A 115,343-nucleotide genomic window follows, 5' to 3' on the forward strand; every position below is an offset into this window, starting at 1 on the left:
AAATTGAACCCGAACGTTTTCTGCATTGATAAAATAAAATACTTGCAAAAAACATACTTAATACCCAAATCAACGTCGGTCCCGCTAAGAATTCCCATTGCTGATTTATGAAAACTAGTCCGAAATGTGAAATATGAACAAGAGCAAATGCCGAACTATCAATTAATGATGCTTTTCCATTGCCAACAGAATTGGCAAAACTTGAATGAACTATACCTCTAAAAAAAAGCTCTTCCCCAATTGGGCTGAAAGTCATTCCGGTTATTGCCATAATACCAAACATAACAGCCTTACTTTGCTGGTCGATTCCTTCTGGAATATTATAGGATTTTCCAATATAAGTGTACCAATTTTTATAAGAGCTGCCATAAAAAGCTTCTCCTATGAAATAAAGCGAAATGCTAAATACGATTCCGATTATAAAAGCAATAATTAACCAACGATAGTTTGTAGGTTTTTTAATTCCGATTGTCTTTCTACCCATTTTGTTTAGAAATACGAATGGTGCAATTGCTGAAATGAGCATAATAAGTCCAATATAAACATAGTTTGCAGTTTCATTGGCGTGCAGAACCAAAATAAATCGAGGAATACAAATTATCAGAATTAAAAAAAGTCCGAATTTCCAGTTAAAACTGAAAATCTTGCTCCAAAAAGGTTTTAATTCATTTTCCATGATTGGCTGTGAATTTTGGTTTATTCGGTGGTATTTGTCAAATTGCCCTTAACAATTAGATAAAATTTAGTTGATATTATCCTTATTCATATCTCGCAACATGTTGAAAGCAAAATATACAATCATTAGCGCCGCAATTCCAATACAGCTCCACATAAACCAAGGTTGTTGCCAAAACGACTTGGTCTTTTCGATAGCCTTTTCTGGCTGTTCATAAACTATGGTGCCGATTTCAGCAATTGGTAAGGCTGTTTTTGTGGTGTTGGTGACCTCGAAAATATCATAATCAGGGAATTCCAATTTATTGTTACCTGCGGTGATTTTGTAGCTTTCGTTTGCTTTTAAGGACGCGACCAAATACACAGGTTCTTGCATGAACTTGAGACTGCCTATTTCCAATTTAGGATTGTCTTTATTGTCAATTTCCAAATACAGTTCTTGTTCAATGCTCGTCGGAATATTAAAAACCAAATCCTTGTCTGATCGGATCGAAAACGCCGCTAAATGTTGTCGGTAAGATTCTACACTGCGCTTTACCTCCCGCTCTTTCAATGTGTATACCAGTACATTTCGGCTATATAGTTCGGGTGCTTTTATTTCCATGCGAATCTGATCCATCACTTCCGGTCGTTCAAAACGGATATGGATTTGGGTCTTCTTGTCCTGTTCTGTAAATTCGATGCTTTTCACCGGAATTTCTTCCATCGTTATTGGCACGAGGTTGACCGTTTCGGTGTTAGCCATGCCAATCCCTAAAAGATTGATGGGTAACGAATACCGATCGTCAAAAACAAGTTTCAGGTAGGAATAGGTCCCTAGTGGAAACTGGATTTCCTTATACACTTCGGTTTTTGTAGGATGGCTCAATTGGTTCAATTGTCCGTTGTTAATGATGCCAAACCATTCCTTTTGATCGTCGCTACCTTCTAAGCGATAGGTTTTGCTACCTTGATAGTTGGCAATTAAAAGCACTGCTTTTTCAATGGTTTTATACGGGTTTTTAAAGATGTAAGTAGAACTTGAATCGGCGATTCTTGTATTGGATACCACCTCGAATTCTGCGAAATCTGAAACTTTGGTGAACTTATAGTCGGAAGTAGGTTGCACAAAATATGGGACTTGGTTGCCCTTAGCGTCCCAAACTCTGATGTCGCGAAGGTCTTGTGTGGCATACGAACGTATATCATGCGGAATGCGAATGCGGTACAACCCAGCTTCTTTTACAGGATCAATAGTACCACTAACCTGACCGTTTTGTGCAAAAGCCATACTGCCCAAAAGCAATATGAAAAACTTAATCGATTTTATCATTCTCTGGAGTTTTAGTTTCGTCAACAACCAAAAATTTAAGTTTCTGATAAACGAATGAGATAATTAAGATGAGGACGCCCAACAAGATGAACGCAATAATTTTTCCGGTTTCGGACACGTTACTGATGTCGTAAACAAATAATTTTATAATCGTGATTCCCAATAGGGTGAGCGCGATAATCCGTAAATGCTTGATCTGTTTTTTAATTCCTACAATTAAAAACACAAAAGCCATGATGCCCCATAACACAGGGAATCCTGTTTTTATTATTTTGTATCTGGCAGCCGAAATCATTTCAGTTTTAGCATCGTAATCCAACTGTGTGTTATCTATTGAAACATCCATAATATGAAGTCCTTGAATAATCATTTCAGTACTTGCCATCACCACCAGAACAAAAACCGCAGCCCATAAGGTCCATGATGCCTTAAATATCGAAAACACTCTTTGACCTTGGTTGCTTTTAAATAATACGTACCAGAAATATACGATAATGACCAGCGATAAGAGATGCAGATAATAAGCGGTGTAATTTTGAGTGCTGCTCTGTATATTATTCTCAAGTTCCAAGAATGGAATTCTCATCAACACAAATGCGAACAGGATGATATTGACTACCACCAAAATAGTGATGAGTTTATTACTCCAAGCTTTTTTATTTCTATATACTATAAAACAGAATACTGCTATAAAAAGCAAATGATAAAGCACAATGATGGCCAAAAAGTCAGTAAAATTATAACGTGTATAAGATTGGTGGCCAACTTCAAAAAGACCTACAAAATATCCGGTGATTATGGCCAGGATATTCACAAGTTTTCTATAAAGTTGAGGTTTGAAAGTCAATCCAAATTTTGATAATTTTTCGGTTTCGTGACGCAATAAATAACCGACACTCACGAAGGACGCCACCACCAACAAACCGGCAATAAAAATAGGATTGATTACAAGGGCGAGAGGTTCCACCCAATCGACATATCCAAACCAATCCATAAACAAGCTTATGAGCATTAAGAATTGCACGATGACAGCGGCAAACCGGTAACTTTTAATTTGCGATTTCTGCGACAGCCATAACAGTAAAACTGCTTCTGCTGCCCAGAACATTGTGATATTATTTCCTGAGAACTGTACGGGAACTGCCAAGGTGATAAAGGTTAAAGTCAAACCTATCAAGAGGTAAATCGCCGTTTTGTCCAGTCCAAACTTCTTGTACAAAAGCAAGGCATAACCCAAATTTAGCACTGCCAAAAGCGCCGTAAACAAGCCTTTGAATTCGGGTTTAAACTCGGACAATACCAAAATGCCAATCCCATAAAAAACAAAGTTATTGACCGTGAGCATGACCAATTGGATTTTGGTGAAACTGCCTTTAGTACGCAAATTGTTGATGATGGTAATGACAATAAAGATGAGGTAAAAAACAAATGCAAAAATTAAGGCACCAAGGTAAGGTGGCTCAGGAATGTTCATTTCATTCACAACCCAACTTCCAAATAACACCATGGTGAAAATAAAAGCAAGAACTTGTACCACATGCCATCTTTTAAAATAAGCCAAAGCTAGGATCCCGATATCCAAAATGGCGATATAGGTAAACAATACCATATAATTTCCACTGCCCGTGCTGATCATAAATGGGACTAAAAAACCGCCAATTAAAGATAAAATGGCAAGCTCCATCCGATTGTAAGACAGAGAAATCAAACAACTGAACGCCGTGATAAGCACCATAATTGCAAAAGCCACCTGTTGCCCAAATAATTGGTATTCATGAAAGGCAATGGCAATGGTGAAATAATAAATGGCAATGGCACCAGCCACCAAAACTGAACTGAACGGCGCGTATTTTTGACGGAGTCTATGCGCAATAAACAGCACCAAACTTCCGGCTAAAATGCCTATCCCTACACGTGCAGGTTCATTGATCCAATCCTTATCAATAGCATATTTCACGAAATAACTGATGCCCAAAACCAAAATGAGGATTCCAATTTTATTGATCAGGTTTTCACCGATAAATTTTTCAAGGTCTGGGTTTCTTTCTTTAAAGCGCTGCCAAATACCAGGTCTTGGAGGTTGTACCTCTTTTTCTTCTTCTATAGCGGGTGCCGTTGTATATGCAGATCTGACAGACTCTGCAGCTTCGATAGATTCAGCTGTCTCTTCTTCAGCAACTAACGGAATTACTGATCTTTCTACAGGAATGGCTTCTTCAACAATGACTTCTGTCGGTATTACAATGTCTAGATCAGCGGCATCTTGAACACTTTCTTTTTCCACAGGTCTTGTCCCATCTTTATAATGCGACAAAAGGGTATTCAACTTGTCGTTTAGGGTATGGAGTTTATTATTTAAATTTAGACTTTCCTTACGGTACTTCGAATTCTGGAAAATCAATAAAATAATTATGACAACTAAGAGAACATATTCCATAGTTTATTTTTGGTTGCAATTAGGTAAAGCAAAGAGCAATTTAGCGTTTATTTTGAAAGTAAGAGTAAAAATAAATTTCCAAAAGTAAAAGCTCCAAATACCAATTGGATTGTTCGTGCCATGAGTAATTTTTGTGATAAAAAAATCAGTTAATATCAGCGCTCAATAATTCTCCGTGCATCTCTGTGAAACCTCAGCGTATCTCTGTGTAATTATTCACGCAATAGATAAAATTTCAAAAGTAAAAGCACCAAATACCAATTGGATTGTTCTTGCTATGAGTAGGTTTTGTGACAACAAAATCAGTTAAGATTTGGACTCCATAATTCTCCGTGTATCTCTGTGAAACCTCAGTGTATCTCTGTGTAATTATTTCGCGCAAAAAATAAAATTCCAAAATAAAAACACCAAATACCAATTAGATCATTCGCACTATGAATAGGTTTTGTGATAAAAAAAATCAGTTAAGATTAGCGCTCCATAATTCTCCGTGTATCTCTGTGAAACCTCAGCGTATCTCTGTGTAATTATTTCACGCAACAAATAAAATTCCAAAATAAAAACACCAAATACCAATTAGATCATTCGCACTATGAATAGGTTTTGTGATAAAAAAAATCTGTTAAGATCAGCGCTCCATAATTCTCCGTGTATCTCTGTGAAATCTCAGCGTATCTCTGTGTAATTATTTCATGCAAAAAATAAAATTCCAATTGGATTGTTCATGCTATGAGTAGGTTATGTGATAAAAAAATCAGTGAATATCTGCCCAAATCAGCGTCACCCGCCTGGAACGGACGGGCAGGTCCGCGTTCCATTTCTTACGCAATGAGCTACCTTCTCTACCAAACAGGTTACAATTTGATTTGATTATAAAGCAAAAGAGCAATATCTTTGTGAGATCAATTATTAGGGTTATACGATTTGCAACAAATAAAAGCTTACTTAGATCAAATAGCTACCATCTCTCAATCAGACTGGGATTTTTTCACTTCAAAATTACTGCGTCGGGTCATTCCTAAAAAGTCGGTTTTCCTTAAGCTGAACGAGATTGAAAATCACATTTCTTTTATTGAATCTGGGGTCGTTCGCTTATATATTCCCAAAGAAAATTCAGAAAAGGAAATTACCTTTGGCTTTAGCTTTAAAGATCAGTTTATCAGTGCTTATGATTCGTTCTTGACCCGACAACCTTCGGCGTATGAGTTGGAAGCCTTAACGGAAACGACGTTGTTGAGCATTACTTATGATGATTTACAAGCCGTTTATAAAACAACTGAAATAGGAAACCTCATTGGAAGATTGGCCGCCGAACGCTTATTTCTGATCAAATCCAAACGTGAGCAACATTTATTAAATCTGACCGCCGAGGAACGTTATTTAAAACTCTTTAAAGAACGCCCAGAACTCATAAAAATCATCCCTCTTAAATATATCAGCTCTTATATTGGGGTAACTGCACAAGCTTTGAGCAGAATTAGAAGGCGTTTGTAGGGGAATTACTTGACCTAGGTTCATTGTTTGGCAGTATATATCCCACTATCTTTGTAAAAAAAACTATGATCATTGTCCTTTTTGTTATTGTACTCTGGTATGGAGGCTTATTCTTTCAATCTTTCTTTTTGCATCGCTATGCAGCACATCAAGTATTCACCATGTCTAAAACCATGGAGCGGATTACGTTTGTGCTCACTTGGATTTTCCAAGGCTCGAGTTATTTAAGTGCTTATGGCTATGGGGTGATGCACCGCATGCACCACGCTTATACGGATACTGAGCAAGATCCACATTCACCTTCTTATGATGATAATATGTTTGCGATGATGTGGAAAACAAAAAACATCTATCAAGATATCAATAAGCAACGCATTGAAGTAGATCAGCGATTTACTAAAAATGTTCCACAATGGAAGGCATTCGATAAGTTTGCGAGTTCCCGCTTTTCACGAATCTTGTGGATGGCACTTTATGTCTTGTTCTTTATTTACTTTGTTACTGCTTGGTGGCAATGGTTATTATTACCCATCACTTTTATGATGGCACCTATCCACGGCGTTATTATTAACTGGTTTGGCCATATTTATGGCTACGTCAATTATCAAATGAAAAACACGAGTAAAAACCTCTTTCGTTTTGATTTCTTAATGATGGGCGAAGGCTATCATAATAACCATCATAAATTTGCGAGTAGAGCGAATTTTGGAGTGAAATGGTATGAGGTTGATATGACGTATCAAATCATCCGCGTGTTGAATGCTGTGGGTGTTATTCAGTTGAAAGTTGTACCGGTTAAGAAATAAAGAGGTCACTGCGACGTGATTTTTTTGACACGAATTTCAAAGATTTTCACGAATAGTTGCGTCATTGTTACCCGTTCATTTCACGAATTAAGTAGACTGGTAAGCCGAAACTCAGAATATGGTTTCTCAGAATATGTCATCTCTCTGAAAGTAGTTCCGGTTAATAAATAAAGAGAAATTAAGCTTCGCACGCAATTTTTCTTAGACACAAATTTCACGGATTTTCACGGATAGTTGCGTCGTTATTACCCATTCATTTCACGAATTGCTGGACAAGAAAACCGTAGAATTTGCGAAACAGAATATGTCTAGCGCTAAAATGTAATTAAAGCCAACACCATCCGTGTAATTAGTGCAACCCGCCTGAACGGACGGGCAGGTCTGTGTCTAAAACCCTCTTAATTCCTTGCTATATCTAAAGCAACCTTATCCGTACTTTCTTCTTCTTTAACCGCGTATTGTCCAAGATTTTGACAATGCGTTTGGCTTCCTTAATTGGGACGGCAACAAAAGCGCAATCTTGTTTAAGTTCAATAGTGCCCAATTGCTCTTGAGTAAGACCTCCTTGTTTCATGAAAAGACCAACAATATCTCCTTTCGAAATTTTATCCTTACGTCCTCCTGAGATGAACAGTGTTTCCCATACAGCAGCAGACTTTGGCGCTTTGGTGGAGGTTTTATGTGGTTTGGATTCTTTGATGAACTCAGGTAATTGCTCATCGCTACCTTTTAAAACATAGGCCGTGCCTTTGGCGTTGACTCTGGCAGTCCTACCGTTTCTATGGATAAACTCTTCGTGATGCTTGGGCAACTCGTAATGAATGATGAAATTGAGTTCCGGGATATCGATGCCTCTTGAGGCTAAATCGGTGGCTAAGAGAATTTGACTCGAACCATTTCTAAAAGTAATGAGCGAACGCTCTCTATCCTGTTGTTCCATCCCACCGGAAAATGTAGAATGGCTGATATTGTTTCGTTTTAAAAAGTAGCTCACCTTATCAATACTATCTTTAAAATTAAAGAATATAATACCTTGGTGATTGCCAATATGTTGCAACAATTCCAATAATGATGGCAGTTTATTTGGTTTTTGGGACACCACCGTTTTGATAATTAAGGTCGACTTTCGTTTTTCGGTGAGATAATCAACGGTTGTAGGTTTATCCAATCGCACGAACCCTGGAATCTTTTCAAGTTTTGTTGCTGATGTCAGAATCCGTTTGTTGATGCTAGGCAATTGCCCAATAATCCCTTTCATTTCTTCTTCAAATCCATCTTCCAGCGATTTGTCAAATTCGTCTAAAATAAGTGTCTTGATGCTCGCTTTTGAAAAACGGTTCGCATCAAAATGATCCAGAATCCGACCCGGAGTTCCAATTAAAATAGCTGGCGCATGTTTGATTTCAATTTTGTCCTTAGACATTGGTCGCCCGCCATAAACAGCGTTCACCTTAAATCCAGAGCCCATATCTCGCGCTACTTGTTCTATTTGAATGGCCAATTCGCGGGACGGCACAATGATAAGTGCCTGCACCTCGCTATTAGTGGGATCTAAAAGGTCCAGTAATGGTAATAGGAATGCCAAGGTTTTACCAGTTCCCGTTGGGGATAATAGAATAGTATTAGTTGTTTTTGCAATAACCGCAATAGCTTCCTTTTGCATGCGATGTAAACTTTGAATATTTAATTTGTCTAAAATATCCTGTTGGTCTTTGATGCTATTTGCCATAGTTATTGGTTCTTTTTATGTTTTTTGGAAACTTCCGGTTTTTGGATTTCCGTATGATTTTGTGCCAAGTAATTGGCGAGAATCTTATCTACTAATTCGTCTTTTGTCAAGTGATGAAAAATCGTCTTTATCTTGGCTTTAAAGTCTTCCGAAACCTCGCGATTTGGTTTTGTCTTAAATATTTTTCTAGCCCATAAAAGACCGTTGTTTTCTTCAATGCTCTGTGCATCGGCTTTTTTGAATTCCTTAAAGACAATGCCCAATTCATTTTCGAAATCGGCAATATCTTCAACTTCTTCTTTTTGCAGAATAGTCAAAGATAAGCCCTTCGCTCCTGCCCTTGCCGTACGACCACTTCTATGGACATAGGCCTCATAAGTGTCTGGCAAGTGATAATTGACCACATAAGATATTTCTTTGACGTCAATCCCACGCGCTGCCAAATCTGTAGCGACTAGAATATCAATATACCCTTCTCTGAATTGGTCCATAATCCGATCGCGAATGCCTTGGGTCAAACTGCCATGAAGTGCACCAGACGAGAATTTATTGATGGCCAAGTTTTTCGCCAACTTGTTGACCGCAGCTTTGGTTTTACAAAATATAATGCCCCGCTCGCCTTCCTTAGAATTTAAAAAATGAAGTAGCACCTCTAATTTCTCAATAGGCTCTACTACGACATATTGATGATCAATGCCTTGATGTCCTACCGTGCCCATATCAGCTTCAATATGTACGACATGCTTGGACATGTAATTTTGTACTAATTGTTTTATGGTTCCCGGCATCGTTGCTGTAAATAGTAGGGTGCGTCGTGTTTTTGGAATGGCTTTGATAATGACATCCACTTCGTCTTTTAAAGCGCTTACCATTTCATCAGCTTCGTCCAGCACCAAATACTGAACACTTTTAACATCTATAGCGCCACGGGTCATTAAATCGACCAAACGTCCTGGTGTGGCCACCACGATATGCGTTGGCGTTTTTAAGCGTTCTATTTGAGGTTTTATGGGGATACCGCCACAAACTGAGGCGATGGAAACTTCTGGACTATCCGCAGCAAATGTCACCAAGTTATTATAGATCTGTTGCCCTAATTCTCTTGTAGGCGCTAAAATCAACGTTTGTACATTGGACTTTGAAACATCAACTAATTGCAGCAACGGCAGGCCAAACGCCGCAGTTTTTCCTGTTCCGGTCTTTGCCAACACCACCACATCTTCTTTTTGATTGAGAACAACAGGAATGGTCTTTACTTGAATATCTGTAGGGACAGACATCTTTAAATCGTCTAAACTTTTTTGTAAGTGATCATTAATCCCTAAATCTGAAAACTGATGTGACATAAACTATATTTTGCGCAAAGATAACCACAGTTTTGCAGTGAATAACACCATTTAGATGATTAATACGATACGCATAGTTATGGGTAAATTAAAAAGAGCTGTAAAAAGGACTATTAAGAGTGAAGATATTCTCACCATTGAGAAGCACTAAAATGTGTGAATTATATTTCCACCGATAGGTTTTAATGTGCCGAAGCTTATCCCGATTGAGAAGGTAATTTTATATATAGGGCTTTTCCCAAAGTTATTAAATAAAGTAAAACCCTTATTCCAACCAAATGCGTTCAATCTCCAATGCAAAATCTTCTTTCCTTTTATTCCCTATTAGAAACCTCACTTCTTCCATGAGTTTGCCGTTATAGTTGGGAATGCCGAGCTTGTTACCTCTAAAACTTCCATGAAAATCAGCGAATGGGAGGGTTATAATTTCCCAATCCCCTGATGTTTGAAATTCATTAACATAGGAATATTCTTTAGTTTGGTCTGATTTCATCCGGAATTGGTAGGTTTTCCCATCCCCTTTGACTCTTAATTTTACCGATTTGAAACGCGATACGTCTTTTATTGAAAAACCATATTTAACCGAAGAAAAGCCACCGTTATTCTCGGTTGTTACAGATCCCGAAAAAAGGCCATTCCCGGCGTCATTCATTGACATGCTGCCTTTGGAAAGTCCGCCCATCACGCCATCATTGACCACCAACCAATTAGTAGTGTTTTGTTGTGTTTTAAAATCGAAAATAAGAGATTCGTCTTGTGTGTCCATCGTCAGTAATAGTATGAGATATCAGCTATGCTAAAAAAGGTTATGCCTTGGATTCCATATTCAATTCGTCCATAATTTCCGCAAACAATTCATAAGATCGGATCCGATGGTCGATATCATAAATATTGGTCACTGCAATCAGTTCATCGGCTTTGGTTTTCTCTAAAAAGCCTTTCACTTGGGCTTTCACCGTAGCTTTACTGCCCACAAAAGAATATTTCAACATTTGATGAACTTGTGGATGCTCCATGATTTCCCTAAATTCTTGGGTCATGGCCGTAGGCGGTTGCATATATTCTCTTTTACCGGTGAAAATGCCAAGAAACATTCGGATTAATGAGGTGGCGTAACTTTCGGCCTCTTCATCGGTATCTGCGATGATGATATTGACACCTGCCATCACATAAGGGGCTTTTAAAGTGTCTGAAGGTTGGAACTTTTCACGGTAAATAGTTGTGGCTTCCTCCAAGTGAATGGTGGCAAAGTGGCTGGCGAAAGCATATGGCAAACCTTTTTTCGCCGATAAATGGGCACTGTCCGTACTGGATCCTAAAATATAAATGGGCACCTCCACGCCTTCAGCTACGGTGGCTCTAATTTTAGAACGGGCATTATCTAAAGAAAAATATTGTTGGATATCTTCTATATCCTTTGGAAACGAATGCGCGGCCTGCATAAAATCGGAGCGAATGGCCTGTGCTGTTTCTCTGTCCGTGCCCGGCGCTCTACCCAAGCCTAAATCGATACGATTGGGATATAAAGACCCTAGGGTGCCGAATTGTTCCGCAACAATTAATGGCGAATGGTTAGGAAGCATAATGCCACCAGAACCTACACGAATGGTTTTGGTTCCTTCAGCGACATATCCAATAAGTACGGAAGTGGCGCTACTGGCGATATTGACAGCATTATGATGTTCTGCCAACCAAAAGCGAGTGTAGCCAAATTCTTCGGCCTTTTGAGCCAACTTGAGCGAGTTATTAAAGGTTTGTTTGAGACTATGGCCTTCAGAAACTAAGGCAAGTTCTAAAATGGAATATACAGTGTGGGTGGATTTCATATGTTGTAAAGTCATAATTTTGTAAGAATGAACCTCAAAAGAGGTCAGAAAGACGAAATTACAGCATTAATTTCAGTTCTGCTGTTAGGACAATGTTAATCCTTGGAATGGAATTCTAAAATTACAGCCTCAATTCAAATTCCTTTATTCAAAAACTTAATGTAGTTTAGCACATTGTCGGAAATTTTTGAGTTTTAGTTTGTTTTGTGGTTCCAATAAAACGTCATAAGCATTTCATTAACATTGAAAACAAGAGCTTAATGCTCCAATAATGAATAAAATAAATAATAACCAATAATAAATAACAACCCCTATGAGTAAAACAACCTTAAAAGTAAACAACAACGGTTCGTTAAGAATAGAAGGCGATTTTCAAATCGTCGATAAAGATGGTAATGCTTATGACCTTGGTGGTCGTGATGTCATCTCGCTTTGTAGATGTGGATTATCAGCAAATAAACCTTTTTGCGATGGCTCACACCGAAACCATTTTGAACATGACGCCGTAGCGTTCGCTCTACCTCCAAAACCAGGATCGTAGATAGATTTTTATAAAACCAATACAGCTTAAGTCGCTAAATAACCATTGCTAAAATTCCTTTGAATTTCAACTTCAAGATGTTTAAACGTGTGATTTAAGTGACTTAAGCTTATAAATCCTCTGAGTTAAAACATCTTTTTGATAGGTGTCTCAGTAACTAAAAATAGTTCGATTTAGAGGCTTGACAAAATTATTCAGTCTAGGATTTATTGATTTTGTAAGTCTTTGACATCCTCATTCGCCAACACAAGTTCGTTGATGAGGGTAGTCAATTGCACGCCTGCGGCAGTAAGTGCAGTGGCATTAGCTTCAATTAAGAGATTTATTTCGGATAATTGAGCTTCTTTTTCAACGTCAGTACGGCCCAGTTTGAAGCTTTGGATCTCTGCAAGTTGCGAATTGAGACTTTGCTTTTGCTTTCTCAGATGGTCCAACTTGACACGTTGGTTCCTGATGCTGTTTTCTATAGTGCATACTTTGTGAACAATAGTCAAACTGTCCAATTGTCTTTTATAATCAATTTGTGCGACTGAACTTATTGAAAAGAACAACAAGACCAATACAATATATGCTTTCATTTTAGGTGATATTTATCAACCTGCAAAATTATACAATTTACATTTCTTATAAAGTGATTTGCAATCTATTTTCAAGTGATACTCAAAGTTTTAAGACAAATATCCCAACAAGGATTAAAAAGCCTCAGTATTACTGATAATAATCATGTTTTTTGATACCTTTATGCTATAGTTTTACCAAAAATCAAAACATAATAACCATGTATCAACCTTTACTTTTAGATGCTAATTGGAACAACGGTGTCTTCATGATCGTCATTTTCGCTATAGTTTGCGTCACTTTGGTGGGCATTCTCATTAACTTTATGATGAGTGGTAAGAAAAAAGAGGATTCGGATACTCCTGAGTAATCTCATTTTTTTTGTATTTAAAACGCCATCGATAGTGGCATCAATTGACCTCCATGTTAACTTGGAACGAGAAAGGTGCCGCTAAATTTTTGTTTCATAAACTCTGAAACAGAATATCAATCTTTTCAAAGATGGATTTTCTCTTGAACTGATTTAAATGATATAAAAAAGAGACTGAAACCAAGTTCCAATCCCTTTCACTACTAATTACTGATCAACTTCACTTTAATAAAAATCAATCTTCTTTATCATGTAATATCTTACCAGAAGCATCCAAAATAAGCTTTCGTTCTTTAGTCCAGCCTTTTTCAATTTCTACTTCATAAGTTTTCTTACCACCTTCTTCGCTCACTTCTACGGTGTCAATTTTATAATCGGCATATCTCGCTTTAACTGCAGAAGAAATGGCGGATGGCAGTTCACTTGCAGAAATCTCTATTTCTGATTTGATGACATTGCCTTCAGCATCATACCAAACGTCATGATCCATTTTGTTTATTTCAAATTCAACCTTATAATGGTCTCCTTTCTTTTCCCATTCCACATCCGTAACATTTGTATAGGCTGTATTGAATTTGGATTGTAAATTTGCTGGCACTTCATCTGTTTTTAAATCTTGTGCACTTACTGCTGCTGTTGCAAACAATAAAAATGCGGCTATTTTTAAGTTTTTCATCTTTTATGGTTTTTAATTTAAAACAAAGAAAGCTCTCAAAACTGTAATGAATTAGGAATTTGGGATGATCATTCGTTAAGTTTTTCCCAAAACTAATGCTCATTAACGCTCTTGCCAGCGTTCTTTTTCTTTATTTTAGAGGGATTCCTAAATGATTTTAGATTTCAATATTACAATTGCTTAAACTACCATAAGATGAAATTGTTGATTATAGAAGATGAACCTGAAATGCTTGAAAACATGGCGCAAACTTTAGAGCGAGAACATTATATTGTAGAAACAGCTTCTGATTACAAATCCGCGCTCCATAAAATTGCCGTTTACGATTATGATTGTATTTTGTTGGACATCACTCTTCCGGACGGCAATGGGCTTGAACTTTTAAAAGAATTGAAATTAAGCGGAAAGGATGAAGGTGTCATCATTGTATCAGCCAAAGATTCCTTGGACGATCGACTGGAAGGCCTCAATTTAGGTGCTGATGATTACTTGCCAAAGCCCTTTCATATGGCGGAATTGCATGCTCGTGTAAAAGCCGTTTTAAGACGACGTCATTTTGATGGGAATCCACAAATCCATATCGGAAACGTGTGCATCCATCCTGAAAGCAGACAGGTGACCATCGACACTAATAACATTGCGCTTAACAGAAAGGAATATGATATCTTAATGTATCTCATCACTAATAAAACAAGATTAGTAACCAAATCAGCTTTGGCAGAGCATGTTTGGGGCGATCATATTGACCAATCCGATAGTTTTGATTTTATTTATTCGCAAATCAAGAACCTGCGCAAAAAACTGGAACATGCCACTATCAGCATTGAGGCCGTTTATGGCGTAGGCTACAAACTAGAGATCCTCTAATGAAACTGCTCAATCATACCTCAAAATACCTCGCCATTCTTTTAGTGCCACTCCTCACTATTTGGGCATTTATTTTCTATTATGCCATGCTCGATGAAATTTATGATAGTCTGGATGATGGTCTCGAAAACCAAAAAGTATTGCTGTTGCAAAGGCTCCCTACGAATCCTGCAATCCTTCAACATAATGATCTTGATCTGTGGAATCACGATATCACACCTATATCTAAAAATCATTACGAGAGGTTTGAAGATCGTTATTCGGATACTTTAATGTACATGCTCAATGAAAAGGATTTTGAACCTGTTCGTGTCTATGAAACCCGATTGGCCTATAATGATCAATATTATAAGGTAAAGTTCATTACCTCAATGGTTGAAGAGGATGATTTGATTCAGGATTTGGTGCTGTATTTGATTGTTCTTTACGCCTCACTTATGATCACCATTGTCGTTCTAAATAATTGGATGCTCAAAAAAATATGGAGACCTTTTCATAGCTTGATGGGGCAACTGCGCGATTTCAGAATTGAAAAGAACCATCAAATTAAAACCATGGACACGACTATTGAAGAGTTCAAACTTCTCAATAGCTCGGTTACAACGCTTATTGACCAAAGCAGAGCACGTTATTTGGAACAGCAACATTTTATCGAAAATGCATCGCACGAGTTGCAAACGCCTTTGGCCATTAGCATTAATAAATTGGAACTGTTTCTTGAAAATACCAATTTACCAGAAGCTGATGTTAAAACCATGGTTTCTATTTTGGACAATCTTGGCCGATTGACGAGATTGAACAAATCCCTTCTCCTATTATCAAAAATTGAGAACAGGCAATTTATCGATGAGGAAGTGATTGATTTTAATCGTCTGACTGCCGAAATCATTGGAGATTTTGAAGATTTGGCAGCCCATAAAAATATCGACTTGCAGTTGGAATCGGTGGGAAATTTGAATTTTCAAATGAATAAGGATCTTGCGATAATACTTTTAACGAATCTTATCAAAAACGCCATTGTCCATGGCCAAAAGAATACTACCGTAACAATACAAATTCATCAAAAAACAATTTCAATCCGCAATTTTGGTGTTTTAGAAGCTTTGGACAGGAGCGTTATATTTTTAAGATTTAAGAAACTGAGCAATGACAACAAATCTACGGGACTTGGCTTAGCCATTGCAAAAGCCATTTCAGAGAAGTATGGGATTCAATTGGATTATTCTTTTACCGAACAGCACGTGTTTAGCTTACATTTTCATAAATAGTCGTTAAAACTATATTAAATAAAAGCTATCCCACTTCCATTCCCAATTGTTTTCAGATTTAAAACAGACCTTTGACATAGAAAATAATAGTATGAGAAAATCCAGTCTTTTTATAGGTCTTTTTGTTACGATTTTAATCGGAATAGGTATTATAGGTTTTTCTAAAGTGAGTCAAGCAAATGCAGAAATCACTGAAGGAAGTGATAATTATACGATTTCTGAAACTTGGGAATTACCCACAGAATTGGATGAGATCAGTGGCATTGTTTGGATTGATGCACACACTCTGGCCTGTGTTCAGGATGAAAATGGAATCATTTATATGTATGATCTTGATGAAAGATCCATTACTGAGGAAATTCCTTTTGCTGGAAATGGCGATTATGAAGGTATTGCCCTCCACAACACCGATTTATACGTGATGCAAAGTGATGGGTTATTGTATGAAATAAAAGATTGGAGGGAAACCAACAGAACCATTAGTTCTTACAAAACCGGTTTTGAAGCTGCCAATAATATGGAATCCTTGACCTATTCCGCAAAAGATAAATCTTTATTGACCGCTCCAAAAGACAAAGATGCCCACGACGAGTTTAAGGGTATTTATAAGATCTCAATGACTTCCAAAACTGCCGATGTTAATTCGCCCACTTATAAAATTGAAATGAATGCAGAGGCTTTAAACAAATACCAAGGTAAAAAGTTACACAAGACGTTCAATCCTTCAGAAATTGCCGTACATCCTAAAACCAATGATATTTATGTTCTGGAAGGTAAAAATCCCAAGTTATTGATTTTAGATCAACATGGTACTTTAAAAACCGTGTACAAGTTGGATGAAATAAATTTTCCACAGCCAGAAGGCATGACCTTTAGTGATGATGCAGATCTGTATATCTCCAATGAAGCGGTCAACGGCACGGCATCCATTCATTTGGTTGAGTTTAAATTCAATTAAAAGCGGATTCCAAATTAGAAATACCCTTCTATCTCCACTATTATGATTTATCACGCTCCAATTTCTAATGGCTGGATTGCAGGTATCCAACATCATAGTAAGTATTTCAGAAATATTAATATTATCATAATGACGTATTAAAGTTATCACAATAGGCGGGTAAAAATCCTGATTGGTTTTGAAATTTCTTATCTTTAATAAAAATCAAACAACATGAAAAAACAACAAGGAAAAGGTCTTTTGGCCTTATTAGGAATTGGAGCAGGTGTATACGCCTGGTGGAAATATAAAAATTTATCTCCAGAGAAAAAAGAAGAACTCCACGGCAAGGTTAATGAAGTCGGTCAAAGAGTAAAAGATACTTATAATGACGTTGAAACAACCGTCAAGAATAAATTTGACGACTTGAAAACTGGCGCCAAAAAAGAAGTTGCTGACATCCAAAAGGAAGTCAACGAAATGAAGAATTAGAACATTTGAAATGTAGATCAAAAAATCCCGCAATTTGCGGGATTTTTTTGTTAGGGACTATATAGTATTTTAGATACTATTTCTATGCAAAGTGAATGGATAATTGTAGATTAAACACTAGTTGTTTGATAATTAGTTACGATCAAGTCTTTATTCTGTAAGCGAAGAGGAGATTGCTGAGCTTATCGAAACATCTTGATTCCTTATCTGACAACAACGCTATTATAGTCTATTTTTTCGCGTATTCAATTCGTTGTTCGTTTAAGACAATGTTCTTGGTAGCTACAGAAATTGTTTCTTTCTTTTCTGGTTTCAGGATATTATCCATACCATTTTTAGCGATTTTTCTACGACAGGATTTTGTTAAAAGTGGATCGTTGTCAAATATCAAATCAAATCCGTTAATTTCAATACTATTTGGATCTTTGATCACCAAATGAATTTTCTTGAAATCATTGCTTCGTCTTTCTTTTCCTGGAATAAAGGTATAGAACGAGTACTGACCATCGGCATCTGTTTTAACCCAACCTCTATGATAGACATAACGCTTATCATGCTCTTTTTTCAATTCATAATTGCCCTGTTCATCGGCTTGATTGATATATAGAATAACATCTTTTGCTGGCGTAATGCCGTCACTTAAAAAAACAGTACCTGTAATTTTTAAAGGATTAGATTTTGATGCATAGTCAGGAATGGAATCCGTATTGGTCAATTCATTATCGGAGTAATCATAAATAGCATGACGGGTCAGGTAATTTTCAGGAAGTTCTTCAGGAGACTCTTGTGCATTTACAGTGTGAAAATTGCCTAAAAGAAGTGAAAGCGACAGTAGGTAAACTAATTTTTTCATGGGAAAACAATTATTAATTCACTCAAAATTAATCGATTGTCGCCCTGTTGGGAAAAAAAATACACGAACGTTCAATATAAACGACAAAAGGTAAGTCGCTTATACGAACGTCAAATTTAGACGATAAGTGGTAGGCTGATTCAGGAGAATTTCAAAGTATCCAAGTCCACATTGCCTCCAGAAAGTATGATGCCCACCTTTTTATCTTTGAAATAAGCCTTGTTTTTCAATACCGCAGCAAATGCTACCGCACTTGAAGGTTCAACCACAATCTTTAAGCGCTCCCAAATTAGTCTCATGGCACTAACAATATCGTCCTCTTCCACGCGAATAATATGATCCAGATGCTGCTGTAATATTGGGAAATTGATATCGCCTAATTGTGTGCGCAATCCGTCGGCAATAGTATGCGTTGTGAGATTTGTTTCAATTTGGCCGGACTGCAAAGATCTGAAAGCGTCGTCCACTGCCATTGGTTCTCCACCGATGACCAAACATTGCGGAGCGAAATAATGAGCGGCTAAAGCTGTCCCAGCAATCAGTCCACCACCTCCGACAGGACTAATGAGGAAGTTCAAATCAGGATGCACTTCTAATAGCTCCATGGCAACCGTGGCATTTCCTAATATCACGTTCAGATCGTTAGAAGGATGTATAAAAGTCGCGCCTTTTTCGGCAACTAGATTTGCAGCTGCTTGTTCTCTTGCTTTAATAGTTGGTTCACAGAGTGTTATTAGACCACCATAACCCAAAACGGCATCTTTCTTAACTTTTGGGGCATTATTGGGCATGACGATATAGGCAGTGACTCCCAAATTTCTTGCGGCAAGAGATAGTGCCTGGGCAAAATTCCCTGAGGAATGGGTCACAACACCTCGCTCCTGCTGATCTTTAGAAAGTTGCATGATGGCATTGGTGGCGCCACGCATTTTAAACGCGCCCATTTTTTGAAAGTTTTCACATTTAAAAGATAGCTTTGCCCCTGCTAGATCATCTAATAGATGTGAAGTGAATACAGGAGTATTATGGACGAATGGAGAAATGCGACGTCTGGTGTCTATGAGTGCTTGTTTATTCATATCAAATTAAAACCTAAAGATATTTAATTTCTATTTACGAAACCGAGCAAAAATGACCAACTTCTTTTTAGTGTTGATAAAATAGACGCCTGTTAATAAAACTATTGCCGCCACAATGGATTGCGTCGTGATAACTTCGTTCAAAAAATACCAGCCTAACAATAAGGCGATAATTGGATTGACATAGGTAGAAGTTGCCACTTTATCCGGTGAGACTTTTTTCAGAAGAAAATTAAAAGACGTGAAGGCTACAATACTTCCAAAAACAATAAGTAAAATCATTGACCACTGAACTTCTTCGCTCCAAACATTAGGAAAACTCCAAACTTCCCCAAAAATCAAACTTCCGATCACCAACATAAAACCTCCAGCAAGCATTTGATAGCCTGTATTTACAAAGTAATTGCTGGGCAAATCGGCGTTTCCAACAAATAGACTTCCTGAAGCCCAACTCACCATACAAAAGAAAATCATCACCATCCCGATGATAGAGCCTTCTTTACTGACCACTTCATTTTGACTAACCAATAAATAAATACCAACAATCCCTAAGATGACCCCCAAAACGGACATTGCCTTAATCTTTTTTCCTTGAAAAACACGCATCAATACTAATACGACTAGAGGTTGTGCCGATATTTCCAAGGCTGCAAATCCGCTATCAACATATTTCAATGCCCAAACCACGACGCCATTTCCGAGGGTTAGAAACAAGAATCCGGCAATAAACACATTAACCAGTTGTCTTTTTGTGATGGCTAAAGATTTCCCCATCAGTTTAGCGATGATGAAGATAAGAAGGCCTGCGGTGATGAATCGGATCGAAGCCAACATAAACGGAGGAAGTTCTGATACCGCAATTTTATTCAATAGATATGTGGAACCCCAAATCACATAGATGGAGAAAAATGCAAGGATGATAAAGAGTGTGCTATTGGAACTACTCATGGTTATTTTGTGTTGGACTCCTAATGAAAAAGAATGTGCAAAAATAAGAAAAGAGGCGTTCAAACGCCTCTTTTAATCTTGATATTTGCAGTATTCTGATTAGCTCTTTAAAGATGCCATATCAATCACAAATCGGTATTTCACATCAGAATCAATCACACGTTCATACGCCTTGTTAATATCTTTTATATCAATAAGTTCAATATCTGACACAATATTATGTTCGCCACAAAAATCCAACATTTCTTGGGTTTCCTTGATCCCACCAATTAATGAACCAGCAATGCGCTTTCGTCCAAGAATAAGTCCACCGCCATGAAAGGGCTTTAAAGGCTCCACGGCGCCAACAAGAACCATGGTCGCATCGCGGTTTAAGAGGGCGATGTACGGATCCATTTCATGCCCTACTGGAATGGTATTCAAAATAAAATCAAAACTGTTCCTGTGTTTTTTCATCTCGTCTTGATCTTTAGAAATAAGGACTTCATGCGCGCCAAGAGCTTTGGCATCTTTAGCTTTATCAGGTGAGGTAGTGATCATTACAACGTGTGCACCTAGAGCATTAGCAAATTTAACGCCCATATGTCCAAGACCACCCAAACCAATAACGCCTACTTTATCGCCTTTTTTTACCTTCCAAGCGCGAAGTGGTGACCAAGTGGTAATTCCAGCACATAACAAAGGTGCAGCACCTTTGGCATCGATATTTTCAGGAATAGTCAAAACGAATTCCTTATTGACCGTTATCGAGGTAGAGTAGCCACCAAAGGTATGACCGCCTAAATGTTTATCCTTGCCATTGTAGGTTCCTATCATGCCTTTTTCGCAAAACTGTTCCAAGTCCTCTTTACAAGCTGAGCACTCCTGACACGAATCGACCATACAGCCAACACCTACCAAATCACCTTCTTTAAACTTGGTCACGTTTTTACCGATTTCCACAACTCTCCCCACAATTTCATGCCCCGGAACCACAGGGTACCCTGAGTTTTTCCAGTCGTTCCTTACCGTATGAATATCACTATGGCAAACGCCGCAATAGCTGATGTCTATTTTAACATCATCATCGCCACAGGCCCTGCGTTTAATGTCCATTTGTTTTAAATCTGCTTTGGCATCATTGGCGCCATAAGCTTTTATGGTTGTATTCATCTACTTTTACTTTAGTATTGATTTATAGCATTCAGGAAACGAAATGGTTAGAAAATCACTTCTCGAACGTTGTTTTTAGGCTAATGTCTGCATTCAATAATTTTGATACCGGACAGTTTTCTTTGGATTTGTTAGCAAGCTCTTTAAATTTACTTTCGTCCATTCCCGGCACTTTTCCTTTAAGTTCCAGTTCAATTTTCGGAATGCTGCCATCTTCAAAGAAAACTCTCGCTCGAGTATCTAGGCTTTCCGCAGTAAAACCTTCTTCTACCAAATAGAAGCTCAATTGCATAGTAAAACATCCGGCATGTGCTGCTCCAATCAATTCTTCAGGATTGGTGCCCACCGCGTCTTCAAAACGTGTTTTAAATGCATAAGGCGATTCTTTTAAAACGCCACTTTCCGTAGTTAAAGATCCTTTTCCGTCTTTTCCGCCACCTTCCCAGTGGGCTTTTGCTGTTCTGTTAAATTTCATAATTTTTGTTTTTAAAGTTAAATCTTAAAATCGAAATGCTCATGTATCTGTTTGAGATAGCTCCACATTAGCACTTTACATATGTTTTATTTATTTTTCTTTGGAATAAAAATTGATTTCGCATTTACAAATTCACGAATTCCAAAACCTCCATGCTCTCTTCCGTATCCTGAATTTTTGATCCCACCAAAAGGCATATTTGGTCGAGCCAATCCAAAGGAATTAATATTGACCATTCCCGTGTCAAAATGGTTTTGTGCCAATTCGATTGCTTTTTTCTGGTCCTTGGAGAAAATACCACCACCCAGTCCAAATCTACTGTCATTTGCAATCCGCATAGCATCTTCATCGTCTTTTGCTTTAATTAGCGATGCTACAGGACCAAATAATTCATCATCATAAGCCGGTTGCCCAGGTTTGACGTTGTCCAAGATTGTGGCTGGATAGAAATATCCTTTCTCATTAGGTATTTTTCCTCCTAAAATAATTGTTGCTCCCTTCTGGACACTTTTCTCTACTTGATCATGAAGCTTTTCACGTAAATCTTTTCGTGCCAAGGGGCCCATTTTTGACGATTTCTCTTTAGGATCTCCCGTCACAATGGTTTTCATGCCTTCAACAAAGACTGCTTTGAATGCGTCGTAAACTTTTTCTGTTACTATAAAGCGTTTGGCTGAAACACAAGTTTCACCATTATTATAAACACGTCCTTGAACGCAGGTTTTGGCCGCCATGGCTATATCAGCGTCTTCTAAAACCATGTACGCATCATTACTTCCTAATTCCAAGACGGTTTTCTTCAAAACACTACCCGCTTTCTTGGCAATGATTTTACCAGCTTCAGAGCTTCCAGTTAAAGTGACGCCGCGAACCAATTCGTTTTCGATGATTCTATCAGATTGGTCATGATCAATAATCAATACTGTAAATAAATCTTTTGGAAGGCCAGCGGTTTCATAAATTTCTTTTAATAATAATGCTGAACCTGTAACGTTTTTCGCATGCTTAAGTAAGACCCCGTTTCCTGCCATTAGATTGGCTATGGAATAGCGAATCACCTGATAGGCCGGAAAATTCCAAGGTTGAATACCGTAAATAACACCTATTGGTGAATAGGTAATGATCCCTTTGCCTCCATCGGCCAATTCACGTTCTTCGTCTTTCAAAATAGTCAAGCCTTCGGTGGCTGTAAAATCACAAATTCCTGCACATAATTCAATTTCTTGATGGCTTTGTCTTAGGAGCTTGCCCATTTCATCAGTCATCAATGTAGCGAATTTATCTTTTTGAGATATTAGTTCCTGACCAATGGCTTTAATGATTTTTGCGCGGTCTTTAATTGGTGTATGTCTCCATTTTAAATAAGCCTTATGACATTTTTTGACGGCGTTTTCGGCCTCCTCATCTGTCATATAGGTATACGTCTTTAGTTCTTTCTCAGAAGTTGGATTTATTGTTGTAAAGTTTTTTTGTTTATCTGTAGTGCTCATTATTTTATGAATTTGGAATTAACTCTCGAGTTTTCGTTTCGTATGTGGTATAGCCTTCTTTTCCTCGAGTATAAAAAGTGGCCGCATCCCATGGTGTGGTTGCCAAATTTTCTTTAAATCGTCCCACCAGATCTGGATTGGAAACATAGAGTTTGCCAAAAGACACTAAATCGGCATCACCATCTGCAATGACTTTATTGCCAGATTCTTGATCAAATCCTGTACTGATCATTAAAGTGCCCTTATATTTTGGACGGTAACGCTTTGCAATATGAGGTTCTGCAAACGCGATATTAGAGACGTCATTAAATGGCTCAGACAAATGGAGATACGCCAAATCATAATCTTTGTCGAGTTTCTCAATAAGGTAATCAAACGTGGGAATCGTGTCTTTATCCATAGTGATACCAAATATATTATGCAGTGACGGATTGAAACGTACGCCTATTCTATTCTGTGGAATGACCTCTTTAATGGCTTCTAAGGTTTCAAAGAAAAACCGCGTTCTATTCTCTATACTTCCGCCATATTGATCTTGACGATGGTTACTGGTGCCATTAAAATATTGATGGAATAGATAGCCATTGGAAGAGTGGATCTCTACGCCGTCAAATCCAGCTTCTACTGCGTTTCTGGCTGCATTCTGGAAATCGGCAATGGTGATTTTGATATCATCCAATGTCATTTCCTTTGGGGTGACGGTCGGTTTGAAACCTCCTGAAGTGAACGATTTTGAATTTGGATTGATAGCTGACGGCGCCAACGGTAAATTGCCATTATGAAAATCAGGATGCGACATACGGCCAACATGCCATAATTGAATAAAAATACGCCCACCAGCTTCATGTACAGATTTGGTAACTTTTCTCCAACCTTCCACCTGTTTTTGTGAATAGATTCCTGGAGTATGAATATAGCCAACAGCATCCTTTGAGACTTGTGAGCCTTCGGTAATAATTAATCCTGCCGTGGCTCTTTCGGTGTAATAAGGAACATGCAAATCTTCTGTAGGCGCATTGGCACTGTTCTCGGCACGACTGCGCGTCATTGGTGCCATTACTATTCTGTTAGGCAACTTTAAGTCGCCCATGGTATATGAAGTTAATAAGGGTTGTTTTGACATTAAGTAATATAATTTGAATAAAGTTTAAAAAACATAGATTATTATTTAGAAAATGATCAGCTCAACTGTCAGACATATCATTTCATTTTGAAGGGATTTGCTTACAATTTTTGATTCATCTGCTATTTTCAAAATTACACCAATAAATAGGCAATACTTGCTCCTACCCGAATTAATATGAACCCATCTGCATAAAAATAGGCATCATAGGCGTAACCTTGTTATTGTTTGCATCAACATTAGTTTCAAATCCGTTAACTCTAGGTTTCAATTAGATGTACATTTAAACTTCAAGTGGAATTAAACATATTCGAACGATGGAAACACCTAAAAACAAAGAAAATAATCCTAAAAAGTATGATTCAGATATCACTAAAGATGATAAGGATTTGTTAGGAAAAAAACATAAAAACTTACGAACGGATGGTGGCGATGATTCACAATTAGATAAAAATCATCGATCGCATCCAGTTGATTTTGAGGGCAAGGATTTGGATATCCCCGGACGTACTTTACCGGAAGACCGCTCAAAGAAGGACTTGAAAGATGAGGAGAACCAGCTCTACAGTCAAGGTGGCCCAGATAATGATGCTTTGGAGGAGAATGGTAATGAACACTAAATTTAACAAAACAAAACGACACAATTAACACCTATAAAGCAACCCTCTCCTATATATGCAGGACAAGACCATAACCATTGCTGAATCCTTTACCAATTTTTACAACAGCTTTATAGATCAATTACCAGGAATTGGCATTGGTGTTCTCATTGTTTCATTAGGTTTTTTACTAGCCAAATGGATTGGGCAGTTTGCAAGAAAACGGATCAATGCAAAAACCCATGACCCGCTTATGAGCAAATTCTTGGGTCAAGCCATAAAATACGTGTTGGTTATTTTTGCTATTATGATTGCGTTAAGAGCCGCCGGAATGGGAGGTATTGCAACGGCAATTTTAACAGCTGCCGGTGCAAGCGCTATAGTGTTCGGGTTTGCATTTAAAGACATCGGAGAGAATTTTATAGCAGGTGTCATTTTAGCTTTTAATAGACCCTTTGATGTTGATGATACTGTTGAAATTGGAACTGATTTTGGCAAAGTTAAAAACTTGGAATTCAGATACACCAAACTAAAGACTTTTGACGGCAAGGACGTCTATATACCCAATAGTGATGTTCTCAGGAAACCGGTCACCAATTATACTGAAGATGGCTTTTTTAGATGGAATTTTATTATTGGCATTGCTTACGAAGACGATATACAAGGTGCTAAAAAAACCATCCTGGAAACACTGCGCAAAGAACCGAAAGTCATTGAAGATGCCGAACATGAGAATTTTGTCATAGAAGAAGAATTGGCCACAAGCACCGTAAACTTGAAGGTTTTCTTTTGGGTAGACACCAAGGATTTTAGAAGAATGGCACTGATTACAAAAGGTAATGTTATAAGAAACGTCAAGGAAGCCTTAGAAAAAGAAGGTTACTACTTACCGGCAGATATTCAGGAAATAAAACTGTATGGTGGAGAAAAGGGATTCCCCATACGTCTGGAAAAAGAAGATCCTTCTGAGAACACTAAAAAAAAATAAAGAATCTTATTGTATGAAAATAGTCACTGTTTCCTTTAAGATTTTTTGGATTTCTCTCAATAAGATTGATGAAACCATAGTACTATTATTCAATAAAAACCATATTCAGTTTTATGTAGGAGATTACATAACTCCCACCTAATGTGCGCATCGCAATCTTTAAATGTTAAAATAAACCAAAATTTCCGGCGGGCTCACGTCTATAACCCGTGGACGCTCGTACATATACTAAACCATTAAATTAATATTATGAAAAAAATTTCAATTGTACTCATCCTTGCCATCGCGCTTACATCATGTGTTTCTAAGAAGAAATATGTCGCTTTAGAACTTGAAAACGGTCAAATTAAGAGCGAACTTCAAAAAACTAAAGTTGAAAAAGAGGATCTTGAGAATAAATTTGCCGCTATCCAAGCAAGAGTTGACAACTACAACAAAAAAATCAATTCGCTTACTGAACAAAATGATGCGATGCTTGTTAATGTTGACAATGTTGCTGTAATTTCTAACGATACGAAAAAAGCAATGCGTAAAACATTGCAAAACGTAGATGCTTCAAAACTTGCGGGCGCTAAGACTTTAAAAGACTCTATGAATCTTGCTTTGTCTTATAACTTAAACAAGTCTATGGATTCGAGCAATCTTAATGAAGATGAAGATATTTCAATCGACATTAATGAAACGGTTGTCATGATTTCAATTTCAGACAAGATGTTGTTTAACACTGCAAGCTATAGAGTAAGCAATAAGGCGAATGATATTTTGCAAAAATTAGCAAATGTCATCAATTCTGAGCCAAGTGTTGAAGTTATGGTAGAAGGTCATACTGATGCCAGAAGCATTAAAACGAGTAAAATTGCTGATAACTGGGATTTAAGTGTTTTACGTGCCACTTCAGTAGTTAGAAAATTAGTAGATGATTATGGTGTTGCTCCTGAGAAATTGATTGCTTCAGGTAGAAGTTCTTTCAAACCACTTGCTGAGAACGACACTAATGATAATAGAGCAAAAAACAGAAGAACACGTATTGTGATCCTTCCAAACTTAGATAAATTCTTTGCATTAATTGGCTCAAATGAATAACATTTCAAGTTAATTAATTAATCCGAAAAAAGACTGTTAGAAATAACGGTCTTTTTTTATTTCAAATCGATTTTGAAACAAAAAAACAATTAATTTCGTAGAATTAAATTCCTCAATTAAACATCTTGAAAAAGCCGAATAGCTTACCAAAAAACTTCTTATTTATTTCCCGTTGGGGAGAGATTCTAGATATTGCCTACGCCACCCAAAATGAAGGCAACGCCGTTAAATTGTATATTGAAGACAAACCATCTAGAGAGATCGGAACTGGATTTGTCAAAAAAGTAAAGGATTGGAAAAAACATATTGATTGGGCTGATATTTTAATTTTTGACTATACCGGGTTTGGGAAGGAATGTACCGAATTAAGAGCTTCAGGAAAAATTGTTTTTGGTGGAAGTGAATACACCGACCAACTCGAATTGGATCGGAATTTTGGTCAAAAAGAACTACAGAAGCACAAAATAAAAACCTTGCCTTTTGAAGAATTTCTCAGTTTTCAGGATGCTATAGCTTATGTTGAAAAACATCCGGATGCTTATGTCATTAAACCTTCTGGTGAAACACAAGAGTTAAAACAATTGTTGTTTGTTGGAAGCGATGATGAAGGGCTGGATGTGATTCGGGTCTTAAAGGCTTATGATAAATCGTGGGGTGACGACTTCGGAAATTTTCAACTTCAGAAAAAAGTAAAAGGTGTAGAGATTTCTGTATCTGCATATTTTAACGGAAAAGAATTTTTACAACCATTCAATATCACTTTTGAGCATAAAAAACTGTTCCCAAAAGAATTGGGTGTGTCAACTGGCGAAATGGGTTCCAGCATGTTTTGGGTCAACCAATCCCCTATTTTTGATGCCACCTTGAAAAAATTTGAACCCTCATTGGCAAAACATAAATTCATAGGCCATATTGATATCAATTGCATCGTTAATGGTAATGGGATTTATCCTTTAGAATTTACCTCCCGTTTTGGCTACCCACAAATATTCATCCAACGTGCGGGCATTACTGAACCTATTGGCGAAATGCTTTATAAAGTTGCCTCTGGGCAGAATTTTAAAATAGCCACTAAAAAAGGGTTTCAGGTGGGTGCATTTATCGTCGTGCCTCCGTTTCCTTATGATGACAAAAAAACCTTCGAATTGTTTTCAAAAGACGCTGTTGTTGTGTTTAGAAAAGATATGAAAGAAGGCATCCATCCTATGCACCTCAAAAAAGTAAATGAGGAATGGTTGATTACCGGCAATACCGGAATTGCACTTTTGGTAACGGGTACTGGAATAACCATGCGCGATGCTCAAAAAATGATGAACAACAGGATTCACTCCGTGATTGTCAACAATGGGTATTACAGAACAGATATTGGCGATAGATGGTTTGAAGACTCAGACCGATTGTGGTCTTGGGGATTATTATAAGTGCAAAATGGAAACTTTTACGTTTAGAGAATTAAAAACCGATCCGCAGCAATTCTTTCAGATTCTTCCTAAGGATTGGCAGGATGAAATTGTCCCATTTTGGGACACTTATAAAACCGATTCTAAAATTTATATCATTGAAGACGGTCCCAATATTGTTGGAGGTGGCATTGTTTTTTATAAATCCCCTCCTCATTTTGAATATTTTGAAACCGATGCTGAAATTTGGTTTAAGAATGGCTACCTCTATCTAGGATTTATTTGGATTTCAGAACAACATCGAAACAAAAGCTTGGGTAGTTTTTGGTTAAGCCAATTGAAATTAAAAGATCCTCAACAACTTTACTTCCTCCTTACCGAAGAAGAACATTTGCACCATTTTTATTTAAAAAACGGATTTGTGTGCCAGCGATCCCTCCAAAATGAAGACCATATGGAATGGTTATATCATACTCAACATGCGTGAGAGTAAGATGTACAATGTTTTAAATCCTTTCGTTTTCATAAAAAAATTGATCAAAAGGTAGCAAATACAGGATATCATGGGTACTTTTGCATAAAATTTAAGAAACCATGTTTACACAAATAAAAAGCTTCAAGGCTGTTGCCATTTTAGAAGGTATTTCATATTTGGTATTGTTTGCCAACATGTTATTCATCAAACCTTTCTATTCCGACATTTATCAAACCCTCCTCTATCCAATTGGAATGACCCATGGTCTGTTATTTATAGCCTATATTCTCTTGGCATTAGTGGTTGGTTCAAAATTAAAGTGGTCTTTTAAGACTCTAGGCATTGTCATGTTGGCATCATTACTTCCTTTTGCTACGTTTTATATTGAAAAGAGATACTTAAAAACGGCGGTTTAATGTTTTTAATCAGCCACTTTTTTTACGATTATTTCTGTGAATTTGGTTTTACCGATGATTGGGCTAAGTTTTTAAACATGCTCACATTATTGGCTATTCTAATTTTCGTCATCTATATTACAGATGTTGTAGCAAGAATAGTCTTGGTGAATAGCTTTACAAAATTTGCGTCAAAGACAAAAACCGAGTTTGACGATTTATTGGTCAGCCACAAGGCACCGAAAAACGTGGCCCATTTGGTACCATTATTCATTACAATCAAGGTGTTTCCTTTGGTGTTTACAGATTACCCCAAAATAGAGGCGTTCTTGGTTGTTTTACTGAAAGTCTACGGTATTTTGCTGACCATTTGGATTTTGAGAAGTGTATTGCGAACCTTGGAATCCTACTTCAAAACTTTACCACGTTTACGGGACAAACCTATTGATAGTTACATTCAAGTAGTGATGCTATTTGTATGGGTTATTGGTGTGGCCTCTAGCCTTGCGGTTCTAATCAATTTATCATTTCTGAGTTTCTTTACAACTATCGGGGCTGCATCTGCAGTTCTTTTGTTGATTTTCAAGGACACCATCTTGGGTTTTGTAGCAAGTATTCAAGTAGCCATTAATGATACATTGAGAATTGGCGATTGGATTACTATGGATAAATATGGTGCCGATGGCGATGTCATTGAAATCAACCTTTCGACAGTGCAGGTCCAGAATTTTGACAAAACCATTACTACTATTCCAACCTATGCCATAATTTCTGAGTCCTTTAAAAATTGGAGAGGAATGCAGACATCAGGAGGACGACGTATTAAAAGATCTATTTTGATCAAATCAAAAAGTATACATTTTCTTTCGGAGGAAGAGATTGAAAACTTAAAAAAAATCCAACTTATCACCAAATATCTGGAGGATAAACAAGAAGAACTCGCAGAGTACAATCGCATTAATAATATAGATCAATCGACGTTGGTAAACGGTCGTAACCTGACTAACCTTGGTGTTTTTAGGATATATCTCCGAACCTATATAGAGCGTCACCCAGGCATCCATAAAGACATGAGTTTAATGGTGAGGCAGCTACAACCAACTTCTCAAGGGATCCCATTAGAAATATATGCGTTTAGCAATGACATACGCTGGGTGAATTATGAATCTATAATGTCTGATATCTTTGATCATATATTTTCTTCCATAAACTATTTTGATTTGGAATTATTCGAATTGACCCCAACAATTTTTGAGGCTCCCAAAAATTAGTGAATCGAAAAACTCCTAATAAAAAAGCAGCCTTATTAAATTAAATAAGACTGCTTAAATTACCTTGGAATAAGGTTTTTTTTAATTTCCTGTTTTTTCCTTTGCTTCTTTTTTCATTTGATCGTTAGCGATAATGGCCAATTCCACACGTCTGTTTTTAGCTCGCCCTTCTACGGTTGAGTTATCATACTTAGGCTGATTGGGACCATACCAGTTGGTAGTAAATCGACCAGATGAAATACCTTGACTAGATAAATAACTGGATACAGATTGCGCTCTTTGTTTAGAAAGCGTCATATTAAATTTGTCCGGACCGGTGCTATCTGTATGGCCTTCTACCAAAATATTTGTATCAGGATACTCTTTAAATATATCTGCCAACTTGTTAAGTGTGGCTGAAGATGCGGCATTAATATTGTGTTTATTGGTATCAAAATAAACACCACTGCTTTCATCGAAAACAACATTTATCCCTTCCCCAACACGCTCCACTTGAGCTCCTGGGATTTCTTCTTCAATACGTTCCGCTTGTCTATCCATACGGTCGCCAATGTAATTACCTGCAACACCACCTACAACAGCACCTATAATGGCGCCTAAAGCTGAATTGTTTTTGCTACCTACGTTATTACCTATAACACCACCTATTACGGCGCCACCACCGGCACCAATAGCAGTTCCTTTTTGTTTATTATTTGCATTTCTTGTTGCATCGCAACTTATTAATGCCGTGACCATAAATAAAAGTGCAATTGTTTTGAATATATTTCTCATAATTAAAGTTTTATAAAGTTGTTCTTGTAAAGTTTAAATTAATATTAAATGGTTTTCCTTCAAATTGAATGGTTTGGGTGATTTGCATCGAGTTATCGTCCAAATATTTCATTTTCATTCTAAAGCCTGTTTTGCCCTGAAGATCTTTTTTCTTTTCGTCGGTGAATTTCATGGTGAACTCAAAGTCTCCCGTATCCTTACCAATTTCATTGGCTGCCCATCTGTAGTATCTGACACCAGTTGAACAATCAGGATTTATAATATTGTAGGTTCCCGTACTGTTATTGGATCTAAAGAACCATTGGCTGTCCTCAAAACAGGATGTTGTGACATCATCAAATAAAGTAGTGTTGAAAACTCCTTGTGCATCGTAAGTGACAGAATTGAGCATCCAATTGCCATCAACGGTTTTCCTCGCAGATTTTTCAACCTTTGATAGTGAACAGGACACAAAGAGCGTCGCTATAAAAAGTGTAATCCCTAATTTTTTCATTGTGATAAGTGTTATATTGGTTTCTAATAAATATACGATTAATACTACATATATTTCTAATAAATATACGATTAATACTACATATAGGTTGTTAACACTTTCCCATTATTTGTTAAATAGGATATAAAATTTACCTTCTAAATTAATCGATCATTTATAAATTCAACCTTAGTTTTTCCGTGCGCAGCTGGCTTGCCCGTGTCATCTAAATTGATCATCACAATATTATCTACGGTCAAAATGATAGCTCTTGTCATGATATTTCGTGCTTCACATTTTAAAGTCAACGAAGAATTCCCCAACGTCACGATTTGCATCCCTATTTCAATAATGTCGCCTTGTTTGGCAGAACTCATAAAGTTAATTTCAGAAATAAATTTTGTGACAACCTTTGTGTTGTCCAATTGTATGGCAGTATATAAGGCCGCTTCTTCATCTATCCATGCTAAAAGTAGGCCTCCAAATAGGGTGCCGTTAGGATTCAAATCTTGTGGCTTTACCCATTTACGTGTTTGAAATTTCATATCTATATTTTTTAGATGGTTCTAAAATAACTTCTGATTTTGGTCTTTTTTTGGGATTTTTAAATTCGTCCCCAACTCAGTATTTAATCGTTCAATTAAATATGCAGAAAGCAAAGGCGATTCTTTTTCAATATTCTGATGTACAAAAAAGTTAATGTCATTTATGCCGTTTTGTTTCCACTTCTTTAGACGTTCTACCCATTCATCCAATCTTGAATAATCACTCTCATGGTTTGCACCCACGAATCTAATAAAAGCGGTCCCATTGGTCAATCGCATGTGCATTAAATCGCGTCTGCCAGGAGTATCAACGATGATATTTGAAATGTTATAGGTTTCCAATACATCATATAAACGGTCGGCTACTGAACGATCATTATACCAATCCGTATGTCTAAACTCGACGGCAAGCGGAATTTCGGTGGGCCATGATTTAGCAAAATCTTCCACTCTATCAAAATCCTTAGGCGCAAAATTAGTGTGCATCTGTAAAAACAGCGTTCCTAACTTCTCCTTAAGATTTACAGCGCTGTACAAATAATCGTCCACTACATTATCTACATCTTTCAACCGTTTCCAATGGCTTATATCTTGATAAAGTTTCGGAAAAAACTTAAATCCATCAGGTGTTTTATGATACCAAGTAGTAAAGGTTTCCGGCGGAAAAATGCGATAGAATGTCGCGTTCAGTTCGACCGAATTAAACTGTGTAGCGTAATAGGTAAGTGGATCTTTGGTACCTACAGGATAAAACCCTTTTAATTTCGTTTTGCTCCATTGAGAACATCCTACAAAAATATTGGGTTGGCCTTTATTTGCGGATTTAAAAAGCACAGAAGACGTGTCTATATGATCGGCTGGTAATGAAAAATCTATATCTTGGGGATGGTCAACGCTACCAAATTGCATAGGCTTGAGTTTTGAGCTTTTGTACCTTCAAAGATACTTCAATCATGATTGATTTCGTTTGTAAAAAGTGCCAATATCCTTAAAAAACAGTTGGAAATGGCGTTTTGTTAATAAACCCGTTAACAACATCTCACAGGTTCATTAGTTATGCAAATCTTAATGGTTAAGTTTAAGAAAACTTAAAGACATGACAAATAGAACCGATGCTTTAATCCAGATGAGACCCATCATTCCCACTGCCTTAATCTATGATTCAATGAGCAGTGAAGAGCGCTTTCAAAACGTAACTTTGAGACCTTTGCTCATGCTTCAAAATGAGCTTTTAATTGAAGTTTTTAAAAACTATATAGCCAAGCATAAAAATGTATTTTATGAGCTATCTTTGCCGAAACAATTAGACTATATTGAAAACGCCATCCACAAGGATATGAAGTTCAGAAATTCAATTAAAGGAATGATCATTGGTCAATTCACAGTTGAAGAGTATGCTATTTATATCCAAAATTCATCAGCATTAAACAAGCGCATGATGAATCTTGTGAAAGAGCGTTTTATTGGTCATATCCAACTATTTGAGCCTCAAATGGCAAAAGTTATATGAAAATAAAAAGTGATGTTTTGCAAGCTTGTCTTGAATATGCCAACAAGCGTATTGCCAATTATAAGAATGAGATAGAAACCATTAAGGATGCTATAGAAAGCAATGATAAAAGTGGTGATGAAGATGATTCCGGAAACGGCAAACTCTTTAATGATCTTGAGAAAAACTCACAGCATCTTATAGATGCCCAAAAAATGATGGAGAGTTTAAAGTCCATCAGCCCAAAAATGGTTTCCGATACCGTAATGTTGGGCAGTTTGGTCAAAACAACCAGCAATAATTTTTTTATTTCTATAAGTGCTGGAAAAATTGAGACAGAAACCATGAGTGTCTTTGCCATTTCTTTAGGTTCGCCAATAGGCATGCTTCTAAAAAATAAGGTCAAAGGAGATCAAGTGGAGTTTAATGGAAACACCTTTACAATTACTGAAGTTATATAAGTGGTTCTCCGTTAATATTGGTGGTCAGTACGCTGCTCATATAATCCAGATAAGGTCTCACGGCTTTAAATGAGGCATTGACATCCTCTATAAAACTTGGGGAAACAACTTGTGCATCCGTGTAGTTTTTCGTGAAAAGAAACTGTTTTTTACGAATCAGGTCTATGGCTTTGTGTTCTTTGTCAAATCCCCTGGGCGCAGTTTTTAGTTCTTCACCTAAAAGATTACCCCAAATTTTCTTGAATTTTCCGTCATTTATGATGGCTCGAATATCTTCATCATCCACTTCAAATTCCTTTCTTATTCGCATTAAATCTTCTTTGGTAGGATCCCAAAAACCAACCGCAATAAACGATTCGTTATTAGGTTGAATATGGAGGTAATAGCTCCCTCTCAACGCGGGTTTCCTTCTGTAAAAGGAGCCGCTAAAATGGGTTTTATAAGGTGCTTTATTTTTTGAGAATCGGACATCTCTATAAATCCGAAAGTTTTTGAGCCTATCTACATCATCATGTGTTTTTAAAATATCCAGCAACCTATTGAAGTTGCGTTTGGCATCAACTTCTAATTTTTTGAATTCTTTTTTATGTTCATTGAACCAATCTCTATCGTTATTTTCTTTTAATAATTTAAGGAAGTCCAATAAATCATTGGAGAATGCAGTAGGTACAGCCATTTTTAATGTTGTTTTTGATTTCTCAAAAGTACGAAAAAGTCGTGTTAACTTCAGGTTCTAGACCCAATCTAAAAGTCAAGGATTTACACTTCTTTATCAGTAGCGTTTTTATCCAAGCCCAGTTTATTGCCAAACTGTAAAGTTCTGATTGGAAATGGAATATTGATGCCTTCTGCGTCAAATGCTTTTTTAATGGCGATGATTGCCCTATTTGTGGCGTTTAGGTTGTGAATACTTTTTGTGCCCTCAATCCAGAAACGGCATCTAAAATTGATGGAACTGTCACCAAACTCCGTGAAAAAAAATTCAACAGGTTTACTGTCATCAATTTTTTCAAATGTTTTTTCTAAAGTTTCCTTGGTCAGTTTTTCAACAAATTCTAAATCTGACTCATAGCCCACACCGCAAGACAAATCCACTCTTAAATAAGAGGTCAGTGAATAATTTTTCATGGGATTGTCCAAAATGAGTTTATTGGGAATCATAACCACATTATTGTCTGATTCCTTCAAGGTCAGGTTTTTCAGATTGATATCTATAATTTCGCCAGTAAACCCGTTAGTTTCTACCCAATTTCCTATTTGAATTTTTTCTCTAAATGAAATGACGATCCCTGAAATGATATTTGACAATGTGCCCTGTAACGCCAAACCTATGACCAACCCAAGAACTCCAGCGCCCGTAATCAATGAGGTGAGCGTTTGCGAGAGATTCAAAATCCCCAAGGCTAAAAACAAACCCATCATAACGATGATAACAGTGGTCAATCTCGCTATGATATTGCTTACTGACTTCTGCTTAACGCGATTACCTAGAAGTTTTAAAGTGAGCCTGCTGATGTGTTTCGCCAAGAAATAAGCCAACATTAGCACCATAAGTGCCAAAATCAAATTGGGCAGGTTTTCCACTATGGAGTTCATCCAACCCAATAATTTGTTAATAAGGAGGTCAAAAGATTTGTTTAGTTCGTCTTTCATATAATTATCGCCATCTATGATTTGTTAATTAAAGGGTGCTAAAGCCATTTCTTTTTTCTAAAATAAACTAACATCATCAGAAAGATTAAAATCATGATCCCAATAAGTATAAAATAGCTGTATTTATAATGCAGCTCGGGCATATTATCAAAATTCATCCCGTAAACTCCTGCTATAAACGTCAATGGAATAAATATGGTAGCCATGATGGTCAGTACTTTCATGACTTCATTCATCTTATTGCTGATGATGGTCATATACATATCCAATAAACTCCATACCATTTCCCGATAGACCTCAATACTTTCATTGACCTGCACAATATGATCATAGAGATCTCTTAAATAGTTATGGGTTTTTTCTTCAATTATTGAAGTCTCAAGTTTATCAAGATGGTTGATGACCTCTCGTAATGGCAGTACTGATCTTCTGATTTTTAGGATTTCACGTTTTAAACCCTGAATGGTGGAAGCTGTTTCATTACTATCAGAATCGGCTTCAAAAACACGGTCTTCAATGTCCTCAATCTTGTCTCCAAAAACCTCAATAACAGTTAAATAATGATCCACTACGGCATCGATAATGGCGTACATTAAATAATCCGATCCCAAACTGCGCACGCGCCCTTTTCCAGAAGAAATGCGCTCTCTTAAATCATCAAAAACATCGCCATCAGCTTCTTGAAATGTCAAAACATAGTCTTCTCCTATCACCATACTGACCTGTTCATAGACCAATTCGGTTTCATTCTTAAAGTAGAGCATTTTTAAAATGACAAATAAATAATTGTCAAATTCATCTAGTTTTGGTCTGTGTGTGGTATTTACAATATCCTCTAAAGTCAATGGATGTAAACCATAATGGATACCCAGTTTTTCAATTTCTGAAGTATTGTTCAGCCCATTTACATTTATCCACGTAACTTGATTGTTTCCTTTAAAGTGAAACGCCTCCTCTACGTTTTGAGTTTCTATTTTATGGTACGTCTCTTTGCTAAAATTAACAATATCAACAGCAGTTACTGTAGATTTTTTTTTACCTTTATAATAGACCGTACCTGGAGAGCGATTGACTGTTTTATAGGATTTTCTTTTCTTTTTGGGTTTCATTCTGGAGTTCTAGTGATCATCAATGCTTTAAATGTAAAAAACTTTTTGGTATAGTAGGGCTCAATTAAAGAATTTAAAATTACTATCAAATTCATGGGGATTTGAGATAAATGTAATCTATTTTTGAAAAGTTCAATTAAGGGTTTGCTTTTTGACATTATTTTGTTTAATATGCGAGTTAAATCCTTCAAAATATTTTAAATAAATGGGAAGACCACCTACAAGACCGATCAAATTTAGAGACGGCTTCTATATAGAAATTAGAAACAAAGGTAAAACAACAGGGATTAAAATCCATAGAGATACCAAAGAACATATGCTTCGAACAATCAAAGAATATGAACAGTCGAAAGAAGTGTACATCTTGGGGGAATCAAAAAATGGAAAATGGGTAAACAAAACACCTGTACTTCATGTGGTAGAGGAAAGTTAAATCTTTCTGTCAAACTCTCTTTACTTTACTGTTTATAACTAAATTATTCATAAATTGTTGGGTCTTTAAACATCAAAAACCAACAATTTATGAATATTATTTCTACAAATAAACCTCCAGTTTACTTTTGGATTGTGGGCATCATTGCCTTGCTATGGAATGCCTTTGGCGTGTATAATTATGTTATGCAGGCATTTATGACCACAGATCAGATCTCAGAATTTTCAAAAACAGAACATAATCTTTACGACGATCTTCCAATCTGGTATATTTCCATATTTTCCATTGCCGTTTTTACCGGATTGTTCGGAGCTATCTCATGGCTTCTCCGTAAAAAAGTGGCCTATACCCTATTTATCATTTCTTTTCTTGCCGTAGGTATCCAACAATTTTATGTGTTGACGGAAATCAATCCGAGGGATATTTTTATACCATTAACAAGTATTGTTATCGTGGTGTTTCTCATTTGGTTTTCAAAACGCGCGATTGCGAAAGAATGGTTGAAATAAAGTAATACCCAATCAATTTTAATTTTCTAAAGGCTTTGGGAGTTTATATCGTGAGTTTTTGACATCAAAAACTTTGGTGCTACAGCACACATTTCAGACCGTGTGATGAACTACGTTAATCAAATTTCACGGCATTCAGAATCAATCCGGAAGCAGGGGCAATATATTCCATTACTTCTAGGCTTTCTGGCAGTAGACTTTTGGAAATGTCCTCTAGCGTAAAGTCGTTTTTCCCAAGTTTTACGAGGGTGCCCATCATTCCTCTAATTTGATTATAACCAAAGCCTTCGCCCTTAACTTTAAATAGATAGGACTCTTTCGGAAAAAAACTGGCTGTAAACATGGTGTTTTCAACTATCTCACAGGACATCACTGTTCTGGTATACAGTCCGTTTTCTGAAACTCTTGAACAGAACGCTTTGAAATTATGGGTGCCCTCATAAAGCTTGGCGCCTTGTTTCATCAGTTCAATATTCAGGACATCTCTAAACGTGGTCATAATGGAAGCACAGAACGGATGGGATTTCTGTCCGTGCGCAAACAAGTAGATATACTCTTTAAGCTTAGCATTATGGATCACGTTAAAATCCCGATCAACCTCTCTCATCGCTAAAGCCCTGACATCTTGTGGTAGATAATAATTAAATCGTTCTAGAAATGCATCAAAATCTAAAATAGGTTCTTCCATAAACAATTCAAACGCTGTTTCATTGGCAGATACCATGGCATCGGTTCGTCCTACAGCCAAGCTTTTAAATTTCTTATGGCCTTCGAAGACATAATTCAAAGTTTTATCAATTACGAGATGCACAGTTTTTAAATTGGGTTGCTTTTGCCAACCGTGATAACGAAACCCCAAGTATTGAATGGTTATAAGGTAAAAATAGTTTTGATCCATGTCTCAAAGTTATTGACAATTGCTTCAATTTAAGAATTAGTTGGAATAACCTCTGAGTTATTTTGCAATTAAACCTTCAGATATTAATCAACTCTCACGAAAAGATAGGATTTCATTAAAATTCGAGAGTTATTTTTTCTCCCGATTCTTAAGAACCGTTTCAATATCCTTCAATTTAAAACCTTTAGCCTGAAGCAACATCAGGTAATGGAACAATAAATCGGCGCTCTCGTTTAAAAACAGCTCATCATTATCATCTTTAGCTTCAATAACAACCTCCACCGCCTCCTCGCCTACTTTTTGAGCCAATTTGTTGATTCCTTTTGCGAAAAGTGAGGCTACATAGGAATCCTCGGGTTTGGAATGGGTGCGACGCTCCAAAATAGTCTGTTCCAATTTGGAAATGAATCCGAAATTGGACGAATTTTCCTCATCCCAACACGTATCCGATCCTTTATGGCATGTTGGACCTACTGGGTGCGCCTGAATCAATAGCGTATCATTATCGCAATCTACTTTAATATCTACCAAATTCAGAAAATTGCCACTTTCTTCGCCCTTAGTCCATAAGCGCTGTTTGCTTCTGCTATAAAACGTTATTTTTTTGGTTTTCTGGGTTTTGTTAAAGGCCTCTTCATCCATATAGCCTAACATCAAGACGTTTTTAGTAATGGCATCTTGAATGATGGCAGGAATTAAGCCTTCAGAATTATATTTTAACTTCATGGTTGTATCGTTTTTTCCAAAATCATATACTTTTGGGTAAATAAGTGAGAATCACATCGCCCACATTTCCGTCGGCAGGGCGATTTGTGGCTAATTTTAAATTCTTACTTCTATATTATTTTTCTTCAATGCTTCTTTCAAATCTTTAATTTCAATTTCACCAAAATGAAATACGCTGGCTGCAAGAGCGGCATCCGATTTTCCAATTTTAAAGGTATCCACAAAATGTTGAATGGTTCCAGCACCACCAGAAGCAATAATCGGAATATTCAGTGCTGTTGATAATTTTGACAAAGCTTCATTGGCGAAGCCATCCTTTGTGCCATCATGATCCATTGAGGTGAATAATATCTCACCGGCACCACGGGTTTCAACTTCTTTTGCCCATTCAAAAAGATCAAATTCTGTAGGGATGCTGCCTCCAGCCAAATGGACTTTCCATTGACCATCAATCTGCTTGGCGTCAATGGCGACAACCACGCACTGACTGCCGAATTTTTCAGAAAGTTCATTAATCAGTTCTGGGCGTTTTATGGCGGATGAATTGATGGAAACTTTATCAGCCCCCGATTTCAAAAGTAAATCGACGTCTTCAACAGATGAAATACCACCGCCTACAGTAAACGGAATATTGACTTGTTCCGCTACTTTTAGAACCATTTCCAAAGTGGTTTTCCGTCCTTCCAAGGTTGCATAAATATCGAGAAACACTAATTCGTCTGCACCTTTTTCTGCATATTGTTTTGCTAATACTACGGGATCTCCAGCATCAATGAGGTTGATAAAATTCACACCCTTTACGGTGCGTCCGTTTTTGATGTCCAAGCATGGAATTATTCGTTTTGTGAGCATATTGTTTTCTGCGAAAGCAGGGGTTTAATTTATGTATTGAATCATAGTTGTCTGATAAAGAATCAAAATTCTTCGACAAGCTCAGCAATCTTCGCTACGCTTATAGAATCAAGAACAAGACTTGATACTAGCTAAATGACTGGATTTGTTAACCATCTGTTTTTAAAAAAATTGCTTTACAATTCCCTCATTTGTTGTTGTTTAGGATCCCGCTAAAAAGCGGGATTAGTTCAACCATCTGTTATGAACAAATTGCTTTGCAATACCTTCATTTGTTGATGTTTAAGATCCCGCTAAAAAGCGGGATTAGTTCAACCATCTGTTTTGAAGAAATTGCTTTGCAATTTCTTCAAAACAGGGTTTCACTAATAAAATTGTTCCAATTCCTGCAAACTGATTCTGTTTTCATAAATGGCTTTTCCGATAATCACGCCTTCACATCCTAAATCCCTCAATTTTGGAAGCTCATCAATATGTGAAATTCCACCAGAAGCAATCAGTTTTATAGATTGATCGGTACTACTATTTGAACACTCTTCAATGATCTCACGATATAAGTCAAATGACGGTCCTTCCAACATGCCATCTTTGGCAATATCAGTACAGATAACATATTGCACGTTTTGTCTTTGGTAATTTTTGATGAAGGGAATCACTTCCAAACTGCTTTGCTCCTGCCAGCCACTTATGGCAATCTTACCATCATTGCAATCGGCTCCCAAAATAATTTTAGTAGAACCATACTTCTGTAGCCAAGAATCAAACGTTTCGCGATCGTTGACCGCAATACTTCCCCCAGTAATTTGTTTCGCTCCAGAATTGAAGGCAATATGGAGATCTTCCTCAGATTTGAGTCCGCCGCCAAAATCGATCTTTAAACTTGTTTTTGAAGCTATTTGCTCCAATACTCTATAATTGACGATGTGTTTTGCCTTGGCACCGTCCAAATCGACCAAATGCAAGTATTCAATCCCTGAAGCCTCAAATTGTTTGGCAACTTCCAATGGATTTTCGTTGTAAATTTTTTTTGTATTATAATCTCCTTTGGTCAAACGGACACATTTGCCGTCTATAATATCTATTGCTGGAATAATCCTCATGGTATTTTTTTGATTTACTATTTACGATTGACGTTTTCCAATTTCACAAATTCAGGAAATTTCTCAAAACACCTTCACCTTCCAAGCTACTTTTTTCAGGATGAAATTGAACGCCGTAAAAATTGTCTTTTTTTAATGCAGAACTGTAGGTCACACCATATGTAGTTTGTGCTATGGTATCGTCACACAATTCTGCATAATAACTGTGCACAAGATACATATAGGCATTGTTTTTTATACCTATAAATAAATTTGTTTTTAGATTAGAAATCGTATTCCAACCCATTTGTGGGACTTTTACACCATCGGAAAAACGTTTCACCTGAACATCAAATACACCTAAGCCATTTGTCGCTCCTTCCTCAGTGACATTACACAATAATTGCATTCCCAAACAAATACCCAACACCGGTTGTTTAAGCGTTGGAATTAATAGATCCAGGCCTGATTCTTGAAGCATTTTCATAGCATTACTTGCATGACCAACACCAGGAAAAATGACTTTATCCGCAGCTTGAATAATTTCTATGTTATTACTCAAAACAGGGTGATACCCCAAACGATTGCATGCAAACTGAACGCTTTTAGTATTGCCCGCCCCATAATCTATAATTATAATGCTCATTATGAATAATTTAAAGGTTCAAACACCAAATTACAAAGTCAAACTTGGAATTTGAATTTTGATTTTGGTATTTCTATAAAAGTCCTTTCGTTGACGGCAAAATCATTTTATCCATATCCCGTTTGATGGCCATTTTTATGGATTTGGCAAAAGCTTTAAAAATGGCTTCAATTTTATGGTGTTCATTGTCCCCTTCTGCTTTAATGTTCAAATTGCATTTGGCACCATCCGTGAACGATTTAAAAAAGTGAAAGAACATTTCCGTTGGCATTTTTCCAATCATTTCTCGTTTAAATTCTGCATCCCATACCAACCAATTTCGCCCTCCAAAATCTATGGCTACTTGTGCCAAGCAATCGTCCATAGGCAAACAGAATCCGTAGCGCTCAACGCCCAATTTATTGCCCAAAGCCTTTGCAAATACTTCACCTAAAGCAATTCCAGTATCTTCTATGGTGTGGTGTTCATCCACCTCCAAATCGCCGATGACCTTGATATTCAAATCCAATTGACCATGACGGGCAATTTGATCTAACATATGATCAAAGAAGGCAATTCCTGTGTCAATAGCGCTTATTCCAGTACCATCAAGGTTTAAGTGAATGGCAATTTTAGTTTCATTGGTGTTACGCTCAAGAATGGCGGTTCGATCTTCAGTCTTTAAAAAATTGTAAATGTCTTCCCAATCTTTAGTTTCCAAAGCAATGTAATCTTTTAGCACTTGCTGTTCGGCATCAATAAAGTCAGTGGTGGGATTGTTTATAAATATGGCTTTTGAACCTAAATTTTTAGCCAATTCAACATCCGTCAAACGATCGCCAATAACAAACGAATGCTCTAAATCGTAAGCATCAGAAAAATATTTGGTTAAAAGCCCGGTTCGTGGTTTACGTGTGTCTGCATTATCTTCATCAAACGTACGGTCAATGAACTGCTCCTTAAACTCAATACCTTCAGATTTAAAAGTTTCCACCATAAAATCATGAACCGGCCAAAACGTGTCTTCTGGGAAAGAATCTGTTCCCAGTCCATCTTGATTGGTCACCATCACGATTTCATAATCCAATTCCCTCGCAATTTTACCTAAAAATTGAAACACTTTAGGATAGAACAAAAGTTTATCAAAACTGTCTATTTGATAATCTTTAGGTTCAAGGATAATGGTGCCATCACGATCAATAAATAATACTTTTTTCATAACATTTAATCTTTATAGTCTTTTAAAATTTTCTACGAGTCTTTGGTTTTCTTCCTTAGTACCAACCGTTAAGCGCAAACAGTTTTCGCATAAGGGCTGTGTAGTTCTGTTTCGAATTACAATGCCATTTTCAATCAATTGCTGATAGCGTTTATTGGCATCATCTACTTTGACCATAACAAAATTAGCATCAGAAGGATACACTTTTTTTATAAAATACACTTCCTCCAAGGCTTTAATTAAATCCTCTCTTTCATCTAGAAGACAGGCTATTTGCAAATTTATAAGCGCCATTTCGCTGAGGCCTTCAATTGCCTTTGCCTGTGTTAATTCGTTAATATTATAAGGTGGTTTAATTTTGTTTAAAGTCGCAATTATTTCTTCGGATGCAAAACACATTCCCAGACGAATCCCTGCCATTCCAAAAGCTTTTGATAAGGTTTGTGTGACTACCAGATTCGGAAATTCGCTCAATCTAGAAAGCCAACTTTCTTCCTTAGAAAAGTCGATATAGGCTTCATCTATAATGACGATACCCTTAAAATTCTTCAGTAAAAACTCTATGCTTGACGCTTCAAAACTATTCCCAGAAGGATTATTTGGAGAACATAGAAAAAGCAATTTGCTGTTGGCATTTGCAGCAGCTAAAACAGCTGCCGTTTTTGGTTGAAAAGTTTCCTCGGAAAGGTTGATTTTAATAGTCTCAACTGCATTGACATTCGCCAATACTTCATACATCCCATAAGTTGGTGGAAGAATTAGAATGTTGTCCTTATTAGGCTCACAGAACATTCTAATGAGCAAGTCCAACACTTCGTCACTGCCATTTCCCAAAAGAATATGTTCTGTGGGCACATCTTTGATCTGAGAAATCAAGGCTTTCAATTTGCCTTGTTTAGGATCTGGATAGCGATTGACACCATTTTCAAAAGGGTTTTCATTGGCATCGAGAAAAATCAGGTTTTCTGTTCCGCCTTTAAATTCATCCCTTGCTGAAGAGTATGGTTTTAAAGCTTTTATTGAGGGTCTTATAAGATTTTGAATAGTCATTGGTTGATATCTTTTAATCGGATGGATACTGCGTTTTTATGGGCTTGTAAACCTTCGGCGGCGGCCATCAGTTCGATGGTTTTACCAATATTTTGTAAGCCTTGTTTTGAGATTTTTTGAAAGGTCATACTTTTCAAGAAGCTATCTAAATTTACCCCTGAATAGGCTTTACTAAACCCATTCGTTGGCAAGGTATGATTGGTGCCGGAGGCATAATCGCCTGCGCTTTCGGGGGTATAATCGCCAATGAAAACAGATCCTGCATTGGTAATCCCATTTATAAATAGCGATTCATTATTGGCACAAACAATAAAGTGCTCTGGCCCATATGCATTTATAAAGTCTAAAGCTTCTTGAGCATCTGCTATAAAAATCAACTTCGAGTTTTCAATGGCTTTCTCAGCGATGGCTTTTCTTGGCAAAACCGCAATCTGACGTGCAATTTCAATTTCCACTGTTGCGATAAAGGATTCCGAATTTGAAACCAATATCACTTGGCTATCGGTACCATGCTCTGCTTGACTCAACAAATCAGAGGCTACATACGCGGCATTTGCACTGATATCAGCATAAACCAACAGCTCGCTTGGGCCGGCAGGCATATCAATGGCTACGCCGTATTTGGTGGCCAATTGTTTGGCGACGGTGACAAATTGATTCCCCGGTCCAAAAATTTTATAAACTTGAGGGATGGTTTTAGTTCCGAAGGTCATTGCAGCAATGGCTTGGATTCCGCCTACTTTGTATATCTTGGTCACCCCACATATTTGTGCGGCGTAAAGGATTTCATTGGCAATTTTTCCTTCTTTGTTTGGTGGTGAACAGAGAATCAGTTCTTTGCATCCCGCAATTTTAGCCGGCGCAGCAAGCATCAGTACTGTTGAAAACAAAGGCGCCGTTCCTCCTGGAATATACAATCCTATTTTCTCAATAGGGCGTTTTTCTTGCCAACACTGAACTCCTGGCATAGTTTCCACCTCGATTCTTTCAGTTTTTTGAGCTTTATGAAAGGTCTCGATATTCTGCTTTGCCATCTGAATGGCGCTTTTCAATTCCTCTGAAACATTTTTGGAAGCCCTTTCTATCTCAGCATCAGAAACTTCTAAAACGTCAGAATCTATACCGTCAAAAAGTGCTGTATATTTCTGAAGGGCCAGATTGCCGTTTCTTTTGACATCTTCAAAAATTTGGACAACGGTGGCTTCAATACTATCAACGGATTTGGTTGGTCTTTTAATGAGCTCTGACCAAGACGCTTTATTTGGATTTTTTATGATTTGCATTGTTGTTATTATTTTGAGGGTTCCACATTCGCAGAAATTAAATGAATTAAATGACCATATTTTCAATCGGACAAACTAAAATTCCTTCAGCGCCATTGGCTTTTAACTCATCAATGACTTCCCAAAATTCATTTTTATTGATTACGGAGTGTATGGAACTCCAACCCTCTTGAGCCAATGGCAGAACGGTAGGGCTTCGCATTCCTGGAAGGACGCTTATAATTTTTTCGAGCTTATCATTTGGTGCATTTAAAAGCACATATTTAGACTGTCGGCCTTTTAGAACGGATTTAATTCGAAATTGCAATCGTTTTAAAATCGCTTCATTTTCCTCCGAGATCAATGGCGATGCGACCAGTACCGCTTCAGACCTTAACAATACTTCTACTTCCTTTAAATTATTTTTAAACAAGGTACTCCCACTTGACACAATATCCACAATGGCATCGGCAAGCCCAATATTCGGTGCGATTTCAACGGAACCGCTGATGATGTGCAATTGCGCGTTAATATTGTTTTTCTCAAGAAACTGCTGGACGGTGTTGGGATAAGAAGTAGCAATGCGCTTGCCTTCCAAATCTTTGATTCCCTTGTATTTAAAGGATTTTGGTACGGCGATAGAAACTTTACAGGTTGAAAATCCTAATTTCTCAATCACGGAGATATCTGTACCTTTTTCCACAAGAATATTTTCCCCGATAATAGCCGCATCCACAACGCCATCTCGAAGATATTGTGGAATATCGCCATTCCGAAGATAAAACACCTCTAAAGGAAAGTTCTTGGCAGACGCTTTGAGCTGATCTTTGCCGTTGTCTATTGAAATACCAACGTCGTTAAGGATTTTCATGGAATCGTCATGTAAACGTCCCGATTTCTGAACTGCTATTCTTAATTTACTCATAGTTTTAAACACCTAATGGCTGTTTTTAATTAAACTTTTTTATTTGAGTAAATCATTTTTGGAGAGAGATTCCTGCTTTCACAGAAATGAAAAAACCGCTTGATTTACTCAAACGGTTTTAAATATGCTGATTTTATTCAATACATCTTCAGTTCGCTTGAGTGCAAATATGATGATGGTGATGATGTGATTGAATAAATGTCATGTTCTTCTTTATGTTTTACAAATATTTGAAAAAATAGCTTACAATCCTAATACTTTTATAAAAAATACTTAAAAAGAATTCTCAGCCGATTAGGATAATTACTGATTTCCTAAAATAATTGGTAATCCAGAATTTCCTGAACCTATGACCACAACTTTACTGTTAGTGGATTCAGAAAGTTTTACAGTGGCTTCAATACCTTTATCCTGAAGAATTTTATCAGTTAGGGATGCACTAAGAATTCGGTTGGCATCTGCTTTACCTTGAGCTTCAATAATAACCTTTTCAGCCTCTTTAGATGCTGTAACCAATCTAAATTCGTACTCCAAAGATTCTTGCTCTTGTCTCAATTTTCGCTCAATAGCATCTTTAATAGTTGATGGCAATGTAACATCACGCACTAAAACCTCATTCAATTGAATGTATTGATCTTTTACGAATTTCTGGGTCTCTTCAAAAATTTCCTGCTGAATGGCATCACGCTTACTTGAGTATAATTGTTCAGGAGTATAACGTCCTACAACACTTCTTGCTGCCGAACGAATGGCCGGTAACAAGATACGTTCTTTATACATTTCACCTTTTTCTTGGTGCAATTTTCCAAGACTTTCGTATGCTGGTTGGAACCAGATCGATGCTTCTAATTTAATGTCCAATCCATTTGAGGATAGTACACTCATTTTATCTAGAATTTCTTGCTGTCTTACTTCGTAGATGAAAACGTTATTCCAAGGTGCTATAATGTGAAAACCTTCACCAAGAGCCGGTTCGTCAGTAACGACACCTCCTCCGAAGGTTTTATATAAAACGCCTGCTTGTCCGGACGACACAGTCACTGCTGATTTGGCGAGTATAATAATTAAAACAATTGCTGCAATAATTGCAGGTATTGCAACTTTAGGTAATCTTTCCATAAATAATAAATAGTTTTCGTTTAAATTAAGCCGTTGTATTTCCTAATAAACCATTCTGCACTAAGACTTAACGCGATGAAGGCCAGTAGAAATTTCCAATCGATCAAAGGTACAACTTTTTTAGTGCTTTTTTGGATGGTTGCGAACCTTTCGTCCTTTATTAATTGCTCTATAAGTGTGTTGGTGTCGTTAATAAAATACGATGTGCCTTGACTTTGGCTAGCCAAATTTTGAAGCTTGGAAACATTTGCATTGAGGAATTGCTGTTCTACATTATAATCCAAAATCTTGAATTCGCCCGATTGGGATATATTTTCGTTCCGCGCTTTTACGGTAAATGTATAATCACCAGCCTCTAATCCGCTTAAATCCACCTGATAATTTGATTGTCTGAGAATGAATGGCACTGTTTGGGATTGGTCATTTTCTTTGTTCTTTATCGTAATCTCAAGGTTTGCAGTGTTGTCGAACTCATAAGTCTTGTTAAAAAATTGCGCCGTCAGGATCACATTATCATTACCACTGTAGAAGGACTCATAAGAGACATTTAATCGGGCACGCTTTTTATTAGAATCGAGATATTGAATGATCTTTCCGATAAAATTGTCAAAGCCATGAAACGATTTTTCATCCAGAAAACTTTGTGCTCTCCAACGCCAAATTCCTTCACCATTTAATATCACGGCTCTTTTTTCATTCACTTCATAAGTCAATAACAAAGGTTCTTTTAATTGAATGCCATTAACGGTTTTGTATAAAATAACTTCCGTCGGAATTGAAAAAGTGGTGGCACCAAATTCCGTTTGCAAAGGTGGAAAATCAGAAAAATTAAGATCGTCAACAATAAACACATTGTAATTGGAATTTAACGCAGGTTGAAAATCCTCATACTGATTGGTCACGGTTTGCTGCATATAAGGTTGCAGTTTATTGAACTCTAACCAGTTTGTTTTGGTGCCAAGAATGGTAAAAGCATTGATGTTTAAAGCGAGAATTTCATCATAAATCAATTTAAAGCTTTGATTTGGCTGATAAAGTATAGCTTGCTGAAAATCATATGATAAGCTCATGAATTCTGTTGGCGTTACGATGGAGGCTTCACGTTGCTCATTACTTTCGATTGCATTTTTCAAAGCGCCTAAATCAGGGTGGATGAGATCAGAGATAATAGCAACATGGGTTTTTCTATCAATGACCTCTACCGCAAAATTCTTGATATTATTGACGGTGTTTTTTTCGTTTGCAAGTGGTTTTAACTCCGCTTTATAACTGTGGACTCCGGAAATACTCGCAGGTAAAGTTAAGGTGACGAGTCTGCTGGAGTGCTCTTTATTAAATGTCAAATTCTCAGAAAACACAATAGTGCTTCCAGAACTTATGGTTAATTGGGAGCTTACGTCATCCAAACCATTATAAATGGCAATAATTTCAATAGGGAATTTATTTTTTAAATAAGCATATTTATTGACGTTGAGTTGTTCAATTTTTAAATCGGTATAGCGTGTGGTATCTCCTAAAATGACTGGGAAGATGGGGTGCTTATAGTTTTGGGCGGCAAATTCATAATCATTGCCATAAGTCTGATTGCCATCGGTAATCATGACTAGAGGAGCAATAGAATTTCCATACACCTGAGAAAAACGCTCAAACAACAAGGTGGGATTGGTTTGCTTTTCATTAAACGATAAGGTATCTAAGGTATTGATGTCCTTTCCGAAACTAAAAAATTCGAGGTTAAATCGTTCGTTCAAGGATTTATTTTCCTTTAAAAACGCTACTAAATCCCTCGTTTTTTGATCTTGATCCAAATATTTTACCGATTCTGAATTATCGACTGCAATCAGTAAATTTGGTTTTTCATTAAAATAGGTAATCTTATCGAATTTAGGATTTATCAAGAGTAGAAATACAGAAAACAGAGTTAAAAATCTCAAAAGCGTCAGAACGATATGAACTTTTGTTCGTTTTTTCGACTTATATACATACTGAAAAAGCGCTAATGAAAGCGCTATAATTCCAGCTAATATGATGTATAGAAGGGTTTCTATCTGCATTAAATGCGAGGTTAAAATCATGAGATTCCCACTTTCGTGGGAATTGGTTTAAGTCAGCATTCCACCATCAACATGAATGGTTTGTCCTGTGACATAAGCACTTAAATCACTGGCCAGAAACACACACACATTGGCAATGTCTTCAGGAGTTCCACCACGTTTTAAAGGAATGGCGTCTCTCCAAGCTTTTACTGTGTTTTCATCTAATTTGGCGGTCATTTCGGTTTCAATAAATCCGGGAGCAACAACGTTACTTCTTATATTACGAGACCCCAACTCCAAAGCTACCGATTTAGAAAACCCGATGATTCCAGCTTTTGAAGCCGCATAATTGGTTTGACCTGCATTTCCTTTAACACCAACCACCGAGCTCATATTAATGATAGAGCCTTTGCGCTGCTTTAGCATAGTTCGCTGTACGGCCTTGATCATATTGAAAACGGATTTCAGGTTGACTTCAATGACTTTATCAAAATCATCCTCAGTCATGCGCATCAATAAATTATCTTTAGTGATGCCGGCATTATTTACTAAAATATCAATAGCTCCAAAATCAGTCAAGACATCGTCCACTAATTTTTGTGATTCATTAAAATCGGCAGCATTACTTTGGTAGGCTTTGGCTTTAATTCCTAAGGTGTTCAACTCGTCTTCTAAAATCTTTGCTGATTCTGCAGATGAACTATATGTAAATGCCACATTTGCACCATGTGCCGCAAAAGCTTCTGCGATACCTTTACCGATACCTCTGCTCGCTCCTGTTATGATTGCTGTTTTTCCTTCCAATAACTTCATAAGTATAAATTTTTAGCAGTGAATGCCTTGATTGTTGAACTTTGGCACCCGACTGCGGTTGATGATTCTCTTTTCAAATATAAGGATAAGATGCTGTTTCAAATAAAAAAACCCCACAAATTTGCGAGGTTTTTGAAATATAGAATTTGGTAATTAAGCCATAACTTCGGCTACTTTTTTACCAATTTCAGCAGGAGAATCCACCACGTGAATTCCACACTCTCTCATGATTTTCTTTTTTGCTTGGGCAGTATCATCACTACCTCCAACAATTGCTCCAGCGTGGCCCATAGTACGTCCTGCAGGTGCAGTTTCTCCAGCGATAAAACCGATAATAGGTTTTTTACTACCGCTTTCTTTATACCAATACGCAGCATCAGCTTCCAATTGGCCTCCAATTTCACCAATCATCACCACACACTCTGTCTCTGGATCATTGATCAACATTTCTACGGCTTCTTTAGTAGTGGTTCCAATAATCGGATCACCACCAATTCCAATAGCTGTGGTAATTCCAAGACCTTGCTTTACAACTTGGTCAGCAGCTTCATAAGTTAAAGTTCCCGATTTAGAAACGATACCAACAGTACCTTTCTTGAAGACAAATCCTGGCATAATCCCAACTTTAGCTTCACCTGGCGTAATAACACCTGGACAGTTTGGACCAATTAGGCGACAATCTTTAGATTTAATATAATTTGATGCCTTGATCATGTCTGCTACCGGAATGCCTTCTGTAATGCATATAATGACTTTAATTCCAGCATCAGCAGCTTCCATAATGGCATCTGCAGCGAAAGCTGGTGGCACAAAAATAATAGAAGTATCAGCTTTAGCTTCTTTTACTGCGTCTTGAACAGTATTGAAAACTGGTCTATCTAAATGGACCTGTCCACCTTTACCAGGAGTAACACCACCAACAACGTTAGTTCCGTATTCTATCATTTGTTCAGCATGAAAGGTTCCTTCACTGCCCGTAAAGCCTTGCACTATTATCTTTGAATCTTTATTTACTAAAACGCTCATTTATATTATTTTTTAATTTTTAAGACTTCGCAAAAGTAATTCTTTTAACAGCATTTATGAAGCCTTTGTTAAACTTTAATTTCTGAAAATGATTTGTAACTTTCAATGTTATCGTCCGCCACTTGACTTATTTCGTAGCCCCTGTAAAGTTTTCCATCTTTAATTTCCCAAATGCTGATGAAATTTGCCAACGGGAGCTCATTTTCAGGATCTTCAATGGTACTAACAAACATGGTGTATCTTATGGTAACGTGATTTTTATCTTGCAGTAAATGACTGATTTGGGGCCTTAGAGAATGATAAGCCACCCTGATATTTGAAAAAAACCGATCCATTCCGTCATAATCCAAAACTTTGTATCCAGTGCTGCTGTTCCAATGCACTTGACAATCTTCATGCATATATGTGGAAATTAATTGGCTATCACTAGCCAAATCAGATTCATAAAAGTTTTTGACAATTTGTTTTGGAGACATTATTTCCGTTTTAACTGTTCTATAATTTCTGGTATTTTCTTTATATATACCTTGTCTTTCAACTCTGCTTTAGCTTCTTGGGCAGGTCTGCCCCAATAGGTCTTACCACCTTCTAAAGATTTACTGATTCCCGCCTGAGCATGAACGACGGCTTTAGCGCCAATCGTAATAGCGCTGGTACTTCCTACTTGTCCCCAAATAGTGACTTCATCTTCAATAATCACACAGCCGGCAATCCCTACTTGAGAGGCAATCAAACATTTTTTTCCAATAACGGTGTCATGACCAATCTGGATTTGATTGTCCAGCTTTGAGCCTTCACCGATAATAGTATCTCCGGTGACGCCTCTATCAATCGTACAAAGGGCACCAATATGAACATGATCTTTGACTACCACTCGCCCACCAGAAATCAATTGATCAAATCCTTCTGGGCGCTTTTTATAATAAAAAGCACTGGCTCCCAAAACTGTACCGGCATGAATGGTCACCTTGTTACCAATAATGGTGTCATCATAAATAATGACATTAGGATGGATCAAGCAATCATCACCAATCTCCACATTGTGGCCAATAAAACAATTGGGTTGTATGATGGTGTTTTTTCCAATCTTAGCGGAATCTGAAATGCTTTGATTCGCACTTTTAAAAGGCTTGAAATGTTGGGTTAATTTGTTAAAATCCCTAAATGGATCATCACTTATAAGCAACGCTTTACCATCAGGACAGGCCACTTCCTTATTGATCAATACAATAGTTGCGGCAGAGTTTAAGGCTTTATCGTAATATTTTGGGTGGTCCACAAATACAATATCACCAGGCTCAACAACATGAATCTCATTCATTCCCAACACAGGAAAATCATCAGTTCCAACATATGGGGTATTGATGATTTCTGCAATTTGCTTTAAAGTGTATGGTTTGGGAAATTTCATTAATGTTAAGTTATTTATTATTAAATCTCAGACCGACTGTCCACTGCTGACTGCTCACTGAAGGCTAAAAACTACTCTTTAATACGCTCCTTGTAGGTTCCTTTTTCAGTTTCAATCCGGATTTTATCACCTTCATTAATGAATAAAGGAACATTCACCTCTGCTCCTGTTTCAACAGTTGCTGGTTTCGTAGCGTTTGTAGCCGTGTTCCCTTTAACTCCAGGTTCCGTAGAAGTAACCTCCAAAATAACGTTCGCAGGCATCTCTACAGATAATGGCATATTATCTTCTGTATTGATTAGGATGGTTACAATTTCGCCTTCCTTCATTAAATCCGGTCTATCCAAAGCAGCTTCCAAGAGTCTGATTTGCGTGTAGTCCTCTTGATTCATAAAATGATAATACTCGCCATCATGATATAAAAACTGGAATTTATGCGTTTCTACGCGTACATCATCAATTTTATGACCTGCAGAAAACGTATTTTCCAATACTTTTCCGTTGGTTACACTTTTCATTTTCGTTCTTACAAAAGCTGGTCCTTTTCCAGGCTTTACATGTAAAAACTCTGTAATTTTATAAATATCATTATTGTACCTAATGCACAATCCATTTCTTATATCTGATGTTGTTGCCATAATAGTGCCCACCAAAGTGGGAGTCTTTTAATAATTAATAACTAATTTGATTTAAAATAACCCTTCATGATACCTCTATGTGAGTTTTTGATGAACTGTAGGATTTCATCACGCTCTGGAGTGGCTTCCATTTCAGCTTCAATAATTTCTGAAGCCTGGGTATTGTTGTAATTCTTCTGATAAAGAATGCGATAAATATTTTGTATTTCCCTAATCTTATCTGCAGAAAAACCTCTTCGTCTCAATCCAACCGAATTGATACCTACGTAAGATAAAGGTTCTCTAGCTGCTTTAACAAAAGGAGGCACATCTTTACGAACCAAAGATCCACCCGTTACGAAAGCGTGATTGCCAATGGAACAGAATTGATGTACTGCGGTCATTCCTGCCAACACTACATAATCTCCTACAGTGATGTGTCCTGCAAGTGTGCTATTATTTGAAAAGATACAATTATTACCTATAATGCAATCGTGGGCGATGTGACAATAGGCCATGATCAAACAATTATCGCCAATGACGGTTTTCATCCGATCTGAAGTGCCTCTGTTGATCGTGACACATTCTCTGATAGTTACATTATTACCGATTTGAGTGATGGTATCTTCGTCCTTAAATTTCAAATCTTGAGGAACAGCAGAAATTACGGCTCCGGGAAAGATATTACAGTTTTTTCCAATGCGAGCCCCTTCCATAATGGTTACGTTACTCCCAATCCAAGTACCTTCACCAATAATCACATTGTTGTGAATGGTAGTAAAAGGATCAATCACAACATTCTTTGCTATTTTGGCTCCAGGATGTACGTATGCTAATGGTTGGTTCATTTCCTTGTTTTTAATTTTTTTATGTGCTAGTAATTGGCTTAGCAATTATTTCGATTTTATTTGATAACTAAAACGGTTATTCTTTCTTATTTAATTTTTGAAATTTGCGCCATCAATTCCGCTTCCGCACAAAGTTTTCCGTTAGCATAGGCATAGCCTTGCATATGACAGATACCCCTTCTAATAGGTGTGATTAAATCGCATTTAAAAATTAGAGTATCTCCTGGAACTACCTTCTGTTTAAATTTCACCTTATCAATCTTCATGAAAAAGGTCAAATAATTTTCTGGATCGGGAACGGTACTTAAAACAAGAATCCCTCCTGTTTGCGCCATGGCCTCTACTATCAAAACCCCTGGCATCACTGGAGCTCCAGGGAAATGTCCTGCAAAGAAAGGTTCATTCATCGTCACGTTTTTCACTCCGATAACACCAGTATCTGTCAATTCAAAGATCTTATCGATCAACAAAAATGGTTGTCTATGTGGTAACATGTCCATGATCTGGTTGATGTCCATTAATGGCTCCTGATTCAGGTCGACCACAGGAACATTGCTCCTTCGTTCGTTCCTGATCATATTGAACATTTTTCTAGCAAACTGCGTGTTTATAAAATGTCCAGGTTTATTTGCAATGACTTTTCCTTTTAAAGGGATGCCAATAAGTGCCAAATCCCCAATGACGTCCAACAATTTATGACGCGCTGCCTCATTGGGATGGTGCAGGGTTAAATTATCAAGAATACCATTTGGCTTTACGGCAATAGAGTCTTTTTTGAACGCTACGCGTAATTTCTCCATGGTTTTTGGCGATAATTCCTTATCTACATAAACAATGGCGTTATTTAAGTCGCCTCCTTTAATGAGTCCATGTTCTAAAAGCATTTCAATTTCGTGCAAGAAACTGAAGGTTCTTGAATTTGAGATATCTTCCTTAAAATCGTGAATGGTATTTAAGGTCGCGTTTTGTGTTCCTAGAATTTTAGTGCCAAAATCGACCATTGTAGTCACCTGATATTCTTGAGCAGGAATAATAACGATTTCACTTCCAGACTCTTCATCTATATAAGAGACCACATCAGTAACAACGTATTCCTCTCTAAAGTCTTCTTGTTCTTCAATACCTGCCTCTTCAAGTGCCTCTACAAAGAATTTAGAGGAACCATCCATTATAGGTGGTTCAGAAGCATTTATTTCTATCACAACGTTATCAATATCCATCCCCACAAGAGCTGCCAAAACATGCTCTGAAGTTTGTATAACCACCCCGTTTTTCTCTAAACGAGTGCCACGTTGTGTATTGGTAACAAAACTTGCGATTGCTTCAATCGTAGGTGTACCTTCGAGGTCCATACGTTTAAATGCAAATCCAGAATTTACCGGTGCAGGTGAAAATGTCAGTGTTACATCGTTTCCTGTATGCAATCCAACACCTTTTAAAGAAACTCTCTTTTGGATTGTTTTCTGCTTGATGTCTGTCTTAACTATTCCCATTTACTTTTTATCAATTTTGTTAATTTCTTTCATGATTTTAGGCAGGTTTTTAAAATACACGTAAGATTTGTTGTAATCTGCATAACCAAATGCCGGTGAACCTTGGAGCATTTCATCGTCTTTAACATTTCTCCCAATTCCTGACTGTGCTTGTATTTTTACATTATTACCAATAATAATGTGACCAGCAATTCCAACTTGACCTCCAATAATACAGTTTTCACCTATTTTAGTTGATCCTGCAATTCCTGTCTGTGCGGCAATTACCGTATTTTTTCCTATTTCAACATTATGTGCCACTTGGATTTGATTATCCAATTTAACACCTTTGCGAATAATGGTCGATCCTAATGTTGCTCTATCAATGGTTGTAGCAGCACCAATATCAACAAAATCTTCTAAGATAACGTTGCCAGTTTGGGGAACTTTCGAGTATTCTCCATTTTCGTTTGGTGCAAATCCAAATCCGTCAGCACCAATAATAACCCCAGAATTAATGACGCAATTATTGCCAATTACGCAATCAAAATAAACTTTAACCCCAGAGAACAATATTGTATTGTCACCAATTTTGACATTATCACCAATATAGCAATTTGGAAATATTTTCACATTGTCTCCAATTGTCACATTATCACCAATATAAGTAAATGCCCCAATATATACCCCTTCACCATATGTAGTGGATTTAGAAATATGTGAAGGCTGTTCAATTCCAAACTTATTAAGTTTTGCCTGATTGTAATACTCCAAAAGTTTTGAAAATGACTTGTAGGCATCCTCTACTTTTATAAGTGTCGTAGTAATTGCATGTTCTGCTTCAAAAGTTTTGTTAACAATAGTTATCGATGCTTTTGTAGAATAAATATACGACTTATACTTAGGGTTGGCTAAAAAGGTCAATGAGCCTTCAGTACCCTCTTCAATCTTTGAAAGTTTCGAGACTTCAACATCAGGATTCCCGATGATATCGCCTCCTAGAATTTCCGCTATTTGTAATGCTGTAAATTTCATCAATCGCAAAAATAGAAAAAATGTATCATATATTGTTGTTTACTGTAAAGTTACTTCGAAAGCTCAGTATAACATGTTGGTCTTAGAGCCGTTCGCCTTTGGTTTTATATAGTTTCCACTTCATTTACAATCGACCTAAACCACTCATAAGCCTAAACTCAGAATCATTTCATGCAGATTATGCAGATTCAAAAATCAAAACTCTTCAATCCCGCCTCCGCAAGAGCTTCGGACGGGGAGGCGTTAATCGTTAATCAAACTTTGTCACTCTCTGATCCCTAACCCCAATGCCTATCTCTTCGGATAACAGATATAATATTTTGTAACCGGTTTTGAAAGCGCTTTTAAATTCAATTGGTCAGATGCTTTTACGATATCTTGGATCTTCCCCGATTTATGCAAAATGTTGATACTTTGCGTTTTTAGCTGATAAGCCTGATTTGAAATTTCACCCGTAAACACAAAGTAATCAGCTTCTTCGGCACTAATATTATAACGTTTCATTAGATTTTCCTTATGCACTTTCACACTGTCCAACTTACGTTTCTTATTCTTCAATTTTACTTTGAGCAGATCTCTATTGATGATCATGTCACACAAATTCTTTAAAACGAAATCATCATGGTATTGCCATTCTTTCATTCCTGAGACAATATCATAATCATCCAACTGAGCAAAAACAGCTAAGGTATCTGTAGTGAAATTTGAATTATTTATTTCATTGTTCAGAAAATAGGACAACGCCCTACTCGCTTTTAAATCCATACCTCTTTCCGTCAGCTCCTTGGCACGTTTTAAAACGCGCATCAATAGTTGCTCGGCTACCACACTTGTTTTATGCAAATAAACTTGCCAATACATCAATCGTCTGGCAACGAGAAATTTTTCAACACTGTATATGCCCTTTTCTTCTACCACCAATTCATCATCCACCACATTGAGCATCGTTATCAAACGCTCAGCATTGATGTTTCCTTCGGCAACTCCGGTGTAAAAACTATCGCGCTTTAAATAATCGGCCCGATCCATATCCAGCTGGCTCGAAATAAGCTGACACATAAAGTTCCGAGGGTATTCTCCTTTGAACATTTGAATGGCTAGCGTTAAACTTCCGTTAAATTCCACATTCAAATATTCCATAAATAAAAGCGAAATTGTCTCATGAGATATCCCTGTTACAATACTATGTTCCATGGCGTGACTAAATGGTCCATGTCCTATATCATGGAGGAGAATTGCAATCAACAGACCGTTTTCTTCGTCTTCAGAAATGTCAACGCCCTTAAAACGAAGCACATTGACAGCTTTTTGCATTAAATGCATGCACCCCATAGCATGATGGAATCTTGTATGGTGCGCTCCGGGATATACTAAATAAGACATGCCCATTTGAGAAATCCGTCGTAGCCTTTGGAAATATTTATGGGCAATCAAATCGAAAATTAACGAATTGGGTATGGTAATAAAACCGTAAATTGGGTCGTTAAATATCTTGAGTTTGTTTACTTTATCCAAACTTGAGTTTTTAATCATTAATTATAAACAAATATACATGAACCATATAAATATTCTTTGGGTTGACGATGAAATTGATTTACTAAAACCCCACATCCTGTTTTTAGAAAAAAAGAACTACAATGTCACCACCTGTAAAAGTGGCACAGAAGCTTTGGAAATTATAGATGACACCAACTTTGACATTGTTTTTCTAGATGAAAACATGCCGGGATTAACAGGTTTGGAAACTCTGAATGAGATTAAGTCACGTCGCGCCAATCTTCCTGTGGTAATGATAACCAAAAGCGAAGAAGAATACATTATGGAAGAAGCTATAGGTAATAAAATTGCGGATTACCTTATAAAACCGGTTAATCCCAATCAAATTTTATTGAGCTTAAAAAAGAATTTGGACCATTCCCGATTGGTGTCTGAAAAAACGACCTCCAACTATCAGCAGGAATTCAGGAAAATCGCCATGGATATGTCTATGGTTAATAGTTTTGAAGAGTGGTCAGATTTGTATCAGAAATTAATTTACTGGGAACTTCAGCTTGAAGATATTGAAGATGTTGGCATGACCGAAATTTTAGAATCCCAAAAAAACGAAGCCAACACACAATTTGGAAAATTTATTGAAAAAAATTACACCAAGTGGTTCGACGATAATGAGGATGCACCCATCATGTCGCATACCTTGTTCAAAAATAAAATAGTACCTGAGCTAAGTGACAAACAGCCCACCTTATTAATAGTCATTGATAATTTGCGCTATGACCAATGGAAAGCTTTTGAACCCATTGTGAATAATTACTACAAAAAAAGCTCAGAAAGCTCTTTTTACAGCATTCTCCCAACAGCTACACAATATGCTCGTAATGCCATTTTTTCAGGACTGATGCCACTTGAAATGGAGAAGAGACATCCAAATTATTGGAGGAACGATACAGATGATGGAGGAAAAAATCTTTTTGAAGCTGAATTTTTAGAAGCACAACTAAAGCGTTTGGGACTACAGAATTTGAAAACTGAATATCATAAAATAACAAATCTTCAATCAGGAAAAAAATTGGTTGAAAACTTCAAATCGCTAAAAAATAATGATTTATCGGTTATCGTCTATAACTTTGTGGACATGCTTTCCCACTCCAAAACAGAAATGGACGTCGTCAAGGAATTGGCATCAAATGACAAAGCATACCGCTCCCTTACCTTGAGCTGGTTCAAGAACTCACCCTTATTGGAAATGATCCAGAAAGCACAACAAATGGGCTTTAAATTGATTTTGACAACAGATCACGGTACCATTAACGTCAACAATCCCTCAAAGGTGATTGGTGATAGGGACACCAGTTTGAACTTACGTTACAAAACAGGACGTAGTTTGACTTACGAAGCCAAGGATCTATTTGTAGTCAAAGATCCAAAAACCATCCATCTCCCTTCCATAACCATGAGTAGTTCTTATGTTTTTGCTAAAGGAGATCTGTTTTTAGCTTATCCAAATAATTACAACCACTATGTAAGCTACTTTAGAAACACCTATCAGCATGGCGGTGTTTCATTGGAAGAGATGATTATTCCTTTTGTGGTGCTCAATCCGAAATAATTCTACGTAATACCAATAAGTCCGATGAAATACAGTTTTTATTAGTATTTTTCGTTTATTATGTTTAATATTGCGTCCTAAACTAATTTCATCCGTACGAATCATGAAATTCCAATATTCTATTGAAGATATTGAATCAGTTGCGACTGCCATATTAGAACAGGCCACCTCCATGACGCTTTTATTTTATGGCGAAATGGGCGTAGGTAAAACGACTTTAATAAAGGCACTTTCAAAACAATTGGGAAGTACATCAAATGTCAGCAGCCCTACATTTTCAATTGTTAACGAATATGAAATTAAAGATGGGCTTATTTATCATTTTGATTTGTACAGAATTAATGATGAGGAAGAGGCTATGAATTTTGGAATCGAGGAATATTTATTTAATGACCAGTGGATTTTTATTGAATGGCCGGAGAAATTAGGTAGTTTTCTTCCCGAAAAATTTAATAAAATTGAAATAAAATTGAATTTAGATGGCTCAAGGACCCTAAAATTGAGCACGAAAACTAACTTAACCAAACAAAAAGCGAAAAAGCAGTAAAAAACTTGAAAATTTTTAGCAACTACACCCCACGTCAATTTTGAAGAGTACGGTAAAACCGTAAGGTTCATGCGGTTTAGGTGATTGATTTTAACATTTGTTTAACACGTTATGTACGATGTTGATGCTACATTTGAATGAATTAATTAATTAAATCCCTTGAATTATGAAAACAAAAAAGTACATGATTGCCTTGGCAATTTTCGGTGGTGCGTTGTTCACTGCACAAGCTTCAAATCTTATTGATTTAGATGGACAAACAAAAACTAATATTGAAAAAAGTAGAATCATCGTTCCGACACACGGATAAGAAGAGTTTTATTTTGGGGAGTATTGTGGCTACATTAATTGCGGCAACTCCTTATTTGTTTTATCTATATGAAAGTGTTCCAGACAAGCAAGTTTGGAACACTTTCTTATTTACATATGAAAGTAAACATTATGGAAGTGTTTTTGTCTTGGCTTGGACATTGGCCAATAAAATAATACCTCTATTGTTACTCTTAATTTGGTTTTTCACCTGTAGGCATTGGTGGTATCATGTATTACTTGTGCCAATTGCGATGTTTACCTTTCAGATCTTTACAATTTTCAATGATGATCAATCGTATATTGATAGCAATCAAATATTATTTTTAATTCCAATTATGACCGTAATTGTTCCATCGATATATCTGATCAGAGCCAAAATGTTTAATAAGATGAATGATGCTGATAAAACCATGCAGGAATTAGAAGATGAGTTTAAAATTAGACCTAAAGGGTTTATGAACAAATTGAAGGAATACTTTTAGAAATCATGCCCATGAATTAGGTCATTTTTTTATAAAGCTTTGAAAGTAGGGTTTAACCTCTCTTTGATAGCTTTGAAAAATTTACTTGAAACATGGAAAACAAGTCCGTTCTTTCAATGAAAAAATCTTCATGTTTGTTAATTAACGAACTAACTCCAAGATAACTACACAAATAACCTTCGATCAAAGAAATTTTTAAATTCGTTTAATAAGGACAAAAACAATGACACAACTAATTGTACACTTTTTGATCGGTTTTTAAAAGATGTCAACGGGAGATCACATCAAAGCAAAAACAGTAAGAGTCATTTGGTAAATTATCACTTTTGATTCTCTACAATGACGTTTATGCCTCGGGCTATCACTACAAATAAATAAAACACCCCTCAAAACTCTACTTCATTAAGTTTTACTATTTTCAGAAAACTATTCAATTCACATATTGTAGTAACGGCTATAATATTCTTTCTTTTCTTTTCAATAGCAATTATCACTATAAGTATAGAAGTTGAAACGTGAAAAATTTGCAGAAAGACAAGAATGATTTTAAATTAAAAGTCTTATTATATGGAGTTTTTGATTTCACGTACGGACTCCAAATTACAAAAAAAATTGAATGAAATTATTGAAAAACATAAAGCCAGCCAGAAACCCTTTTGGCCAAAGCCGTTTGATTTTAGATTGACAACTTAGCAGTACGAATCTTTAAAACTAAAATTTTGATTTTGAAATTTAAATCAATTTCCTTTATGTTGGCAGACTTTAATAATCATAGTACCGTTGTGCTGATTACCTGCATTGCCCTCCCGATAGAACCAGACGATACCAGGAAATTATTACAAGAGGTTTGACAAGAATATTATAAGGGGCAATAATTACCCTTAATTTAAAAACGAGGGCGATATTTAACTATATTTACACCCGTATCAACATCGAAGGTGTTTTGCGCCCTCGTAAAAATAGCTGAAGAATGCAAAATAAGATCTCATATAATCAAAGTGTACCATATAATGACCTGCCACTTCTCCCCCCACAAAATGAAATCGAAAGCTTAACTATTCTTAAAAAAACCATTACGGCAAGTAGGGCATTATCCGAATTGAAGGGAGCAATAACCAATCTGCCAAATCCTATATTGTTCATTGACACTATCAATTTGCAGGAAGCTAGGGCAAGTTCTGCCATTGAGAACATCATAACCACCCAAGACGAATTGTTCAAAGCCTCAATTGCAGAGAAAAAAAACGATAACCCAGCGACCAAAGAGGTCATGCATTATAAGGATGCGTTATGGTATGGAATGGAAGAAATAAGGAAAAGGCCTATGCTCACCACCAATCTTTTTATAGCCATCATGCGGATAATTAAGAAAAATAATTCTGGTATAAGAAACGCTCCCGGGACACAGTTGAAAAATCCTGTGACGAATAAAGTAATCTATACACCACCTGAAGGCGAAAATATTATCAGGGAAAAATTAAAAAACCTAGAGGATTTTATCCATTCTAAAGATGATATTGACCCTCTAATTAAAATGGCAATCATCCATTATCAGTTTGAGGCCATCCATCCTTTTTTTGATGGGAACGGCCGTACAGGACGAATTATTCTACTACTATATCTAAAATTGACAGGGCTCATGGATTTACCAGCGTTATATTTGAGTAGTTATATAATTGAACATAAGAATGACTATTACACTAATCTTCGTAAGGTCACAGAGGAAGGCAATTGGGAAGCTTGGATATTTTACATGCTAGATATGGTGGAACAAACGGCCTCAAAAGGAAGACAGCAGATTGCTGAAATTGAAAAGCTCATGAATACAATGGGATCTGAAATCCAGAAAATATTGCCTAGGATATATTCAAAGGATTTGATGGAGCAATTGTTTAGGTTGCCATATACCAAAAGAAACCATTTGGAAAAGGCAGGGTTAGGCAATTTAAAGACTGTTGGAAATTATCTTAAGGATTTGGAAAACGAGGGGTTTTTAAAGAGCGAGCAGGTGGGTAAGGAAAAACTGTACTTGAACTTTAGACTTTTGGAGGTTTTAAAAGCTTAAATGTATTTATGCCATTGTTGGTGTTTTCCCACCAACAATTGTCACTTAAGACTAAATATCAGAACTTTTGACTTGAAATTGATTTTAAGATGCAGGATTAACTGCGTTGATCCTGAGTTTGGGCCGTTGCTCATTAAAAGCCAAAACTACGATAAGCGATTTTCGCGGGTTTTTTCATTATGCCATTGTTGGTGTTTTCCACCCAACAATTGTCACTAATTACTAGATATCAAAACTCTTGACTTAACATTGAGTTTAAGATGCAGGATTAACTGCGTTGATCCTGAGTTTGGGCCGTTGCTCATTAAAAGCCTAAAACCGCGAAGGGCGGTTTTCACGGCTTTTTTCATTTGTTCGCTTTTGCTCAACTGCGTTGGCAACGCCACAAATAAAAAAAGCCTACAAAATCATAGATTTTGTAGGCTTTTAATGGTCGGGGTGGTCACGCTTTCAGGCGTGACGACCTCCATTATGTCGGGGTGGCAGGACTAATTAATTAATCATAACACACTGTATATTAGATATTTAAAACACTATCAACTGTGGATGTCCACCTGATTGTACACTAAAGTTGAAAAGAACGATTTAAAAACAAATTTTGTTTGTCTTTGGTTTTGTAAAGATACAAATTGTATTAAATGATATGAAAATAAACGATTAATTTATTAAGGCCTGCCTTTTGGTATCAAAAAAATGCTCATGCAAAATAGATGCTTTATTCAGAAGGTACATTATTTTGGTCACAGTACTTTGTTCTAAGTAGTACTTATTGGTAATAAATTCAATTTGGTCATCGTATTGTGAGAGAGTACTATCATGAGGCTGGTTTGCCACTTACTGACGCTTTCGCTGTAGAGTATGTAAATCTGTTGATTTAAGGCCTTGATAAGCTGAAAGTTCGCAAAAGTTTCACTTAACAGCAATTCACTTCAACAGATCCTATATGTCACTTAACTCAATAACTATATAAAAACGGGCAGATAAGTTCGGCCCGTTTTATAGCATACTTAAAAAACACTTCTATTTTACAATAATACGGTGGCTTTCCGCTCTGCCGTTTATGTTGATCTTTAAAATATAGGCTCCTTTGCTCAAATGCTTTACAGAGAAAGAGCCTCTGCCGTTTACAATATTTACACGAGTAACCATATTGCCAGCATAATCATATAGCTCGCCCAAAACCAGATCCGTTGCCTTAAACTGCGACGCAATTGTCTTATCGACGGTTTCCTGTAGGTTAATATGTACAATATCCGAAGAAGGGTTGGGATAAACACGATCAGGCTCATACGCGCCAGTTGCTACGTAATGATATGTAACAGAACTTCCGCAGTTGTTGGTTGACGTCAGCTTAATGGCATAATCAGCATTTCCATAAGGAAAAATTACATCCATATTGGGACCATTAGCCGTAAAAGGAACCGATGGTGTAATGGTCCATTGGTAACTTACGTTTTCTAAATTATTTGAATACGCTGAATAAGTAGCATAGCCCCCATTGGGTAAATGTTGTGGACCTGAAATGCTGGATACTGGCTTCCCTACCCAAAAATCTTTTCTCAAGGTAATTCCATTGAACGTAGCGGTTATGTATCCATTTCCACTTGCATTGAGTTTTGCTCTTACTATAAATTGAGTATTGTTATTGCTAATGGTCTCCAGATTAATTGATTTATCCCACACAACACTTGTTGCATTTACGTTATTCAATGTGAAGATAGTATTGGATGTTCTACATACAGTGTTGTTCCCAATCAGACTGGGTAACGGGACGATTCCAGAAATCCAACTTCTATAATCAAATAAATCTGTATAAATGGTTGGTTTATCATCTTTAGGAAATTCCCCCCAACTGCTGCAGCCTATTAAGTATCTGGTTCCATTTTTCATCACAGATAATGGGCCGCCGCTATCGCCTGGCGCGACACCTCCCCCAGATTCATATAATGGAATCATGTTATTCGTCACAGAAATGTTTCCAGTATTCAAGTTATTTGCCTGAGTTTTTGAAATGATGGGCAAATCTAAAGTTTGAAGCAAAAATGATGGATTATATACTGGCCCATCCACAGTATTACCCCATCCAGTAACCCTCCCTATTGTTCCAACAGATGCATGGGACGAACTATCTGTTAGCAATATGGGAAGGACATCCGTATTTAAGTTCAAGTTAGCATCTAATCTTAACAAAGCAACATCATTTTGTAGGGTTGAATGATTGTAATTAGGGTATCTAATGATTTCCACTACATTTCTATACTGCCCATTAATATTGTCAGTTCTTTGTGTAATTCCGGCAGCAATTGATATTTCATTTGCATTTATAACTGTTCCAGTGAATGGATTGGTTACACAATGAGCGGCCGTCAAAATCCAATTAGGAGCTATTATCGAGCCTCCACAGATATGGATGTTTCTATGCCTTATATCGTGATGATTGTTGGTTCCGCGAATGGAAATTTGCCAAGGATTTTCAGCAATTGTAGTGTTGTTTCCTCCTATTATTCCTTGTTGAGAAAAGACTGATAATACAAAAAGAAATGTTGCTGCGAAGAGTAATTTTTGTTTCATCTTAATTGATTTTAGATAGTTTTATTGTTCTAACAAATAGAATGCAATATAATTATTGGTCAAAAGCCCGTGGTTGCCTGTAACACATGTAGTTATTGTTCCTTTTACAGTTATTTCAGTGCCTATGTCGTGGTTTGTCTTATTAATGGGAAAAAGTCTTATATATTTGTTTTGACTTTGCTCAAAAATCTTGGGTAAATATGTTTCCGCATCAACTTCATAGTATATCTTACTCCCGTCATAAAAAGGTTCACCATCTTCCACGAACTTAACAATTACTGGTGTGTTTTCAGTCAGTTCTTGAATAAGTGTACTTTCACTGCACTTGTTCAATGAAACTTCATCTTGATTATCTGAACAACTTATCATTAATAATCCTAATATAAAAATAGCTATAGTTTTCATTTCTAATTTTAAATTTAATTGTTAGTAGCTAAAATGTATTTAAATAATGAGCATTGCGTTTATACTTAAATATGCCTACACTTACTCAAAATTATTCTTTTTTTGTTAAATATTTCATATAAATTAATCATTGTGTAATACAATCTATTAATTTTTTTTTATTTAAACAACTCATTTTCAAAATAATAATACATTAATAATAACAATGTATTTCCGCTATGATATTGCCTGATTAAATGAAATACTTTAAAATGAGTATTTTTTTGTCTTTAGCTTATATATTTAACTAAAGGGGAATAGCAAGAGGGTAACGGGCAAAGCCACGTTACATATTCCCATTTCAATTCAACATGCTGATTGTCAATTGTTTAAAAACATACAACTTTTATCAATTACATCGATTTGCGTCAGATGGTCTTAAACCACCTGTAAACAGGTAAGAATTTGCGTCATTTGATGAAATATCGAGTCTTTATGGGGAAGTTTAAGAATGTCCAAAAGTGTTTAAGAATTTTTAGAAAACTATTCAATTGACATATTGTAGGAACGGCCATAATGCTTTTTTTTTCAATAGCAATTATCACTGTAAGGATAGAAGTGGAAAAGTAAAAAATTTGCAGAGACACAAGAATGATTTTAAAGTAAAATTCTTATTATAAGGAGTTTTTGATTTCAGTTATGAACTCCAAATTACTATAAAATAAAAAAAAATAAATTAAAACATAAAGCCAGCCAAAAAGCCTTTTGTATTTTGATCAAAGTCGTTTGATTTGAAATTGACACCTGAGCAGTATGAGTCTTTTAAACGGAGAGAGTAATTTTGCAATTTAGTTTTAGCTGAAATTTCCTTTCAATACACTCCCGTAGCCTTGTGAGGAGCGCATTGAAAGGAAATTCATTACCCTTAAAAAATTGTTTGTTTAGTTTGGGCCTTTGGTTTCAACTTTTTCGTTTCAAACCTAATCAGCAGATTGTCTATGTCCTCACTTATCTTTGATTCTACGACCCGGGCGTAAATCTGTGTTGTTGATAGCTTGTTATGTCCTAACAGTTTGGATACGGTTTCAATGGGAACGCCATTGGAGAGCATGACCGTGGTGGCAAAGGTGTGTCTGGCCACATGGAAGGTAACATTCTTATGGATACCACAGTCGAGCGCTATTTCCTTTAGGTATTTGTTGGTTTTCTGGTTTGAGCTGACAGGAAGGATGATTTTATTGTTTGTTTTTTCGGCTTCATCCCTATATTTTTCTATAACTGCCAAGGCCTTGGGCAAAATAGGAATCTTGACCGTTTCATTTGTTTTTTCACGTTTGGTAAAGATCCAATAGTTGTTGTCGATGCCCCGAGTAATATGGTTCAAGGTCAGTTCCCTGACATCTACATAGGAAAGTCCCGTGTAACAGGAAAACATAAAACAGTCCTTGACACGTTCCAAACGCGCATTATTGTAATGCGTGTTTTCTATCAGTTCGAGTTCCCGCTCAGTAAGGAACTGCCTGTCGAATTTATCGAACTTTAGCTGAAACTGATTGAAGGGGTTTTTTGGAATCCATTCCAACTTAACGGCAAGGTTGACCATTTTTTTAAAGCGTTCCATATGTTTCATAACGCCGTTGTTGGACAGTACCAATTCTTTTTTTGGATTTCTGTAGGCTCTCAGGAATTGCTCAAAATCACAGATGAACCGATAGTTCAATTGTTTCAGGTAAATGTCATCTACTTTCGAAACTTTGCCCAGATACTTCAAAAGATACCTTTCGGTAGTGTAGTAATTCTTCATGGTGCCATATTTCAGGATGCTGACCATGTTGGTATTATGGTACGTCATGAGCTCGGTCAAAGTCTTATGGTTCTCGTCCAGGCCCAAATAACGTGCTTTAACGGCGTTTGCCGTAATGATCTTTCCTTCTTCCAGTAATTGCTTATGGCAGTCCAATAAATGGCTGTATACTTGGTCTAGATAGGTGTTGAGAACTTTCGTTTTGTAGGAGCTACCACGTGCCCTATTCTTGTTGCTGTCCCACTCCCTTAAAAGTGTACACCTTTTTAAACTGATTTCTGAACGTTTCTGATTGACTGTGATGCGGGCGAAGATGTTTAATTCGTTCGCAGTGCTTCGGGATTTCCTTGTGTAGAAAATCACGGAAAAGGTAGTGTTTGTCTGCATTGTTGATGTCTTTGGTTAAACAAAAATGGTTTAAAGACAAAAGTCAAATCGTTTTTAAAGTCCTTTAAATCTACGACAATTTTGGTAAGAAAGTGCACACCTGATTGTACACCTTTTAGTTGTTATTAAATGATATCAAGTGATGTCATTAAAAACAAAAAACACTGAGAATCATACGATTAACAGTGTTTTAGTTTGTCCTATTGCTAGGTTTGTCGGGGTGGCAGGATTCGAACCTGCGACCTCCGCGTCCCAAACGCGGCGCGATAACCGGGCTACGCTACACCCCGAAATCAACTATAAAGTTGAATTCTATTAAACTTGCTATTCCGGTAATATTATTAGCAAATCTTGCGGAGAGACAGGGACTCGAACCCTGGCGACAGTTACCCGTCGACAGATTAGCAATCTGCTCCATTACCACTCTGGCACCTCTCCTATTTTATTAAAGAACATGTTCTAAATGCGGATGCAAATGTAGTCCTTCATTCCAAAGAAAGCAACTATTTCTAAGACTTTTTAAAATGATTTTTTTATTCTGGATATTCTATCCTGAGATGGAAGATGTTAGCTAATTTATTTTTCAATATTTTCTTAATGGACTCAATCTCTTTAAAGGTAATATCGGCATTTAAAAACTGGCCATCCTCCATTTGCTTGTTAATAATGTTTTCTACAAAGTGGTTGATTTTTGTGGAAGACGGGTCTTTTAAACTTTTCGAAGCTGCTTCTACACTATCGCACATCATCAAAATTGCAGTTTCCTTACTAAAAGGCTTTGGCCCTGGATATCTGAAATCGGCAATATCTGTCGCAATATCCAATTCTTTCTCCTTCATGTAAAAATAATAGACCACACTGGTGCCATGATGTGTCCTAATAAAATCGATAACACGATCCGGTAAATTGTTTTTCTTAGCTATTTCAATTCCATCCAACACATGTGCGAAAATGATACTTGTGCTTTCCTGTGGGGACAATTCATCATGCGGATTAATACCTGTGGATTGATTCTCGGTAAAATATGTCGGGTTTTTCATTTTACCGATATCATGATAAAGTGCTCCTACCCTAACCAACATGGCATTCGCACCAATTTCATTAGCTGAGGCCTCGGCCAAATTAGCCACATTTAAACTATGGTGAAACGTTCCCGGCGCCTTGTTTGATAATTCTTTCAAGAGCTTGGTATTGGTGTCTGAAAGCTCCAATAGGGACACATCCGAAACCAATCCAAACAACTTCTCATAGATATATATAAGTGGCTGTACAAAAAGCGTGGCCAATCCGCATAAAATGAACATCCCAAAAGCTTCAAAATTCAAGGTGGCAATACTGCCTTCATGAATAACGAAAAATGCAAAATAAGTAATGATATAAATAAGCGTGATCTGTCCTACCGAAATAAATAAATTAGCGCGTTTGTACAATTCAGAAACGGTAAGTATGGTGACGATACCTGCAATAATCTGTAAAAACATATATTCGTAGCTGTTCGGCACGATAAAGCCCAACAAAAGCACCGTCAGGACATGGGCAAACAATCCTAACCTTGCGTCAAAAAACGCTTTTAGAACCAATGGAAGGACACAAAGCGGCACCACATATACATACTTGGAATTGTAATTGACAATGAGCGTTGTCAACAATACCATTAATAGGATATTGAAAAATATGAACGTCACTTTTGTATTGTCCAAAAAAACTTCTATCCTGTATTTTCTTAAAAACAGAAGCAGCATCAATAAAGTCAACGCCACTAATATGGAATAGGAAATTACAACCCAGGTGTAATTGGAAGAACTCCAAACCTGTGATTCATATTCTGATTCCAAAGATTTTAAGATGTCGTATTTATGGCCTTCAACTAATTCTCCCTTAGAGATGATTAAGGTTTCCCTCTCAACATTTCCTCGCGTTGTAGATATTTTATCCAATTCTTCATTCAGTGCATTTTGTGTAATGGACTTATTGACCTTGAGATTGGGTTCAATCAAATCAAAAAACATAGATACAAAAACCGCAGTAAATTTAGAGTTGCCTCGATCTTCCAATTGTTTTTCCAACAACCTCCTAAAGGCATCTATCTTGGCAAGTTCAGAATAGGTTGTGGAAGCAATTTGGTTTTGACCATCCAATAGGATGACGTTCTTGTCATTTGGATAATTATAATCTTCTTCTAATACACCATTTTTATAGATCTCGCTCAGCACTGTTTTACCTACCCGGAAAAGTTCTGTCTTTTTCCTGCCCAATGAGTCATGAAAGGTGGCGTTGAACTTCTTATTGTAATCTTCAAATACAAAATCCTTAACCTCTTCTATGAGGTCAAAATACACGGCGCTTTCTTTTACTATAACAGATTTTTCTTTTTGTAATTCTTCGGGTGATTTTTGAATGGCAAAATCAAATGGCGCATAAAGGTTTTCCGACTGCCATGGTTTATTTTTATCAAAATTATATTTGAATTTGCCACTTTTCGGGAAGAGATAAACAATTAAAAAAGTAGTCCCAATAAATAGGAGGATTTTGTAAATAAGTGAATGATTCTTATACCACTTGTTTATAATGTTTTTCATCAAAGCTGCATCAATTGTCTTTCAAAAGTAATAAAATATAAAGGGATTTGTAGGTTTAACGTCAGGTTTCATTCCAAAATCAATTTAAAAATGTTTAATTTTGCATCATTCAAATTAAAACCCATTAAAAATGAGCAAAGAAGTCGTCATTGTATCCGCAGCAAGAACTCCGATAGGTAGTTTTTTAGGTGCTTTATCTACAGTTCCTGCACCAAGATTAGGAGCTATCGCCATAAAAGGCGCTTTGGATAAAATCAACCTCAATCCTGAATTAGTACAGGAAGTAATTATGGGCAACGTCGTACAAGCTGGAACAGGACAAGCACCTGCACGCCAAGCGTCTATATATGCTGGAATTCCTGATACCGTACCATGTACAACAGTAAATAAAGTATGCGCTTCTGGAATGAAAGCAGTAATGCAAGCCGCTCAATCAATTGCACTCGGCGATGCTGATATAATTGTTGCTGGTGGGATGGAAAACATGAGCTTGATTCCTCATTATTTACATGCAAGAAATGGTACTAAATTTGGCCCTGCTACATTAATTGATGGGATGCAAAAGGATGGTTTGGTAGATGCCTATGATGAAAATGCCATGGGTGTTTGCGCTGATGCTTGTGCCACGGAATATGAGTTTAGTAGAGAAGATCAGGATGCGTTTGCGATTCAATCTTATAAACGATCTGCTGCTGCTTGGGATGCAGGTAAATTTGATAATGAAGTTGTACCTGTGGAAGTTCCTCAGCGTCGTGGTGAGCCTGTTATTGTTTCAAAGGACGAAGAATATACAAATGTTATGATGGACAAGATTCCATCTTTAAGACCTGCTTTCTCAAAAGATGGCACGGTAACGGCTGCGAATGCATCCACTATTAATGATGGCGCTGGAGCAGTTGTTTTGATGAGCAGGGAAAAGGCCGATGAACTCGGACTGAAACCTTTAGCCACCATTAAAGGTTATGCCGATGCTGCACAAGAACCAAATTGGTTTACTACCGCTCCCGCCAAGGCATTGCCAAAAGCGCTTGACAAGGCAGGGATTTCAATAAATGATGTCGATTATTTTGAGTTCAATGAGGCTTTTTCGATAGTGGGATTGGCCAATATGAAGCTCTTAGGCCTCAATGATAGCAATGTCAATGTGAATGGAGGTGCCGTATCTTTAGGCCATCCACTAGGTTGCTCAGGAGTTAGGATCATCATCACACTGTTGAACGTATTAGAACAAAACAATGCAAAAATTGGAGCAGCAGCTATTTGTAATGGTGGCGGAGGTGCTTCAGCAATTGTTATCGAACGCTTCTAATACTCATCTTTTTGTAGATTCAATTCACAGTAATTATTGATGGATTTCTTTTCAATGACAACATTTTCTCATTTCACATTATTAGGTAATTATGGCCTAATGATCAATCAAAACAGTCAATAGACCATGTCGCCTCTATGACCTACGGAATTGCCAATTTAAGCATCGTCCCTTTAAGAATAGAACCTTCAGATACTACTGAACTTGTGTCTCAAGTATTATATGGTGAAATCTTCAAGGTGACTGAACGTCGAAAAAAATGGAGTAAAATCCGTTTGGATTATGATCAATTTGAAGGATGGATCGATAACAACCAATATCTTGAACTTCCCGAATCTGAATATAATATATTGACAGAGTGTCCGCGAAGACTTTCTGGTGATCTGATAGAATTCGTCCAAGACAACAACAATCAATTACTCACAATTCCGGTAGGATCTTCATTGACAGCCTTGGATTTTCTCGAGCATTCCTTTGACGGAAATTGTATTGAAGGCACCCAACCAAAATCAAAGTTGATAGAGACCGCTTTCTTGTATCGCAACTCACCATATTTATACGGCGGAAAAACACCTTTTGGCATTGATGCTTCAGGTTTGACACAAATGGTTTATAAACTGAATGGTTATAACTTATACCGAGCAGTAGAGCAACAAGCAAAACAAGGTGAAGCCTTAAGTTTTATAGAAGAAAGCGAAGCAGGAGATTTAGCTTTTTTTGATAATAATGAAGGGCAGATTGTACATGTTGGCATCATTATGCCCGATAATTATATCATTCATGCCCATGGAAAAGTACGTATTGATAGGTTGGACCATTCTGGAATTTACAATACGGATGTAAAAATGCATACCCATAAACTTCGGGTCATTAAAAAAATTATATAAAAAAAATGCTATCTCAATGAGATAGCATTTTTTTTATGTTCAAAAGTCAATACTTGTTTTTCTAGTTTTGACCAGTTTCCAAGGCTGCAACTTTAGCTTGCATCTCTTTTTGCTTAGCAGTATCACCTAAAGCACTGTAAATATTTACTAAGGTTTTTGCTGTTTGCAAATCTGTTGGACGTAACTTAAGTGTTGTTTCCAAATAAGGAATTGCATCTTTATAAAGTTGAGCTCTTTCTTCTTTCAGCTCATCGTACTTTTTATTATCCGCAGCAGAACTCCCAAGGGCATTCATTTTTTCAATAATAGCTTGTTCTTGACTTAAAATCAATACCGCCATATTATTATGTACGTCTGTGTAATCTGGTTTGATTTTTAAAGCTTTTTCGTAATAACCTTTGGCCGCTTCAATTTCTCCACCTTCTGCAGCAACGATTCCTAAGTTAAATAGCAATTCTGGATTGTCAGGATCATTTACCAAAGCCTCTTGAATAAGTCTCTTGAACTCATCTCTATTGCCCATTTTCAATTGCATATTGGCTTCAGAAATAATTAAACTGGCATCATCAGGATTTGCTGCTCTAGCATCTTTCATAGCTTCCAGAGCTTTCTCGTTATTACCCTGGTTCATGTAGATCAATGCCACATTTCTAACAATCTCTCCTTGTTTTGATTCTGAATTTTTAACGGTTGGCTTGATATGCGAACCAGATTTTACCGAAATATCCATCAAAGCTTTCGATGGAAAAGTTTCCTCTTCATTTGTTGCTTTGTTGATGGCGACATATTCTGTTTCAATACCAACGTAACCTAAATTCTTAAGTTCCTCATAGTGTTTCAAGGCTGTGTCATAATCTTCACCATTTACAGCTGTTGCCGCTGCATAATAAAGATACAAGGTATCTGATTTTGACATTTTATAGGCTTTTTCAAACCCAGCAGAAGATGCTGAAAAGTTCTTTTTCTCTAAAGCTTCGTTTGCTTTGGTCAAAAAGGAATTAATCATTTCCTGTTTTATTTCCTGAACGCTTTTTGAATACTTTCCGTTTTTTCCTTCCACTTCTTCTACCTTGTTCAAACTTTCAATGGCAGCATCCATGTCAGCATCAGTTCCGGTGCCGTTGGCATAAAATGCCTGACCTTTTGTGAAGTAAAACTGGGCTTTAGTTTTATCGTCTGCACTCCCAATTGAGGATTCTGCAGCGTTAATTGCAGATTTAGCTTCTGCAAAATTACTTTTCTTTATAGCCTTTTCAGCATCTTTAATTTCGCTTTTTTGCGCAAAAGAAAAAGAACCTACTAAAAGTGCCAAAGCGATGATGATTTGTTTTCTCATTTTTAGTTATTTTAATGTTAAGTGTTAATTATTGTTTTCGTCGTCTAAATTATCAAGAGTTGTGCCATTTTCTTCATCGGCCTCATTTTCAATGGTGTCATTTTCAATGGTGTCATCTAATAGGTCATCTATTAGCGGATCTTCTTCTTCCTTCATCACTTTGGCGACCGCTGCAATAGAATCACTTCCTTTTAGATTGATCAATTTGACCCCTTGTGTCGCTCTTCCCATAACACGAAGATCGTTAACTGCCATACGGATAGCAATTCCAGATTTGTTGATAATCATTAAATCATCTTCATCGCTAACCGATTTGATAGCCACTAAATTACCGGTTTTTTCAGTAATCGAAATGGTTTTTACACCTTTTCCACCTCTGTTGGTTATTCTGTAAACAGCTTCTCCATCTTCTGGATCGTCAATATAAGTACGTTTACCATAGCCATGTTCAGAAACTACCAATACAGATTCTTCCATCGGATTCTCTATGGTTATCATACCAATCACTTCATCTTTTGCGTGTGCTAAACTAATGCCTCGAACTCCAGAAGCGTTTCTTCCCATTGGTCGAGTTTTAGCCTCTTCAAAACGAATGGCCTTACCTGATTTTAATGCCAACATGATCTGACTATTGCCAGTGGTTAGTTTTGCTTCCAATAAAATATCATCGTCCTTAATAGTAATGGCATTGATACCATTCGTTCTTGGACGGGAATATTGCTCTAAAGAAGTTTTCTTAACCTGACCTTGCTTGGTTGCCATAATGACATAGTGGCTGTTAATATACTCTTCATTCTTAAGGTCTTCGGTACAGATGAAAGCTTTGACCTTATCATCTTGTTCAATATTGATCAAGTTTTGGATGGCTCTACCCTTAGAGGTTTTACTGCCTTCCGGGATTTCATAAACACGCATCCAGAAGCATTTTCCTTTCTGAGTGAAGAATAACATATACTGGTGGTTGGTACCTACAAATAAATGTTCTAAGAAATCCTCATTACGTGTTGTGGATGCTTTTTGACCAACACCTCCTCTATTCTGAGTCTTGTATTCTGTCAATGACGTACGTTTGATATATCCAGCATGAGAAATGGTAATGACCACTTGCTCATCAGGAATCATGTCTTCAATACTCAAATCGCCACCGGCATATTCAATTACAGAACGACGCTCATCACCATACTTATCTTTAACAACCACCAATTCATCTTTGATGATTTGCATACGACGTTCTTTCTTATCAAGAATATCCTTCAAATCTTCAATTGTTTTTATCAATTCATCATATTCTGAACGTAATTTATCTTGCTCTAGACCAGTCAATTGACGCAAACGCATCTCAACAATGGCTCTCGCTTGAATTTCTGAAAGTTGAAAACGTTCAATCAATTTCTCGCGTGCTTCGTCAGCGTTAGATGACGAACGGATTAATGCAATAACTTCGTCAATATTATCTGAAGCGATGATTAAACCCTCTAATATGTGGGCGCGTTCTTCTGCTTTGCGAAGTTCATAAGTAGTTCTTCTTACAACAACCTCATGTCTATGTTCAACAAAGTGAAGGATCATGTCCTTTAAGTTCAACAATTCCGGACGCCCTTTTACAAGTGCAATATTGTTCACACTAAAAGACGACTGAAGCGCAGTGTACTTATATAAGGTGTTTAAAACAATATTTGGAATGGCATCGCGCTTTAAAACATAAACGATACGCATCCCGTTTCTGTCGGATTCATCACGAATCATGGAGATCCCGTCAATTTTCTTTTCATTGACCAAATCTGCCGTTTTCTTGATCATATCGGCTTTATTGACCTGGTAAGGAATTTCAGTGACGACAATTGATTCTCTCCCTTGAACTTCTTCAATATTCGCTTTCGCTCTTATCACAATTCTTCCACGGCCTGTTTTAAACGCTTCTATAACGCCATCATAACCGTAAATAGTTCCTCCAGTAGGAAAGTCTGGAGCTTTGATATGTGTGATCAACTCATCAATATCAATATCACGATTATCAATATAAGCAATGATACCATCCACCACTTCACTAATGTTATGAGGTGGCATATTTGTAGCCATCCCTACTGCAATACCAGAAGCACCGTTGACTAAAAGTCCCGGAATACGTGTTGGTAAAACAGTTGGCTCTTGTAATGTATCGTCAAAATTCAGTTTGTGATCTACAGTTTCCTTATCAATGTCTGCCAACATGTCCTCAGATATCTTACGCATCCTTGCTTCTGTATAACGCATTGCTGCAGGACTATCACCATCAATGGAACCAAAATTCCCTTGGCCATCGACTAACATGTAGCGTAAACTCCACTCTTGGGCCATACGCACCATGGCGTCATAAACTGATGTATCTCCGTGTGGGTGGTACTTACCCAAAACCTCACCAACAATTCTTGCCGATTTTTTATGAGCCGTGTTAGATCTAATACCAAGCTCATGCATACCAAAAAGTACACGTCTATGCACAGGTTTAAGACCGTCTCTAACATCTGGTAACGCACGTGACACAATGACCGACATTGAATAATCAATGTAAGCCGATTTCATTTCATCTTCAATGTTGATAGGAATCACTTTTTCTCCTTCTGTCATATATAAGTTAATTAGATTTTTTGTATATTTTCAAATCGTGCTAAGATAACCATTTTACGAGTTTTAACGCCACTTTGTTGATGGTTTTTTGGTATATTTTATTAACAATATATAGGGATTTCATTTGATAAGTATCTCGTTAAATGTTTTGAAATTGTGAAGTTTTTTTCGTCCCTTAGCCCATATGAAAATAATTAAGGTATAGTTTTTGCCCTAATAGAGTTGTTTTCATTAATTTTATGCAGAAAGGATTTTACTATGGATGATAATTTTTCCCCAAGAGTCAAAGATGTTATAGCCTACAGCAAAGAAGAAGCTTTAAGGTTAGGACATGATTTTATAGGAACAGAACATTTAATGCTAGGGTTGCTAAGAGATGGCAACGGCAAAGCTATTGATATTTTAAGCGCATTGGAGATTGACTTAAACCACTTACGACGTAAAGTGGAAATCTTAAGTCCGGCAAACCCAAGTCATGCAACAGTGTCAAATGAAAAGAAAAACCTACATTTAACAAGACAAGCTGAGCGTGCACTCAAAACGACTTTCTTAGAAGCAAAGTTGTTTCAAAGCACCTCTATCAATACGGCACATTTATTATTGTGCATCTTAAGAAATGAGAATGATCCCACTACAAAGCTTTTAAATAAGCTAAAAGTGGACTATGATAACGTAAAAGAACAATTCAAATCTATGATAACTAACAATGATGACTACACAGAATCTCCAAAGGCGGAGTCATTTTCTGATGATGATATGGGTGATGATGAGACAAAACACAACCCATTCAGTCAATCTGCTGCAAAGGGCGCCAAAAAATCAAAAACACCTGTTTTAGATAATTTTGGTCGCGATTTAACAGTTTTGGCAGAAGAAGGTAAACTTGACCCTGTAGTTGGTAGAGAGAAAGAAATACAACGCGTCTCGCAAATTTTAAGCAGACGTAAAAAGAACAACCCACTTCTAATTGGTGAACCTGGTGTTGGTAAATCGGCAATTGCTGAAGGTTTGGCACTCCGGATTATCAAGCGTAAAGTATCTAGAACACTATTCAATAAACGCGTGGTGACCTTAGATTTAGCAAGCTTAGTTGCTGGAACAAAATACAGAGGCCAGTTTGAAGAACGTATGAAAGCCGTTATGAACGAATTGGAAAAGAATGATGACATTATTCTTTTTATTGATGAAATCCATACCATTGTAGGTGCCGGTGGTGCTACAGGAAGTTTGGACGCATCAAACATGTTCAAACCAGCTTTGGCAAGAGGTGAAATTCAATGTATTGGTGCCACTACCCTGGATGAATACAGACAATATATTGAGAAAGATGGTGCCTTAGAACGTCGTTTCCAAAAAGTGATTGTAGAACCAACAACCGTTGAGGAAACCATTCAGATTTTGGAAAACATTAAGGACAAATATGAAGAACATCATAATGTGAGATATACACAAGAAGCTATTGAAGCTTGTGTAAAATTGACCAATAGATATATGACAGAGCGTTTTTTACCCGACAAAGCTATTGACGCGTTGGATGAAGCGGGCTCAAGAGTTCATATTACCAACATTAACGTGCCAAAACAAGTGTTAGAGCTTGAAAAGCAGTTAGAAGCGGTCAAGGAAACCAAAAACACGGTAGTCAAGAAGCAAAAATATGAAGAGGCCGCCAAATTGCGGGATGACGAAAAGCGCATTGAGAAAGAGTTGGCCATTGCTCAAGAAAAATGGGAAGAGGAAACCAAACTGCACAAAGAAATCGTAACAGAAGACAATGTTGCTGATGTGGTTTCAATGATGACCGGAATTCCTGTAAATAGAATTGCTCAAACCGAAAGTAATAAACTTGCTAAATTACCAGAACTGATCAAAGGAAAAGTTATTGGACAGGACGAAGCCGTTGCCAAGGTGGTTAAGGCCATCCAGCGTAATCGTGCTGGCCTTAAAGATCCAGACAAGCCAATTGGGTCGTTTATATTTTTGGGTCAGACTGGAGTTGGTAAAACGCAGTTAGCCAAAGTATTGGCGAGAGAGCTTTTTGACAGTGAAGATGCTCTTGTAAGAATTGACATGAGTGAGTATATGGAAAAATTCGCTATTTCAAGACTTGTTGGTGCACCTCCAGGATATGTAGGCTATGAAGAAGGCGGACAATTGACCGAAAAAATCAGACGTAAGCCTTATGCTGTTGTATTATTGGACGAAATTGAAAAAGCACATCCAGATGTATTTAATATGCTTTTACAGGTTTTGGATGATGGGTATCTTACGGATAGTCTCGGACGAAAAATTGATTTTAGAAACACCATCATTATCATGACCTCTAATATTGGAGCTCGTAAGTTAAAGGATTTTGGACAAGGTGTCGGCTTTGGAACGGCTGCAAAAGCTGCCCAGGCAAGTGATAATACAAGAAGCATTATTGAAAATGCTCTTAAAAAGGCATTTGCACCAGAGTTCTTGAACCGGATTGACGATGTTATGGTTTTCAATACTTTGGAAAAAGAACATATCAATAAAATTATTGATATTGAACTGGAGAAATTGATTATTCGTATCAAAGATTTAGGTTATGAACTTATCTTAACTTCTGAAGCTAAAGATTATATTGCTGAGAAAGGATTTGATCAACAATATGGTGCTCGACCATTAAAACGTGCGATTCAAAAATATGTTGAAGACACCTTGGCAGAAGAAATTATTTCTGCTAAAATTAGTGAAGGAGATACTATAACTATGGATTTGGATGCAAAAACAAATGAATTGGTCATTAAGATTGAAAAACCTGAAACACAAACAGAATCTTAATTATTCCTCATAACAAAAATAAAGCATCTGTAATTTGGCAGATGCTTTTTTGCTTTTATATGTTTATTGATTAACTTTATATATGACAGATTTATTAAAATTTGATTTTTGTGAGATGCGAATCTATGACTCGTATGTGATCGTTACAATTAACGAAGGCATAACTATTTCTCCAAAGCACAACATAGAACTCAACAACGTAGTGGAAACATATTTTATAAACAAGAACTTTGTTTATATATCGAATCGCATAAACTCGTATGCTGTGGATCCCTCAACCTATATTGAAACCTCAAAGATTAAAAATCTTAAAGGCTTTGCTGTGGTTTCAAAAGACTATAAGGCAAAATCCAACGCCGAGGTGGAAAAATTATTTCTTACTAAGCCCTTTGAAATCTTCAATGACATGACCAAAGCGATTGATTGGACAAATTCAATTTTAAATCAAGAGGATTAATCACACCTTAGGTCAATCGAAAAGGAGATCATTCTCAATAGAAAAATCGTCAATGAATTGAACCGATTTTTTTATAAGGTCATGGAATATTTCATCTTGAGTAACAAATTTAATTTCACTGTGATAACTCTTTAAAAATGATTCGATTAATGGTGATGATGTTGCAGGTTTTCTAAAAGCAATGGCCTGAGCAGCATTCAATAATTCAATAGCCAAAATACGCTCAACATTATATATTAAAGTGTGTGCTTGTGTAGCAGAATTCGCACCCATGCTCACATGGTCTTCTTGACCATTTGAAGAAACAATGGAATCCACACTTGCTGGGGTTGCCAGTTGTTTATTTGCACTTACAATGCTCGCGGCCGTATATTGTGGAATCATAAATCCTGAATTAAGTCCGGGATTATCTACCAGAAATGTTGGAAGACCTCTTTGACCAGAAATGAGCTGATAAATGCGCCGTTCAGATATATTTCCCAATTCGGCCATGGCAATCTTTAAATAATCTAAAGCCAAGGCTAATGGTTGTCCATGAAAATTGCCTCCAGATATAATTTCATTCTCTTCAATGAATATATTCGGATTGTCGGTAACAGAATTGATTTCGGTTTTTATGGTTTTATGCACAAACTCCAAAGTGTCTTTTGAAGCGCCATGAACCTGAGGTATACATCTAAAAGAATAAGGATCCTGAACATGCTGTTTTTGTTGTGAAATAAGTTCACTGTCTTCCAGGAACTCTCGAATGCGTTTTGCTGTTTTTAATTGGCCATTATGCGGTCTTACCAAATGTACCAACTCATTAAACGGTTCAATCCTTCCATCGAATGCATCCAAGGAAATACTTCCAATAAAATCTGCCAAATACGACAGTTTATAAGATTTCAATAATAAATGTACGCCATAGGCACTCATAAATTGGGTGCCATTTAAAAGCGCCAATCCTTCTTTTGATAAGAGCGTAATTGGCTGCCATTTAAAAACGTCCATGACCTCTTGCGCCGACCTTACCTGTCCGTTGTAAAACACTTCTCCCTTACCAATTAAAGGCAAAGCAAGATGTGCTAAAGGCGCTAAATCTCCAGAGGCACCTAAAGAACCCTGTGTATAGATGATAGGTAAAACATCATGATTATAAAAATCAATCAAACGCAAAACCGTATCCAACTGTATGCCGCTATGGCCATAACTTAAAGACTGAATTTTTAACAACAACATCAATTTTACAATACTATTTGGTACTTGATCACCAATACCGCAAGCATGTGACATCACCAAATTCTCCTGTAGTTGTGTGAGCTTATCCTTAGAGATTTTCACATTGTACAAAGAGCCAAAACCGGTATTGATACCATAAATAGGCTCATCTTGCCCAAGCATCCTCTCATCTAAGTAGTTTCTGCACTTTTTTATTTTGGAAATAGCCTCTTCTGAAAGTTCTAGCTTTTTATCATAAAAGAGAATATCGCTTATAGTCGCTAATTCTAATGTTTTGGTGGATATGAAATGTGTTAATGTCATGGCTATTTTTTCTGCGTTCAAAAATCAGCATAACCTTTGCATTATGCAACAAAATGTTAATAATTAATGAAATTTTATACTATTGTGTCTACAAACTCTTACTTTTGAAAAATTTTAAAATATAAAATTATAAAAATGAAAAATTTATTTATTTTCTTCTGTGTATTAACTATAGTGTCATGTAAGGAAGAACCTAAGGACTATGTTACTTTTTCTGGAAAAATAGAGAACAATACTAGCGATTCAATCTTATTGAGAAGTAGAATGTTGACCAAAACCATACTGGTGGCTCCTGACGGTACTTTCTCAGACACACTTAAAATCAATGATCCTGAAGTTTTCGGTTTTTTTAATGGAAATATCGCTGCGCCAGTTTTCTTAAAAAATGGGTTTGACATTAAAATGAACGCAGACATGGACGATTTAGAGAAAACAGTAAAGTTTTCAGGACGTGGATCTGAACACAATAATTACTTGACCGAACAAATGCAGTTAGAAAAGAAATTATTGGATCAGGATAAATTGAGCAGTTTAAGCTCAGAAGGTCTTAATAAAGAAATAGAAGACATTAGAAAAGAATTACTCGCATTTTATAGCCGTGACAAAAGCATAGACTCAACGCTCACGAGTATGGCCAAAGCAAACTTAGAGCCGATGCTGAATATGTATCACAATTATTTTGCTGAAACAATTGCCATCAGAGAACAATTTCCAGTAGGATCTCCTTCTCCAACTTTTGAAAATTATGAGAATCATAAAGGTGGAACGACCTCTTTATCAGATCTTAAAGGAAAATATGTTTATGTTGATGTTTGGGCTACCTGGTGTGGACCTTGTATAGCAGAAATTCCTTCATTAAAAGAGCTTGACGCAAAGTATGCCGATAAAAACATTCAATTTGTGAGCATTTCTATTGATGATGCAATGAGAAGTGGCGGTGGCGACCTTGCTGTTGCAAAAAATAAATGGCGAACGATGGTTGAAGAAGAAAATTTAATCGGGATGCAATTGTTTTCTGATGAAAACTGGCAGTCAAAATTCGTTAAAGACTACAAAATTAATGGCATTCCACGTTTTATCTTAATTGATCCAAACGGCAATGTTGTTGATGCAAATGCACCAAGACCATCTAGCAAAAAACTTGTGGAATTATTTGACAGTTTAAGTATCTAAACTGAAAAACACAGCTGATTTAAAACCGCACTTAAATTTAATTTTTAAAGTGCGGTTTTTTTATTTTATAAATTTTCCTCCTCATTTTCTGCCGGAGGCTGAGCAGGTGGCATTGCAAACAGATCTAGAAACGCTTGAGCGACATAGTCAACCACATGGCTTGCGGTTAAACTCTGATAGCCATAGTCTTCCACGGCGATATCTGCCGATTTCCCATGCAAATAAACACCAAACAAACTTGCAGTTAAAGGTTCATATCCCTGACATATAAGTCCGGTAATAATACCTGTTAAAACGTCTCCCGTCCCTCCTGTGGCCAAACCTGGATTACCCGTAGAATTGACGTACAATTTATCTTCAAACACTGTAATGGTATGTGCGCCCTTTATGACGATAATACATTTGTATTTCTTTGAGAACGCTTTAGCTTTTTTCAACTTATCAAAATCGTTTTTCCATTTGCCCAATAGACGTTCCAGCTCTTTGGGATGTGGCGTTAATACGGTTTGAGGTTTCAACAATTTTAAATCGTCTTTATGTTTGGACAACAGGTTGATACCGTCTGCGTCAATAACTAAAGGAACACTATTGGATTTTAGAAACTTTTGAAATGTGGTTTGGGTTTTTTCATCTTGCCCCATTCCCATGCCAATACCAATAGCAGTTGGTGCGATCTCAAATTTGATTGCGGTAAGTTTCTCATCATCGACATCAGTGATGACCATAGCTTCAGGAACAACTGATTGCATGGGAATATAACCGCATTTAGGAATAAAAGTGGTGACCAAACCCGCACCAGAAGCTAAAGTGGCCCGTCCAGAAAGTATCATCGCCCCTATCTTACCATAACTGCCGCCAATGAGCAATCCGTGGCCATAAGTGCCTTTATTCGAGAATTTTTCTCTAGGTTTATAGATGGGCAACATTTCATTTTTGCCTATCAGCTCCACTTCGGTATCTGTTTGTTGTAAAAACTCTAGGTCAATCCCTATATCAAGTGCTTCCCATTGTCGGGTATATTTTGAAGTGTCCGGAAGAAAAAACACCAGTTTAGGCGATTGAAAACTCAAAGTGTAATTTGCCCAAACCACGCCATCTTCATCTTCGGGAACTTTATCGGCATACAATCCGGAGGGTAAATCAATAGCTAGTGTAAATGCATTTGACGCTCTGAAATGCTGGAATAAACTTTTCACCCATTCATTTGGTGGTCTATTTAATCCTATTCCAAAAACGGCATCTACAATGATATCATCAGGCCCAATTGGAGGAAAATCTGCTTTACAATTGAGCATTATTGGCCATTTCTTTGTGGTTTGCTTGATCCGTTCATAATTGACCAAAAAATCCTGCGTACGCTTATCGCTGCAATTCACCACATAGGTATGCACGTTATATCCATAATTGATCAATTGTCTTGCCAACACCAATCCATCGCCACCGTTATTACCAATCCCACAAAACACGTGAATGGGTACTTGGGCACCTTGCATCCGTTGATGGATCCAGTTAAAGATTTGCGTTCCCGCACGTTCCATTAATTCTGTGGAGGTTATATTTTGTTTCTTGGCTGTTAGTTTATCGCCTTTATAGATTTGTTCTTTTGAGAATATCTTCATTTTAATAGTCTTTTTTTATGATATGCCTAATAATTTATTTTTTATTCCTAAAAGTGAGCCGTAAATTTTTTTATAACAGTAAAAATAATACTTTTGGAAGGTTTAGAACAAGATATGCATACTTTACAACACATAAAAAATGTTTTCATGACCTTTACCTCTTCCGAAGGCAACATTACTTTTAACATGATTACCCTTTGGGGTTAATTGTTATATTTTATCTCGTCCTATATTTTTCCATTTACTATAATTTTACATTTATTTCTAATCCATCATATCACTAACTATGAACGTATTGAAATTTGGAGGAACCTCAGTCGGTTCCGCAGAAAACATTAAAAAAGTCATCGCAATTCTCGATAGTTATTCGCAAAAAGAATCTGTTATTTGTGTGGTTTCTGCGGTCGGTGGCATCACTGATAAATTATTGAGGGCAGGTGAATTTGCTCAACAAAAAAACGAAAGTTATCTTTCTGAATTTAAGGCAATTAAGGAGATTCACCTAAATCTCTTGTCAGAACTTATTCCCATACAAAATGACGCTGTAAAAGAATATGTAGAAAGCAAATTGACCATCTTAAAAAGCTTGTTGGATGGCATTTACCTGATCAACGAACTCTCCCCTAAAACATCGGATAAATTGGTGAGTTTTGGAGAGCTCCTTTCGTCTTATATTGTTGCAGAAACCATGAAAAGTCAAGGTTTAAATGCCGTTAGAAAAAACAGTCAAGATCTTATAGTCACCAATTCCAAATTCACTAAAGCTGAAGTCAATTTTGGGGTTACAAACATGAATATTCGTGAATATTTTAAGAACGCCAATCAAAAAATCACGATCCTTCCTGGGTTTATCTCAAAATCTGATTCAGGAGAAATCACTACTTTAGGACGTGGTGGTTCAGACTTTACTGCCGCAATTATTGCAGCTGCACTGAAAGTTAACCGATTGGAAATTTGGACAGACGTCAGTGGCATGTACACCGCAAACCCCAAACTGGTAAAACAAGCCTACCCTATCGAGAGGTTATCCTATCAAGAGGCGATGGAATTGTCACATTTTGGAGCTAAAGTCCTTTATCCACCATCGCTTCAGCCGGTTCTCGTTTTAGATATTCCTATCCTTATTAAAAACACAAACGATCCCGACGCTCACGGAACGGTCATTACCAGCGACAAAAGCAATGGTTTCTCTAAGGCAGCAAAAGGCATTAGTAATATTAGTAATATCGCTTTATTGACCTTGCAGGGCAATGGAATGATTGGCATTCCTGGATTCTCAAAGCGACTTTTTGAAACCTTGGCGCAGGAAAAAATAAATGTCATCTTCATAACGCAAGCTTCTTCTGAACATTCCATCTGTTTTGGGATTGATGAAAATGATGCCTCTCTTGCAGCTGAAAGCATTAATTTGACCTTCGAAAACGAAATTTCATTACTAAAAATTGATCCTATTATTGTAGAGAAAGACTTATCGATTGTTGCTTTGGTTGGAGATAATATGAAAAACCACCAGGGTATCAGCGGCAGGATGTTTAGTGCCTTAGGAAAAAACAATATCAATATTAGAGCTATTGCACAAGGTGCATCAGAAAAGAATATTTCAGCAGTCATTGCCGAAAAAGATGTGAAAAAGGCATTAAACACCATTCACGAAAGTTTTTTTGAAGACCAGACCAAGCAGTTAAATGTCTATATCACCGGTGTTGGAAATGTGGGTGAACGTCTAGTAGAACAAATTCAACAACAGAAAAAATACTTGAAAGAGCAATTGAAAATCAATTTGAGAGTTATTGGGCTATCCAATTCCAGAACGATGATTTTTGATGAATCCGGACTTTCCTTAAAATCTTGGAAAGAACAATTGGCGTCTGGAGAAAAAGCGACACTTGAAGGGTTTTTAGAGCGTAACAAGAGTTTTAACTTGCGCAACAGCATTTTTGTAGATGTTACAGCAAATGAGGAGGTTTCTAAAGTTTATGCCGATTATCTCAGAGAAAGCATTGCCGTTGTGGCCTGTAACAAAATCGCGTGTTCAAGTACCTTTGAAAACTACAGCAATCTTAAAAGATTATCCGTAAAATATAACGCGCCATTTTTATTTGAAACCAATGTTGGCGCTGGTTTGCCAATTATCGATACCTTGAATCACCTCATTGCTTCAGGTGATAAAATAACCTCCATTCAAGCCGTACTTTCGGGTAGTTTGAACTTTGTGTTCAATAATTTTGATGATACCGCTAAGTTTCATGATGTCGTTAAACAAGCTCAAAAAGAAGGTTATACAGAACCTGATCCACGAATCGATTTGAGCGGTGTGGATGTTGCTCGTAAAATCTTGATTTTAGCCCGTGAAAGTGGTACAAAAATGAATTTGGAAGATATTGAAAATGATTCGTTTTTAACCGAAAACAATTTAAAGAGCGATTCTGTTGACGATTTCTACAAAACCTTAATTGCTGATGAAGCACATTTCCAAAAGTTATATGCCTCTGCAAAAAAGAACGATTGTCAATTGAAATATGTCGCCGAATTTAATGGTGAAAATGCAAAAGTTGGTTTAAAGGAAATTCCGAGCGATCATCCATTTTATAATCTGAAAGGAAAAGATAATATTGTCATGTTTTATACACAACGGTATCCAGAACAGCCTCTAATCATTAAAGGTGCAGGCGCTGGTGCGGACGTGACTGCTTCAGGGTTGTTTGCGGATATTATTAGGATTGGGAATTAGTTTTCAGTCTCAGTTAATTAATAAAAAATCCGTGCATTCGTGACGAAAAATAAAAACTTGTGAATAAAAACGAAATAAAAATATTCTCACCGGCAACGGTTGCCAATGTATCCTGCGGGTATGACGTCCTTGGATTTTGTTTGGATACGATCGGTGACGAGATGGTCGTCAGAAAGACAGATAGAAAAGGGATTTATATCACCAAAATCGAAGGCTATGATCTGCCACTTGATGCCACAAAAAATGTAGCAGGTGTTTCAGCATTGGCGATGATTGCGGATGCGAAACCCAACTTCGGATTTGAAATTGAAATCTACAAAAACATTAAACCGGGTAGCGGCATTGGAAGCAGTAGTGCCAGCGCTTCCGGGAGCGTATTTGCCATCAATGAACTTTTAGGACGACCTTATAATAAAACTCAAGTGACAGATTTTGCCATGAAAGGTGAAGCCTTAGCCAGTGGCAGCGAACATGCGGATAATTTGGCTCCCGGTATTTTTGGGGGATTTACCTTAGTTAGAAGTACGTCACCTTTAGAGGTCTTACAATTACCGACCCCAAAGGATGTTTATGCGACCATTATCCATCCACAAATAGAAATAAAAACTTCGGATGCCAGAGCTATTTTACCTAAGACATTTCCATTGAAGGATGCCATAACGCAATGGGCAAATCTGGGCAGTTTTGTTCATGCCCTGCACACCAGCGATTATGAGTTACTGAAAAGAAGTCTGCAAGATGTCATTGTAGAGCCTCATAGAAGTCAATTGATTCCTCATTTTGCAGAGGTCAAGTTGGCGGCATTGGCCCATGGTGCTTTAGGAGCAAGTATTTCTGGAGCTGGACCTTCGATTTTTGCCTTGTCCAAAGGGATTGAAAATGCAAAAAATGTGGAAAAAGCGATGAGAAATGTGTATTCTAAAACATCTATTGCATTTGAAACGTATGTTTCGAAGATTAATACAGAAGGAATTAGAGAAATTTAAATTATAAAGTTATTTCACAGAGTTACACAGAGAAGCACAGAGTTCCACAAAGAAATTCTGAAAGATATTAGTGAATTCGTGGCAAAAAAAAACAACATGAATTATTACAGCCTAAACAAAAAAGCCCCAAACACCTCATTCAAAGATGCCGTTATAAAAGGCATCGCACCTGATAAAGGGCTTTATTTTCCTGAGAACATAACGCCTTTACCAGCTTCGTTTTTTGAAAACATCGATTCTTTATCTTATGAAGAAATTGCCTTTGAAGCGATAAAGCAATTTGTCAGTCCGGATATTCCGGAAGACATTTTGAAAACCATCATTGCTGAAACCTTATCATTCGATTTTCCGGTTGTTGAGATTAACGACAAGGTCTCTACTTTAGAGCTTTTTCATGGTCCAACAATGGCATTCAAGGATGTTGGTGCTCGATTTATGGCGCGCTGTCTTGGTTATTTCAATCAACATAACACAGAGGAAGTTACTGTTTTAGTAGCCACTTCAGGTGATACCGGAGGCGCTGTTGCCAATGGTTTTTTAGGTGTGAAGGGTGTTAATGTGGTCATTTTATATCCGAGTGGGAAAGTAAGTGATATTCAGGAAAAACAATTGACTACACTTAAGCAAAACATTACCGCTTTAGAAGTAGATGGTGTTTTTGACGATTGCCAAGACATGGTGAAACGTGCCTTTTTAGATGAAGAATTGACCAGTAAAATGCAATTGACATCGGCAAATTCGATTAATGTCGCGCGTTGGTTACCACAAATGTTCTATTTCTTTTTCGCCTATAAACAACTTCATAAAACGCATAAAAACATAGTGTTTTCAGTACCAAGTGGTAACTTCGGGAATATTTGTGCAGGTATGATGGCACAACAATTGGGCTTGCCAATTCATCATTTTGTCGCAGCAAATAATGAAAACAATGTGGTGACGGAATATCTCACTACCAAACTTTACCAACCAAAACCTTCCGTTCAGACCATCAGTAATGCTATGGACGTAGGCAATCCGAGTAATTTTATCAGAATTCAGGAAATTTATAAAAATAATTTTGAGGAACTGAAATCCAATTTATCTTCTTATAGCTTTTCTGATGATGAAACCCGAGAAGCTCTAAAGGAATTATATAACGATTTTAAATATATTGCCGATCCACACGGTGCCGTTGGTTATTTGGGATGTAAATCGTATTTGAAAGATAAGAACGGTGTACACTGCGTGTTTTTGGAAACTGCGCACCCTACTAAGTTTTTGAATGTTGTAGAAGAGGTCATTCCTGAGAATATTGCTCTACCACCGCAGATTGAAGCGGTTATGGATCAAGAAAAAATCTCGATTCCGATAGCGCATTATGACGAATTGAAAGACGTTCTTTTAAACAGTATAACTTAAACACAACGAAAGAGGCAAATTGCCTCTTTCACTATTTTTATATATATTTTAAACTCTATTTTATGGAGAATTTTTCCACAGCTTCACCGATTAGAGTATCACCATTCAAAATTTCAAAAGACACTTTATTCGCAGTATCATCATTAAGGACACGCACCAAAGTTTGAGCCACGTCTGCCCTACTGATTTCTCCAGATTGAGATAGTTTTTCCTTTAATTGAATATGGTTGGTAGCATTATCATTAGTCAATGTTCCCGGTCTTACGATGGCATAATTTAAACCACTGTTTTTTAGATGCTCATCGGCATTCTGTTTCGCTTTCAAATATTCCTGTAATTGCTCAGCTTTCTCGGGAGCATCGGCGCCCATGGAGCTTAACATTACAAATTTCTTGATATTGGAATGCTTCGAAGCGTCGATCAAACGTTTGGCACCTTCCTGATCTACGCCAATCACGTTTTTTCCTCCTGAGCCAGCAGCAAATATCACTTTATCAATGTTTTTAAAGGCGTGAGAAACATCCTGTTCCAAATCGCCCAAAACTGTTGAGATACCTTCAGTTTCAAACTGCGCCATCTGTTCTTTTTTTCTGACCATCGCCACAGGATTAAAATCCTGAGTTTCAGACAAAAGTTTTACAATCTGTTTTCCGGTGGTGCCGTTAGCACCTGCTACTAATACATTTTCCATACCTTCAATCTAACAATAATTTGCGCTTTACCTATTTCCAAAGCGCATTTAACTTAAGTTTATCAACCTTTACCCTCTGTTTGTGTGACTTGGATAGTTTAATAAAATTTTGCTACAAATGATTGGCATAAGATCATAAAGTGTGCTTTTTACCATATTTTTAATCGCTGCCATTCATTTTTAAAACAGATAATTTTTGATACTTTTGTGACGCACTTATGGAGGATATATTAATAGGAATTGTAAAGTTTTTCGGACATACAATGGAAAGTATATTTTCCGGCATGAGCTTTAAAAAAGGATTGCTTTATTCATTTTTGATACTATCCATTATATTTGTCATCGTTTATATTTTAACAAAGGAATTTTAAATAAAATATCCGTTACTTCCTAACGAAAGAAAGTTTTCGGAAATAAAAAAAATAATTTTATGAAAAACACAGCCTTAACAGCAACTCACGAAGCACTTGGAGCAAAACTTGTTCCCTACGCAGGATTTAATATGCCTGTTCAATACGAAGGCGTTAGCGCAGAACATGAAACTGTCAGAAACGGCGTTGGCGTATTTGATGTATCGCATATGGGTGAATTCTTAATAGAAGGACCACATGCTCTTGAGTTAATTCAGAAAGTATGCAGTAACGATGCTTCAAAATTAGCCATTGGAAAAGCGCAGTACAGTTATTTGCCAAATGAAGATGGCGGGATTGTAGATGATTTGATTATCTATAAGATGGAAGAAGACTCTTATTTATTGGTAGTTAATGCCAGTAATATTGAAAAGGATTGGAATTGGATCAACTCTAAAAATGATGTTGGTGCAACAGTTAGAGATCTTTCCCCAGAATATTCATTGTTGGCTATTCAAGGACCTAAGGCGGTTGAAGCCATGCAAAGCTTAACAAGCCATGACCTTTCAGAAATCAAATTTTACAACTTTGTAGTAGGCGATTTTGCAGGTGTGGAGCATGTGATCATTTCTGCAACCGGTTATACAGGAAGTGGCGGATTTGAAATCTACTGTAAAAACTCAGAAGTAAAACAAATTTGGGATAAGGTTTTTGAAACTGGCGCCCCTTACGGCATCAAACCGATTGGATTGGCTGCTCGTGATACCTTACGATTAGAAATGGGTTATTGTCTCTACGGAAATGATATTGACGAGACGACCTCTCCTATTGAAGCTGGATTGGGCTGGGTAACAAAATTCACTAAAGATTTCACCAATAGTGAAGCACTTAAAGCTGAAAAAGAGCAAGGACCAAAAAATAAATTGGTCGGTTTTGAACTGGACGAAAAAGGCATCCCACGCCATGGATACGATATTGTGGATGATCAAGGTAAGATCATTGGGAAAGTCACTTCAGGAACCATGTCGCCATCACTTCATAAAGGCATTGGTTTAGGTTATGTGCCGACGAACTTATCTGAAGTTGGCAGCAAAATATATATTCAAATCAGAAAAAATGCCGTACCTGCAACCATTGTAAAAACGCCATTTTATAAAGTTTAATACATGATCGACTTCCAAAATGTCATTGATACCATACATAATAACTTAAAGGATGAAGTTTTTAGAGGACTGGTGGCTGACTATATTCCAGAGTTAGCGGATATTGATGTACAGAATTTCGGAATTCATTTGAGGCTTTTGGATGGTCAAACTTTTGCTACTGGCGATTGGAACAAGAAATTCTCCATTCAGAGTATTTCAAAAGTGTTGACACTCGCCATGGCATTGCCCATGTATCCTGAAAACTTGTGGCAACGGGTAGATGTCGAGCCTTCGGGGAATCCTTTCAACCATTTATCACTGTTGGAACTGGAAAACGGCATTCCTAGAAATCCGCTTATAAATGCTGGAGCAATCGTTATTGCAGATATTTTAGTCAGCCTTCTTAAAAATCCGAAAGAAGATTTTTTGAATTACGTTAGAGCAGTTGTTGACGATCATACAATCACTTTTAATTTGGAGGTTGCCGAATCTGAACGTTTGACGGGCTATAACAATTATGCCGCTGCCAATTTATTAAAAGCCTACGGAAATTTAGAAAATGATGTGGATGTCGTGTTGGACTTCTATTTTCATCAATGTGCCATAGAAATGAACTGCGAGCAATTATCCAAAGCCTTTATAATGTTCGCAAATCATGGGACCTGTTGTTTGAAAACCAACCAACTTTCAGCGAGCCAAGCCAAACGTATCAATGCCATTATGCTGACCTGCGGATTTTACGATGAAGCAGGTGAATTCGCTTTTGAAGTAGGCCTACCAGGAAAAAGTGGTGTTGGAGGTGGCATTGTTGCACTTTTGCCCAATCATTTCACAATTTCAGTATGGTCTCCCGGCTTAAACGATAAAGGCAATTCATTGTTGGGAATGCAAGCTTTGGAACAGTTTACAACCATGACCAAATTATCTATTTTTTAGTAAATTCCGCCCCTTAATATGATGACACCAGACAACAAACATCGCATTCTTATCCTTGGAGCCAGTGGCTTTATAGGAAATGCTCTGTATAAGGAACTGGGCCCATATTTTAAAACCTTTGGCACCTATCATCTTTCAAACAAATTTTACGAGAATAACCAGCATTTCTTCCAATATCGTGTGGAAGAAGATGATATTTTTGAAATTCTCCAAGCAGTCAAACCTTCTATCATCATTTCCTGTTTGCGTGGCGATTTTCATGCACAGGTAATTGCCCATCAACACATGGCTGAATATGTGGCATCTCAAGGTTGTAAAATTATTTTCTTCTCTTCGGCGAATGTCTTTGACGCTTACAGCAAATATCCCAGTTATGAGGAAGATAAAACCTTGAGCGATAGTATTTACGGCCATTTCAAAATTAAGATTGAGAACATGCTCCTGCGTTTACCAAAAAAGAAAGTGGTCATTATCAGGCTCCCCATGGTTTTTGGCACCCAATCCCCTCGCCTCAAAGAAATCAAGGAACACATAGCAGAAAAAACACCAATTGAAGTCTTTCCAAATCTGATCATGAATGTGACGACAGATTTTAAGATGACCCAACAAATCCATTATATCATCAATCGGAATAAATATGGGGTCTTCCATTTGGGAAGTTCAGATTTGGTACATCATGACGATTTCATTAAGGAAATCGTTGACTTGATGACATCAGAGCAAGTACGTTTCAAACAAGTGTATACAACAAATGAAGATCGCTATTTGGCGGTGATGCCCAAAAGCAATAAACTACCAAAACACCTCCACATTAGCAGCACAGAACTTCTTGAAGAATTGGATAATTATATGAATTATAACCCTTAGTTCTATAATTTGTCAATTATAATTTATAATTTTAAGAAACTTAAAAACCGTAATTATGGCTCCATTATCTGATGACATCATCGAAAAAAAATTATTGCATTTTCCTGACTGGGAATATTATGACAACGCCCTGCATGCCGAGTTTGAATTTGACAATTTCAAGGATTGCTTCAGTGCCATGAGCAGAATTGCCTTTGAATGTGAGGCGCAAAACCATCACCCAGATTGGAAAAATGTCTACAATATATTGACTATAACGTTATCCACGCATAGCGCCAAAGGAGTTACAGAAAAAGATTTCAAATTGGCAGAAGCTATTGAGGCTATAGTAGAAGTTCAGGAATAGTAAGAAATTCCATTTTAAATTATGTTGAAAAAGCTGACTATAATCGCTTTTAGTTTCTTCATTTCTTTGTCTTATGCGCAAGAAGATGCAGTGTTCTGTGAACAAATAAATGCCTTAAATCAACGCGTGCAAGAGTTCCATTTCCGTCCAAAGCCACTTAATGACAGTCTTTCCAAAGCTGTATTTAAATTATTTTTAGAGCGATTGGATGAAAATAAGCAGTTTTTTCAACACTCTGATTTGGTGTTATTCCAATCTGATGAATTTCAACTTGACAATGCCATTGCTTCCAATGATTGCCGTTTTATTGAGAAATATAGCGCAACACTCCAACAACGTATTGAAGCTTCCAAAGCCTATATTGCTACTTTAAAAAATGAAACGTTTGATTATTCAGGAACCGATACGCTTTATTTCAAGTCTGAACCCAATTCCCAATATTTCAAGGATGATTTTTCATTCAAAAAATACTGGAACAAACGCATCCGCTATTTTATTCTTGATCATTTGGTGGAACAGGACAGTACTCTTTCATATTTGGAAGATAATTTTAAAACCTTGGAAGCTGATGTCAAACCAAAAATAATTCAAAATCAACTCTGCCTTTTAGATGAACTCCTCCATAAAAATGGTGGGATGGCTGTTTTTGTAAAGGAATCTTTTTTGAATGCTTTCGCCAACTATCAAGACCCGAATTCGTTTTTTTATAACGATTCAGATAAATCGCAATTTGAAGATTCTGTGTCCAACCACCAATTAACCTTTGGTATTGACACCGCAAAAAATAAAAATGGTGATATTGTCATTGCTTACATTGCTCCCGGAGGCGCAGCCTTTTTAAATGGGAATTTTGAAGAGAATGATGTGATTAAATCACTGACTTCTCCCACACAAACATTGGAAACTTTTTGTGTGTCCATCGAGGATATTTCGGCATTTACGGCCAATGAAAAAAATGAAACCATCATCTTTAAGATCAAGAAGCAAAATGGTGCTATCCAGGATATTCCACTCACAAAAACCGAACTCAAAGTCGAACAAAATTCCTGCACCGCATTCATAGTAAAACAAAAATCGAATTTTGCGTATTTAAACATCCCAAGCTTTTACACAGATTTCGATTCACCTGATGGCAACGGATTAGCACATGACGTGGCAAATCAACTTGAAATTCTAAACAAAGAAAATGTTAAGGGGTTGATTATAGACTTAAGATTTAATGGTGGAGGTTCAATGAAAGAAGCTGCAGAACTTTCTGGATTATTTATTAACAAAGGACCTTTAGCCATCCTGAAATATGGAAATGGGGATATGTTTACGATAACGGACGATTTTAGAGGCACGCTCTTCAACAAGCCTATTGTCATCCTTATTGATAATTTCAGTGCTTCAGCATCTGAGTTTTTCGCAGGAGTAATGCAAGATTATAACCGTGCCATTATCGTTGGCTCACCAAGTCATGGCAAGGCTTCGGCACAAGTTATTTTACCTTTAAATGACACCGATGATTTAGGTTTTTGCAAACTGACCATTGAAAAATTTTATCGTGTTACGGGAAAAAGCCACCAATCGATTGGGATTGTCCCTGATGTTATTTTACCCTCGTTATATGACGGCTTTAAAACCAATGAATTCCACAGTCCATTTGCACTCTCCAATGATGCGATAATCCCTGCTTTTCGACATAGTTCCTACAGAAAATTGCCGATGGCTGATATTCAATCAAAAAGCAAGATCCGCGTTGAAAAGAATGAAAGTTTCAAAGCTATAAAAACCATTAACACGTTGATGTTAAACACCTACATCGACCGAGATTTAAGCTATGCCCTAACATTGAATAACATTTATGAAGATGTCCAAAATTATAATACCCTATGGACGAATTTATATCAGACTCTTGATTTAGCGACTAAAAGCATCACCGTCAAAAACACGTCGGTCACCAAAAACAAAATAAGTGCTGATGTTTTGGAGCTAAATGAAAGTCTACTTGAAGATATTTCTACCGATATATACATTCATGAAGCACTAGCAATTCTGTCGGATGCAAGGAAGGTAAAACTTCGTTGAGCAAGGCAATAATTTATGTGTGCACATATGGTTTGATCAAATGATTTTTTAAATTTGCTCAGAAGTTGGGATGACCGATGACCGATGACAGAATGATAATAATAATAAAATGAGATTCCCTCCTGCGAGGGAATGAAAAATAACATAAAAAATGGGAAGAGCTTTTGAATTTCGTAAAGCACGTAAAATGAAAAGATGGTCAGCAATGAGTAAAGCCTTTACACGTATTGGCAAAGACATTGTAATGGCTGTCAAAGATGGTGGCCCTGATCCTGATACCAACGCCCGCTTAAGAGCGGTCATACAGAATGCCAAGGCTGTAAATATGCCCAAAGACAATGTGGAACGCGCTATCAAAAGAGCATCTGATAAGAGTCTTGGAGATTTTAAAGAAGTGATTTTTGAAGGTTATGCACCACACGGAATTGCCATATTGGTTGAAACTGCCACAGACAATAACACCAGAACGGTTGCAAATGTGCGCAGTTATTTTAATAAATGTGATGGCAGTTTAAGTACTTCTGGTTCTGTAGTTTTTATGTTTGATCATACGTGTAATTTCAGGATTCCCGCCGAAGGTTTGGATCCAGAGGAATTGGAATTGGAATTCATAGATTTTGGTGCAGAAGAGGTTTTTATGGATGACGATGGGATTCTAATCTATGCCCCTTTTGAAAGTTTTGGAGCTATTCAATCTGAATTGGAAAACAGGGAGATTGAAATTCTTTCCTCCGGATTTGAACGTATTCCACAAGTTACCAAAAAACTGACCGCCGAAGAAGCTGAAGATGTTGAAAAACTTTTAGAAAAGCTGGAAGAAGATGATGACGTACAGAACGTCTACCACACTATGGAGGAGTAAATATATAACGCTGCGCTTTATAAGCAATGGCCTTATTTTCAGAAGGATGTGATTGTTTAAATTTTTTCAAATTTCGGACTAATAGCGAACTTCTAGATTTCAAAAATCAGATTTCGAATAACCTGTAAAAAATGGTACCCATTGAGTGCATTAATTTATAAAAATTCAAATATTGCCAAATCATACTGAGCGAATTTGAAGTATCAGGGCGATGTTTTGAAGTCGTTATTTTTATAATTATACAACAAAAATATCCTTCAGATCTAAGAAAAGGAACAACAGAGATTTTGTTAAAATCCTTCTACAAACTTCATCATTACTCTATGTCGAATTTGTAATAAAAAAATCTTTAAATGTATGCATTTAACGAATTTTGAGAATAATAAAGAAATCTCGAATATTTCATATTAATTTCAGCTCATCTCCCCTTTTGCCTTTCTATATGGCGGATTATTAATTTATAATGTGAATTGGATCTGAATATTAGAACGAAGCATCTGTAACAAATTGGAATCTAAAGTAGTCTTATAACAGAATCTGTCTAATGATAACATCCTATGAAGACTTCAACTAACAAATCAAACCATTTAATTGATTTTAAAATAAATATTAAAATCAAGTTGGCAGGATTATGGACGGCTACAACCCTTTGTTATTTATACGGAGACTACTTCCAATTATATATTCCTGGGCAAGTTGAAAGTTTAATAAGTGGGGAAAATGCATTAGACAGTCCAGTGATGCTTTTTATAGCTTCGGTTATTTTAGCAATTCCCCCAATAATGATTTTCCTTTCTCTTGTTTTAAAACCTACTTTAAATAGAATATTAAATATTGCTTTCGGATTGTTATTTACAATTATGATGGTCTTAATTGCCATTAATTCCTTTACCCCTTGGTATGCATTCTATCTCTTCTTAGGAATTGTAGAAGCAATTTTGACCTTCATAATTGTTTGGGTAGCATTTAAATGGCCTAGAGAAAATGAACAACACCCATTGCAAACTACGAAATAAGAGTTGTTTTCGAAATCCGTTGATTGAAACTAAATAAAAACTATGAACACAAAAACTTTAATGGTAGCAACGGCTATTTATTTTGGACAGTTGGCCTTAGTCTGACATTTCTTCCAAAAGAAATAGCAGGGTTTGATGCTGAAAATAGTCAAACTTTAATATTAGCCTTGCAGATCTTGGGAGAGTAATGTGGTCAAAAACAAAGTACATTAATTTTCCCTAAGATTTTTTGATAAGTTTCATATTCATTGTCACATATTCCCCCGATAATACTCTAAAATTCTAACGCGCAGGGCATATTCATAATTCACATTTGCCAGATTCGTTTGGGCATTATCCATGTTGTTTTTGCTAATGATATAGTCCACGCTATTGGATACACCATTGTTAAAGCGTATCTCATTGATTCGAAAAGATTCGTTATAAGCGTCCACTTGATTCTGCAACAATTTATAACGTTCATAAGCTGTTAACATAGCATTGTAGGACTGCTTAATGGATTGCTTCAAATCGAGTTTAATCTGTGCCAAAGCTGTCTGCGCTTCCTCCCTTTTAATTTTTTCGAGGGCAACATTGTTTTTGGCTCTGAAGCCATTAAAAATAGGCACACTCACTGAAACACCAATTGAAGAATTCAAGTTATTGTCAAATTGATCCCGATAGGCAATGTGATCACTTGTAAAATTGGTTTGTTGGGTAAAAATCGAATACTCCTGATTATTTATGGTTACAAAGTCATTTGTACCCACAATACTTGTCCCCGATTCGTTAAAAAGTCGTGCAGCACTGGAATAGTTGGTGTTCAAATTAGCAAAGAGACTTATTTCAGGTACATAATGTGACCGTGCCACGGCTATTGCTTTTTCAGAGGCTTCCAAACTTAAATCGCGCGCTTTAATTGTAGGGAAAACTTGAAGTGCCTGTTCAAAAACATCTTGTGCGGTATAACCATACATTTCAACATCCAATTCGATATTCAAAGGAGCGACCGTGATGGATTCCTCTATATTGGTTAGAGTATTAAGGTTTATTAATTCTGTTTCAAGAACGTTTTTACTTTCTATAATATTGGCCGCATCCAAAGCCATTTGTCCTTGAAGGTCATGATATTCAGCTGGATTTCCGGTTTCTTCTTCATAAAGACTGCGCAACCGGTCGAGTTGACCTTGCGTGGTTTTTAATCGTGATTCTGCCAGTTTAACTAAATCCTGAGCGTTTAATACACGTAAGTAGGTCAAAGTCACATTCAAAATCAACGATTGCTTGTCTGCTTCCACTTCCATTTCGGCAGATTTCAAGTTCAACCTCACCTGTTTCCAGCGATTGATAAGTCTAAATCCGTTAAAGGCCACAACGTCAAGTCCCAGAGCAGCATTAGAAAAAGTGAATTCTTGGTTGACAATCCCATTGGTAAAAGGGTCAATACTCCGGCCATTTGCAACACCTAGATTATACGATCCGTTGACATTAGGTAGCAATGCATTTTTGTTTTGCTTGAAATTGACATCCCAAGTTTCTTTAGTCAACTTGGTAGCTTTAAGATCTAAATTGTTTTCAATAGCCAAACTAATACACTCCTCAAGAGTCATTGCTGTTCTTTGATCTGACTGGGCAAAAAGAATTAAAGTTGCTGCAAAATAGAATGCTATGGAAAGTTTAAAAGTCATAATTTTATGATTGATGAATTGTTTTCTAATTGAAATCCCGTCTGCCATCCAAAAGATGTAAAACGCGTGATCCATAGGCGGCATTGGTTTCAGAATGTGTGGCCTGAATAATGGTAACCCCTTCTTGGTTAAGTTCTTTAAAGAGTTGCATAATTTCCTCACTCTGTTTCGAATTCAGATTTCCTGTCGGTTCATCGGCCAAAATGAGCTTTGGCTTTGTAATCAAGGCACGTGCTACACCAACTAATTGCTGTTGGCCACCGCTCAACTGACTTGGGAAAAGATCTTTTTTACCCACAATATTAAAGCGATCCAACATATCAGCCACCAAAGCTTTTCGCTCAGAAGAGTTTATGTCTTTATAAAGTAATGGCGTTTCGATATTTTCATACACCGTCAACTCATCAATAAGATGGTAGGCCTGAAATACAAACCCAATGTATTCCTTATAAAGTTTTGAACGGTTCTTTTCTTTCATAGTATGAACGGATTCACCCATAAAATTATATTCTCCCTCTTGAAATCCGTCGAGCATCCCGATGACATTGAGCAACGTGGATTTCCCAGAGCCCGATGGCCCCATAATAGAGATGAATTCGCCTTCGTCAATTTTAAGGTTGATGTCGCTCAGAAGAAAAATTCGTTTTCCGCCTTGATTTACCCATTTGAAGATGTTATTTAATTCTAGTAGCATTCTTTTGTTAATTATTGTTTATTTCTATTCTGTTCTTAAACTTTTTACAGGATTTGCCATCGCTGCTTTTATTGCTTGAAAACTTACTGTTATCAACGCGATGCAAAGCGCAGCAATGCCTGCAAAAGCAAAAACCCACCAACTGATTTCTGTGCGATAAGCAAAATCCAATAACCAATTGCGCATGATCAAATAAGCCACGGGAGCGGCTATAACGAAGGCCACTAGCACCAATTTCAAAAAGTCTTTGGAGAGCAATCGTGTAATTCCAGTAACTGTAGCACCCAAAACCTTTCTTACGCCTATCTCCTTGGTGCGTTGCTCTGCGGTAAAAGCCGCAAGACCAAATAAGCCCAGACAAGCAATAAAAATGGCTAACACGGAAAACAAGGTGGCAGTACTCGCCGTTTTTTCTTCGGAAGCATATAACTGCGCCACATGCCTATCCAGAAATTGGTAATCAAAAGCGGTGTTTGGTAGCGCTTCGTTAAACGTTTGCTGCAATTGGCTCATGAATTTTGACAAGTCCTGAGTATTATAGCGCACCAAAAGCGTACGGATCCCTTCAGGAGCTTTTCGAGATTTGTAATACATATACCCACCAACACTTTCCTTGAGGGAATTGAAATTAAAGTTTTCTACTACTCCAGTTATGATCGCCATTGAACCAAGTTCTGTATGGATAATTTTGCCAATTGCATCTTCGGGAGTTTTATAATCTAAATAGTTAAGAATTTTCTCATTGATTAAACTGTAGATAATCGAATCGCCCTCTGGAATAGTTTCTGGAAGTTCGTTACCAGCAATTACTTTTAGTTTTAGGGTGTTAACGATATTACCATCGGTGCGGCAACTGGCAATAGGCAGTCCTGTTCCGTCCGTAGCCATTTTGTAAACCGAGCGCCCACTTTCGTTCGCGCCCGGCATTGATTGTACAGCCGAAACACTTTCAACGTTAACCAGTCTTTCCAAGCCTTTTATTAAGCTTTCAACTTGTTGCTCTGTTTCGGCCGATTTAACCGAAACGGCGACAATGCCGTTAGGATCATATCCCAGATTTCTATTTTTTATAAATGCCATCTGCTGAAGGATAATCGTTACTGCAATGATCAAAACGATGGAAGCCGCAAATTGGAAAACGACCAATCCTTTCCGAATCAATTCAGAAGCTGAACCTTTTTTCTTTGATTTATTGACTAGAATTAATGGCGAAATATTCGACATTGAAATCGCTGGATAACTGCCCGCAACCAAGGTTACCAAAATCCAAATAATCAATAATCCGATCAAAATTGGCGTGTCTAGTAAATCTTGATAGCTGAGTTCGTTGCCTGTAATACTCTTAAATAATGGCAAGGTCAAAAATGAAACGGCGTACCCTATGGCAATCGATAAAAACACCATAATTCCTGTTTCAACATAAAACAGCGACAACATTTGACGTCGGTTGGCGCCCAAAACTTTATTAATGCCGATACCTTTGGCACGTTTCTGTGCATTGGCGGTGGCAAGATTCATATAATTGATACAAGCGATTAACAATACCAACAACGACAAAAACAACAAACTTTTTATGGCCGTAATGCTTCCCATTTTAGAAGAATAAGCTTCACGAACATGAGCTGAGTGGAGATGAATTTCAGTTAAAGGCTGAAAAATGAACTTTGTAAAATATTGATTGTCCTTATCGACATATTTATCGATCAAACCCGTCGCCTGATTTTGTAGGTTACTCACATTCGAATTTGGTTCAAGTTGCAAATAGGTTTCATAACTGGCATTGCTCCAGTATACATTGGTTCCCATCCATGTATCCATGATATTATAAACCATATCAATATCCATCACACTGTTTTTTGGCAAATCGGCATAAATGCCCGAAACCTGTAGCGTATTTATATTATTTACAATGATCAATTGTCCCATTGCGTCTTGATTCCCAAACAACCGTATTTTAGCAGATTGTGATAGCACAATGGATTTTGGTTTTGAAAAAGCATCGTTAGAATTCCCTTCTAAAAACTTAAAATCAAACATTTTAAAGATTGCGGAATCTGCTAAATAAAGTCTGTTTTCCGTGAAATTCTTATCGCCAATCTTTAAGGATGCTGTCGCGCCAAAATCATCTTTAATAAGTCGCGTCATTAGTTTTACCTGCGGAATATCCTGCGCAATCGCCGGACCTACGGCATTGGGCATGGTCGCCCAAGTTTCAAAATTATATTCTTCAGAAGTTTCCATATTAACCCGATAGATATCTTCTGAGTTGGAATACATCTTATCAAAACCGAGCTCGGTGTTCACAAACGAAAACAAAATCATACAAACGCATAGTCCAATGGCCAGACCTGCGATATTTAACGCTGTAAAGAGTTTGTTGGATCGAATATTTCGCCATGCGATTTTAAAATAATTTCTGATCATTTTGAAAAAGGTTAATTGTTGTTGTATTTGTTTTACTGTGATCTGCTACTGAATTAGGTTGCTGAGCTTGTCGAAGCACTGAACACTTTTTTCATTCCGTTCTCAAACTTTTTACTGGATTCTCATTGGCAGCCGATATCGTTTTGACACTCATAATAATCAGCGACAACAAAATAATTCCCAATCCGCTAAGCGCGAAAATCCACCAGCTGAGATTTGTTTTATAAGCATAATCCTGAAGCCAATTGTGCAAACCATACCACGCCAACGGTGCCGCTATTACAAACGCAATACCTATCAACACCAAAAAGTCCTTACACAACAATACATTAAGCTGTGTCAATGACGCCCCTAAAATTTTGCGCACACCAATTTCCTTGACCCGACGCTCAGTTGTATAAATGACTAACCCGAAAAGCCCAAGACAGCTAATAAGTACTGAAAGTCCTGTAGCCCAATTGAGAAGCTTGGTCATACTGGTTTCCTTATCATAAAATTTGGCAATGGTTTTATCAATGAATTCGATTTTGAAATCTGATTCGGGATAGATGCTGTTCCACACCACTTCTATATTTGCGATATCTTTCGGCCAATTATCAGAACTGTTTTTATTCAATTGCATGTGAATCGTATTAAACTGCGAATAACGTTTTCTACTCCAATCGCCAATTAATGCCATGGGTTCTATCTTAGATTTTACTGAATACTGATTAAAATCTTCCATGACGCCAACAATTGGAATTGCATTCTCCCCTTGCCCAACAATTTTATTTATGGCGTCTTGAGGTGTTTTAAAACCAAGAAGTTTTCGGTAAGTATCGTTTATGACGTATTCCTGAATGGTATCGTTAAGCAAATTTCGACCAGCTAATAATTTGATGTCATACAAATTGAGATAGTTGTCATCACCATAGAGCAATTGCAAATCGGTTTGTATTTCCTTTTTACCGTCCAAGTATATAACTCCGCTAGCATGTATGGTGTTAGATGCTGGTGGCATACCACCAAGACTTAGACTTTCAATTTGTGGAATGGCAGCCAGTTTCTGCATAAACAATTGACGTTTTTGTAAGGATCCATCCATCCAAGGTGTTTTTACATAAGTGATCGCTTCGGTTTTAAATCCCATATCCTTGCTCATCATAAAATGTATCTGCCGACCCACAACGATCGTGGAAATCACAAAAACCTGGGCGATGATAAATTGAAATACAATTAGTCCTTTTCTTATCGAAACATTGCTATGCGTCGAAATTATACGATTTTTAAGTACGGAAACGGGTTTAAATGAAGACAGGATCATGGCCGGATAAAACCCAGAAAGCAAACTGATGATAAGTATCAGCACGACTCCAAAACCGATAATCAAAGGATCAGCAAACAGACCAAAATGCAAACCTTCTGGAATAAAATCGGCAAATATTTTTAACAAAACAGCCGCCAATCCTAGCGACAAAACTGCTGCAACAAGGGTCAACATGAATGTTTCCCATAAAAATTGGAATACCAACTGTTGTTTAGAACTGCCCAGAGTTTTACGGATTCCGATTTCTTTAGCGCGCTGCGTGGCTTGGGCAGTATTCAAATTAATGAAATTTATACATCCCAAAAGCAATAAAAATGCGGCTATAAACAGTAAATTAGTTAAAATTGATTTGTCAGCATTATATTCCGTAAAATCAAAAATCCCGATGTCTTTTCCAAAATGAAGATCCTTTAAGGGTTGCAGATAAAAACTCCGATATTCGTTATACTTTACAGCTTTCTCGCTCTCATTTTTCTTCGCCAAGACATCCAACTGGTTCTGAACATTTGATAGGGCTTTTTTATCATTCAGTTTTATAAAAAGCTGGGTCATGGAACTTGTACTGTTCCAATTTTCATCAGTAATCTGGTCTTGCATATAGGATTGCTTACCAGTATCCAACGAAATGATTTCTTCAAAAGTGAAGTCGGTGCGTTCTTTAAAATTGGCAACGATGCCGGTAACGGTGGTAGAAACGGAATCATCATAAATAAGGATTTCACCAAGGATATCGCTATAGTCCCTATTTGGAAAATATTTTTTGGCCCTACGCTCCGTCAGAACTACTTTATTGGGGCCATCAATTGCAGATTCTGAATTTCCAGCAAGCCATTCATAGCTTAAAAATTTGAAAAAATCGGAATCTGCATAAATTACTTTTTCTGGAGTATTATATGCTTTTGAAAAGGAAGCATTCATTATCCGACTCGGTTCTGCCGTAAAAAAAGCAGTCGATTGCTGAATTCCCGTTAGGTTCTGTTTTACTTCTGCAATCAACGGTACAGACACACCGTAATTGTAATCGACTTCCTCTGGCGACGTATAAACGGTTGTAATCCGGTAAATGAGATCGCCATCTTTATGAAACTTATCAAAAGTAAAGTCGTAGTAGACCATCAAGCCAATGACAAAGGATGCACTTAAGCCAATGGCTAGACTTATGATATTGATAAATGAAAAAAGCTTGTTCTTCCAAATATTCCGCCACGCGATTTTAAAATAGTTCCTAATCATTTTGATTCTTATTAATTATTAAAATTTCCATCCGAGTGAACATTCCCTCTTCATGCAATTAGGCTTCTTTTCTACTCTGTCTTCAAGCTTTTTGTTGGGTTTGCCATTGCTGATTTTACTGCTTGTATTCCGACCGTAAATGCTGTTATAAGCAAAGCGATCAATCCACTAAGTCCAAACATCCACCATTCAAGATTTATGCTATAAGCAAAACTCGTCAGCCAAGCGTTCATTACATACCATGCTATCGGAAAGGCAATTATAGCTGCCATCATCACTAGCAGTATATAATCTTTTGATAGTAATAGGATTAATCTTGGAACACCTGCACCCAAAACTTTTCGGATGCCAATTTCTTTGATGCGTCTTTTTGCCATGAAGGCAATCAAACCGAACATCCCCAAACACGAAATAAAAATGGTCAATAGGGCTACAACATTTACCGTTTTTAACATCCCTTCGATCAACTGGTATTGGGCACTAACTTTATCCGCCAAATAGTCCTGTTGGTAAGTTCTTTTAGATGCTATGTTTTCAAACCCATTGGCAAGAAGTTTCTGAACACTCTGTTCATGGCCATCTGCAACCCTAACCGATATAAAGCGATGGGATGCTAAGGCATTCTTTTCACGATAAAAATGAACCAAAGGCTTCACTGTGTTTTGCATATTCTCATAATGGAAATCTTCCATAACCCCAACAACAGGAAATCCCACTGAAACATTTCCTTTTTCCTTCAATTGTTTACCTTCAATAGTGTACCATCCCAAAGCTTTCATTGCGGTTCTATTGATTATTACCGAACGAGCTTCCTCTTTATCCAGATTCTCATCGAAATCCCTTCCCATCACTAATGGAATTTGAAGTGTGGTTAAATAATCATCATCCGTACGACCATAACGCGTACGTATTTCCGTCTCCGTTTCTGGGTCATAAAACTGGTTGTAATTGGGATAATAATCTGAAGGAACAGCATTGCTGAGCGTTACACCTTTTACATAAGGATTTGCATCGAGCTGGTTCAATATCGCTTTGAATTTTGATGTAGCCAATGCTTTATTTTTATATTCCAAATCGATATTCCCAACAATAACATGCTCTTGCTTAAAACCTAAGGAGACGTTTTTCATAAAGCCGATTTGGTTATTCAGAATAACTGCCACACAAATAAATAAGATGGCAATGGTAAATTGTAGCACGATAAATGAATTGCGCACCAAAAAACTTCTTTTGATTGCATCTATTTTTCCTTTTATTCCTGTTGAAATTGGCACCGAGATAAATCGTAGCGTCGGCAGAATGCCAACTACTAGCGTAACAAAAATGCCTAAGCCATAGCAAATAAAATCACTGGATAATCATTTGCTACAGTAAATGTAATCTCCCCAAAATCAGCCCCGTATATCATGTTCAATTTTGGCAACAATAATCCTAAAAATAGAAGTGCTGAAATTAGGATGGACGTAAATACCAAAATGCCATTCTCAATACAGAATTGGGTAATGATTTCTTTTTTACTACTCCCTAATATTTTACGCACAGCAATATCCTTAGTGCGACGATACATTGTGGAAGCATTTAAATTGAGTAAATTAATAAGTACAATGAGCAACACAAATACTGCAGCGGCTATTGAACCACTAATGATAGTTTTCACCACTGGAATTGAGTCCGTTCTCATGTCAGCAAAGGGCATTAACTTAATGGAAGCAATGATATTAGGATCTGCATAGTTTTTCTTAGCCAATTCTTTTATATGACTTTCAAACTGAGCAATATTTGTTGTTGGATTCAGTCTCAGATAATTAACTGTAAAACTATCCGCCCAATTGGCACGCGCTATAAAACTAGGATAGTCTTCTAAAAGTTGCGTCGATGCTAAAGCACCCAAACGAAATGTAGAATAAGGACTAATAGGTTCTAAAACCCCAGTAACGGTCAAGCTCAACGTGTCATCAACTTTTATAATTTCACCCATTGGATTTTTTTCTCCAAAAATCTTTCTACTTACCTTATCAGTAAGTACAACAGAATTCTTCTTTTCCAGAACTGTTTCGCGATTACCATATTTTAAGGGCAATGAGAATACATTAAAAAAATCAGGCTCTACATAATCAACTCTTTCGTGAAAATCGGAACCGCCATATTCCAACCATGGCATTCCCCAACCCTGTAAATGGGTGGCAGCAACAACTTCTGGCGATGATTCACTGATTTCTTTCAATAGCGGGTATGGTGTGTCCACATAGGAGTCACCGCTAATATTGGTCGTTTTTAAATAATAGATGTTTGCTTGATCTACAACATTGGAGTCGGCATTATAATATGCATATACTGAAAACATCAAAGTCAATACGCTACCAATCCCTATACTCAATCCTAAAAGATTGAGCGTGGATAGCAATTTGTTTTTCCACAAATTGCGAAGAGATATTTTAATATGATTTCTGATCATGATTGTTCGTTTTTTGATTGCTGTTGATTTTTCTATAGACCTGACAGGTTTTTGAAACCTGTCAGGTCTGGATTGGAAGCTATTTCATTTCCGCCCAAGCAAGAGTCCCCTTTGGAGGTTAGGAGATCTCCATTAAAATATTCTCCGTCACCTTCTGCCCATCTAGCATTCTAATAATACGATGGCTATATTTAGCATCGTGTTCACTGTGTGTTACCATGATGATCGTGGTACCCGCTTCGTTTAATTCGGTCAGTAAATCCATGACCTCATTCCCATTGGTACTATCCAAATTCCCTGTAGGCTCATCGGCAAGGATCAGTTTGGGGTTGTTGATGACGGCACGGGCAACCGCCACACGCTGTTGTTGACCTCCTGATAATTGCTGTGGAAAGTGTTTACGACGGTGCATTATCTGCATTTTTTCGAGAACCGCTTCTACACGTTCTTTCCGTTCTGCAGGTTTTACACCGGTATAAATCAAAGGCAGTTCTACGTTTTCAAATACCGTGAGCTCATCAATAAGGTTAAAACTCTGGAATACAAAGCCGATATTGTGTTTGCGCAGTTCGGCGCGCTTGCGCTCATTAAAACCTGCCACTTCAATTCCGTTGAACACAAAACTGCCACCGTCGGGATCGTCCAATAACCCAAGAATATTCAATAAGGTGGATTTCCCACAACCTGAAGGCCCCATTACGGCAACAAACTCCCCTTTCTTTACATTAAAAGATAATTTGTTCAGGGCAATGGTACGCACTTCCTCTGTGGCGTAATATTTTTCGAGATCCGTTATTTTTATCATTTTTTATATGTTGTTTTCGTTGTTATATTTTTCGATCTAAAAGGTCGTTTACACCTCGCCCATTCCTTGCTAATTTCTTAGCAATTCCTCACAGGCTACAAGTCCCACTTCGGGTATTCAGGGGATTACTTCAACACCAACTCCTGCACATCGCTATAATTATCATAGGTGCTGGTAATTACTTTATCACCCGGTTGAAGTCCGCTCAGCACTTCATAATATTCTGTATTTTGGCTTCCTAAAGTAATATCTGCTTTAAAAGCGGTGTCGCCATTTTCACTTACTTTAAAAATCCAATTGCCACCAGTCTTTTGAAAGAAACCGCCTTTTGGTATGAGTAATGCTTGTTTTTCATCACTGAGAGCCAAACGTATTTGTAAGGTCTGGCCACGACGGATGCCTTCTGGAAGATCGTCTCCAAACTCCATATCCACTTGAAATCTTCCATTCGTCACTTGGGTGTAAACTTTTTTAATAGTCAACTTATAAGGTTTTCCATTGATATTAAAACTTCCGGTTTGTCCGTTATAGATTCTTGAAATATAATGCTCATCAATATCCGCACGTACCTTAAAACCACTCAAGACGTCTAATTGTCCCAAACGTTCACCCTTGTTCTTTGATTGACCAATTTCAGCATCCAAAGAGGTCAATTGACCATCAACTGGTGCTTTTACCACAAGATCCGCTACTTTTCGACGCATGAGCTCTAGAGCGTTTTGAGTCCGGGCATAACTACTTTGCACCTGACTGTTTTCTTGTTTTATGGCGATAGAATCCTGACCTAATATCTGTTTAGAAAGTTGCATCCGTTCTTTTTGATAGTTGTAATCGTTTTGCGATTTAATCAAGTCCTGTCTGCCAATCGCGCCTTTTTCGTATAATCTGGTATTAAGATCATAAACTCTTTTGGCCTCAATTAATCCGCTTTCAACGTCAGTATATTGATTCAGTTTATTGATGGTATTTTGACGGGCTGCATTTTGTGAAATCTGCATTTGGGTCAACAGATTATAAACCTGCGTTTCCTGATTAATTAAGCTTAATTCGAGATCTGTATTGGACAGTCTTAAAATAGGATCACCTTTTTTGAGTACAGCACCATCTTCAACATATTTCTCTTCCACACGCCCGCCTTCCATAGCATCCAAATAGATGGTGGTTATGGGAAGTACAATTCCATTGACAGGAATGTTTTCCTGAAAAACACCATTTTCAACGGTATTTATACTGATGCGTTCTTTATCCACATTCAGTTTTGAACCTCCTAATGAAGAGACAATCACAAAACCGATTAAAACTAATAAAAGAAAAGCCCCTCCTATGAGTAGTAATTTCTGGGTTGAGAATCGTTTCTTTTCCAATTGAATGTCCATATAGTGTCGTGTATTTAATAGATATATACTCAATATGATGCCGTAAATACAATTTGCTGATTATTAATTTATTACACCTGTAGGCGCCATCATAAAGTGTTCGGTTTTGATACACCTCCTGTTCGAAGTCGATACAGTTTTTTTAATTCGGAATAATGGTTTCGGAATCCGCATTTAAAAGACCTGAATTTATTAATATTGTAGTCATGCTTTTCCACAACGCCAAAATATTAATTATCGACGACGATGAGGATGTTCTCATCGCACTTCGGCTTTTGTTAAAATCGAAAGTGAAAGAGGTGGTTACCAACAAAAACCCCAATACCATTTTAAGTTTGATGCAGCAACATGCCTTTGATGTGGTCATCTTAGACATGAATTTTAACGGCTTGGTAAATACCGGCAACGAAGGGATTTTTTGGCTGAATAAAATTAAAAAACAAAAACCGGAGATTGACGTCATTCTCATCACAGCTTATGGCGATATTGATTTGGCCATTCGCTCCTTAAAAGAAGGTGCCTCTGACTTTCTTGTCAAACCATGGCAGAACGAAAAAATATTGGAAACAATTCGGGAGCATGTTGAAAAACAAGAAATAAAGCAGCCGAGAAAGCCTCATTTAAATACTGAAACCACAATCATTGGCGAAAGTGAGCCGATGCAGGATGTTTTTGTTAAATTAAAAAAAGTAGCACCAACCGATGCTAATATTCTTATTCTAGGAGAAAATGGAACTGGAAAAGATCTTATTGCTAAAGCAATCCATGACAATTCCCATCGCAAGGATAAACCTTTTGTCAAAGTAGATGTAGGATCTTTAACCGATACGCTTTTTGAAAGCGAACTTTTCGGATATAAAAAAGGTGCTTTTACGGATGCTCGTGAAGACCGAAAAGGACGTTTTGAAACCGCTCATGGTGGCACTCTTTTTTTAGATGAAATTGGCAATATAACGCTTAGGCAACAGGCACGTTTACTCACAGTTTTACAGAATAGGCAGGTCACGCCTTTGGGAGCCAATCAACCCATCGCCATTGATATTCGATTAATCTGCGCCACCAATGTATCCATTAGCGACTTGGCCGAAGAAGAACGTTTCAGAAAGGATTTAATTTATCGAATCAATACTGTCGATATTATGATTCCGCCATTAAGAGAGCGCGGAACCGATATCACACTTCTTGCCCATTATTTTATCGATTATTATGCTGAAAAGTATGGTAAAAGTGCTTTTAACATGTCATCTTGCTTTATTCAAAAGCTAAAAAAACATCATTTTAGTGGCAACGTGCGAGAGCTCCAATATGCCTTGGAACGCGCCATTATTATGGCAGAACATCAAACCTTGGAAGCTGATGATTTAACCTTTTCAGCCATCGAGCAACCGCAGATAATAACCAGTCAAAACGAAACGAATCTGGATGCACTAGAAAAAAACACCATCCTTGCGGTCATTGAAAAAAATAATGGAAACATCTCTAAATCGGCCAAGGAACTAGGCATTACCCGTACCGCACTTTATCGTAGACTTCATAAATATGATCTATAAAAGCTACTTGTTTTCACTCACACTTAGGGTTTTAGGATTGCTTTTTGCCTTAATCCTCTTGGCTTTTGGAATTGTTAACTTACATACTTATGCTATTATTGGGGGAGCGATCCTCACAATAATTTCCATGTACAATCTCTACCAGTTTGCGATAAAACGCTTTTTGGAAGTGGACGATTTTTTGGAATCGGTAAAATACCGTGACTTTTCAAGATGGTTTGTTGAAACCAAAGGGCCACAGGATATCCGCCAACTTCACAAAGGTTTTAATTTGGTCAATAAAACGATCAAAGCGATCGATAATGAACGCCAGGCGCAATTTGTTTACCTTCAAAAAATTTTGGAAATGGTCAATATTGGGATCATTGCCTATAATGTGGAAAGTGGCGATGTGCTTTGGGCTAACGATTCTTTTTTAAAGACCTTAGATTTTCCTTCCTTCAAAAACATCAGTTTTATTGAAAAAAGAAGACCAAAAATCTATGACGAATTATTCGAAACCTACCATTCCAACACCGCTTCGGTTACTTTAGAAATGCAGCAGGAAACCATGAAAGTGCTTATTTCTGATACCGTTTTCGAAATGGAGGAACATTCGTTTAAACTGATTGTCCTTCAAAACATAGAAGAAACCCTTAATAGAAACGAAAGTGAAGCATGGAAAAAACTGCTGAGCGTGATGACGCACGAAATCATGAACAGCATTGCTCCCATCACGTCCTTGGCTGAAACCCTCCAGAAAAATATTCAAGAGACTATAGAACAGCCTCAAACTGCAGTTTTGGAATTAGAAGATATTCATGCCGGACTAAGCAGTATAAAAAAACGAAGCGAAGGCTTGATGAAATTTGCACAAACCTATCGCAGCCTGAACAAAGTCACGCATGTACATAAAACCAAAATTAAAGCTTCCCTTCTGTTCAGTAGCATAGACGAACTGTTAAAACCTTCATTGGAAGATAAAAACGTCATCCTAAATTTTGACTTGAATGATCCCAATCTGACCTTTGAAATTGACGCTTATCTCATTGAGCAAGTGCTCATCAATCTTATTCTGAACGCTATTGATGCCACATCTACGGTTTCTAACCCGCAGATTCTGGTTTCTGCAAACATCAGTCACAAAGGAACTGGGCAAATAAAAGTTACAGATAACGGTACTGGCATTCCTGAAGAAATCATGGATAGTATTTTTGTGCCTTTTTTCAGTACTAAGAAAACTGGAAGCGGTATTGGCCTGAGTCTTTGTAAACAGATTATGCTATTGCACGGCGGTAAAATTCAACTGCAAAGTTCGGAAATGAAAGGAACGGTGGTAAATTTACTTTTTTGATTTTTTAGAGATTTAAAAACATGTTTTGCATTGGAAATTGGTATTAGTACGTATAGCTTTTTAAAATGCCAATTAGGATCTAGTTTCTTGATATCTGTCATAAATTCTTACATATTCTCTCCTATAGGTACCCTGATTTGTGTTCGACTATATGTATCGTAAAATTCAAGCGTGTACGAAAAATCACTATTTTAGACGTCGAAAAATGAAAGTGAATTTGAGAAGCCAGAAATCAATAGATAAGAAAAACGGACAAAATTAATACTAGTTATGAAGCTGAGTTAATCAATCTAGAGCCTGAAACAAATTATGGAAAAGATCATTCTGGAAACGTTGTGTTGAAATTTAAATCTGAAAACAGTTTATAAAATTCACTGAATTTTCGTCCGAATCCATCTAGCAAGGTAAATGGCTAATTTTAGATTATCCGAATCCAAATATACATCCCCATACTAATCTAACCCAAATCAATTCTATGAAAAAAATATTACTATCCCTATTTATTTGTGGCCTCACTTTACAGTCAAATTCACAAAATGCGAGTGTTGAAAAATCAACCTTTGGAGTTCAAACGGGCTTTTTAGGTGTTTGGGTACATAACGAAACTAAATTATCAAATCTAATCGCTTTAAGAAGTGAAATAGGTCTCGATACTGGAGTTTCAATAAGAAACGGCGAAGACATTACTGGATTTTTGCTGACACCTGTGCTAACACTTGAACCTAGGTGGTATTACAATTTAAATAAGAGAGTAAGCAAGTCAAGGCGAGTAGATGGCAACAGCGGTAATTTCATCTCCATAAAGACCACATATCATCCGGATTGGTTTGTCATTACAAATGAACGCAATCTTGATTTTATTACTGATATCTCTATTGTACCAACCTGGGGAATTAGACGGAATATTGGTAACCATTTTACATACGAAGCAGGAATCGGTATTGGTTATTTACATTACTTTAAAAAAGACAACGTGGTTTTAATAAATGAACCTGATGTTGCAGTGAATTTACATTTGCGAGCTGGGTATCGGTTTTAAAATATAAGAGATATAGTATTTTAAGTCATTCTCACTCCTGATTGACTCGATAGAGAAGTTAATGTAATTTGAAATTTTAACCAATGAGTCGCAGCCAAATCACTGATTTTGCATCTATTAGATAAAACGACCAACTTATGACAAGCAAAATCTACATGGTTATATTACTATTAATCAGCAGATTTATATTTTCCTGCTTATCCGATGGCGATTTTAATTATCAAAGTGATTTTTAAAACAATCAAAATGCCTGGTTGAATTTAAAAGATTCATCGAACAATTTATATAAGTATGTGGTATCAAGAAGCTCCGTTTTTACAACTTTTGGTTACTGCCAAATTACATATCCTGATTAAAATTATCTGTATATAAAATGATGCCACTTAAACAATTTGCCTCAATGTTCAGCAAATGGTTGAACACTCTAACGTTTTGATTTTCTATAAAAATGAATTCCAAATACCAGGATCACAACCAAAACAAATATATAAACCATATTAAATTGAAATTATTAATCAAAGGATTCCTTTTCAAAGTGTACCTCCCGCAATGTAACTTCATATAGTATGCAAGGTCAACCAATCGACTATGTTTAAAATTTGTATTTGAATTCCACTAAGTAATTGCCTTCACTTTTACTAAAATTTAATTCCATGTGCTCTTGCTGATATTCTGTTGTAAAAATCAAGGTGCTTCCAATACCTATAACCGCACCGGCAAGGATATCCCAACCATCATGCTTTTGGGCATCGACTCTACTAAAGGCGGTAAGTCCTGCAATTGCATAAGCTGGAATACTGTATTTAAAACCGTATCGTTTGTGTATGAATGACGCCGCCTGAAACGTCGTTGAAGTATGACCTGAAGGAAACGAATTGTCCCCATTGTTGAACGGTCTAGGCTTATTAATGCTAACTTTTAATCCATAAGTTACTGCTTGATTTAGCAAAAACCCCTTGGTGAATTGCCAAGTGCCTTGTCCATCG

At 37.0% G+C, this 115,343-nt stretch carries 103 protein-coding genes and 2 tRNA genes (2 of these 105 running past the window's edge); 42 read left to right on the forward strand and 63 right to left on the reverse strand.

Annotated features, from left to right (window positions below; translation table 11 throughout):
• The 3 genes from ESZ48_RS05025 to ESZ48_RS05035 form a co-directional block, all read right to left on the reverse strand.
• Window positions 1-676, reverse strand: partial view of a CPBP family intramembrane glutamic endopeptidase gene (locus ESZ48_RS05025; RefSeq protein ID WP_190246198.1) — the 5' portion only. Its footprint begins 77 nt before the window's first position; only the first 676 of its 753 coding nucleotides appear in the window; the start codon lies at window positions 674-676; the stop codon falls past the left edge of the window.
• 66 nt (window positions 677-742) lie between these two features.
• Window positions 743-1,987, reverse strand: a complete 1,245-nt coding sequence (locus tag ESZ48_RS05030; protein ID WP_129016236.1) for a DUF3999 family protein — start codon at window positions 1,985-1,987, stop codon at window positions 743-745.
• Entirely contained in the window at window positions 1,971-4,424 is a 2,454-nt protein-coding gene (locus tag ESZ48_RS05035) for a DUF2339 domain-containing protein (protein ID WP_129016237.1), read from the reverse strand. The genes ESZ48_RS05030 and ESZ48_RS05035 overlap by 17 nt, the downstream gene beginning before the upstream one ends.
• A 924-nt stretch (window positions 4,425-5,348) precedes the next feature.
• On the opposite strand from ESZ48_RS05035, the gene ESZ48_RS05040 reads away from it, so the two are divergent.
• Window positions 5,349-5,918 carry a Crp/Fnr family transcriptional regulator gene (locus ESZ48_RS05040; RefSeq protein WP_129016238.1) on the forward strand — a complete coding sequence of 190 codons (570 nt, stop codon included), beginning with the start codon at window positions 5,349-5,351 and terminating at the stop codon, window positions 5,916-5,918.
• Between the two features lie 65 nt (window positions 5,919-5,983).
• Window positions 5,984-6,724 carry an acyl-CoA desaturase gene (locus ESZ48_RS05045; protein WP_129016239.1) on the forward strand — a complete coding sequence of 247 codons (741 nt, stop codon included), beginning with the start codon at window positions 5,984-5,986 and terminating at the stop codon, window positions 6,722-6,724.
• Between the two features lie 415 nt (window positions 6,725-7,139).
• Here the strand turns inward: ESZ48_RS05045 and ESZ48_RS05050 are convergent, their stop codons facing one another.
• The 4 genes from ESZ48_RS05050 to ESZ48_RS05065 form a co-directional block, all read right to left on the reverse strand.
• Window positions 7,140-8,453: a DEAD/DEAH box helicase gene (locus ESZ48_RS05050; RefSeq protein WP_129016240.1), complete on the reverse strand. Its 1,314-nt coding sequence runs from the start codon at window positions 8,451-8,453 to the stop codon at window positions 7,140-7,142.
• A 2-nt stretch (window positions 8,454-8,455) separates the two neighbouring features.
• Window positions 8,456-9,799 carry a DEAD/DEAH box helicase gene (locus ESZ48_RS05055; RefSeq protein WP_129016241.1) on the reverse strand — a complete coding sequence of 448 codons (1,344 nt, stop codon included), beginning with the start codon at window positions 9,797-9,799 and terminating at the stop codon, window positions 8,456-8,458.
• 265 nt (window positions 9,800-10,064) lie between these two features.
• Window positions 10,065-10,565 carry a CIA30 family protein gene (locus ESZ48_RS05060; protein WP_129016242.1) on the reverse strand — a complete coding sequence of 167 codons (501 nt, stop codon included), beginning with the start codon at window positions 10,563-10,565 and terminating at the stop codon, window positions 10,065-10,067.
• 40 nt (window positions 10,566-10,605) lie between these two features.
• On the reverse strand, window positions 10,606-11,625 hold the full coding sequence (locus ESZ48_RS05065) for an LLM class flavin-dependent oxidoreductase (protein WP_129016526.1): 1,020 nt from the start codon (window positions 11,623-11,625) through the stop codon (window positions 10,606-10,608).
• A 313-nt stretch (window positions 11,626-11,938) separates the two neighbouring features.
• Here ESZ48_RS05065 and ESZ48_RS05070 point away from each other — a divergent pair, with 313 nt between their 5' ends.
• The gene (locus tag ESZ48_RS05070) at window positions 11,939-12,166 is read left to right on the forward strand and encodes a CDGSH iron-sulfur domain-containing protein (protein ID WP_129016243.1); all 228 of its coding nucleotides are present in this window, start codon (window positions 11,939-11,941) and stop codon (window positions 12,164-12,166) included.
• Window positions 12,167-12,372: 206 nt separating this feature from the next.
• Here ESZ48_RS05070 and ESZ48_RS05075 read toward each other — a convergent pair whose 3' ends face one another.
• Complete coding sequence (locus ESZ48_RS05075) at window positions 12,373-12,744, reverse strand: hypothetical protein (RefSeq protein ID WP_129016244.1); 372 nt, start codon at window positions 12,742-12,744, stop codon at window positions 12,373-12,375.
• 200 nt (window positions 12,745-12,944) lie between these two features.
• Between ESZ48_RS05075 and ESZ48_RS19240 the strand changes: the two genes are divergently transcribed.
• Window positions 12,945-13,094: a hypothetical protein gene (locus tag ESZ48_RS19240; protein WP_190246199.1), complete on the forward strand. Its 150-nt coding sequence runs from the start codon at window positions 12,945-12,947 to the stop codon at window positions 13,092-13,094.
• A 235-nt stretch (window positions 13,095-13,329) separates the two neighbouring features.
• Here the strand turns inward: ESZ48_RS19240 and ESZ48_RS05080 are convergent, their stop codons facing one another.
• Window positions 13,330-13,770: a PepSY-like domain-containing protein gene (locus tag ESZ48_RS05080; protein WP_129016245.1), complete on the reverse strand. Its 441-nt coding sequence runs from the start codon at window positions 13,768-13,770 to the stop codon at window positions 13,330-13,332.
• A 195-nt stretch (window positions 13,771-13,965) separates the two neighbouring features.
• Here ESZ48_RS05080 and ESZ48_RS05085 point away from each other — a divergent pair, with 195 nt between their 5' ends.
• The 4 genes from ESZ48_RS05085 to ESZ48_RS05100 all read left to right on the forward strand — a co-directional run bounded on the left by ESZ48_RS05085 (window position 13,966) and on the right by ESZ48_RS05100 (window position 17,334).
• Complete coding sequence (locus ESZ48_RS05085) at window positions 13,966-14,637, forward strand: response regulator transcription factor (RefSeq protein WP_129016246.1); 672 nt, start codon at window positions 13,966-13,968, stop codon at window positions 14,635-14,637.
• Window positions 14,637-15,905 (forward strand): sensor histidine kinase, encoded by a 1,269-nt coding sequence (locus tag ESZ48_RS05090; protein WP_129016247.1) that lies wholly within the window; start codon window positions 14,637-14,639, stop codon window positions 15,903-15,905. The genes ESZ48_RS05085 and ESZ48_RS05090 overlap by 1 nt, the downstream gene beginning before the upstream one ends.
• A gap of 91 nt (window positions 15,906-15,996) precedes the next feature.
• The gene (locus ESZ48_RS05095) at window positions 15,997-16,863 is read left to right on the forward strand and encodes an SdiA-regulated domain-containing protein (RefSeq protein ID WP_129016248.1); all 867 of its coding nucleotides are present in this window, start codon (window positions 15,997-15,999) and stop codon (window positions 16,861-16,863) included.
• A 213-nt stretch (window positions 16,864-17,076) separates the two neighbouring features.
• Entirely contained in the window at window positions 17,077-17,334 is a 258-nt protein-coding gene (locus tag ESZ48_RS05100; protein ID WP_129016249.1) for a YtxH domain-containing protein, read from the forward strand.
• A 229-nt stretch (window positions 17,335-17,563) separates the two neighbouring features.
• On the opposite strand, the gene ESZ48_RS05105 is transcribed toward ESZ48_RS05100, so the two are convergent.
• The 7 genes from ESZ48_RS05105 to ESZ48_RS05135 all read right to left on the reverse strand — a co-directional run bounded on the left by ESZ48_RS05105 (window position 17,564) and on the right by ESZ48_RS05135 (window position 24,454).
• Window positions 17,564-18,187, reverse strand: a complete 624-nt coding sequence (locus ESZ48_RS05105) for a peptidase associated/transthyretin-like domain-containing protein (protein ID WP_129016250.1) — start codon at window positions 18,185-18,187, stop codon at window positions 17,564-17,566.
• Between the two features lie 140 nt (window positions 18,188-18,327).
• Window positions 18,328-19,266, reverse strand: coding sequence for a pyridoxal-phosphate dependent enzyme (locus ESZ48_RS05110; protein WP_129016251.1), 939 nt, complete (start codon window positions 19,264-19,266; stop codon window positions 18,328-18,330).
• Between the two features lie 30 nt (window positions 19,267-19,296).
• Window positions 19,297-20,214: an EamA family transporter gene (locus ESZ48_RS05115; RefSeq protein WP_129016252.1), complete on the reverse strand. Its 918-nt coding sequence runs from the start codon at window positions 20,212-20,214 to the stop codon at window positions 19,297-19,299.
• Window positions 20,215-20,313: 99 nt separating this feature from the next.
• Complete coding sequence (locus tag ESZ48_RS05120; RefSeq protein ID WP_129016253.1) at window positions 20,314-21,366, reverse strand: NAD(P)-dependent alcohol dehydrogenase; 1,053 nt, start codon at window positions 21,364-21,366, stop codon at window positions 20,314-20,316.
• Window positions 21,367-21,421: 55 nt separating this feature from the next.
• Complete coding sequence (locus tag ESZ48_RS05125) at window positions 21,422-21,841, reverse strand: OsmC family protein (protein WP_129016254.1); 420 nt, start codon at window positions 21,839-21,841, stop codon at window positions 21,422-21,424.
• An 86-nt stretch (window positions 21,842-21,927) separates the two neighbouring features.
• Window positions 21,928-23,331, reverse strand: coding sequence for an NAD-dependent succinate-semialdehyde dehydrogenase (locus ESZ48_RS05130; protein ID WP_129016255.1), 1,404 nt, complete (start codon window positions 23,329-23,331; stop codon window positions 21,928-21,930).
• Between the two features lie 4 nt (window positions 23,332-23,335).
• Entirely contained in the window at window positions 23,336-24,454 is a 1,119-nt protein-coding gene (locus ESZ48_RS05135) for an alkene reductase (protein ID WP_129016256.1), read from the reverse strand.
• Between the two features lie 317 nt (window positions 24,455-24,771).
• Here ESZ48_RS05135 and ESZ48_RS05140 point away from each other — a divergent pair, with 317 nt between their 5' ends.
• From ESZ48_RS05140 to ESZ48_RS05170, 7 genes are all read left to right on the forward strand, one after another.
• Window positions 24,772-25,074: a hypothetical protein gene (locus ESZ48_RS05140; RefSeq protein WP_129016257.1), complete on the forward strand. Its 303-nt coding sequence runs from the start codon at window positions 24,772-24,774 to the stop codon at window positions 25,072-25,074.
• 55 nt (window positions 25,075-25,129) lie between these two features.
• Window positions 25,130-26,041 (forward strand): mechanosensitive ion channel family protein, encoded by a 912-nt coding sequence (locus ESZ48_RS05145; RefSeq protein WP_129016258.1) that lies wholly within the window; start codon window positions 25,130-25,132, stop codon window positions 26,039-26,041.
• 249 nt (window positions 26,042-26,290) lie between these two features.
• Window positions 26,291-27,124, forward strand: a complete 834-nt coding sequence (locus ESZ48_RS05150) for an OmpA/MotB family protein (protein ID WP_129016259.1) — start codon at window positions 26,291-26,293, stop codon at window positions 27,122-27,124.
• Between the two features lie 125 nt (window positions 27,125-27,249).
• The gene (locus tag ESZ48_RS05155; RefSeq protein WP_129016260.1) at window positions 27,250-28,545 is read left to right on the forward strand and encodes a phosphoribosylamine--glycine ligase; all 1,296 of its coding nucleotides are present in this window, start codon (window positions 27,250-27,252) and stop codon (window positions 28,543-28,545) included.
• A 7-nt stretch (window positions 28,546-28,552) separates the two neighbouring features.
• On the forward strand, window positions 28,553-29,011 hold the full coding sequence (locus ESZ48_RS05160) for a GNAT family N-acetyltransferase (protein WP_129016261.1): 459 nt from the start codon (window positions 28,553-28,555) through the stop codon (window positions 29,009-29,011).
• Between the two features lie 107 nt (window positions 29,012-29,118).
• Window positions 29,119-29,415 carry a DUF3817 domain-containing protein gene (locus ESZ48_RS05165; protein ID WP_129016262.1) on the forward strand — a complete coding sequence of 99 codons (297 nt, stop codon included), beginning with the start codon at window positions 29,119-29,121 and terminating at the stop codon, window positions 29,413-29,415.
• A complete protein-coding gene (locus ESZ48_RS05170) occupies window positions 29,415-30,665 on the forward strand; it encodes a mechanosensitive ion channel family protein (RefSeq protein WP_129016263.1) in 1,251 nt (416 codons plus the stop codon). The genes ESZ48_RS05165 and ESZ48_RS05170 overlap by 1 nt, the downstream gene beginning before the upstream one ends.
• Before the next feature lie 81 nt (window positions 30,666-30,746).
• Here the strand turns inward: ESZ48_RS05170 and ESZ48_RS05175 are convergent, their stop codons facing one another.
• The 4 genes from ESZ48_RS05175 to ESZ48_RS05190 all read right to left on the reverse strand — a co-directional run bounded on the left by ESZ48_RS05175 (window position 30,747) and on the right by ESZ48_RS05190 (window position 33,365).
• Window positions 30,747-31,439, reverse strand: coding sequence for an OmpA family protein (locus tag ESZ48_RS05175; RefSeq protein ID WP_129016264.1), 693 nt, complete (start codon window positions 31,437-31,439; stop codon window positions 30,747-30,749).
• A gap of 10 nt (window positions 31,440-31,449) precedes the next feature.
• Complete coding sequence (locus tag ESZ48_RS05180; protein WP_129016265.1) at window positions 31,450-31,932, reverse strand: lipocalin family protein; 483 nt, start codon at window positions 31,930-31,932, stop codon at window positions 31,450-31,452.
• A gap of 137 nt (window positions 31,933-32,069) precedes the next feature.
• The gene (locus ESZ48_RS05185; protein WP_129016266.1) at window positions 32,070-32,456 is read right to left on the reverse strand and encodes an acyl-CoA thioesterase; all 387 of its coding nucleotides are present in this window, start codon (window positions 32,454-32,456) and stop codon (window positions 32,070-32,072) included.
• 21 nt (window positions 32,457-32,477) lie between these two features.
• Window positions 32,478-33,365 carry a DUF72 domain-containing protein gene (locus ESZ48_RS05190; RefSeq protein ID WP_129016267.1) on the reverse strand — a complete coding sequence of 296 codons (888 nt, stop codon included), beginning with the start codon at window positions 33,363-33,365 and terminating at the stop codon, window positions 32,478-32,480.
• Window positions 33,366-33,552: 187 nt separating this feature from the next.
• On the opposite strand from ESZ48_RS05190, the gene ESZ48_RS05195 reads away from it, so the two are divergent.
• Both ESZ48_RS05195 and ESZ48_RS05200 read left to right on the forward strand, forming a co-directional pair.
• Entirely contained in the window at window positions 33,553-33,966 is a 414-nt protein-coding gene (locus ESZ48_RS05195) for a glyoxalase (RefSeq protein ID WP_129016268.1), read from the forward strand.
• Window positions 33,963-34,406, forward strand: a complete 444-nt coding sequence (locus ESZ48_RS05200) for a transcription elongation factor (protein WP_129016269.1) — start codon at window positions 33,963-33,965, stop codon at window positions 34,404-34,406. Before ESZ48_RS05195 ends, ESZ48_RS05200 begins: the two co-directional genes overlap by 4 nt.
• Here the strand turns inward: ESZ48_RS05200 and ESZ48_RS05205 are convergent.
• From ESZ48_RS05205 to corA, 3 genes are all read right to left on the reverse strand, one after another.
• Window positions 34,399-35,082, reverse strand: a complete 684-nt coding sequence (locus tag ESZ48_RS05205; protein WP_129016270.1) for a DUF2461 domain-containing protein — start codon at window positions 35,080-35,082, stop codon at window positions 34,399-34,401. The genes ESZ48_RS05200 and ESZ48_RS05205 overlap by 8 nt on opposite strands.
• 83 nt (window positions 35,083-35,165) lie before the next feature.
• Entirely contained in the window at window positions 35,166-36,059 is an 894-nt protein-coding gene (locus ESZ48_RS05210) for a mechanosensitive ion channel family protein (protein ID WP_129016271.1), read from the reverse strand.
• Between the two features lie 38 nt (window positions 36,060-36,097).
• Window positions 36,098-37,168: a magnesium/cobalt transporter CorA gene (corA, locus tag ESZ48_RS05215; RefSeq protein ID WP_129016272.1), complete on the reverse strand. Its 1,071-nt coding sequence runs from the start codon at window positions 37,166-37,168 to the stop codon at window positions 36,098-36,100.
• 205 nt (window positions 37,169-37,373) lie between these two features.
• Here corA and ESZ48_RS05220 point away from each other — a divergent pair, with 205 nt between their 5' ends.
• Entirely contained in the window at window positions 37,374-37,601 is a 228-nt protein-coding gene (locus tag ESZ48_RS05220) for a hypothetical protein (protein ID WP_129016273.1), read from the forward strand.
• Window positions 37,602-37,690: 89 nt separating this feature from the next.
• A complete protein-coding gene (locus ESZ48_RS05225; RefSeq protein WP_129016274.1) occupies window positions 37,691-38,110 on the forward strand; it encodes a hypothetical protein in 420 nt (139 codons plus the stop codon).
• Between the two features lie 115 nt (window positions 38,111-38,225).
• Here the strand turns inward: ESZ48_RS05225 and ESZ48_RS05230 are convergent, their stop codons facing one another.
• The 20 genes from ESZ48_RS05230 to ESZ48_RS05325 all read right to left on the reverse strand — a co-directional run bounded on the left by ESZ48_RS05230 (window position 38,226) and on the right by ESZ48_RS05325 (window position 58,638).
• Window positions 38,226-39,008, reverse strand: coding sequence for a tRNA pseudouridine synthase A (locus ESZ48_RS05230; RefSeq protein ID WP_129016275.1), 783 nt, complete (start codon window positions 39,006-39,008; stop codon window positions 38,226-38,228).
• A gap of 129 nt (window positions 39,009-39,137) precedes the next feature.
• Window positions 39,138-39,734, reverse strand: a complete 597-nt coding sequence (gene hisIE / locus ESZ48_RS05235; RefSeq protein ID WP_129016276.1) for a bifunctional phosphoribosyl-AMP cyclohydrolase/phosphoribosyl-ATP diphosphatase HisIE — start codon at window positions 39,732-39,734, stop codon at window positions 39,138-39,140.
• Between the two features lie 96 nt (window positions 39,735-39,830).
• Window positions 39,831-40,586: an imidazole glycerol phosphate synthase subunit HisF gene (gene hisF, locus ESZ48_RS05240; protein ID WP_129016277.1), complete on the reverse strand. Its 756-nt coding sequence runs from the start codon at window positions 40,584-40,586 to the stop codon at window positions 39,831-39,833.
• A gap of 365 nt (window positions 40,587-40,951) precedes the next feature.
• Window positions 40,952-41,686 (reverse strand): 1-(5-phosphoribosyl)-5-[(5-phosphoribosylamino)methylideneamino]imidazole-4-carboxamide isomerase, encoded by a 735-nt coding sequence (gene hisA, locus ESZ48_RS05245; protein ID WP_129016278.1) that lies wholly within the window; start codon window positions 41,684-41,686, stop codon window positions 40,952-40,954.
• A 43-nt stretch (window positions 41,687-41,729) separates the two neighbouring features.
• Window positions 41,730-42,311 carry an imidazole glycerol phosphate synthase subunit HisH gene (gene hisH, locus ESZ48_RS05250; protein ID WP_129016279.1) on the reverse strand — a complete coding sequence of 194 codons (582 nt, stop codon included), beginning with the start codon at window positions 42,309-42,311 and terminating at the stop codon, window positions 41,730-41,732.
• A gap of 73 nt (window positions 42,312-42,384) precedes the next feature.
• Window positions 42,385-43,509: a bifunctional histidinol-phosphatase/imidazoleglycerol-phosphate dehydratase HisB gene (gene hisB, locus ESZ48_RS05255; protein ID WP_129016280.1), complete on the reverse strand. Its 1,125-nt coding sequence runs from the start codon at window positions 43,507-43,509 to the stop codon at window positions 42,385-42,387.
• Window positions 43,510-43,521: 12 nt separating this feature from the next.
• Window positions 43,522-44,559 (reverse strand): histidinol-phosphate transaminase, encoded by a 1,038-nt coding sequence (gene hisC, locus ESZ48_RS05260; protein ID WP_129016281.1) that lies wholly within the window; start codon window positions 44,557-44,559, stop codon window positions 43,522-43,524.
• Window positions 44,556-45,842 (reverse strand): histidinol dehydrogenase, encoded by a 1,287-nt coding sequence (gene hisD, locus ESZ48_RS05265; protein WP_129016282.1) that lies wholly within the window; start codon window positions 45,840-45,842, stop codon window positions 44,556-44,558. Before hisD ends, hisC begins: the two co-directional genes overlap by 4 nt.
• Window positions 45,843-45,888: 46 nt before the next feature.
• Window positions 45,889-46,746 carry an ATP phosphoribosyltransferase gene (gene hisG, locus ESZ48_RS05270; protein ID WP_129016283.1) on the reverse strand — a complete coding sequence of 286 codons (858 nt, stop codon included), beginning with the start codon at window positions 46,744-46,746 and terminating at the stop codon, window positions 45,889-45,891.
• 303 nt (window positions 46,747-47,049) lie between these two features.
• Window positions 47,050-47,865: a prohibitin family protein gene (locus ESZ48_RS05275; protein WP_129016284.1), complete on the reverse strand. Its 816-nt coding sequence runs from the start codon at window positions 47,863-47,865 to the stop codon at window positions 47,050-47,052.
• A 20-nt stretch (window positions 47,866-47,885) separates the two neighbouring features.
• On the reverse strand, window positions 47,886-49,919 hold the full coding sequence (locus ESZ48_RS05280) for a VWA domain-containing protein (protein WP_129016285.1): 2,034 nt from the start codon (window positions 49,917-49,919) through the stop codon (window positions 47,886-47,888).
• A gap of 48 nt (window positions 49,920-49,967) precedes the next feature.
• Window positions 49,968-50,714 (reverse strand): 3-oxoacyl-[acyl-carrier-protein] reductase, encoded by a 747-nt coding sequence (gene fabG, locus ESZ48_RS05285; protein WP_129016286.1) that lies wholly within the window; start codon window positions 50,712-50,714, stop codon window positions 49,968-49,970.
• A 153-nt stretch (window positions 50,715-50,867) separates the two neighbouring features.
• Window positions 50,868-51,740 carry a succinate--CoA ligase subunit alpha gene (sucD, locus tag ESZ48_RS05290; protein WP_129016287.1) on the reverse strand — a complete coding sequence of 291 codons (873 nt, stop codon included), beginning with the start codon at window positions 51,738-51,740 and terminating at the stop codon, window positions 50,868-50,870.
• A gap of 68 nt (window positions 51,741-51,808) precedes the next feature.
• A complete protein-coding gene (locus tag ESZ48_RS05295) occupies window positions 51,809-52,216 on the reverse strand; it encodes a nuclear transport factor 2 family protein (RefSeq protein ID WP_129016288.1) in 408 nt (135 codons plus the stop codon).
• Window positions 52,216-53,151 carry a UDP-3-O-(3-hydroxymyristoyl)glucosamine N-acyltransferase gene (locus ESZ48_RS05300; RefSeq protein ID WP_129016289.1) on the reverse strand — a complete coding sequence of 312 codons (936 nt, stop codon included), beginning with the start codon at window positions 53,149-53,151 and terminating at the stop codon, window positions 52,216-52,218. The genes ESZ48_RS05295 and ESZ48_RS05300 overlap by 1 nt, the downstream gene beginning before the upstream one ends.
• Window positions 53,152-53,222: 71 nt before the next feature.
• Window positions 53,223-53,789, reverse strand: coding sequence for an elongation factor P (gene efp / locus ESZ48_RS05305; protein ID WP_129016290.1), 567 nt, complete (start codon window positions 53,787-53,789; stop codon window positions 53,223-53,225).
• Window positions 53,790-53,830: 41 nt separating this feature from the next.
• Window positions 53,831-54,616: an acyl-ACP--UDP-N-acetylglucosamine O-acyltransferase gene (gene lpxA, locus ESZ48_RS05310; protein ID WP_129016291.1), complete on the reverse strand. Its 786-nt coding sequence runs from the start codon at window positions 54,614-54,616 to the stop codon at window positions 53,831-53,833.
• Between the two features lie 86 nt (window positions 54,617-54,702).
• Complete coding sequence (locus ESZ48_RS05315; protein ID WP_129016292.1) at window positions 54,703-56,109, reverse strand: bifunctional UDP-3-O-[3-hydroxymyristoyl] N-acetylglucosamine deacetylase/3-hydroxyacyl-ACP dehydratase; 1,407 nt, start codon at window positions 56,107-56,109, stop codon at window positions 54,703-54,705.
• Window positions 56,110-57,123, reverse strand: a complete 1,014-nt coding sequence (lpxD, locus tag ESZ48_RS05320; RefSeq protein ID WP_129016293.1) for a UDP-3-O-(3-hydroxymyristoyl)glucosamine N-acyltransferase — start codon at window positions 57,121-57,123, stop codon at window positions 56,110-56,112.
• 291 nt (window positions 57,124-57,414) lie between these two features.
• The gene (locus ESZ48_RS05325; RefSeq protein WP_129016527.1) at window positions 57,415-58,638 is read right to left on the reverse strand and encodes an HD domain-containing protein; all 1,224 of its coding nucleotides are present in this window, start codon (window positions 58,636-58,638) and stop codon (window positions 57,415-57,417) included.
• Window positions 58,639-58,675: 37 nt separating this feature from the next.
• Between ESZ48_RS05325 and porX the strand changes: the two genes are divergently transcribed.
• The 5 genes from porX (at window position 58,676) to ESZ48_RS05345 (ending at window position 63,635) form a co-directional block, all read left to right on the forward strand.
• Window positions 58,676-60,229 (forward strand): T9SS response regulator signal transducer PorX, encoded by a 1,554-nt coding sequence (gene porX / locus ESZ48_RS05330; RefSeq protein ID WP_129016294.1) that lies wholly within the window; start codon window positions 58,676-58,678, stop codon window positions 60,227-60,229.
• A 103-nt stretch (window positions 60,230-60,332) separates the two neighbouring features.
• Window positions 60,333-60,776: a tRNA (adenosine(37)-N6)-threonylcarbamoyltransferase complex ATPase subunit type 1 TsaE gene (gene tsaE, locus ESZ48_RS05335; protein WP_129016295.1), complete on the forward strand. Its 444-nt coding sequence runs from the start codon at window positions 60,333-60,335 to the stop codon at window positions 60,774-60,776.
• A 166-nt stretch (window positions 60,777-60,942) separates the two neighbouring features.
• Window positions 60,943-61,086 (forward strand): hypothetical protein, encoded by a 144-nt coding sequence (locus tag ESZ48_RS19245; protein ID WP_190246200.1) that lies wholly within the window; start codon window positions 60,943-60,945, stop codon window positions 61,084-61,086.
• Complete coding sequence (locus ESZ48_RS05340) at window positions 61,049-61,570, forward strand: hypothetical protein (RefSeq protein ID WP_129016296.1); 522 nt, start codon at window positions 61,049-61,051, stop codon at window positions 61,568-61,570. The genes ESZ48_RS19245 and ESZ48_RS05340 overlap by 38 nt, the downstream gene beginning before the upstream one ends.
• A 970-nt stretch (window positions 61,571-62,540) precedes the next feature.
• Complete coding sequence (locus ESZ48_RS05345; RefSeq protein WP_129016297.1) at window positions 62,541-63,635, forward strand: Fic family protein; 1,095 nt, start codon at window positions 62,541-62,543, stop codon at window positions 63,633-63,635.
• Between the two features lie 1,020 nt (window positions 63,636-64,655).
• Here ESZ48_RS05345 and ESZ48_RS05350 read toward each other — a convergent pair.
• The 6 genes from ESZ48_RS05350 to ESZ48_RS05375 all read right to left on the reverse strand — a co-directional run bounded on the left by ESZ48_RS05350 (window position 64,656) and on the right by ESZ48_RS05375 (window position 71,360).
• Entirely contained in the window at window positions 64,656-66,206 is a 1,551-nt protein-coding gene (locus tag ESZ48_RS05350) for a DUF1986 domain-containing protein (protein ID WP_129016298.1), read from the reverse strand.
• A gap of 21 nt (window positions 66,207-66,227) precedes the next feature.
• Window positions 66,228-66,611: a hypothetical protein gene (locus tag ESZ48_RS05355; RefSeq protein WP_129016299.1), complete on the reverse strand. Its 384-nt coding sequence runs from the start codon at window positions 66,609-66,611 to the stop codon at window positions 66,228-66,230.
• 904 nt (window positions 66,612-67,515) lie between these two features.
• Window positions 67,516-68,781, reverse strand: a complete 1,266-nt coding sequence (locus ESZ48_RS05360; protein WP_129016300.1) for a site-specific integrase — start codon at window positions 68,779-68,781, stop codon at window positions 67,516-67,518.
• 215 nt (window positions 68,782-68,996) lie between these two features.
• Window positions 68,997-69,071: transfer RNA gene (locus tag ESZ48_RS05365), tRNA-Pro, on the reverse strand.
• Between the two features lie 64 nt (window positions 69,072-69,135).
• A tRNA-Ser gene (locus ESZ48_RS05370) sits at window positions 69,136-69,219 on the reverse strand.
• 95 nt (window positions 69,220-69,314) lie between these two features.
• Window positions 69,315-71,360, reverse strand: a complete 2,046-nt coding sequence (locus ESZ48_RS05375; protein WP_129016301.1) for an HD family phosphohydrolase — start codon at window positions 71,358-71,360, stop codon at window positions 69,315-69,317.
• Window positions 71,361-71,490: 130 nt separating this feature from the next.
• Between ESZ48_RS05375 and ESZ48_RS05380 the strand changes: the two genes are divergently transcribed.
• Both ESZ48_RS05380 and ESZ48_RS05385 read left to right on the forward strand, forming a co-directional pair.
• Complete coding sequence (locus ESZ48_RS05380; protein WP_129016302.1) at window positions 71,491-72,669, forward strand: acetyl-CoA C-acyltransferase; 1,179 nt, start codon at window positions 71,491-71,493, stop codon at window positions 72,667-72,669.
• A gap of 137 nt (window positions 72,670-72,806) precedes the next feature.
• Window positions 72,807-73,556: a C40 family peptidase gene (locus ESZ48_RS05385; protein ID WP_129016303.1), complete on the forward strand. Its 750-nt coding sequence runs from the start codon at window positions 72,807-72,809 to the stop codon at window positions 73,554-73,556.
• A 61-nt stretch (window positions 73,557-73,617) separates the two neighbouring features.
• Here ESZ48_RS05385 and ESZ48_RS05390 read toward each other — a convergent pair whose 3' ends face one another.
• Together ESZ48_RS05390 and gyrA are read right to left on the reverse strand one after the other, a co-directional pair.
• A complete protein-coding gene (locus tag ESZ48_RS05390; protein WP_129016304.1) occupies window positions 73,618-74,892 on the reverse strand; it encodes a tetratricopeptide repeat protein in 1,275 nt (424 codons plus the stop codon).
• Between the two features lie 24 nt (window positions 74,893-74,916).
• Complete coding sequence (gene gyrA, locus ESZ48_RS05395) at window positions 74,917-77,499, reverse strand: DNA gyrase subunit A (protein ID WP_129016305.1); 2,583 nt, start codon at window positions 77,497-77,499, stop codon at window positions 74,917-74,919.
• Window positions 77,500-77,757: 258 nt separating this feature from the next.
• Here gyrA and ESZ48_RS05400 point away from each other — a divergent pair, with 258 nt between their 5' ends.
• Together ESZ48_RS05400 and ESZ48_RS05405 are read left to right on the forward strand one after the other, a co-directional pair.
• Window positions 77,758-80,304 (forward strand): ATP-dependent Clp protease ATP-binding subunit, encoded by a 2,547-nt coding sequence (locus ESZ48_RS05400; RefSeq protein ID WP_129016306.1) that lies wholly within the window; start codon window positions 77,758-77,760, stop codon window positions 80,302-80,304.
• Between the two features lie 82 nt (window positions 80,305-80,386).
• On the forward strand, window positions 80,387-80,761 hold the full coding sequence (locus ESZ48_RS05405) for a hypothetical protein (RefSeq protein WP_129016307.1): 375 nt from the start codon (window positions 80,387-80,389) through the stop codon (window positions 80,759-80,761).
• Between the two features lie 12 nt (window positions 80,762-80,773).
• Here the strand turns inward: ESZ48_RS05405 and hutH are convergent, their stop codons facing one another.
• Entirely contained in the window at window positions 80,774-82,285 is a 1,512-nt protein-coding gene (hutH, locus tag ESZ48_RS05410) for a histidine ammonia-lyase (protein WP_129016308.1), read from the reverse strand.
• A 135-nt stretch (window positions 82,286-82,420) separates the two neighbouring features.
• On the opposite strand from hutH, the gene ESZ48_RS05415 reads away from it, so the two are divergent.
• Entirely contained in the window at window positions 82,421-83,458 is a 1,038-nt protein-coding gene (locus ESZ48_RS05415; protein WP_129016309.1) for a TlpA family protein disulfide reductase, read from the forward strand.
• A gap of 65 nt (window positions 83,459-83,523) precedes the next feature.
• Here the strand turns inward: ESZ48_RS05415 and ESZ48_RS05420 are convergent, their stop codons facing one another.
• The gene (locus ESZ48_RS05420; protein ID WP_129016310.1) at window positions 83,524-85,077 is read right to left on the reverse strand and encodes an NAD(P)H-hydrate dehydratase; all 1,554 of its coding nucleotides are present in this window, start codon (window positions 85,075-85,077) and stop codon (window positions 83,524-83,526) included.
• A 286-nt stretch (window positions 85,078-85,363) separates the two neighbouring features.
• Between ESZ48_RS05420 and thrA the strand changes: the two genes are divergently transcribed.
• From thrA to thrC, 3 genes are all read left to right on the forward strand, one after another.
• Window positions 85,364-87,808: a bifunctional aspartate kinase/homoserine dehydrogenase I gene (gene thrA / locus ESZ48_RS05425; protein WP_129016311.1), complete on the forward strand. Its 2,445-nt coding sequence runs from the start codon at window positions 85,364-85,366 to the stop codon at window positions 87,806-87,808.
• Window positions 87,809-87,867: 59 nt separating this feature from the next.
• Entirely contained in the window at window positions 87,868-88,794 is a 927-nt protein-coding gene (locus ESZ48_RS05430) for a homoserine kinase (protein ID WP_129016312.1), read from the forward strand.
• A 96-nt stretch (window positions 88,795-88,890) separates the two neighbouring features.
• Entirely contained in the window at window positions 88,891-90,192 is a 1,302-nt protein-coding gene (gene thrC, locus ESZ48_RS05435; protein WP_129016313.1) for a threonine synthase, read from the forward strand.
• Between the two features lie 55 nt (window positions 90,193-90,247).
• Here the strand turns inward: thrC and ESZ48_RS05440 are convergent, their stop codons facing one another.
• A complete protein-coding gene (locus ESZ48_RS05440; RefSeq protein WP_129016314.1) occupies window positions 90,248-90,883 on the reverse strand; it encodes an SDR family oxidoreductase in 636 nt (211 codons plus the stop codon).
• A gap of 430 nt (window positions 90,884-91,313) precedes the next feature.
• On the opposite strand from ESZ48_RS05440, the gene gcvT reads away from it, so the two are divergent.
• The 7 genes from gcvT (at window position 91,314) to ESZ48_RS05475 (ending at window position 98,475) form a co-directional block, all read left to right on the forward strand.
• Window positions 91,314-92,396, forward strand: a complete 1,083-nt coding sequence (gene gcvT / locus ESZ48_RS05445) for a glycine cleavage system aminomethyltransferase GcvT (protein ID WP_129016315.1) — start codon at window positions 91,314-91,316, stop codon at window positions 92,394-92,396.
• Between the two features lie 3 nt (window positions 92,397-92,399).
• Window positions 92,400-93,314, forward strand: coding sequence for a glutaminase (locus tag ESZ48_RS05450; RefSeq protein WP_129016316.1), 915 nt, complete (start codon window positions 92,400-92,402; stop codon window positions 93,312-93,314).
• 18 nt (window positions 93,315-93,332) lie between these two features.
• The gene (locus tag ESZ48_RS05455) at window positions 93,333-94,181 is read left to right on the forward strand and encodes a sugar nucleotide-binding protein (protein WP_129016317.1); all 849 of its coding nucleotides are present in this window, start codon (window positions 93,333-93,335) and stop codon (window positions 94,179-94,181) included.
• A 55-nt stretch (window positions 94,182-94,236) separates the two neighbouring features.
• Window positions 94,237-94,527 carry a 4a-hydroxytetrahydrobiopterin dehydratase gene (locus ESZ48_RS05460; RefSeq protein WP_129016318.1) on the forward strand — a complete coding sequence of 97 codons (291 nt, stop codon included), beginning with the start codon at window positions 94,237-94,239 and terminating at the stop codon, window positions 94,525-94,527.
• 21 nt (window positions 94,528-94,548) lie between these two features.
• Window positions 94,549-96,597: a S41 family peptidase gene (locus ESZ48_RS05465; protein WP_129016319.1), complete on the forward strand. Its 2,049-nt coding sequence runs from the start codon at window positions 94,549-94,551 to the stop codon at window positions 96,595-96,597.
• Between the two features lie 151 nt (window positions 96,598-96,748).
• Entirely contained in the window at window positions 96,749-97,459 is a 711-nt protein-coding gene (locus tag ESZ48_RS05470; protein WP_129016320.1) for a YebC/PmpR family DNA-binding transcriptional regulator, read from the forward strand.
• 557 nt (window positions 97,460-98,016) lie between these two features.
• Window positions 98,017-98,475: a DUF6326 family protein gene (locus ESZ48_RS05475; RefSeq protein ID WP_129016321.1), complete on the forward strand. Its 459-nt coding sequence runs from the start codon at window positions 98,017-98,019 to the stop codon at window positions 98,473-98,475.
• A gap of 251 nt (window positions 98,476-98,726) precedes the next feature.
• On the opposite strand, the gene ESZ48_RS05480 is transcribed toward ESZ48_RS05475, so the two are convergent.
• The 8 genes from ESZ48_RS05480 to ESZ48_RS05510 form a co-directional block, all read right to left on the reverse strand.
• Window positions 98,727-100,217 (reverse strand): TolC family protein, encoded by a 1,491-nt coding sequence (locus tag ESZ48_RS05480; RefSeq protein ID WP_223266361.1) that lies wholly within the window; start codon window positions 100,215-100,217, stop codon window positions 98,727-98,729.
• The gene (locus tag ESZ48_RS05485) at window positions 100,168-100,836 is read right to left on the reverse strand and encodes an ABC transporter ATP-binding protein (protein WP_129016323.1); all 669 of its coding nucleotides are present in this window, start codon (window positions 100,834-100,836) and stop codon (window positions 100,168-100,170) included. Before ESZ48_RS05485 ends, ESZ48_RS05480 begins: the two co-directional genes overlap by 50 nt.
• 24 nt (window positions 100,837-100,860) lie before the next feature.
• Window positions 100,861-103,260, reverse strand: a complete 2,400-nt coding sequence (locus ESZ48_RS05490) for an ABC transporter permease (RefSeq protein ID WP_129016324.1) — start codon at window positions 103,258-103,260, stop codon at window positions 100,861-100,863.
• A gap of 91 nt (window positions 103,261-103,351) precedes the next feature.
• Window positions 103,352-105,799: an ABC transporter permease gene (locus ESZ48_RS05495; RefSeq protein ID WP_129016325.1), complete on the reverse strand. Its 2,448-nt coding sequence runs from the start codon at window positions 105,797-105,799 to the stop codon at window positions 103,352-103,354.
• A 71-nt stretch (window positions 105,800-105,870) separates the two neighbouring features.
• On the reverse strand, window positions 105,871-106,929 hold the full coding sequence (locus tag ESZ48_RS19520) for an ABC transporter permease (RefSeq protein ID WP_223266362.1): 1,059 nt from the start codon (window positions 106,927-106,929) through the stop codon (window positions 105,871-105,873).
• Between the two features lie 197 nt (window positions 106,930-107,126).
• A complete protein-coding gene (locus tag ESZ48_RS19525; RefSeq protein WP_223266363.1) occupies window positions 107,127-108,254 on the reverse strand; it encodes an ABC transporter permease in 1,128 nt (375 codons plus the stop codon).
• Between the two features lie 118 nt (window positions 108,255-108,372).
• A complete protein-coding gene (locus tag ESZ48_RS05505) occupies window positions 108,373-109,059 on the reverse strand; it encodes an ABC transporter ATP-binding protein (protein WP_129016326.1) in 687 nt (228 codons plus the stop codon).
• Between the two features lie 125 nt (window positions 109,060-109,184).
• Window positions 109,185-110,435, reverse strand: a complete 1,251-nt coding sequence (locus ESZ48_RS05510; RefSeq protein WP_129016327.1) for an efflux RND transporter periplasmic adaptor subunit — start codon at window positions 110,433-110,435, stop codon at window positions 109,185-109,187.
• 206 nt (window positions 110,436-110,641) lie between these two features.
• Between ESZ48_RS05510 and ESZ48_RS05515 the strand changes: the two genes are divergently transcribed.
• The 3 genes from ESZ48_RS05515 to ESZ48_RS05525 all read left to right on the forward strand — a co-directional run bounded on the left by ESZ48_RS05515 (window position 110,642) and on the right by ESZ48_RS05525 (window position 114,357).
• Complete coding sequence (locus tag ESZ48_RS05515) at window positions 110,642-111,985, forward strand: sigma-54-dependent transcriptional regulator (RefSeq protein ID WP_129016528.1); 1,344 nt, start codon at window positions 110,642-110,644, stop codon at window positions 111,983-111,985.
• On the forward strand, window positions 111,975-113,318 hold the full coding sequence (locus ESZ48_RS05520; RefSeq protein WP_129016328.1) for a sensor histidine kinase: 1,344 nt from the start codon (window positions 111,975-111,977) through the stop codon (window positions 113,316-113,318). The genes ESZ48_RS05515 and ESZ48_RS05520 overlap by 11 nt, the downstream gene beginning before the upstream one ends.
• Window positions 113,319-113,793: 475 nt before the next feature.
• A complete protein-coding gene (locus ESZ48_RS05525; RefSeq protein WP_129016329.1) occupies window positions 113,794-114,357 on the forward strand; it encodes a hypothetical protein in 564 nt (187 codons plus the stop codon).
• 592 nt (window positions 114,358-114,949) lie between these two features.
• Here ESZ48_RS05525 and ESZ48_RS05530 read toward each other — a convergent pair.
• Window positions 114,950-115,343: the 3' portion of a phosphatase PAP2 family protein gene (locus ESZ48_RS05530; protein WP_223266364.1), read on the reverse strand. Its footprint extends 182 nt past the window's final position; only the last 394 of its 576 coding nucleotides appear in the window; its start codon lies beyond the right edge, outside the window; its stop codon occupies window positions 114,950-114,952.

The sequence above is a fragment of the Gelidibacter gilvus genome, from assembly GCF_004115975.1.
Taxonomy (GTDB): domain Bacteria; phylum Bacteroidota; class Bacteroidia; order Flavobacteriales; family Flavobacteriaceae; genus Gelidibacter; species Gelidibacter gilvus.

Coding starts and splice junctions, on each gene's coding strand:
- ESZ48_RS05460 (WP_129016318.1), top strand. CDS start 94,237: ATGGCTCCATTATCTGATGACATCATCGAAAAAAAATTATTGCATTTT.
- sucD (WP_129016287.1), bottom strand. CDS start 51,740: ATGAGCGTTTTAGTAAATAAAGATTCAAAGATAATAGTGCAAGGCTTT.
- ESZ48_RS05045 (WP_129016239.1), top strand. CDS start 5,984: ATGATCATTGTCCTTTTTGTTATTGTACTCTGGTATGGAGGCTTATTC.
- ESZ48_RS05275 (WP_129016284.1), bottom strand. CDS start 47,865: ATGGAAAGATTACCTAAAGTTGCAATACCTGCAATTATTGCAGCAATT.
- ESZ48_RS05165 (WP_129016262.1), top strand. CDS start 29,119: ATGTTTACACAAATAAAAAGCTTCAAGGCTGTTGCCATTTTAGAAGGT.
- thrA (WP_129016311.1), top strand. CDS start 85,364: ATGAACGTATTGAAATTTGGAGGAACCTCAGTCGGTTCCGCAGAAAAC.
- ESZ48_RS05380 (WP_129016302.1), top strand. CDS start 71,491: ATGAGCAAAGAAGTCGTCATTGTATCCGCAGCAAGAACTCCGATAGGT.
- ESZ48_RS05125 (WP_129016254.1), bottom strand. CDS start 21,841: ATGAAATTTAACAGAACAGCAAAAGCCCACTGGGAAGGTGGCGGAAAA.
- ESZ48_RS05355 (WP_129016299.1), bottom strand. CDS start 66,611: ATGAAAACTATAGCTATTTTTATATTAGGATTATTAATGATAAGTTGT.
- ESZ48_RS05450 (WP_129016316.1), top strand. CDS start 92,400: ATGATCGACTTCCAAAATGTCATTGATACCATACATAATAACTTAAAG.
- ESZ48_RS05080 (WP_129016245.1), bottom strand. CDS start 13,770: ATGAAAAACTTAAAAATAGCCGCATTTTTATTGTTTGCAACAGCAGCA.
- ESZ48_RS05170 (WP_129016263.1), top strand. CDS start 29,415: ATGTTTTTAATCAGCCACTTTTTTTACGATTATTTCTGTGAATTTGGT.
- ESZ48_RS05075 (WP_129016244.1), bottom strand. CDS start 12,744: ATGAAAGCATATATTGTATTGGTCTTGTTGTTCTTTTCAATAAGTTCA.
- ESZ48_RS05185 (WP_129016266.1), bottom strand. CDS start 32,456: ATGAAATTTCAAACACGTAAATGGGTAAAGCCACAAGATTTGAATCCT.
- ESZ48_RS05120 (WP_129016253.1), bottom strand. CDS start 21,366: ATGAATACAACCATAAAAGCTTATGGCGCCAATGATGCCAAAGCAGAT.
- ESZ48_RS05210 (WP_129016271.1), bottom strand. CDS start 36,059: ATGAAAGACGAACTAAACAAATCTTTTGACCTCCTTATTAACAAATTA.
- ESZ48_RS05150 (WP_129016259.1), top strand. CDS start 26,291: ATGAAAAAAATTTCAATTGTACTCATCCTTGCCATCGCGCTTACATCA.
- ESZ48_RS05100 (WP_129016249.1), top strand. CDS start 17,077: ATGAAAAAACAACAAGGAAAAGGTCTTTTGGCCTTATTAGGAATTGGA.
- hisG (WP_129016283.1), bottom strand. CDS start 46,746: ATGAGTAAATTAAGAATAGCAGTTCAGAAATCGGGACGTTTACATGAC.
- ESZ48_RS05035 (WP_129016237.1), bottom strand. CDS start 4,424: ATGGAATATGTTCTCTTAGTTGTCATAATTATTTTATTGATTTTCCAG.
- lpxA (WP_129016291.1), bottom strand. CDS start 54,616: ATGAACCAACCATTAGCATACGTACATCCTGGAGCCAAAATAGCAAAG.
- ESZ48_RS05350 (WP_129016298.1), bottom strand. CDS start 66,206: ATGAAACAAAAATTACTCTTCGCAGCAACATTTCTTTTTGTATTATCA.
- ESZ48_RS05230 (WP_129016275.1), bottom strand. CDS start 39,008: ATGGATCAAAACTATTTTTACCTTATAACCATTCAATACTTGGGGTTT.
- ESZ48_RS05135 (WP_129016256.1), bottom strand. CDS start 24,454: ATGTCAAAACAACCCTTATTAACTTCATATACCATGGGCGACTTAAAG.
- ESZ48_RS05510 (WP_129016327.1), bottom strand. CDS start 110,435: ATGGACATTCAATTGGAAAAGAAACGATTCTCAACCCAGAAATTACTA.
- efp (WP_129016290.1), bottom strand. CDS start 53,789: ATGGCAACAACATCAGATATAAGAAATGGATTGTGCATTAGGTACAAT.
- ESZ48_RS05190 (WP_129016267.1), bottom strand. CDS start 33,365: ATGCAATTTGGTAGCGTTGACCATCCCCAAGATATAGATTTTTCATTA.
- ESZ48_RS05385 (WP_129016303.1), top strand. CDS start 72,807: ATGACCTACGGAATTGCCAATTTAAGCATCGTCCCTTTAAGAATAGAA.
- ESZ48_RS05175 (WP_129016264.1), bottom strand. CDS start 31,439: ATGAGAAATATATTCAAAACAATTGCACTTTTATTTATGGTCACGGCA.
- gcvT (WP_129016315.1), top strand. CDS start 91,314: ATGAAAAACACAGCCTTAACAGCAACTCACGAAGCACTTGGAGCAAAA.
- hisF (WP_129016277.1), bottom strand. CDS start 40,586: ATGCTCACAAAACGAATAATTCCATGCTTGGACATCAAAAACGGACGC.
- ESZ48_RS05525 (WP_129016329.1), top strand. CDS start 113,794: ATGAAAAAAATATTACTATCCCTATTTATTTGTGGCCTCACTTTACAG.
- hisIE (WP_129016276.1), bottom strand. CDS start 39,734: ATGAAGTTAAAATATAATTCTGAAGGCTTAATTCCTGCCATCATTCAA.
- lpxD (WP_129016293.1), bottom strand. CDS start 57,123: ATGAAATTTACAGCATTACAAATAGCGGAAATTCTAGGAGGCGATATC.
- ESZ48_RS05505 (WP_129016326.1), bottom strand. CDS start 109,059: ATGATAAAAATAACGGATCTCGAAAAATATTACGCCACAGAGGAAGTG.
- ESZ48_RS05195 (WP_129016268.1), top strand. CDS start 33,553: ATGACAAATAGAACCGATGCTTTAATCCAGATGAGACCCATCATTCCC.
- ESZ48_RS05415 (WP_129016309.1), top strand. CDS start 82,421: ATGAAAAATTTATTTATTTTCTTCTGTGTATTAACTATAGTGTCATGT.
- ESZ48_RS19525 (WP_223266363.1), bottom strand. CDS start 108,254: ATGATCAGAAATCATATTAAAATATCTCTTCGCAATTTGTGGAAAAAC.
- ESZ48_RS05495 (WP_129016325.1), bottom strand. CDS start 105,799: ATGATTAGGAACTATTTTAAAATCGCGTGGCGGAATATTTGGAAGAAC.
- hutH (WP_129016308.1), bottom strand. CDS start 82,285: ATGACATTAACACATTTCATATCCACCAAAACATTAGAATTAGCGACT.
- ESZ48_RS05140 (WP_129016257.1), top strand. CDS start 24,772: ATGGAAACACCTAAAAACAAAGAAAATAATCCTAAAAAGTATGATTCA.
- ESZ48_RS05200 (WP_129016269.1), top strand. CDS start 33,963: ATGAAAATAAAAAGTGATGTTTTGCAAGCTTGTCTTGAATATGCCAAC.
- ESZ48_RS05315 (WP_129016292.1), bottom strand. CDS start 56,109: ATGGGAATAGTTAAGACAGACATCAAGCAGAAAACAATCCAAAAGAGA.
- ESZ48_RS05030 (WP_129016236.1), bottom strand. CDS start 1,987: ATGATAAAATCGATTAAGTTTTTCATATTGCTTTTGGGCAGTATGGCT.
- ESZ48_RS05110 (WP_129016251.1), bottom strand. CDS start 19,266: ATGAATAAACAAGCACTCATAGACACCAGACGTCGCATTTCTCCATTC.
- ESZ48_RS05470 (WP_129016320.1), top strand. CDS start 96,749: ATGGGAAGAGCTTTTGAATTTCGTAAAGCACGTAAAATGAAAAGATGG.
- ESZ48_RS05420 (WP_129016310.1), bottom strand. CDS start 85,077: ATGAAGATATTCTCAAAAGAACAAATCTATAAAGGCGATAAACTAACA.
- hisH (WP_129016279.1), bottom strand. CDS start 42,311: ATGAGCATTATAATTATAGATTATGGGGCGGGCAATACTAAAAGCGTT.
- ESZ48_RS05055 (WP_129016241.1), bottom strand. CDS start 9,799: ATGTCACATCAGTTTTCAGATTTAGGGATTAATGATCACTTACAAAAA.
- ESZ48_RS05405 (WP_129016307.1), top strand. CDS start 80,387: ATGACAGATTTATTAAAATTTGATTTTTGTGAGATGCGAATCTATGAC.
- porX (WP_129016294.1), top strand. CDS start 58,676: ATGAACCATATAAATATTCTTTGGGTTGACGATGAAATTGATTTACTA.
- fabG (WP_129016286.1), bottom strand. CDS start 50,714: ATGAAGTTATTGGAAGGAAAAACAGCAATCATAACAGGAGCGAGCAGA.
- ESZ48_RS05095 (WP_129016248.1), top strand. CDS start 15,997: ATGAGAAAATCCAGTCTTTTTATAGGTCTTTTTGTTACGATTTTAATC.
- ESZ48_RS19240 (WP_190246199.1), top strand. CDS start 12,945: ATGTATCAACCTTTACTTTTAGATGCTAATTGGAACAACGGTGTCTTC.
- ESZ48_RS05485 (WP_129016323.1), bottom strand. CDS start 100,836: ATGCTACTAGAATTAAATAACATCTTCAAATGGGTAAATCAAGGCGGA.
- ESZ48_RS19520 (WP_223266362.1), bottom strand. CDS start 106,929: ATGAAAAACGTCTCCTTAGGTTTTAAGCAAGAGCATGTTATTGTTGGG.
- ESZ48_RS05085 (WP_129016246.1), top strand. CDS start 13,966: ATGAAATTGTTGATTATAGAAGATGAACCTGAAATGCTTGAAAACATG.
- gyrA (WP_129016305.1), bottom strand. CDS start 77,499: ATGACAGAAGGAGAAAAAGTGATTCCTATCAACATTGAAGATGAAATG.
- hisA (WP_129016278.1), bottom strand. CDS start 41,686: ATGAGGATTATTCCAGCAATAGATATTATAGACGGCAAATGTGTCCGT.
- ESZ48_RS05145 (WP_129016258.1), top strand. CDS start 25,130: ATGCAGGACAAGACCATAACCATTGCTGAATCCTTTACCAATTTTTAC.
- ESZ48_RS05490 (WP_129016324.1), bottom strand. CDS start 103,260: ATGATCAGAAATTATTTTAAAATCGCATGGCGAAATATTCGATCCAAC.
- ESZ48_RS05060 (WP_129016242.1), bottom strand. CDS start 10,565: ATGGACACACAAGACGAATCTCTTATTTTCGATTTTAAAACACAACAA.
- ESZ48_RS05300 (WP_129016289.1), bottom strand. CDS start 53,151: ATGAAATTTCCCAAACCATACACTTTAAAGCAAATTGCAGAAATCATC.
- ESZ48_RS05400 (WP_129016306.1), top strand. CDS start 77,758: ATGGATGATAATTTTTCCCCAAGAGTCAAAGATGTTATAGCCTACAGC.
- corA (WP_129016272.1), bottom strand. CDS start 37,168: ATGAAACCCAAAAAGAAAAGAAAATCCTATAAAACAGTCAATCGCTCT.
- ESZ48_RS05375 (WP_129016301.1), bottom strand. CDS start 71,360: ATGAAAAACATTATAAACAAGTGGTATAAGAATCATTCACTTATTTAC.
- ESZ48_RS05280 (WP_129016285.1), bottom strand. CDS start 49,919: ATGCAGATAGAAACCCTTCTATACATCATATTAGCTGGAATTATAGCG.
- hisC (WP_129016281.1), bottom strand. CDS start 44,559: ATGACTATTCAAAATCTTATAAGACCCTCAATAAAAGCTTTAAAACCA.
- hisD (WP_129016282.1), bottom strand. CDS start 45,842: ATGCAAATCATAAAAAATCCAAATAAAGCGTCTTGGTCAGAGCTCATT.
- thrC (WP_129016313.1), top strand. CDS start 88,891: ATGAATTATTACAGCCTAAACAAAAAAGCCCCAAACACCTCATTCAAA.
- ESZ48_RS05480 (WP_223266361.1), bottom strand. CDS start 100,217: ATGGATCACGCGTTTTACATCTTTTGGATGGCAGACGGGATTTCAATT.
- ESZ48_RS05090 (WP_129016247.1), top strand. CDS start 14,637: ATGAAACTGCTCAATCATACCTCAAAATACCTCGCCATTCTTTTAGTG.
- ESZ48_RS05440 (WP_129016314.1), bottom strand. CDS start 90,883: ATGGAAAATGTATTAGTAGCAGGTGCTAACGGCACCACCGGAAAACAG.
- ESZ48_RS05225 (WP_129016274.1), top strand. CDS start 37,691: ATGAATATTATTTCTACAAATAAACCTCCAGTTTACTTTTGGATTGTG.
- ESZ48_RS05050 (WP_129016240.1), bottom strand. CDS start 8,453: ATGGCAAATAGCATCAAAGACCAACAGGATATTTTAGACAAATTAAAT.
- ESZ48_RS05295 (WP_129016288.1), bottom strand. CDS start 52,216: ATGTCTCCAAAACAAATTGTCAAAAACTTTTATGAATCTGATTTGGCT.
- ESZ48_RS05220 (WP_129016273.1), top strand. CDS start 37,374: ATGGGAAGACCACCTACAAGACCGATCAAATTTAGAGACGGCTTCTAT.
- ESZ48_RS05520 (WP_129016328.1), top strand. CDS start 111,975: ATGATCTATAAAAGCTACTTGTTTTCACTCACACTTAGGGTTTTAGGA.
- ESZ48_RS05115 (WP_129016252.1), bottom strand. CDS start 20,214: ATGAGTAGTTCCAATAGCACACTCTTTATCATCCTTGCATTTTTCTCC.
- ESZ48_RS05160 (WP_129016261.1), top strand. CDS start 28,553: ATGGAAACTTTTACGTTTAGAGAATTAAAAACCGATCCGCAGCAATTC.
- ESZ48_RS05390 (WP_129016304.1), bottom strand. CDS start 74,892: ATGAGAAAACAAATCATCATCGCTTTGGCACTTTTAGTAGGTTCTTTT.
- ESZ48_RS05180 (WP_129016265.1), bottom strand. CDS start 31,932: ATGAAAAAATTAGGGATTACACTTTTTATAGCGACGCTCTTTGTGTCC.
- ESZ48_RS05360 (WP_129016300.1), bottom strand. CDS start 68,781: ATGCAGACAAACACTACCTTTTCCGTGATTTTCTACACAAGGAAATCC.
- ESZ48_RS05105 (WP_129016250.1), bottom strand. CDS start 18,187: ATGAAAAAATTAGTTTACCTACTGTCGCTTTCACTTCTTTTAGGCAAT.
- ESZ48_RS05455 (WP_129016317.1), top strand. CDS start 93,333: ATGATGACACCAGACAACAAACATCGCATTCTTATCCTTGGAGCCAGT.
- hisB (WP_129016280.1), bottom strand. CDS start 43,509: ATGAAAAAAGTATTATTTATTGATCGTGATGGCACCATTATCCTTGAA.
- tsaE (WP_129016295.1), top strand. CDS start 60,333: ATGAAATTCCAATATTCTATTGAAGATATTGAATCAGTTGCGACTGCC.
- ESZ48_RS19245 (WP_190246200.1), top strand. CDS start 60,943: ATGAAAACAAAAAAGTACATGATTGCCTTGGCAATTTTCGGTGGTGCG.
- ESZ48_RS05065 (WP_129016526.1), bottom strand. CDS start 11,625: ATGAAATCCACCCACACTGTATATTCCATTTTAGAACTTGCCTTAGTT.
- ESZ48_RS05345 (WP_129016297.1), top strand. CDS start 62,541: ATGCAAAATAAGATCTCATATAATCAAAGTGTACCATATAATGACCTG.
- ESZ48_RS05070 (WP_129016243.1), top strand. CDS start 11,939: ATGAGTAAAACAACCTTAAAAGTAAACAACAACGGTTCGTTAAGAATA.
- ESZ48_RS05475 (WP_129016321.1), top strand. CDS start 98,017: ATGAAGACTTCAACTAACAAATCAAACCATTTAATTGATTTTAAAATA.
- ESZ48_RS05465 (WP_129016319.1), top strand. CDS start 94,549: ATGTTGAAAAAGCTGACTATAATCGCTTTTAGTTTCTTCATTTCTTTG.
- ESZ48_RS05515 (WP_129016528.1), top strand. CDS start 110,642: ATGCTTTTCCACAACGCCAAAATATTAATTATCGACGACGATGAGGAT.
- ESZ48_RS05130 (WP_129016255.1), bottom strand. CDS start 23,331: ATGAGCACTACAGATAAACAAAAAAACTTTACAACAATAAATCCAACT.
- ESZ48_RS05205 (WP_129016270.1), bottom strand. CDS start 35,082: ATGGCTGTACCTACTGCATTCTCCAATGATTTATTGGACTTCCTTAAA.